The following is a 112,695-nucleotide window of genomic DNA, read 5'->3' as shown; positions in this document are numbered from 1 at the left end:
CGGTCGGCAGCACGGCGCCCTGGTCGCCGTGGCGGTGCGCGGCCTCGAAGTCGCCGCGCAGCGCGGTCGTGACGGTCACGTCGCGGATCTCGTGCCGCGCGGTGGTGCGGTGGATCCGGACGACCCGGTTCTCGGCCTTCCCGTACTGGTTGGCCCCGAGGACGATGCCCACGGTGTTCTCCTCTGCTGGTCGCTAGCGGTCGCGCCCGAAGGCACGGGCCCGGGCGGTGTGGATGGGGTTGGCGTCGGCGACGAGGTCCGAGAACCGGTGGTTGGCGATCTTGGCGATCTCGATCAGCGCCGCGGCGTGCTCCTGGGTGGCGGAGTTCTCCAGCCGCCGGTGGCCGTCGCGGAGCACGGTGTCGCGTCCGGCGGCGTCGCGGACGCAGAGGATGAGCGGGATGCCGAAGCGCTCGCGGTAGGCGCCGACGAGCTCGGCCAGCTCGGCGCGCCGGTCGTCGTCGAGGCGGGTGAGGCCGGCGGAGGCCTGGTCACGCTCGGAGTCCTCGGTGTCGGGGTCGTCGCAGACGACGCCGCCGAGGTCGGGGTAGGCCGCCATCACCGCGCGCTGCTCCTCCGGCGGCGCGGCGAACAGGGCCTCCTGGAACGCGGCCCGCAGGTTGGCGGTGTCGGCGAAGGGGCGACGCTCCCACGCCCGCCCGACGACCGCGTCGGCGCCCTGGAACAGGCGGCCGAAGGTCGCCACGAACTCGGCGCGGCTCATCGCGTTGACCTGCTCGAGCCGCACGCTGCCCGCGCCCGGCGCGCCCGCGACGGCCGGGCCCTCGTGCCGGCCGAGGTGGTGGAACACGAGGTTGAGCACGATCGCGGTGAGGCTGCCGATCGTGATGCCGGACCCGAGGATGATCTGTGCCCACTCCGGCACGGCCTGCGCGACGTCGGGCTCCACCGTGACGAACACGGCCAGACCGAGGCTGGAGGCGACGATGACGACGTTGCGGTGGTCGTTGAAGTCGACGCGCGAGAGCGTCTGGATGCCGACCACGGCCACCGTCGCGAACATCGCGAGGGCGGCGCCGCCGAGGACCGGGTGCGGGATGCCGGCCACGATCGCGCCGGCCTTCGGCAGCAGCCCGAGCACGATCATGAACACGCCCGCGGCGGCGACGACGTAGCGGCTCTTCACCCGGGTCAGCCGCACGAGGCCGACGTTCTCGGCGAAGCAGGTGTACGGGAACGAGTTGAGGACCCCGCCGATCGTCGTGGAGAGCCCGTCGGCGCGCAGGGCCCGCGCGACGTCCTCCCGGCCCACCCGCCTGTCGACGATCTCGCCGGTGGCGAAGACGTCGCCGGTGGTCTCGACGGCGGTGATCAGCATGACGACGACCATGGAGACGATCGCGGCCGCGCTGAACTGCGGCCAGCCGAAATAGAAGGGGGTCGTGACGCCGAACCAGGACGAGTCGCCCACGGCGGAGAAGGTCGCGTCGCCCAGCAGCCAGGCGACGGCGGTGCCGAGCACCAGCCCGACGAGCACCGCCACCGTCGCGAGGAAGCCGCGGAACATCCGCTGCATGAGCACGATGACGGCGAGCGTGCCCAGCGCGTAGGCGAGGTTCCGCGGGTCGGTCGGCGCCGGGTGGTCCGCGCCGCCGACGGCGTCCGCCGCGGCGACCGGCAGCAGCGCGATGCCGATGATGGTGATCACGGACCCGGTGACCACGGGCGGGAAGAACCGGATGAGGCGGCTGAAGTACGGGGCGACGAAGAAGGTGGCGAGCCCGGCGACGATCACCGACCCGTAGATCGTCAGGAGCCCCTGCGTGCCGCCGCCGGCCGCGAGCCCGATGGCGATCATCGGGGACACGGCGGTGAAGGTGACGCCCTGCAGCAGCGGCAGGCGCACCCCGACCTTCCAGAACCCGACGGACTGGATGATCGAGGCGATGCCGCACGTGAAGAGGTCGGCGTTGATCAGGTGGATGAGGTCGCGTTCGGAGAGCCCGATCGCGCCGGCCAGCAGGATCGGGACGATCACCGCGCCGGCGTAGAAGGCGAGGACGTGCTGGAACCCGTACACGGCGAGCCGGCCGGGCGGCAGCACCTCGTCGACGGGATGGGGACGGCGTTTCGTGGCGGACACGGGTCACCTCTTCGTGGCGCAGGTGGGAGCCACGTCACCATCGCGCCGCGCCGGACCGGCCGACCATGTCGCGGGCGCACGAAGCGGCCCCGCGGTTCCTCCCGCGGTCTTGGAGGTTCCGACAGGAGACGTCGGGTCGGGGTCGGCTCAGGGTCGGCCGAAGACGTTCCCGCCGGGGATCTTCGGGCGGCTCAGCTCCAGGCCGTCCCGACGACGGGTGGCGCGGTAGAGCGCGACGGTGTCCGCCGCGATCGTCGGCCAGGCGAAGTCGGAGTCGAGCCGCTCGCGGGCGGTGGCGGCCCGCCGGTGGGAGGCCTCCGGGTCGTCGAGCGCGGCGACCACCGCGGCGGCACAGCCCGCGACGTCGCCCGGGTCGAACGAGAGCCCGGTGACCCCGTCGAGCACCACCTCGCCGAGCCCGCCGGCCCGGCTGGCGACCAGCGGCGCGCCGGCCGCCGCGGCCTCCAGCGCGACGATCCCGAACGGCTCGTAGCGCGACGGGAGCACCACCGCGGACGCCACGCCGAGCAGGCGCGTGAGCTCGGCGTCGTCGACGTGGCCCAGCATGACGACCGCCCGCCGGACCCGGGCCTCGCGGGCGCGGGCGGCCAGCCACGCGGCGTGCGAGCCGGAGCCGGCGATCATCAGCCGGGTGCCGGGGTGGGCACGGCGGATCGCCGGGAGCGCGGCGATCACGTCCTGGATGCCCTTCTCCCACTCCAGGCGGCCGAACGTGACGAGGGTGGGCGGGCCGGATCGACGATGTGGGTTTTCTGGCGTTGAGTGCAAGGAGTGACGCTTTGCTGCCACCGGGGTGGGGGCCCAGCCCCGCGCGTCGATCCCGTTGTGCAGCACGGTGATGCGGTCCGGGTCCACGTCGAACAGGTCGGCGACCTCGGTGCGCATGGCGTGCGAGCACGTCACCACGGCGTCCGCGGCGTTCGCGAGCCACCACTCGACGCTGTGCACCTGCTGGTTGAGCGGCTGGGAGAGCCAGCCGCCGTGCCGCCCGGCCTCGGTGGCGTGGATCGTCGCGACCAGCGGCACGTCGGCCAGCTCGCGCAGGGTGATCGCGGCGTGGGCGACGAGCCAGTCGTGGGCGTGCACCACGTCCGGCCGCCAGTCGCGCAGGAGCCCCGTCGCCGCGCGGAGCAGCGCGTGGTTCATCGCGAGCGTCCAGGCGACGAGGTCGCGGACGAACTCCAGGTGCGGCGGGTCCTCGGCGACCCGCAGGACGCGGACGCCGCCCTGCACGGTGTCGGTCGTCGGGTGCGTCGAGGCGTCGGTGCCGGTCGGCTGGCGGGTCAGGACGACGACGTCGTGGCCCTGCGCGGCGAGGTGCGTCGCGAGCGCACCGACGTGCCGGCCGAGCCCGCCGACGACCACCGGCGGGTACTCCCAGGAGACGAGCAGGATCTTCATGCGTCGACCAGCACCCGGGATCGGGTCGGCACCAGGTGCCGGGCGTCGAGGTGCCCGAACAGATCGTCCTGCGCGGCGAACTCCGCGGCCCGGCGCGCGGCCTCCTCGTGCCGGCCGGCCGGGAGCAGGTCGGTGAGCTCCCGGACCCGGTCGCGGTGCTCCGACGCCCGCCGCCGGGCGTAGTGCGCGGCGGAGTCCTTCGTGACCATGAACGCCCAGTCGCTCGACAGCGCCAGCGCCGCCTGCACGGCGAGCGCATCGAGCGTGGTGTCCCGCCCCGTCGACCGCGGGACGCCGTCGACCGCCGCGAGGAGTCGGGTCGCCACCTCGGTGTTGTCGGCGACCAGGTCGCGCACCGCGGCGCCGTCCCACACCCGCCAGTCCTTGCCCGACCCCCACGACGACGGCGGGAGCACCACCGGCTCCTCGACGTGCCCGGCCTCGACCGCCCCGCGCAGCGTGGTGACCCGCACCCCGGCCTCGGGCAGCAGCGTCAGCACCTGCTCCAGCCACGCCGGGCCCTCGTGCCACCAGTGGCCGAAGAGTTCGGTGTCGTAGGCCGCGACGACGAGGCCGGGCCGCCCCCGGCGGGCCCGCAGCTCGCGCAGCCGCGCCACCACCGTGGCGACGAAGTCCTGCGCGTCCCGCCCGACGGCGGCCGCGGCCCGGTCGGGCTCGTAGGGCGCCTTCTCGGCGACCTTCCTCCCGGTCACCCGGAACGGCTTGAAGCCGGACGCGTGGTCGAAGGCGTGGAAGTCGCGGTAGTCGGGGCCGCCCGGGTAGCCCGCGCGCGGGGACCAGACCCGGTAGGTGACCTCCAGGTCGCGGCCGAACGCGACGACGTCCGACCCGTCGACCGGGTGCGCCGCCGCGGTGTCCCCGTGCAGGGCGGGGCCGTCGACGAGGAACCGCCGCACCCCGGCCGCCGCGTACTCCCGCTCCATGCCGGGCGCGTAGCCGCACTCCGGCGCCCAGATGCCCTCCGGACGGGCGCCGAGGCGCCGGGTCGTGTCGCGCAGCCCGCCGTCGAGCAGGAAGCGGCGGACCCGCCCGGGCAGCAGCGGGCCGAAGGGGTGCGTGACCGGGCCGCCGAGCAGTTCGACGACGCCGGAGTCGGCGAGTCCGCGGAACACCGGCGATCCACCGTGCCGCCAGGTGCCCTCGAAGGTCTCCAGGGCCGTCGCGGCGGCGCGGTGCTCGCGGACGGCGGTGTCGGGGAGTCGGCGGTGCGTCGCGTGGGCCCGGAGCTGCCAGTCGGCGAGCCAGGCGTGCATGGCGCGCAGCGTGTACGGGTGGTCGAGCTGGGCGGCGAGCACGGGCGTGACGCCGAGGGTGAGCACGTCGCGCCGGCCCTGCTCGGCCAGGCGGTGCAGCACGTCGACCACCGGCAGGTAGGAGTGCGCCCACGCCTGGTAGAGCCAGTCCTCACCGACCGGCCACGACCCGTGCCGGGCCAGCCAGGGCAGGTGGGAGTGCAGGACCAGGCAGAACGTGCCCTCCATCGGCCTCCTTCGCACCGGGACCCGCAGGTTACCGGTGGGTAGTGGAAGATCGACCCCGGGTGCCGACGGTACGGTCGCCCGACGGCGGTCACGCCGGGGCCGCCCGTCGAGGAGGCGCGCCATGAAGAAGCTCGCGGAACTGCTGGTGTGCTTCCTGCATCCGATCGCAGTGATCCTGGTGTGGCTGAACCTGATCGTCCGCCCCGAGCTCAGCGGCACCGCGAAGATCGTCTGGGGCGTCCTGGCGCTGGTCCCGGTGGTGCCGTTCGTCTACGTGCTCACCGGTGGCGAGCTGTGGGAGGGGAAACCGAAGCCGCAACTGCGGTGACGTTCCACCGTGCTACCGTCGGCGTTCCACCATGGAGGAGCGGCCGTGACGGCGCTGAACATCAAGAACGACGAGACCTACGCCCTCGCCCGGCAGCTGGCCGACGAGACCGGTGAGAGCCTCACCGAGGCCGTGACCACCGCGGTGAAGGAGCGGCTCGCGCGGTTGTCGCTGCGCACCGAGGACGACGAGTTCGAGGCGCGGTTGGCCGCGATTCGCGAGATCGCCGCCGACGCGGCCGCGCGGTGGGGGCCGTACGACCCGGACGAGGATCCGACGGCATTCCTCTACGACCAGGAGACGGGGCTGCCGCGGTGATCGTCGACTCGTCGGCGCTGGTGGCGATCCTGCGGCGCGAGGAGGACGCCGAGCGGTACGCGCGTGCCCTCGCCGCATCGTCGCGGACCCGCGTGTCAGCGGCCACGTATCTCGAGGTCGCCATCGTGATCGACGGGCACCGGGAACCGGTGCTGAGTCGGACGCTCGACGCCCTGCTGCAGACGGCGGCGATCGAGATCGTCGACCTCACGGCGCGCCAGGCGGAGATCGCCCGGCAGGCGCACCGGGACTTCGGGCGGGGTTCCGGGCACCCGGCGAAGCTGAACTACGGCGACTGCTTCTCCTACGCGCTGGCCATCGAGACCGGGGAGCCCCTGCTCTACAAGGGAGACGACTTCGTCCACACCGGCGTCAGGTCGGCCGTACCGCGCTGACGACGAGGTCCAGCGAGGCGTCCACGTCGTCGGCCCGCAGGTCGAACTCGTCGACCGACACCGCCGTGACGTCGTCGAGCAGCTCCGCCGGCCACGGGTCGTCCGACAGGGCCAGCGCGATCTGGGCGTCGACGATCGACCCGCCGTGGCGCGCATCCCGTTCGCGCAGCACCGCGCCGTGGTGGAGCCCGCGGACCTCGACGCGGGAGAACCCGGCGTCGGGAAGCATCGCCGTGAGGTCCTCCGCCGCGAGCTCGCGGGTGTGGAACGGGTTGAGCGGGCGGTCGTCGAGGGCGTTCCCGGGGGAGAAGGTCAGCCGGTTCGGCGTGGAGCAGTGCAGCCGCCCGCCCGGGCGCAGCACGCGGGCGCACTCCCGCAGGAACCCCGGCTGGTCCCACAGGTGCTCGATGACCTGGAGATTCACGACGACGTCGAGCGACGCGTCCGGCAGCGGGAGGCGCTGCAGGTCGGCGCGCACCACGTCCAGCCCGTAGCGCCGGCGGACGTGCGCGGCCGTCGCCGCCTCCAGCTCCAGGCCGATCACGCGGTCCGCGACACCGGCGAGCAGCGCCGCCCCGTAGCCCTCCCCGACGCCGGCCTCGAGCACCACCGCGTCCCGGCAGTCCTCGACCAGTGCCAGGTACACGGCCTCGTGCCGGCGGAACCAGTAGTTCTCCGCCGGGATGCCCGGCACGGTGCGCTCGCCGGTCAGCGGCAGGGTCTCGGTCACGGTGGGACATCCTCCTGTCCCCGTCCGTGACCCGCGTCGGTTAGGTTGGGCTCACCTCAGTCGAGTCCTCGAGGAGGGGCCACGTGACCGCGCTCGCCGAACCACCGGCGGGGACACGTGTCCCTCGCACCCGGAGGCCGACGCTCGTCGTCGGGATCGCGCTGGTGGCCCTCGTCGTCGCCGCGGTGCTCTCGATCATGGTCGGGGCCGCCCTGCTGAGCCCGGCCCAGGTGTGGGCCGGGCTGACCGGCACCGGGGTCGACCAGTCGGTCGCGATCGTGCAGGACCTGCGGGTGCCGCGGACGCTGCTCGGCATCCTCGTCGGGATCGCGCTCGGCGTGGCCGGAGCGTTGATGCAGGGCCACACCCGCAACCCGCTCGCCGACCCGGGACTGCTCGGGGTGAGCGCCGGCGCGGGCTTCCTGCTCGTGCTCGCCATCCAGGTCCTGGGCGTCACGAGCCTCTACGGCACGGTGTGGTTCGGCTTCGCCGGTGCCGCCCTCGCGAGCGTGCTCGTGTTCGCCCTGGCCTCGCTGGGCGGGAGCCGGGCGGGCGGACCGACCCCGGTGACGCTCGCGCTGGCCGGCGTCGCCGTGAGCGAGCTGCTCATCGCGATCACCTCGGCGCTCGTCCTGCGCGACACCGCGTCGCTCGACGCCTACCGCTTCTGGTCCGCGGGCGCCCTCGACGACAAGGACTCGGCCGCCTCGCTGCAGATCGCCCCGTTCATCCTCGCGGGCCTGGTCCTCGCCGCGGCGAACGCGCCCGGCCTCAACGTGCTCGCCCTCGGCGAGGACACCGCCCGCGGCCTCGGCCACCACGTGGGCCGCGCCCGCGCCCTCGGCATCGCGGCGATCACCCTGCTCGCGGGGTCGGCCGTCGCGGTGGCCGGGCCGATCTCGTTCGTCGGGCTCGTCGCGCCACACATCGCCCGTTTCTTCACCGGGCCCGACCACCGCTGGCTGCTGCCCGTCGCCGGTCTGGGCGGCGCGACGCTGGTGCTGGTCGCGGACGTGGTCGGCCGGCTGGTGGTGCGGCCCGGGGAGCTGCAGGTCGGCATCGTGCTGGCCGTGGTCGGGGCGCCGTTCTTCATCGCGCTGGTGCGCCGCCGGAAGCTGGCGCGGCTGTGACGGTCCGACGTGAGGGGACGATCCGCCCGCCCCAGCCGCGTGAGGGGACCCCTGACGAGGGTGGGGCGGGCGGATCCTCCCGTCGCGGGGTCCTGACGACGGCTCGCCGCGGCTTCCGCGTCGGGCCGGTCACGGGCGTGTGGCGGACCCGTGCGGTGGTGGTGGCGCTCGTCGCGGCCGTCGCGCTGGTGCTGGTCTCCGCGGTCAACCTCGGGCGCGGCGACTTCCCGATCCCGGTCACCGAGGTCATCCGCATCCTGCTCGGCGGCGGCGACTCCGCGGACGCCTACATCGTCACCGAGCTGCGCCTGCCGCGGACGCTCACCGGCGTGTTCGTGGGCGCCGCCCTCGGGCTCGCCGGCGCGTTGACCCAGGCCGTCGTCCGGAACCCGCTGGCCAGCCCGGACACCCTCGGCGTCACCGACGGCGCGAGCCTGTTCGCCGTCGCGTCGGTGGTGCTCGCGGGCGGTGCTGGCGTGTCGGGGCTCGCGGTGTCGCCGGTCGGGACGCCGATCGCGGCGCTGGCGGGCGGCCTGGTCGCGGCCGCGCTGGTCTACGGCCTGGCCTACCGGAAGGGGCTCGACGGCTTCCGCCTGCTCCTCGTCGGGATCGGCATCAGCTCCGCCGCGGTGTCGCTGACGACCTACCTGCTCGTCTCCGCGAACGTCCAGCAGGCCGGCCAGGTGCTCACCTGGCTGCGCGGGTCGCTGGCGAGCCGCTCGTGGGAGAACGTCGTGCCGGCGGGCATCGTCGTCGCGATCGGACTGCCGCTCGCGATCGTGCTCGCCTTCCGGCTGGCCGCGCTGGAGCTCGGCGACGAGTCGGCCCGGGGGCTCGGGGTCCGGGTGGACCGGGCGCGGGCCGGCGTGGTCGGCGTGGCCGTGGTGCTGGCCGCCGTGGCGACCGCGTGTGCGGGACCGATCCGCTTCGTCGCGCTCGTCGTCCCGCAGATCATGCTGCGCCTCTCCGGCGGGTCGCGGCCCCCGCTCGTCGCCTCCGCCCTCGGGGGCGCGCTGCTCGTCGTGGCGGCCGACCTCGTGGCCCGCACCGTGCTCGGCGAGGCGGTGCCCGTCGGGGTCGTCACCGTCGTCGTGGGCGCCCCCTACCTGCTCTACCTGCTCGTGCGCCGCACCCGGAGGAGGACCGTGTGAGTACGGACCTGACCACACCCGCCGTCGAGAAGGCGATCCGGACCCGGCTGCGCACCGAGGGGCTGCAGGTCGGCTACGACGACCGCCTGGTCGTCGGCGCGGACGGGGGCCTCGACCTCGACGTCGTCGAGGGCACCGTCACCGCCGTGATCGGGCCCAACGGCTGCGGCAAGTCGACGCTGCTGCGCGCCATGGCGCGGCTGCTCGCACCGCGGCACGGCCACGTGCTGCTCGACGGCGAGCGGATCGACCGGATGCCGTCGAAGCAGGTGGCGACCGTGCTCGGCGTGCTGCCCCAGGACCCGGTCGCCCCCGAGGGGCTCGTGGTCGCCGACCTCGTCGCGCGCGGGCGCCATCCCCACCAGCGGTGGTTCCGGCAGTGGAGCCCGGACGACGAGGCCGTGGTCGCCGAGGCGCTGGCCTGGACCGGGACGAGCGAGTTCGCCGATCGGCCGCTCGAGACGCTCTCGGGGGGCCAGCGCCAGCGGGTGTGGATCTCGATGGCGCTCGCGCAGGGCACCGACGTGCTGCTGCTCGACGAGCCGACGACGTTCCTCGACCTCGCCCACCAGGTCGACGTGCTGGACCTGGTGGAGCGGCTGCACCGGGAACGGGGCCGGACCGTCGTCATGGTGCTGCACGACCTGAACCTCGCCGCCCGCTACGCCGACCGCCTCGTGGCCATGCACGACGGCCGGATCGCCTGTTCGGGGAGCCCGGCGGAGGTGCTGACGGAGACGACGATGCGCGAGGTGTTCGGGCTGGAGGCGAAGGTCGTGGAGGACCCGGTGTCCGGCACCCCGCTGGTCCTGCCGATCGGTCGCCGCCACCGCGAGCGTGACGATCCGGACAGTTGACCTTCGGGCTGGATTAGGTGAGCCTCACCTCCGAACCGTTGCCGTCCGTCCGGAGCCGCATTCCATGAGTCACCGCCGACGCCCCTTCGTGGCGCTCCTCCTCGGCCTCGTCGCCGCCCTCGTGCTGTCCGCCTGCGGCGGCGGTCCGGAGTCGGGCACCGCCGCGTCCTCGGCGCCCGCCGCCCCCGGCTTCCCGGTGACGATCAACCACAAGTTCGGGTCGACGACGATCCCGAACAAGCCGGTCCGGGTCGTCACCGTCGGCTACAACGACGTCGACTTCGCCCTCGCCCTGGGCGTCGTGCCGGTCGGCGAGCGGCAGTTCCTCGGCTCGTTCGACGCCGCGAACCGCCCGTGGGCGCAGCAGGCGCTCGGCGGCCAGCGGCCCGAGCTCGTCGGCGGCAACCAGATCGACGTGGAGAAGGTCGCCTCGCTGCGGCCCGACCTCATCCTCGGCGTCTACTCCTACATGGAGCGCGCCGACTACGACGCCCTCTCGCGCATCGCGCCGACGATCGCCGACCCGCAGGACGGCGTGGCCGTGCCGTGGCAGGAGCAGACCCGGATCACCGGACAGGCCCTCGGCGAGTCCGCGCGGGCCGACCAGGTGATCGCGAGCGTCGAGCAGCGCTTCACCGACGCCAAGAACGCCAACCCGCAGTTCGCCGGGAAGACCGTCGCGGTCGACCTCACCGCCAACGGCTCGACGAACTCGCTGGGCACCGACGACCTGCGCACCCAGCCCTTCACCGGGCTCGGCCTGCAGGTCGCGCCGACCACCCGGGAGCTGTCGTCCGAGCAGCTCGGCGAGCTGAACAAGGACGCCCTCGCGGTGTTCGGCACCGACGAGGCCGGCGCCCGCACGATTCCGACCTTCAACACCCTGCCGGTGGTGCAGCAGGGCCGGGTCGCGTTCCTCGGCGGCGAGACCTCGATCTTCGCCGGGGCGGTCGGGTTCGGCAGCCCGCTGTCGCTGCCCTACGCGATCGACGCCATGGTGCCGCCGCTGGCCCAGGCCCTGCGGTAGGACTCCGGCCCATGACGAACGAACGGCACTCTCGCGCGCTCCGTGCACCCGAGAGTGCCGTTCGTCCGGTGCTGCGCGACGCCCTGCGCGCCCGCCGCGGCCCGATCGCGGCGGCCACCGTGCTGTTCTGCGGTCACCAGGCGGGGGAGGCCCTCGTCCCGGTGCTGGTCGGTGTGGTCATCGACCGCGCCGTCGCCACCGGCGACCCGGCCGCCCTCCTGTTCTGGCTGGCCCTGCTCGGGCTCGACTTCCTCGTCCTGTCGTTCTGCTACCGCTGGGGCGCCCGCCGCTCCTGGTACGCGGACGTCACCACCGACCAGGCGCTGCGGCTGCGGGTCGCCGACCGGGTCCTCGACCCCCGGGGCGGTGCGGAGACCGGGCGCCTGCCCGGCGAGCTCACGTCGGTGGCGGTGAACGACGCGAAGCGCGTCGGCGTCGTCGCCTTCGCCCTGCCGCTGGCCACCGCCGCGCTGGCCGCGATGGCGGTCGCGGCCACCGTGTTGCTGACCTCCTCGCTCGTGCTGGGCGTGCTCGTCCTCCTCGGCACGCCCGCGCTCCTGGCCGCCGTGCACTACCTCGGCCGTCCGCTCGAGCGCCGGTCCGGCCCCGAGCAGGAGGCGGCCGCCCGCGCCTCGGGCGTCGCCGCCGACCTCGTCGAGGGCTTCCGCGTGCTCGGCGGGCTGCGCGCCCAGCCGGCGGCGGTCACCCGGTACGTCGGCGCCTCCCGGGCGGCGCTCGCCGCGACCCTCGGCGCCACGCGGGCGCAGGCGCTCTACCAGGGCGCGGTGCTCGCGATGAACGGCCTGTTCCTGGCCCTCGTCGCCCTGGTCGGCGGGCGCCTGGCCGCCTCCGGGGTGATCTCGGTCGGGGAGCTGGTGGCCGCCGTCGGGCTCGCGCAGTTCCTCGTCACCCCGCTGCAGATCCTCGGCTGGGTCAACGGTCGCCTCGCGCAGGGCCGGGCGTCGTCGCGGCGCATCGGCGAGGTCCTGGCCTCGCCGTACGCGGTCGGCGTGGGCGCCCCGGACGCGAACGAACGGCACTCTCGCGCACATAGAAGCTGCGAGAGTGCCGTTCGCTCGGAAGGAGAGCCCACCGATCCGGCGAAGGGCGAGCTCCGGCTCCGCGGCGTCCTCGACGGCGTGGACCTCGACCTCGAGCCGGGTGCCCACGTCGGCGTGGTCTGCGCCGACCCGGCCGACGCGGCCGCGCTCGTCCGGGTACTCGCCCGCGAGACCGAGCCCGCTCCCGCCGTCGTGACCCTCGACGGCACGGACGTGACCGCCCTCGCCCCGGAGCACTCCCGACGGCGGGTGCTGGTCGCCGCGCACGACGCCGTCCTGTTCTCCGGCACCGTGGCCGAGGCGGTCGGTGCGGCCGCGGCGGGCGACGTCCGGCCCGCCCTGACCGCCGCGCACGCCGACCAGGTCGCCGAGGTGCTGCCCGACGGGCTGGACAGCGCCGTCTCCGAGCAGGGCCGGTCGCTCTCGGGCGGGCAGCGGCAGCGGCTCGCGCTGGCCCGGGCGCTCGCCGCCGACCCGCCCGTCCTCGTGCTGCACGACCCGACGACCGCCGTCGACGCCGTGACCGAGGCCCGCATCGCCGAGGGCGTCGCCGCGCTGCGCACCGGCCGGACCACGCTCGTCGTCGCCACCCGGCCCGCGCTGCTGGCGGCGACCGATCGGGTGGTGCACGTCGTGGACGGACGCGTGGCGGCGACGGGGACGCACGCCGCCCTGCTCGACGACCCCACCTACCGCGGAGCGCTCGGATGAGCCGGACCCTGCTGCCCGTCGCGTCGGGTCCCCGCATCCGCGCCGTCCTCGGCGGCCTGCTGCGTGAGCGGCGCGGGATCGTGCTCGGCGGGCTCCTCGCCCTGCTCGCCAGCGCGGGCGCCAGCATGGCGGTCGCGCCGCTGCTGGGCCTCGTCGTGGACGTCGTCGTCGACCGCCGGGGACCCGACGCGGTCACCGCCCCCGTGCTCGGCCTCGTCGCGGCGGCCCTGGCGCAGGGCGCGTTGGCGGTGCTCGGCGGCGTCCTCGTCGCCCGGGCCGGGGAGGGCCTGCTCGCCGACCTGCGGGAACGCTTCGTCGCGCGGGCACTGTCGCTGCCGCTCGCGCGGGTCGAGGAGGCGGGTTCGGGCGACCTGACGAGTCGGGTCACCTCGGACCTGTCCCTCGTGGGCGACGCCGTGCGGGAGGCGGTCCCGAACGTCGCGCGGGGCGGGCTCGTCATCGTCGCGACGCTCGTCGGGCTCGCCGCGCTGGACTGGCGCTTCCTGATCGCCGCCCTCGTCGCGCTGCCGGTGCAGGCCCTGACCGCTCGCTGGTACCTGCGCCGGTCGACGCCGCTCTACGCCGAGCAGCGCCGGGTCGGGGGCGCCCAGCAGCAGCAGCTGCTCGACACCGTCGGCGGGATCGGCACCGTGCGCTCGCTGGTGGTGCACGACGAGCACCGGGAGCGGGTCTCCTCGCGCGCCGCGGACGTCGTAGCGCTCGCCCTGCGCGTGGTGCGGCTGCAGACCGGCTTCTTCGGCCGCCTGAACCTCGCCGAGTTCCTCGGGATCGCGGCGGTGCTCGCGACGGGGACGTGGCTGGTGTCGATCGACGCGGCCTCGGTCGGCACGGCGAGCGCGGCGGCGCTGTACTTCATCGCCCTGTTCACCCCGATCAACGAGACGCTCTTCCTGCTCGACACCGTGCAGTCCGCCGGGGCCTCGCTCGCCCGCGTGGTGGGGGTGGCCGACCTGGAACCGGAGCCCGGGCGGGCGCCGGGGGAGGACGGCACGGTCGCCGTCCGCGGGGTCTCGCACAGCTACGTGGCGGACCACGAGGTGCTCTCCGACGTCGACCTCGAGGTGCCCGCCGGCGCCCGGGTGGCCCTCGTCGGCGCGAGCGGCGCGGGGAAGACGACGCTCGCCGGGCTCGTCGCGGGGGTCCACGTCCCAACGACAGGAGCGGTGCACGCGGGTCGGGTCGGGCTCGTGACCCAGGAGGTCCACGTCTTCGCCGGCCCGCTCGCGGACGACCTCCGGCTCGCCGCACCGACGGCGTTCGACGACGACCTGGCCGCCGCCCTCGACGCGGTCGGCGCCACCGGGTGGGTGGCGGCGCTGCCTGACGGGATCGACACGGTCGTCGGCGCCGGCGGGCACACCCTGACCGGTGCGCAGGCCCAGCAGCTCGCCCTCGCCCGGCTGCTGCTGGCCGACCCGCCGGTCGCGGTGCTCGACGAGGCGACGGCGGAGGCGGGCAGCTCCGGCGCCCGGGCGCTGGACGCCGCGGCCGACCGGGTGCTGGAGGGCCGCACCGGGATCGTGGTGGCGCACCGGCTGGTCCAGGCCGCGACCGCCGACCGCATCGTGGTCATGGACGCCGGGCGGATCGTGGAGTCGGGCACGCACGACGAGCTGCTCGCGGCCGGGGGTCGGTACGCGCGGCTGTGGTCGACCCAGCAGGTCTGATCCCACCCCCGGGTCCCGGCCCCCTGTGGCAGCGAAGCGTCGTTGCTGTCACCCAGTGACAGCAACGACGCTTTCCTGCCATCGAGGGCCCACTCAGCCGACCAGGTCCGCCACCGCCGCCACCAGCTGCACCGCCATGTCGGTCGGCACCACGTCGACCCGCCGGGTCACCTCCAGCGTCAGCTCGGTGCCCGGCGCCGACTCCGCGAACGACACGACGAGGTCGGCGTCCGACACGCCCGTCGACACGGCCGACAGCTCGCCGAGCACCGAGGTCTCCTGCTCCAACGACGGCTCCTCGTGCTGCACCAGCAGCACCGGGGGCCGCCACAGCCCGGTCGCCTCGGCGGTGACCACGAACGGCGTCCCGGCGTGCGCGAACGCCTCCAGGTCCCGCGCGCGCACCTCGTCCACCGTGGCCGCCGTCGACGTCCGGAGCACCACGACGTCCGCGATCCCGCCGACCAGCCCGTCGAGCGCGGCGTCCGTGCGCCCGGCCGTCAGCGCGGCCAGCGGCAGGTCCGGCCCGTACCCGAGAGCGCCGAGCGCGTGCGCGAGCCCGGTCTGCAGCACCATCAGCAGCGACGCCCCGTGCCGTCGGGCCAGCGCGTCCAGGCCGCGCCGCACGTCCGCGGGCACCGTCACCGTCTCCAGGACCGCGGGACCACCCGACGGCCCGTACACCGTCGTCGGCAGCCCCTCGAGACCGGGCGGGAGCGAGGACGGCGAGGCCGAGGCCCACCGCGCGTAGTCCGAGTACGTCACCGGCAGCGGCGCGAACGACGGGGCCGTTCCCGACGACCGCGCCGCCACCGCCGTCGCCAGGTCCCGCAGCAGCGGCACCACCGACCACTCGTCCACCGCGAGGTAGCCCAGCACCAGCAGCAGCGACCCGTCGTCGAGCAGGTGCGCCCGGAACGCGGGCTCGACGGTGAGGTCGAACGGCTCCCGCGCCAGCTCCGACGCCGGGGACGACGACCGCCGCACCGGCACGTCCACCGGCACGGGCGACCCGTCGGGGTAGCTCCACGTCAACGGCTCGTGCCGCGCCACCACGTCGTCGAGCGCCGCCGCCAGCGCGGAGAACGTGAACGGCCCCGCCAGCCGCAGTACGTGGTCCGGCACCGGCGTGAGCCCCCGCGCCAGCCGCCACCGCTGGGCCGGTGCCACCGCCGGTCCGCCCGACGAGCGCACCAACGCGGGACGTGCCCGCGGCGCCCCGGCCACCCGCACCGCGAGCGCCCGCACGGTCGGCGCCTCGAAGACGTCGCGGACCGCGAGCTCGGCGTCGAGCTCCGTGCGGATCGCCGAGAGCAGCCGCATGGCGGCCATCGAGTGCCCGCCGAGCGCGAAGAAGTCGTCGGTGACCCCGACCGTCTCCAGCCGCAGCGTGTCGGCCACCAGCTCGGCCAGCCGGGCCTCGTCGGGAGTGGCCGGGGCGACCCCGCCGACCAGCGCCGACCAGTCCGGCGCGGGTAGCGTCCGGCGGTCGAGCTTGCCGTTCGGCGTCAGCGGGATCTCCCCGACCACGATCACCAGCGACGGCACCATGTGCTCCGGCAGCCGCGCAGCGGCATGGTCCCTGACCGAGGCCGGATCCGGAGCGCCGTCCGGCGTCACGTACCCGACGAGCCGCGTCAGGTCGCCGTCGGAGTCCGCCACGACGACGGCCTGGCGCACCTCCGGGTGGTCCGCCAGCGCGGCCGCGACCTCCCCGGGCTCGATGCGCACGCCGCGCACCTTGACCTGGTCGTCGTCGCGCCCGAGGAAGTCGACGGCCCCGTCGGCCCGCCACCGCGCGCGGTCGCCGGTCCGGTAGATCCGGGCGCCGTCGGGGGCGGCGACGAACCGGCCGGCGGTCAGGCCCGGCCGCCCGAGGTAGCCGGTCGCGAGCCCGCGGCCGCCGACGTACAGGTCCCCGGCCACGCCCGGCGGCACCGGCCGCAGCCGGCCGTCGAGGATCCGCACGACGGTGTTCGGGTCCGGCTCGCCGATCGGCAGCGGTCCCTCCCAGCCCGGCCGCGCCCGCCACAGCGTCGAGTTGACCGTGGCCTCGGTGAGCCCGTAGGCCACGAACAGGTCGAGCCGCTCCGCCCACCGTGCGACGACGGCCGGGGGCACGGTCTCCGTCCCGACGAGGACCGTGGTCCCGTCCGGGATCGTCGCGTCGTCGGGCAGGGCCGCGACCAGCGACGGCGGCAGGATCGCGTGGGTGATCCGGTGCTCGCGCAGGAACGTCGTCAGCGCGGGCCCGGCGACCCGCGCCTCGTCCGGCAGCACCACGAGCCGCGCGCCGAGCGTCAGGCCCATGACCAGCTCGAACGCCGCCACGTCGAACCCGACCGACGCGAACTGCAGCACCCGCGACTCCGCCGTCACCCCCATCCGGTCCACGGCCGTCGCGGCGAGCGACGCGATGCCCTCGTGCGGCACCGCCACGCCCTTGGGGCGCCCCGTCGAGCCCGACGTGTAGATCACGTACGCGGTGGCCGCGAGCGGCACCGCCACCGGCCCCGGGCCCTCGTCGGGAAGGGCCTCCGGCAGCACCAGCCGCGTCCCGACGACCGGCGTGGTCGGGTCGGTCTCCGGCGTCACCACCACGAGCGCCGCGCCGGAGTCGCGCAGCATGTGCTCGAGCCGGTCGGCGGGGTGGGCGAGGTCGAGCGGCAGCCACGCCGCGCCGCGGCGCAGCACCGCGAGGACGGTCGCCACCATCGTCACCGACCGCGGCACCGCGACCCCGACGACGTCGCCGGGTGCGACCTCGAGCAGCGACGCGATCCCCGCCGCGAGCGCGTCCAGTTCGCGGTAGGAGAGCTCCCGGTGCTCGTCGGCCACCGCGACCGCGTCCGGCGTCGTCGCCACCCACCGCGCGAACGCCGCGGCGACCGTCTCCTCCTCGACCGGCCGCGCCGTGGGGGAACCGCCGAACCGGGCGAGGGCCTCCCGCTCGCGCGTGAGCAGCACGTCGAGGTCGTCGACCGGGGTGTCCGGCGACCCGACCACCGTGCGCGCCACGACCGCGAACCGGGCCGCGAGCTGCCGGGCCGACTCCGGGTCGAACAGGTCGGCCGCGTACTCCAGGTGCAGCGTGAGGTCGCCGTCGGTCTCGGCGAAGCTGAACACCAGGTCGAACATCGCCGTGCGGTGGGCGACGTCGACCTCCGTCGCCTCGACCCCCGGCAGCTCCAGCGGGGCTCCGGACCGCACGTGGTGCCCGACCATCACCTGGAACAGCGGCGTGCGGGCCACGGTGCGCGGCGGGTCGAGGTGCGAGACGACCGCCTCGAACGGCACGTCCGCGTGCGCGAAGGCGGCGAGGTCGGTCGCCCGGACCCGGTCGACGAGCTCCCCGAACCCCGGCGCGCCGGAGAGGTCGGTGCGCAGCACGACCGTGTTGACGAAGAACCCGACGAGGTCGTCGAGCCGGGGGTCGTCGCGGCCGGCGACCGGCGCACCCAGCGGCAGGTCGACGCCCGCGCCGACGCGGGCGAGCAGGGTGGCCACGGCCGCCTGCAGCACCATGAACGTGCTGGCCCCGTGCTCGGCGGCCAGCGCCCGCAGGCCGGCGCTGACCTCGGTGTCCAGCGGGAGCGTGACCGAGCCGCCGGTGAAGGTCGGCCGGGCCGGCCGCGGCCGGTCGTTCGGCAGCACCAGTTCCTCGGGCGCCCCGTCGAGCGTCCGCGCCCAGAACGCGAGCTGCTCGGCGCCGACGGCGTCGAGCAGCTCGGACTGCCAGCGCGTGTAGTCGAGATAGTCGACCGGAAGTGGTTCGAAGTCCGGTGCGTGCCCGTCCCGCCGGGCCGTGTAGGCGGTGGCGAGGTCGGCGGCGAACGGGCGGTCGGACCACTCGTCGGTGGCGATGTGGTGCAGCGTGAGCACCAGGACGTGCTCGTCCCCGTCGGAGATCAGCAGGGCCCGGATCGGCAGCTCCCGGTCGAGCGCGAAGGGCCGGGCGATCTCGGCGTCGACCCGCTCGTCGACGTCCCCGGACGCGGACGCGCGCGCGAGCCGGAGCGTCGGCCGCTCCAGGACCCGCTGCTTCTCCCCGGACCCGTCCCCGTCGCTCCGCCCGCCTCTCCCGACGACGGTCCGCAGCGGGACGTGCCGCGCGACCACGTCGGTCAGCGCCGCCTCCAGCGCGTCCGCGTCGAGGTCGCCGGTCAGCCGGACGACGAGCGGGTAGTGGTAGGCCGCGCCGGCCCCGTCGAGCTGGGCGAGCATCCACAGCCGCTGCTGGGCGGGGGAGAGCGGCACGTCGCCGTCGACGTCGCGGTGGGCCAGCTCGGGCCGGGCCGAGGTCCGCTCCCCGACGTGCGCGGCCAGGCCCGCGGGCGTGGGCGCGTCGAACAGGTCCCGCAGCGTGAGGTCGGCGGACAGGGCCTGCCGCGCCCGCGAGAGCAGCCGCGTCGCCAGCAGCGAGTGCCCGCCGAGGTCGAAGAACGCGTCGTCGGGCCCGACCGGGCACTTCTCCCCGTCGCTCCGCTCGCCCTGCCACAGCCCCAGCACGTCGGCGAACAGCCCGCACAGCGTCTCCTCGACCGGTCCGGCCGGAGCCCGCCCGCTGCCCGGTGCCGCGAGGTCCGGCGCGGGCAGCGCGCCGACGTCGAGCTTGCCGTTGACGGTCAGCGGCAGGTCGTCGACGGCGACCACCGCGGCCGGCACCAGGTGGTCCGGCAGCCGGGTGCGGAGCTCGTCGCGCACCCCGTCGGTCCGCCCGACGACGTACGCGACCAGACGCGCGCCTCCGAGGCCGCGCCGGTCGGCGACCACCGCCGCGCGGTGCACTCCGGCCAGCGCCGACACCGCCGCCGCGACCTCGCCCGGCTCGACCCGGTGCCCCCGGATCTTGACCTGGTCGTCGGTGCGCCCGAGGTAGTCGAGGATGCCGTCGGGGCGGCGCCGCACCAGGTCGCCGGTGCGGTACATCCGGCCCCCGCCGGCGTCGGCGACGAACCGCTCCGCCGTCAGCCCGAACCGGTCGAGGTAGCCCCGCGCGAGCCCGTCGCCGGCGATGTACAGCTCGCCCGGCACCCCGTCCGGCACCGGACGCAGCCACGGGTCGAGCACGTGCGCCCGCGTGTTGACGATCGGCTTCCCGACGGCGGGCGTGGCCGAGTCCGCCGTCCCGGCGCCCAGCGTGTTGATCGTGTACTCGGTCGGGCCGTAGAGGTTGTAGCCGAGGACGCCGTCGGCCTCGCGCAGCGCGGTCCACAGCGTGTCCGACACCGCCTCCCCGCCGAGCAGCACGAGCGGCATCGGGCCGCCCCGCCGGGTCGAGCTCCGCTCCGCTTCGTCTCCCCCCTCGAGCAGCCCCTCCTCCAGCAGCGCCTCCGCGTACGTCGGCGTCACGTTGACGACGTCGACGTGTTCGGCCCGGGCGTGCGCCACCAGCCGGGTCGCGTCGCGGCGCAGCTCCTCGTCCAGGACGTGCACCTCGTGGCCCTCGACGAGCCAGAGCAGCTCCTCCCACGACATGTCGAAGGCGAACGACACGGTGTGCGCGATGCGCAGCCGCCGGCCGCCGGCCGCCGCGATCACCGGCTCGAAGATCTCGGTGCGGTGGTTCAGCTGCATCCCGGTCAGGCCGCGGTACGGCGTGACGACGCCCTTCGGCCGCCCGGTCGACCCCGACGTGTAGATGACGTACGCGGGCCGGTCGAGCCGGGCGGGGTCGTCGCGGGCGAAGCCGTCGACGTCCGGCAGCGGGCCGACGGGCAGCGCGTCCCGTTCCGCCACGACGGCGGGGTCGTCGATCACGAGGGCCGGGACGTCGGCGGCCGCCAGCGAGTCGGCCACCGCCGCGACCGTCAGCAGGACGACCGGCCGGGCGTCGCGCATCGTCTCCACGAGGCGCTCGGCGGGATGGTCGAGCTCCAGCGGCAGGTACGCGGCACCCGCGCGCAGCACCGCGAACAGCGCGATCACGGTCTCGGCGCTGCGCGGCACGGCGAGCGCCACGACCGTCTCCGGCCCGGCACCCCGCGAGCGCAGCAACCGGGCCGTGCGGTCGACCGCGGCGTCGAGCTCGCGGTAGGTGAGCCGGACGGCGCCGTCAGGGGAGGATCCGCCCCCACCACCCTCGTGAGGGGACCCCTCACGCGGTCGGGGCGGGCGGATGTTCCCCTCACTCACGACCGCGAGGTCGTCGGGCACGAGCGCGGCCCGGTCGGCGAGCAGGTCGGCGACGGTGGCGTTCCCGACGTCGACGGTGTGCCCGTCGCGTGAGGCGCGCACCGCCGCGTGCTCGTCGGGCAGCAGCGGATCGAGCGCCGCCGCGGGCGCGTCCGGAGCCGCGAGCACCTGGGCGAGCAGGTGGGAGAACCGCTCGAGCCAGCGGGACCCGTCGTCGCCCAGGGTGTGCCCGAGCGTGAGCCGCATCCGCGCGCCCGGGGTGACGACGAAGGTCAGCGGGTAGTGCGTCGCGTCCGCGTTGCGCAGCGCGGTCACGCCGTGGCGCGCGGAGAACTCGGCGATCCGCTCCTCGCCGCCCTCGGGCCGGTAGACGAAGAGCGTGTCGAACAGCGTCGGGTGCGGCGAGCAGCGCTGGATCGCGCCGAGCCCGACCCACTCGTGCGGGGCCAGCGCCAGGCGCTCGGCCTGCACCCGCTCCACGAGCGCGCCGACCGGCTCGGCCGCGTGCAGCACGATCCGCGCCGGCGCGGTCGTCAGGAAGAGCCCGACGGTGTCCTCGACGTGCGGGACCGCGTCGGGGCGGCCGGCGACGGTGGTGCCGAAGACGACGTCGGTGCGTCCGGTGGGGACGCCGAGCACGAGGCCCCACACCGTGGAGAGCACGGTGTTCGGGGTGACGCCGCGCTCCCGCGCGAGGGCGCGGACCTGCTCGGTGACCTCCGCCGGGAGCTCGAGGGTGTCCTCGCGCAGCGGCTGCGGCGACGGCGGGTCGACCAGCGTGGGCTCCTCGAGCCCGGCCAGGGCGGTCCGCCAGGCCTCGGTGGCCGCGGCGTCGTCCTGCGCGCCGAGCCAGGCGAGGTGGTCGCGGTAGGAGCCGGTCTCCCCGGCGGGCGCCCCGCCGTGCAGGGCGTCGAGGAGCTCGGTGAGCACGATCCACGCCGACCAGCCGTCCCAGAGCAGGAGGTGGCGCGAGAGCAGGATGCGGTCGGCCTCCGGGCCGTGGACGAGCAGGACCCGGAACAGCGGCGGGTCGGCGAGGTCGAAGCGCCGGTCGCGGTCCTCGGCGGTGATCCGGTCGACCTCGGCGGCGTCCGCGGCGTCGATCTCGACGACGGGTGGGTCGAGGTGGGCGGCGACGGTCTGCGCCGGCTGGTCGAGGCCCGCGTCGGTGAAGGCCGCCCGCAGGGCGTCGTGGCGCTCCAGCAGGCCGGCGACGGCCCGACGGAGGTCGGCGACGTCGATGCGGTGGTCGAGGTCGATCGTCTCCTGGATGCCGTAGACGTCGGCGCCCGCGTCCACCGTCGCGTGGAAGTACAGGCCCTCCTGCAGGGGCGAGAGCGGCCAGACCTCGGCGACCTCGTAGGGCGCGCGGACGTCCTCGCGGGCCACCGGGGCGACGAGCTCGTGGGCCTGCACCGGGCGCGCGCTGCCCGCCAGCGCTGCGATCGCGGCCGGGGTGCGGCCCTGCAGGACCTCCGCCGGCCCGACCTCGACGCCAGCGCGGCGGGCCCGGCTCGCGACGCCGATCGAGGAGATGGAGTCGCCGCCGAGGGCGAGGAAGTCGTCGTCGACGCCGACGTCGGTGCCCAGCACCTCCGCGAACACCGCGACCAGCGTCCGTTCCGCGTCGGTCGCGGGCTCGCGCCCGGCGGCCCGCTCGGTCGTGGGGGCCGGCAGGGCCGCCCGGTCGAGCTTGCCGCTCGGCGTCAGCGGGAGGTCGTCGAGCACGACGACCGCGCTGGGCACCATCGCCTCCGGCAGCGTCCGCGCGACGGCGTCCCGGACCGACCCGTCGTCGGGAACGTCTCCGACGACGTAGCCGACGAGGGCGGGGGAGGGCCCGTCGGTGCGGACCACCGCGGCCGCCCGGCGCACCCCGTCGACGGCGGCGAGGGCCGCCTCGACCTCGCCGAGCTCGAGGCGCTGCCCGCGGATCTTGACCTGGCCGTCGGCGCGGCCGAGGTACTCCAGCTCGCCGTCGGGACGGCGCCGGACGACGTCGCCGGTGCGGTACCGGCGCTCGCCGTCGGGACCGGCCACGAACCGCTCGGCGGTGAGGCCGGGTCGACCGACGTAGCCCCGCGCGAGCTGCACGCCCGCGAGGTAGAGCTCGCCGGGCACGCCGTCCGGGACCGGACGCAGCGCGGGGTCGAGCACGTGCACGCGGGTGTTCCACACCGGGGCGCCGATCGGGACCACGGTCTCGCCGGGCGCGACGGTGTGCGCGGTGACGTCGACGGCGGCCTCGGTCGGGCCGTACAGGTTGTGGATCGGCGTGCCCGTGAGCTCGTGCCAGCGGTGCGCGTCGCCGGCGGGCAGGGCCTCGCCGGAGGCGAACACGTGCCGCAGGCCCGCCGCCCAGGACGCGTCGGCGGTGACGGCCTCGTCGGCGAGGAAGCCCGCGAGCATGGACGGGACGAAGTGCATCGTCGTGACCCCGTGGCGGGCGATCAGGTCCGTGAGATGGCCCGGGTCGCGGTGCCCGCCGGGGCGGGCGAGCACGATCGCGGCGCCGACGGAGAGCGGCCAGAAGAACTCCCAGACGCTGACGTCGAAGCCGGTCGAGGTCTTCTGCAGGACGCGGTCCCGCGCGTCCAGGCCGTACGTCGCGTCCATCCACGCGAGGCGGTTGTCGATCGCGCGGTGGCCGACGACGACGCCCTTGGGCCGGCCCGTGGAGCCGGAGGTGAACAGGACGTAGGCGGCCGCGTCGAGGTCGGTGTCGGGCCAGGGGAGCGCGCCGGTCGCGTCGTCGACCTCGACCCGGCGGAGCCCGTCCGGGGTCGGCGTGCCGGCCGTCGTGACCACCGTCGTCACGCCTGCGTCGGCGACCATCCCGGCGAGGCGCTGCTCGGGCAGGTCGGGGTCCAGCGGCACGTAGGCCGCGCCGGCCCGCAGCACGCCGACGAGGGCGACGACGAGGTCCGCGCCGCGGGGGACGGCGACACCGATCGTGTCGCCGCGTCCGTGCAGCCGCTGGGCGAGACCGGCCGCGCGCGCGTCGAGCTCGGCGTAGGTGAGCGTGGTGCCCTCGGCGTCGATCACGGCCGTGTCGTCGGGCGTGGCCGCGACCTGCTCGGCGATCCGGCGCCCGAGGGTGCGGGGGGTGACGAGGTGGTCGGTGTCCTGATCCGGCTCTCTGCCATGGGGCAGAGCCGCGACGGTGGTGTCGAGGTCGGCGGCGAGCGCGGCGAGGGTGCGGGCGAGGAGGTCGAGCACGAGCTGCGCGGCGTCGTCGGAGACCCGCGCGGCGTCGTGCTTGAGGGTCAGCACGGTGTCCTCGCCGGTCGCGGCGATCAGGGCCAGCGGGTAGTGCACGGCGTCGACCACGTCGACGCCCTCGACCGTCACCGCACCGCTGCTCGTCGGCGGCGGGTAGTTCTCGACGACGACGAGCGAGTCGAACAGCTCGCCGTGGCCGAGGGCGCGTTGCAGGGCGCCGAGCGGGACGTCGGAGTGGTCGAGCAGGTCGGTGCGGCGCTGCTGGAGGCGGTGCAGGACGTCGGCCGCGGTGTCGCCGGGGGCCCACGTGACCCGCACGGGCAGGGTGTTGATGAACAGCCCGACGGCCTCGCCGATGCCGTCCAGCCCCGCGTCCCGACCGGACACGGTGCTGCCGACGACGAGGTCCCGGCTGCCGGTGAGCGCGCCGACCGTGAGGCCCCACGCGCCGTGCAGGAGGGTGCCGAGGGTCAGGCCGCGCTGCCGGGCCGTGCGGGTGAGCCGACGGGTGGTGGCCGCGTCGAGCTCGTGTCGGAGCTGTCGGTGTGGCGGGGTGGCACCTCCCGGTGCCAGCAATGCGTCACCGCTTGCACTGGACGCCAGGAAATCCGCATCGTCGGCCCGCCGGTCCGCGTCGGTCGACGGTGCGGCGTTGCTGTCACTGGGTGCAAGCAGTGACGCATTGCTGGCACTCGGGAGTGCCTCCGCGAGCAGCGTCGGGCCGTCCAGGTCCGCGAGCGCCGACCGCCACGCCGACACCGCCGCCTCGTCGTCCCGGGCGGCCTCGAGCGCGGCGTACCGCCGTCGCATCAGGGCGGTGTCGTCGGCCCCCGTCCCGGCCAGGACCTCGCGGACCAGCAGCGCGACCGACCAGCCGTCGAGCACCAGGTGCTCGAACGTCAGCACCAGCCGCGCCTCGTCGTCGGCCGTCCACAGCAGCGCCGCGCGCAGCAGCGGCGGCGCGGCGAGGTCGAACCGGACGGAACGCTCGCGGGCGACCTCGTCGGCGACGGAGCCGGAACCGGACAGGTCCACCTCCCGCCACGGCAGCTCGACGGCGCCGGCGACCACCTGCACCACGCGGCCGTCCTCGCGCTGCACGAAGCCGGCCCGCAGCTGCGGGTGCCGGTCGAGCGCGGCCTGCAGACCCGACCGGACGCGCGCGGCGGAGATCTCCCCACGCAGCCGCACGACCTCCGTGACCACGTAGACGTCGGAGACCGCCGCGTGGAAGAAGAACCCCTCCTGCAGCGGGGACGCCGGCCAGACGTCGACGCCGTGGGACGGCCCCGCCACCAGCGGTCCGTCCGGCACGACGACGTCGTCGGTCGCCACCGCCACCGCGGCCAGCCCGGCCACGGTGCGCTCGGTGAAGATCTGGCGCGGCGTGATCTCCAGCCCGGCCGCGCGGGCGCGCACCACCAGCGAGATCGAGACGATCGAGTCGCCGCCGATCGCGAAGAAGTCGTCCTCGGCGCCCACACCCGGGACGCCCAGCACCTCGGAGACCAGCGCGGCGAGCAGCTCCTCGCGCGGCGAGCGCGGGGCCACGCCACCGACCTCGGCGGCCGGGTCGGGCAGCGGCAGCGCGTCCACGTCGAGCTTCCCCGACGACCGCATCGGCAGCGACGGCACCGCCACGAGCCCCGACGGCACCAGGTGCGCGGGGAGCTCCGCGCGCAGCGCCTCCCGGAGCCGGGTCGTCACCTGCGCGACGTCACGGAACGGCGCCGGTCGGGTCGCGACTCCGTCGCCGGCCGGCAGGTACACCGGGCCGTCGGCGCCGAACAGCGCCACCAGGCACGTCGGGTCGGCCGGGTCCGGGGCCACCCCCGTCGCGCCCCACGCGACCAGGTCCTCCGGGTCCACCCCGCCGTCCACGTCGACGTCCGGCACCAGCCGCGCGTTCGGGATCCCGCCGACCCGCACCGGGCGCTCGTCGGGCACCGAACCCGACCACGGCACTGTCGGGACGTCGCTTCCCGGAGCGGACGCGCGGCCGCGCCGCAGCACCGCGTGGAAGCGGTACCGGGACAGCTCGTCGTGCACCCGCCCGCGCTCCACCGACACGTCGACGGCCAGCCCGAGCGACGCCCCCACCGCGCACACCAGGTCGGGGTCGACGAGCAGCTCCGGCTCCCACGCGACGCCCGCCTCGACCGCCCGCGCGGCGTCCCCGCCGGTCAGGCCCTGGGCCCGCGCCACCCCGGTGCGCAGCGCGCGCAGCAGCCCCGCGTGCCGCAGGTCGCCGAGGAAGAGCACGCCGTCGTCGGAGAGCAGCGCCGCGGCCTGCGCGATCACGTCGCGCAGGTAGGCCTCGTCGGGGAAGTACTGCGCCACGGAGTTCACGACGACGAGGTCGAACGGCCCGGTCAGCTCGCCCACCTCGTGCGCGGGGCGGGCCTCGAGCGTCACCTGCGCGGCCCAGGGCTCCGCCGCGATGCGTCGTCGCAACCCCTCGACCCCGGCGGCGGAGAGGTCGATCCCGACGAACGAGTCCACCTGCGGCGCGATCTCGGTGAGCAGCAGCCCGGAGCCGACGCCCACCTCCAGCACCCGCCGGGCGTCGGGCGCCGCGGCGCGGATCGCGTCGACCGTGGCGTCGCGCCAGGCGCGCATGTGCTCGCGGGGGAGGGGCGAGCCGTCGTAGGTCGAGTTCCAGCCGGCGAACCCGTCGTCGAAGGTCGCCTCGGCGTCGGCCGCGGAGTAGAGCAGCTCGTGCAGCTCCTCCCAGCCGGCCACGTCGGCCGTGCCCTCGAGCGAGGGGACGACGTAGGCGACGAGACGCTCGTCGCGCACCACGACGGCGGCCTGCGCCACCTCGGGCCGCGCGCGCAGCACCGACTCGACCTCCCCGGGCTCCACCCGGAACCCGCGGATCTGCACCTGGTCGTCGGTGCGGCCGAGGAAGTCCAGGACGCCGCCGTCGGTCCGCACGAGGTCGCCGGTGCGGTAGAGCCGCTCGCCGGGCGGACCGAAGGGGCTCGCGACGAACCGCTCGGCCGTCAGGTCCGGCCGCCCCAGGTACCCCCGGGCCAGGCCGGGACCGCCGAGGTAGAGCTCGCCCGATCCGCCGTCGGGCACGGGCGCGAGGTCCGGGCCGAGGACGTACGCGGTGGTCAGCGGGTCGGCGATGCCGATCGGGACGCTCGAGCGCGTCGAGTCGGGCTCGACCTCGCCGAGCGTGGAGTTCACGGTCGCCTCGGTCGGGCCGTAGGCGTTGAACATCCGGCGACCGCGGCCCCAGCGGGCCACCAGCTCCGGCGACACCCGCTCGGTCCCCGCGAGCAGCGTGGCGGGCGGGAGGTCGACGTCCGGCGGCATCGCCGCGAGCAGCACCGGCGGCAGGATCATGAACGTGACGCCGTGCGTCCACGCGTAGTCCGCGAGCTCGCGCGTCGGGGTGCGCAGCTCCGTCGGCACGACGACGAGGCGCCCGCCGGAGAGCAGGGCCAGGCACAGGTCCCAGAAGGCGACGTCGAAGCTCGGCGACGCGAAGGCGAGGACGGCGTCGTCGGGACCGATGCCGAAGCGCTCGGTCTGGGTGGCGATCAGACCGTCGACGCCCGCATGGGTCACGACGACGCCCTTGGGTCGCCCGGTCGAGCCGGACGTGTGGATGACGTAGGCGGCGTGCTCCGCCGTGATGCCCGGGTCGAGCGGCGCGCGCGGGCCTCGGTCGAGGTCGATCTCCTCGAGGTGTACCGGGTTCCCGGCGCCGGGATCCTGCCGACGGGTGGTGACGACGACGGCGGGACGCGCGTCCGCGAGCACGGCCGCGACGCGGGCGGGCGGCTGGTCGACGTCGACCGGGACGTACGCGGCGCCCGCGCACAGCACCGCGACCTGGGCGACGACGAGGTCGATCCCGCGGGGCAGTGCGATCGCGACGAGCCGCTCGGGTCCGGCCCCGCGGTCGAGCAGGACGTGCGCGAGCCGGGCGGCCCGGTCGGCGAGCTCGCGGTAGGTCAGCCGTTCGTCGGCGTGGACCACGGCGAGCGCGTCGCCGCGCCGGTCGACCTGCTCGGCGAAGCGGTCGGGCCAGGTGCGCAGCCCGGTGGTCGTGGGACGGCCGATGAGGGTCATCGGCCGGCGGCGGCGACGGCGGGCCGGGCGAGCGGGGTGCCCCGCTCGTCCCGTGCCGCGACCATGGCGGCCACCATCTCGCCCGCGCGCACCGCGACGTTGGAGAGCAGCGTCGAGGTGAGCCCGTGGGTGTGCTCCGTCGCGCCCGGCGCGAAGAAGCCCGCCGTCACCTCCGGCGGGGTGACCACGCTGTAGTCGCGGTGGAAGTGCGCGCGGCCCTGGTCGTCGCGCGGCCAGTCGGCCGCGGCGTCGCCCAGCATCGCGAGCGGGTCGGCGCAGCGGTAGCCCGTGCAGTAGACGACCAGGTCGGCCTCGACCGTCTCCTGCCGCCCGTCGATCAGCGACTCCACGACGACGTCGGTGTGGCCGTCGTGCGGGCGGAGGTCGGCGACCTCGGAGGCGTTGTGGAACCGCAGGCGCTCGCGGCCCGCGACCCGCTCCTTGTAGTGCTGGCGGTAGAGCGCGGTGATCAGCTCGCCGTCGACCACGGAGTAGTTCGTGTTCCCGTGGTAGCCGAGGATGCGGTCCTTGACCTCGGGCGGCGCCGCGTAGAAGTCGTCGACCGCGTCGGGGTCGAAGATGCGGTTGGCGAACGAGCTGTCGTCGGCCGGGCTGAAGCCGTACCGGGCGAAGATCGCGGAGACCTCGGCGGTGGGGAAGCGGCGGTGCAGGTGGTCGACCACCTCCGCGGCGCTCTGCCCGGCGCCCACCACCGCGATCCGGCTGGGGTCGTGGATCTCGGGCAGGCGGTGCAGGAGGTCCTTCGAATGCCACACGCGGTCGCCGAGGGGTGTCCCCTCCGGGACGTGCGGGACGAGCCCGGTGCCGAGCACGACGTTCCGGGCGGTGAGGGTGCGCTGACCCCCGGGGCCCTCGACGTCGACCTCCACGAGGTCGGCGGGTCCGCCCGGCCCGGGCACGAGCCGCAGGGCGGTGACCTCGGTGCCGTAGTCGACGACGTCCGCCGGGATCCGGTCCGCGGCCCACTCGAGGTAGTCGTGGAACTCCTCGCGGGTGGGGTAGGAGCTGCCGTAGTTGATGAAGTCGACCAGCCGGTTGCGGTCGTACAGGTAGGACACGAAGGAGAAGCCGCTGCGCGGGTTGCGCAGGGTAGCGAGGTCCTTCAGGTAGCTGACCTGCATCGTCGCGTCCTCGAGCAGCATCCCGCGATGCCAGCCGAAGCGCTCCTGACGCTCGAGGAAGTGGCCGGTCAGCGGCGGCCCGGCGTGCGTCTCGCCGTACTCGGCGAGCGCGATCGCGAGGGCGAGGTTGGACGGGCCGAACCCGACCCCGACGACGTCGTAGACGGTCTCGCGACCGGCGGGGGGCTGCGGGACAGCAGGCATCGGCGTCCTTCCAACGAGGTACCAGGCGACGAGTTAGGTGAGGCTAACCTGTCGGTAGGACGTCGGTCCATCGTTGCGGAGGTCACGGCGGGTGCCCGGTTGATGACGTTTCGCAGACCGCGCGGTCGGCGGAGTTTCGGGTCCGCCGCACGGCCGGTGGGGTGGACGGTGATCGCCCGCGGTCGTTCGAGATTCACCCGCACGGGCGGCACGGCCCAGCCGACGGGTCGCGTCGAGTGGCCGCAGAATGGACGCATGACGACCGAGGCGCGCCGAGTGGTCCGTGGGGCGCGTCCAGCGGTCGCCGAGCGGTCGTCGGGTGGGTGGGGCGCGTGGCCGCCCGAGGTGCCCGGTGACCGTCCGTTGTCGATGACGTCGTGCTCCGACCGCACCGAGCACGCGGTGATGGCGACCGAGCTGGAGCAGGCGAACCGCACCGGGGCGCCGCCGATGGCGCTCTGCGGCGTCGTCGTCGACCCGGCCCCGCTCGGGGCCACCGGCACGCACGTCTGCCGGCCCTGCCGCGAGGCGGTCAGCCGCCGTCGTCGGACGTCGCGCCCGGCCCCGCCGACGCCCTGGGCCGTGCTGGTGCAGTGGTACGAGGCGCTGGTCCGCCTCCTGCGCGCCGGGATGTCCACCCCGGACGCGCCGAGGGCGATCGCCGCGGCACCCGAGGTCCTGGCTCTCCCGTCGGCGCCGACCGCCCGCGGACCGGTCCGTGCGCCGCACCCGGTGCGCGAGGCCGGGGGGCGACACCGCCGGCCGGAGTGAGGCCGGCCGGCCGGTTCTCCCGGCACCGGGTGCACGGTGACGCCGTGCCTGCACCCGGTGCCAGATCACCCGATCAGTGCTTCTTGCCCCCGCCGCCGAAGCGCTTGAACAGGTCCTGCGCCTTCTGGCGGTTCTTCGGGTCCGAGGCGTAGCGCTTCGCCTGGTCGGTGTACTTGCGGCCCTGCGGGCTCTTGAGGAACTCCGAGACCTTGCTGAACAGACCGGGCACGGGTGATCTCCTACCGGGAATCCGTTGTGTCCCCCTCAGCATAGGAGGTCCAAGTTACCCGCCAGTAGCTCCCTACTACCTACTCGCGAGTAACATGAGAGGGGTACGCCACGTCGCTCTCGGGGCGCCGACGTGGGACAGTCGGATCAGTGGCGTTGTTACCCGCCGGTAGCCAATGAGGCCCCGGGGCGACCGCCAGCACGTGAGCACAGGAGGTCACGGAACAACCATGAACATCGTGGTTCTGATCAAGCAGGTACCGGACACCTGGTCGGAGCGCACGCTCTCCGACGGCGACAAGACCCTCGACCGCGCGTCGTCCGACGCGGTGCTGGACGAGATCAACGAGCGCGCCGTCGAGGAGGCGCTCAAGATCAAGGAGGCCGGCGACGCCGAGGTCACCATCCTCACCGCCGGTCCCGACCGCGCCACCGACGCCATCCGCAAGGCCCTCTCCATGGGCGCGGACAAGGCCGTGCACGTGAACGACGACGCGATCCACGGCTCCGACGCCGTCGCGACCGCCAAGGTCCTCGCGAAGGCCATCGGCACCGTCGGCGACGTCGACCTGGTGCTGGCCGGCAACGAGGCCACCGACGGCCGCAGCGGCGCGATGGCCGGGATGCTCGGCGAGCTCCTCGGCTGGCCGTCGCTCACGCACGCCAACGCCCTGACCGTCGAGAACGGCACCGCGAAGGCCAAGCGCGAGACCGACGAGGGCACCTGCGACCTCGAGGCCGCGCTGCCCGCCGTCGTCAGCGTCGGCGAGAAGATCAACGAGCCGCGCTACCCCTCGTTCAAGGGGATCATGGCGGCCAAGAAGAAGCCGGTGAACACGATCGGCATCTCCGACCTCGGCCTCGACGCCTCGGAGGTCGGGCTCGCCGGCTCGCTCGTGCAGGTCGACTCCTTCGCCCCGCGGCCCCCGAAGTCGGGCGGCCAGAAGGTCGAGGACGAGGGCGACGGCGGCGCCAAGATCGCCGAGTTCCTCGTCGGCCAGAAGCTCATCTGAGCCACCGTCCACGAGTCACACGAGGAGAACAGACATGGCTGAGGTACTGGTCCTCGTCGACCACGTCGACGGTGAGATCAAGAAGAACACCTACGAGATGCTGACCGCGGCGCGTCGCATCGGCGAGCCCTCCGCGGTCGTCGTCGGGACGCCGGGCACGGCGACCAAGCTCGCCGAGGGCCTCGCCGCCCACGGTGCCGAGAAGATCTACGTCGCCGAGTCCGACGACACGGTCAACTACCTGTCGACCCCGCAGGTCGACGTGCTCGCCGCGCTGGTCGAGCGGGTCTCCCCGCCGGCCGTGCTGATCCCGGCGGGCGCCGACGGTCGCGAGGTCGCGGGCCGCCTGGCCGTACGCACCAACTCCGGCTGGCTGAACGACCTGGTCGACATCGACGGCGAGCGCGCGGGCACCCACTCGATCTTCGGTGGCGCCTTCACCGTGCAGTCGCACGTCACCACCGACACCGCGGTCGTCTCGTGGCGCTCGGGCTCGCTCGAGGTCGAGGAGAACGCGGCGGCCGGCACGCAGGAGACCGTCGAGGTCCCGGCCACCGACGCCGCGAAGTCGGCGAAGGTGTCCAACCGGGCCCCGATCGTCGGTGGCGACCGCCCCGAGCTCACCGAGGCGTCGGTCGTCGTCGCCGGTGGCCGTGGCGTGGGCTCGGCCGACAACTTCAACGTCGTCGAGGGCCTGGCCGACTCGCTGCACGCGGCCGTCGGTGCCTCCCGCGCGGCGGTGGACTCCGGCTACTACCCGAACCAGTTCCAGGTCGGGCAGACCGGCAAGACCGTGTCGCCGCAGCTGTACATTGCGCTCGGCATCTCCGGCGCGATCCAGCACCGCGCCGGCATGCAGACCTCGAAGACGATCGTCGCGGTCAACAAGGACCCCGAGGCCCCGATCTTCGAGATCGCCGACTTCGGCATCGTGGGTGACCTGTTCTCGGTCGCCCCGCAGCTGACCGAGGAGGTCGGCAAGCGGGCCTGACCCGCTGCTCCACCCACGTGAGGGGAATCCTCGGCCGCTCCGGCGGCCCGAGGATTCCCCTCACGCATGTCCGGGGGCGTCCGGAGACGAGGGGCGGCGTGGCTCGTCGGACATCCGAGGGTGCGCGGGCCACGAGGGGGATTACGCTCGACGGACGATGACGTACCTCGACCACGCGGCCACCACGCCGATGCTGCCCGTGGCCGTCGCCGCCTACACCGAGGCGCTCGGCCGCGTCGGCAACCCCTCGTCGCTGCACACGGCGGGCCGGCGCGCCCGCCGCGACGTCGAGGAGGCCCGCGAGACGATCGCCGCCGCCGTCGGGGCCCTGCCCACCGAGGTGGTGCTCTCCACCGGTGGCACCGAGGGCGACAACCTCGCCGTGAAGGGCCTCTACTGGGCCCGCCGAGCCCAGGACGCCCGCCGCACCCGCGTCGTGGTCTCGGCCGTGGAGCACCACGCCGTGCTCGACGCCGCGGAGTGGCTCGCCGACCACGAGGGCGCGACGCTCGTCGTGCTGCCGGTCGACGCCGTCGGGCGGGTGACCCCGCAGGTCCTGCGCGCGGAGCTGGCGGCGCACGCGGACGCGACGGCGCTGGTCAGCGTGATGTGGGCGAACAACGAGGTCGGGACCGTCAACGACGTCCGCGGGCTCGCCGAGGTGGCCCACGAGTTCGGGGTGCCGCTGCACACCGACGCCGTGCAGGCCGTCGGCTCGCTCCCGGTCGACTTCGCCGCCTCGGGCGCCGACGCCCTGTCGCTGACCGGGCACAAGCTCGGCGGCCCGGTCGGCGTCGGAGCCCTCCTCCTGCGCCGCGACGCCACGTGCGTGCCGCTCCTGCACGGCGGCGGCCAGGAGCGCGACGTCCGCTCGGGCACGCTCGACGTCGCCGGCACCGTGGCGCTCGCCGCCGCCGTGCACGCTGCCGTCGAGGCCGTGCCGCGCCGGACCGTCGAGCTCGCCGCCCTGCGCGACGACCTCGTGGCCCGCCTGATCGAGGCCGTCCCCGACGCCACGCTGAACGGGGTCCCGCTCGACGCGCCTGCGGTCAACGGCGGGCCCGCCCGGCTCGCGGGCAACGCGCACCTCTCGTTCCCCGGCTGCGAGGGCGACAGCCTGCTCATGCTGCTCGACGCCCACGAGATCGAGTGCTCGACCGGGTCGGCGTGCACCGCGGGGGTGGCGCGGCCGTCGCACGTGCTGCTCGCGATGGGGGTCGACGAGGCCGCCGCGCGCGGCTCGCTGCGCTTCTCCCTGGGGCACTCCTCGACGGCCGCCGACGTCGACGCCGCCGTCGCGGCGATCGGCCCGGTCGTCGAGCGGGCCCGCGGCGCGATGGCCCGGGCCGGCGGGGTCGAGCAGCGGGACCCGGTCGGGACGTAGTCGTGGGTGACTCGAGCTCCCGGTCCGGCTCCGCCCCGCTGCGCGTCCTGGCCGCGATGAGCGGCGGCGTCGACTCCGCCGTCGCCGCCGCCCGCGCGCGGGACGCGGGCCACGACGTCGTCGGCGTGCACCTCGCACTGTCGGCGAAGCCCGCGACCATGCGCGAGGGTGCCCGCGGCTGCTGCTCGGTCGAGGACTCCCGCGACGCCCGCCGCTGCGCCGACGTCCTCGACATCCCGTTCTACGTCTGGGACATGGCCGACCGGTTCCGCGAGGACGTGATCGAGCCGTTCGTCGCCGAGTACGCGGCCGGACGCACCCCGAACCCCTGCCTGCGCTGCAACGAGAAGATCAAGTTCTCGGCGGTGCTCGACCGGGCGCGGGCGCTCGGCTTCGACGCGGTGGCGACGGGGCACTACGCGCGGCTCGACGACGGGGTGCTGCGCCGGGCGGTGGACCCGGACAAGGACCAGTCGTACGTGCTGGGTGTGCTCACCGCCGACCAGCTGGCCCACGCGATGTTCCCTCTCGGCGACTCGCTGAAGTCCGAGGTGCGTGCGGAGGCGGCCCGGCGGGGGCTGGTCGTCGCGGAGAAGCCCGACAGCCACGACATCTGCTTCATCCCGTCCGGCGACACACGGGGCTTCCTGTCCGACCGGGTGCCCGACGCACCGGGGGAGCTGGTCGACGCGGTCTCCGGCGCCGTCCTCGGGGCGCACGGCGGCGTGCAGAACTTCACCGTCGGCCAGCGGCACGGGCTCGGCCTGTCCCGACCCGCCCCGGACGGCCGGCCCCGCTACGTGCTCGGGATCGAGCCGGTGTCGCGGCAGGTCCGGGTGGGTCCCGCGGAGGCACTGGAGGTCTCGGCGCTGACCACGGAGACCCCGGTCTGGCACGGTCCCCGCGGCCCGGTCGACGACGTCACGGTGCAGGTGCGTGCGCACGGGGGACTGGCGCCCGCCTCGGTCGAGGTCCACGACGACCGGCTCGCCGTCACCCTGGGCGCCCCGCTGCGCGGGGTGGCGCCGGGGCAGGCCGTCGTGGTCTACGACGGTGACCGGGTGCTCGGCTCGGCCACGATCGCCGCCACGTCCTGACCCCCGGCGCGCGCCGACCCGGCGCCGGGAAGATGGCGCCCTATGATCGGCGCCCATGGGCTTCGAGGCCGAGAACATCCGCGACTGGCTGGGCAAGAAGGTCGTCGACCCGAGCGGGTCGAAGATCGGTGAGATGGAGGCGGTGTACTACGACACCGCCACGGACGAGCCCGCGTTCGTCACCGTGACCACCGGGATGTTCTCCGGCAAGCGGCTGGTGTTCGTCCCGCTGCACGGCGCGACGGTGCACCCCGACCACCTCAAGGTCACGGTGGACAAGGACCTCGCCAAGGACGCCCCGTCGATCGACACCGACGGCGAGCTCCCCGCCACGGACGAGCCGGCGATCTTCGAGCACTACGGCATCCCGGCCGCCCCGGGCACGGGTCGGCGGCTGGCGCGGCGCTGAGCGACGACGTCGCCGGTGAGCCTCGCGCGGTGCTGCGCGAGGCGCTGGCGAGCGTCCGGACCCGTCGTCGCGACGACGGCGACCTCGAGCTGACCGGGGACATCGCCCCGGAGCTCGCCGAGGTGCTGCTCCGGGCCCTGGAGCGCGTGGGCGACGAGCTCCGCGACGACGACGTGCGCCGGGGCGAGGAGCCGCGCAGCGGAGGACGACTGCAGGCCGACGCCTTCGTCGCCCTCCTGCTGCGGGTCACCGATCAGCCCTGACGGGCCTTCCACTTCGGGTTCAGCTTGTTGATCACCAGGACCTTGCCGTGGCGGCGGACCACCGACGAGCCCGGCTTCTGCTTGAGTGCCTTCAGGGACGCGCGAACCTTCATGATCCTCACCAACTCGACTTCGTGACGCCGGGCAGGTAGCCGGCGTGGGCGTACTCGCGCAGTCGGACGCGCGAGAGTCCGAACGCGCGCAGGTGGCCGCGCGGGCGGCCGTCGACGGCGTCGCGGTTGCGGACCCGGGTGGCGCTCGCGTCGCGCGGCTGGCGGGCCAGCTCGGCGACGGCCGCCGCGCGGGCGGAGTCCGACGACGACGGGTGCCGGACGATCTCCTTGAGCTCCGCCCGACGAGCCGCGGACCGGGCGACGGTGGCCTTGCGACGCTCGTTCGCCGCGATCTTGCTGCGCTTCGCCATCAGCTCTCCCCGTCGCTTCGCTCGCCCCGCACTAGACCTTCTCCCCGCTCGCTCGCAGCCGCGCCACGACGGCCTCGATGCCGTCCCGGTCGACGGTCCTGATCCCCTTCGTCGAGAGCCGCAGCCGCACCCACCGGTGCTCCGAGGGCAGCCAGTAGCGCTTGGACTGCACGTTGACCTCGAACCAGCGGTTCGTGCGCACGTGCGAGTGCGAGACGTTCTTCCCCGCCGACGGCGCCCGCCCCGTCACCTGGCAGCGGCGGCTCATCGTGCCGTGGACGTGTAGGGGAGCAGGGCCATCTCCCGCGCCGTCTTGATGGCGGTGGCGACCTGGCGCTGCTGCTGTCCGGTCAACCCGGTGACGCGGCGGGACCGGATCTTGCCGCGGTCGGACACGAAGGTCCGCAGGAGCGCGGTGTCCTTCCAGTCGATCTCGGTGATCGCGCGCGCGACCAGCGGGTTGACCTTCTTCTTCGGCGGTCGGCCGACGCGGGCGGCGCGGCCCGCCATCAGCGCTCCTCGCGGAAGTCGACGTGCTGCCGGACCCGCGGGTCGTACTTGCGCAGCACCAGGCGGTCGGGGTCGTTCCGGCGGTTCTTGCGGGTGACGTAGGTCGTCCCGGTGCCGGCCGTGGACCGCATCTTGACGATCGGTCGGACCTCGTTGCGAGCCATCACTCCTCCTCGGTGTTGGTATCGATTATCATTAACGTTAGCCGACCGAGGAGGATTCCCGATGCCGGACCCGCTGGTGATCGTCTGCGGGGTCGACCGCGACGCCGTGCTCGCCACCGGAGAGGCGGTGGCGATCGCAGACCCGCGCTCCGTGCTCGTGGCCCACGACCTGCGCAGACTCGGGGAGGGAGTGGTGACCCGCGCCGTCCGTCGCGACGGCCGCTGGCGTGTCTCCGCGCTCGAGCTGGCCCACGGCTGTGTCTCCTGCACGCTCCGCGAGGACCTGCTCCCGCTGCTGCTGGCGCTGGCCGCCGATCCCGACGTCGGGCGGGTCGTCCTGCTCCTCGACCCCGGCATGGAGCCGGAGCCCGTCTGCGAGGCCCTCGCCCACGTCGTGCCCGACGAGGCCCCGGGGCCGGTCACCGAGGTCCTCGAGCTCGTCGGGGTCGTCGCCGTGCTCGACGGTCCGACCTGGCTCGACGACGCCGGGTCCGACGAGGCCCTCGCCGACCGCGGCCGCGCGCTGACCGAGGACGACGACCGCACGGTCGCCCAGATCGTGGTGGGGCACGCGGAGTTCGCCGACGTCCTCGTCGTGGTCGGCAGCCCTGAGCCGTGGGAACGGGTGCGCCGCGACGCCGTCCTGGCGCGGTTGGCGCCGCAGGCCCGGCGACTCGACGTCGGATCGGCGGCGGCGGGCGTCCCGGACGTCACCCCCGTGCTCCGCGAGCTGCACCCGGACGCCCGCCGTGGCGTCCCCGACGACCCGCACGGCCCGCTGCTGCGCGGGCAGCCGCCGCTGACGCGCGACGTCGGGGTGTCGCTGCTGCACGTCGGGCTGCGCCGACCGTTCCACCCGGAGCGCCTCCACGAGGCGTTCGACGTCCTGCTCACCGGCACGGTGCGGGTGCGCGGGCGGGTGTGGGTGGCGTCGCGGCCGGAGCACGCGCTGTGGATCGAGTCGGCCGGCGGCGGGCTGCAGATCGGGATGGCGGGCCGGTGGCTCGCCGACTCCCTGGCGTGGGACGACGTCGACGCGCTGCGCCGTGCCTCGGCCTCGCTGCGGTGGGACGACCGCTGGGGCGACCGCGAGCAGCAGCTCGTCGTACTCGTGCACGACGCCGAGCCCGCCGAGGTGATCGCCGCCCTGGACCTCGCGCTGCTCACCGACGACGAGCTCGCCGCCGGCGAGGTCGCCTGGCGCGCCTACGCCGATCCGTTCGGCATCAGCCACACCGATCCGTGCGACGAGTTGGAGGGCCCCGTGGTCCCCGTCGAGAACCGAGGAGAGCAGACGTGAAGGACATCCACCCGACCTACGGCCCCGTCGTCGTCCGCGACCAGACCAGCGGCGACACCTTCCTGACGCGGTCCACCGTCGTCGGGACGCGCACGTTGCCGACGATCACCTGGACCGACGGCGAGACCTACCCCGTGCTCGACGTCGAGATCTCCTCGTCGTCGCACCCGATCTGGACCGGCACCGCGCGGCCGATCGAGCGGGGCGGGCAGATCGAGAAGTTCAACCGCCGGTACGGGCGCAGCCGATGAACGGCGTCACCGTCGTCGCGTGCGGCGTGGAGGCCTGCCCGCACGCGGCGGCGTCCCCGCACGACTGCGACGACGAGCTCCGCGCGGCGATCCGGGCGACCCCGCACGGTGTGCTCGTCCGATCCGGCTGCCTGCAGGGCTGCTCCACGGCGACGACCTCCGCGGGCGCGACCGTGCTCGTGCAGCCCTGCGACGTCCACCGCCGGCCGACCGGACCGGCGCTGGTGATGGGTCCGCTGCACGAGCCGGCCGACGTGGCAGAGTGCTGCGCCTGGCTGCGGGCCGGCGCGCCCGCGCCGGCCCCGTCGCACCTGGTGTGCGGGGTGCTCGCCGGCTAGGCGTGCGGCGCCCCGGTCTGCCTCGTCGAGTCCTCGCCGAACCGCCACGGCTGCCCGGTCGACTCCAGCACGGCCATCCACAGGTCGCCGTGCGGGTCGACCTGGTTGCGGCGGCTGACGGCGAGGCTCATCGGGATGTGCACGAACCGGCGCCGGACGCGCCCGACCACCATCGCGGTGCGCCCGGACATCGCCGCGTGCACCGCGGCGTGCGAGAGCCGCACGGTGTAGACGCTGTCGTAGGGGTTCGCCGGCACGCTGCGGATGAGGTAGCTCGGGTCCACGTAGCGGACCGAGGTCTCCGTCCCCGCCGTCGCGAAGTGGTCGGTGATGGCCTCCTTGAGGAACGGGCCGATGTCGGCGAGCTTCGCGTTGCCCGAGGCGTCGGTCCGCCCGATCGACGGCAGCAGGTCCTGGCCCGCGCCCTCCGCCACGACCACCACGGCGTGACCGCGGGTCTGGACCCTCCGGCGCAGGTGCTCGAGGAGGCCGGTCTCGCCCTCGAGCTCGAACGGCACCTCGGGGATGAGCACGGCGTCGGCGTCGGACCGCACGAGCGAGGCGTAGCAGGCGATGAAGCCGGAGTGCCGGCCCATCAACTTGACCAGGCCGATCCCACCCGGCGTCGACTTCGCCTCGACCGTGACCGAGCGGATCGCCTCGCTCGCCTCCGAGAACGCCGTCTGGAACCCGAAGCTCTGGTCGATGAACGGGATGTCGTTGTCGATCGTCTTGGGGATGCCGACCACGGCGATCCGCAGGCCCCGCTCCCGGATCACCTGCGCGATCGCCATCGCCCCGCGCATCGTGCCGTCGCCACCGATCACGAACAGCACGTTGAGGTGCATCTGTTCGAGGCAGTCGACGATCTCCTCGGGGTCCTGCGGGCCGCGCGAGGTGCCGAGGAACGTGCCGCCGTCCACCGGCGCATCCCGGACCGACTCCGGCGTCAGCTCGACGACGTCGTGGCCGTAGGCGGAGACGAAGCCGCGGTAGCCGTTGCGGAAGCCCACCACGCGACGGACGCCGTAGTGGTAGGTCAGGGTGCGGACGAGCCCCGCGACCACGTCGTTCAGCCCGGGGCAGAGACCCCCGCAGGTCACGATGCCCGCACGGGTCTTCGAGGGGTCGAAGTAGATCTGCCGGCGGGGGCCGCACGGCTCGAGCCCGGGCAGGTCCTCCAGCGTCGCGCCCCGCGCCCGGATGCCGGCGGCGGTGTCGTCGAGGAGCACGCGGTCGCCGGAGTCGACGTAGTGCTCGGTGGTGCCGCGGCTGGCGTCGAGCAGGGGCGAGAGCGGCGAGGTGATCCGGCCGGGGCCGAGCGTCTCGATGAGGAGGTCGTCGGCCTTGATGTCGTCGGCCAGCCCCGCGTCGTCCCCCGCTGTCGCCGTCACTGGTCCTCCGGTGGTGTCGGCCCGTCCTCCGTCACGACGAGGTCGGCGCGCGGACGGGTGGCCTCGATCAGACGGGCGTTGGGCTCGTCGACGGCCTCGACCCACGCGACGGCACCGTCGCGGGTCTTGCCGAACCGTACGTGGCGCTCGACCAGGCGCTCGTGCCGCAGGACCTCGTCGGTCTCGTGGAACCACACCTCGTCGAAGCAGGCACGAACGGCCCGCCAGGCCGGGTCGTCGACGAGGAGGTAGTTCCCCTCGCTGACCACCAGGCGGCAGGAGGAGGGTACCGGAATCGATCCAGCGATGGGTTGCTCGATCTCGCGGTCGAACGCGGGGGCGTAGACCGTTCCCGACGAGGTGTCGCGCAGCCGCGCGAGCAGGGCGGCGTACCCGGCCGCGTCGAACGTGTCCGGCGCGCCCTTGCGGTCGCGACGCCCGAGCCGCTCGAGCTCGACGTCGGCGAGGTGGAAGCCGTCCATCGGGACGTGCACGGCGTCCGGTCCGAGCGCCTCGACCAGGGCCAGCGCGAGCGTCGTCTTACCGGCGCCGGGCGCGCCGGCGATGCCGAGCAGGGCGCGGCGGTCCGCCTGGATCAGTCGTCGCGCCCGGGCGACGAGGTCGGCGAGGGTCACGACGACGGGTCGAACGCGGTGATGCCGGTGTGCTCGAAGTCCCGGACGTTCCTGGTGGCGAGCGTGGCGCCGCGCGCCCGGCAGATGGCGGCGATCTGGGCGTCGGGCACCGAGATGGGCCGGCCCGCAGCTCGTCGGGCGGCGACCACGGCCCCGTACTGCTCGGCGGCCGCGCGGTCGAAGTCGACGACGTTCCCCTCCAGGACGTCGTCGACGACGAAGCGCACATCACCGTCGACACCGTCCCGGCGTGCTCCGGCGGGCATGATCGCGATGCCCGCCTCCAGCTCGGCGATCGAGACCGCGGGGACGGCGAGGTCGTCGACCTCGGTCGCGATCCAGTCGTCGAGGGCCATCGGCCGTCGATGCCTCGCGAGGTCGGACACGACGTTCGTGTCCAGGACGATCACGGGTCGAAGTCGATCGCGCGAGGGGCGGGATAGCTGTTCCGGGGCGGGACGTGCGCCATGAGCTCGTCGATGGCGTCGTCACGGTCCGGCGCCGACCGGAACCGGGAGAGCGCCGCCCGGCGCCGTTCCAGGCGGGACGGGCGCACCGCCGCCTCCAGGATCGCCCGGACCTCGGCCTCCATCGACCGCCCGTTCTCGGCCGCGCGCACGCGCAGGCGGGAACGCACCTCGTCGTCGAGATCCCGCACGGTGATGGTGGCCATGACAGCAATGCTAGCAACCGTGCAGGGCGTCCAGGAGCCGTGCGCGCAGCCCCGCCCCCCGGTCGGCGAACCCCTGCTGGGCCTGCGCGTACGCCGCCTTCCCGGCCGCGGTCTCGATGCGGACGGGCGCGTAGCCGTGGTCGGCGAGGTCGTAGGGGGAGGCGCGCATGTCGAGGGTCCGCACGTCGCGCGCGAGCTCGAAGCAGTCCAGCAGCAGCTCGCCCGGCACGAGCGGGCCGAGCTTCGTCGCCCACTTGTAGAGGTCCATCGTCGCGTGCAGGCAGCCCGGCTGCTCCAGCTCGACCTGACGGTCCCGGGTCGGCGTCTCGACGTTGCGGGGCGCGGCCTCGGCGGTGAAGAAGCGGTAGGCGTCGAAGTGCGTGCACCGGATGCGGTGCTGCTCCACGACCGCGTCCGTCCCGGCCCCGCCGAGCCGCAGCGGGACCGGGTGCCGGGTGTCGTCGGCCCGGTAGACCATGGCCCACTCGTGCAGGCCGAAGCAGCCGAGGTGCGGGGCGCGGGCGGCCGTGGCCCGGAGTAGACCGCGGACGAACGCGACGGTGGCGGGCCGGATCGTCGTGGGGTCGACGTGGCCGCCGTCGGGGGAGTAGTGCCTCCAGCCGGACCGGTCGCTGCCGCCGAGCGTCACGCCGGCGCCGGGGTGCCAGACGCGCAGCCGGCTCGGCCGGGTCGGGTAGTAGGTGTAGAGGAAGTCCTCGACGGGGTGCGCCTCGTGCCGTTCCCGACGGGCCCGGTGCGCGGCGGTCAGGGCGTCGGCGCGCGCGGCGTGCGCCTCGGCGCGCGCCCGCCAGGTGGGTTCGTCGAGGTGGGGCATGGCGGGCTCCAGGGTGCCAGCCCGGCCCCGCCCGTCGTCAGGAACGGGCCCGGAGCAGCAGGACGGACTCCCGCACCGCCATCACCGCCGCGAAGATGCCGAACACGACGCCGAGCACCACGTTCCCCAGCGCCAGCGCGAGCAGCGCCCCGGCGACCGCCCCCGGCGCCGCCGCGAGCCCGACGAGGTTCGCGATGCGCAGGTCCGCCGTCCCCTGGCGCCAGTGCGAGAGGCCGCCGACCAGCGAGTTCGGCAGGAACACGAGCAGCGACGTGCCGGCGGCGGTGTGCAGGTCCACCCCGAAGAGCAGCACCAGGGCCGGGACGGCGAGCAGCCCGCCGCCGAGCCCCATCGCACCCGCCCAGGCCCCCACGACGAGGCCGACCACCACCGACAGCGGCACCACGAACCACCACGCCGCCAGCAGGTCGGGCGGGACGACCGCCCCGCCGGACACCGGGTCGAACCCCGCGGCGTCGAGGGAGAGCTTCGTCGCCGTCAGTACGAGGACGGCGATCAGCAGCACCCGCAGCAGCGTCTCCGACGCCCGGGCGACGAGCTTCGCGCCGTAGAAACCGCCGACCATCCCGCCGACGATCATGCCGGCGCCCACGCGCAGGTCGACGGTGCCGCCGACCAGCCAGTACACGAACGCGCCCGCCGCGCACACCCACGTCGCGGCGAGGGTGGAGGTGCCGTGGACGGCCGGTCGCGGCAGCGAGGTGTACTGGGCGAGCGCGGGCACCGTGAGCACCCCGTTGCCGCCCCCGAGGAGCCCCCCGACGACACCGCTCGCCGCCCCGATGCCCAGCAGCCGTCCGTTGCGGTTCGGCACGGTCCTCCCTGGTACAGATGGTCCGGTGAGCGATCTTCCCGGTCTTCCCGACGACGGGTCGGTGCCGGACCCGGCCGAGCCCCTGCGCCCCGAGGAGCGTGCCACCGGGATCGGGTCGCTGCCGGGCGTCGATCACCACGAGGCCGCGCGGACGGTGGTCGGGGAGCTGCCCGGCTTCCCGCACGTCGCCGAGCTGCCCGACCGCGGGGTCGGGGCGGACATGCTGGGGCGGGCCGCGGCGCTGCTGGTCGACCTGGCCGTCGAGGTGTGGCCCTCGGGCTACCGGGTGAGTGCCCGCCCGGGCGCCCAGCACCGGCGCGGGGTCGACCTGCTCGCCCGCGACGTGGACGCCCTGGACTCGACGCTGGGGGAGACCGGCGCCGCGCCCCGTCGGGTGAAGGTCCAGGTCGCCGGACCGTGGACGCTGTGCGCCGGCGTGGAACTGCGCAGCGGCAACCGGGTGCTGACCGACCGCGGCGCGGTCGCCGAGTTCACCGAGAGCCTCGCCGAGGGGCTGCGCGGGCACGTCGCGGAGCTGGCCCGCCGGACCGGAGCGGGCGTCGTCGTGCAGATCGACGAGCCGACCCTGCCGGCGGTGCTGGCGGGCACCCTGCCGACGCCGAGCGGCTACGGCACGGTCCGGTCGGTCCCCGGCGCGGACGCTCGCGCGGGGCTCGCGGTGCTGGTCGACGCGGCGCGCGACGCGGGGGCGGTGGGCGTCGTGGCGCACTGCTGCCACCCGACGCCGCCGCTCGCGCTGCTCGGGGCGAGCGGGGTGGACGGGCTCGCGGTGGACCTGTCGGCCCTCGACCGGGGCGCCGCGGTGCTCGACGCGGTGGGCGAGCAGTGGGACGCCGGACGGGAACTCTGGCTCGGGCTGGTGCCGTCGGTCGGCGAGGGCCCGGCGCCCGACCTGGCCGCGCTGGCCCGGCCGGCGCTCGACCTGGCCGACCGGCTCGGCTTCGACCGCGCCCGGCTGGCCGACCGGGCGATCGTCACCCCCACCTGCGGGTTGGCCGGCGCCACACCGGCGTGGGCCCGGACCGCGATGGCGCGGACGGCGGAGCTGGCCGAGGCGTTCGCGGACCCGCCCTCGTCCTGGTGAGCACCCGTCCGGTTCCGGCGTGACTGTCGGACCCCGCGGCTACCCTCGGCCCCGTGACCAGCGAGAGCCCCGTCGTGACCTCCCCGGACGTGCCGGCCGACGTGCAGGCGCGGCACAAGGAGCTGTCCGAACTGGTGGCCGACCACCAGTTCCGCTACTACGTGCTCGACGCCCCGATCGTCACCGACGGGGAGTTCGACGAGCTGTTCGGCGAGCTGCAGCGCCTCGAGGAGGAGCACCCGTCGCTCGTCACGCCCGCGAGCCCCACGCAGCGGGTCGGCGGCGGGTTCTCCACCGACTTCGTGGCGGTGGACCACCTGGAGCGGATGCTGTCGCTGGACAACGCGTTCGAGCCCGAGGAGCTGCGCGAGTGGGTGCTGCGCGTCCAGCGTGAGCTCGACTTCCCGCGCGACGAGCTGCAGTACCTCTGCGAGCTCAAGATCGACGGGCTCGCGGTCAACCTGCTCTACGAGAACGGCCACCTCACGCGCGCCCTGACCCGGGGTGACGGGCGCACCGGCGAGGACATCACGCTGAACATGCGCACGCTGGCCGACGTGCCCACCGAGCTGACCGGCACCGACGAGTTCCCGGTGCCCGAGCTCATGGAGGTCCGCGGCGAGGTGTTCTTCCGGGTGGAGGACTTCGAGGAGCTCAACGCCGGGCTCGTCGCGGCCGGCAAGCAGCCGTTCGCCAACCCGCGCAACTCCGCCGCCGGCAGCCTGCGGCAGAAGGACCCGCGCGTCACCGCCACGCGCCCGCTGCGCCTCATCTGCCACGGCCTGGGCAAGCGGCGCGGCTTCACCCCCGAGCGCCAGTCGCAGGCCTACGACGCGCTCGCCGCGTGGGGCCTCCCGGTCTCGACGCACACGCGGGTGCTGCACGGCGTCGACGCGGTCATCGAGCACACGCGGTGGTGGGGCGAGCACCGGCACGACGCCGAGCACGAGATCGACGGCGTGGTGGTGAAGGTCGACGACGTCACGCTGCAGCGGCGCCTCGGCTCGACGGCGCGCGCGCCGCGCTGGGCGATCGCCTACAAGTACCCGCCCGAGCAGGCCACGACGACGCTGCGGAACATCAGCGTCAACGTCGGCCGCACCGGCCGGGTCACGCCGTTCGCGGAGATGGACCCGGTGCTGGTGGCCGGCTCGACGGTGTCGATGGCGACGCTGCACAACGCCGGGGAGGTGGAGCGCAAGGGCGTCCTGATCGGCGACCGGGTGATCATCCGCAAGGCGGGCGACGTCATCCCCGAGGTGCTGGGCCCGGTCGTCGAGGCGCGCGACGGGAGCGAGCACGCCTTCGTCATGCCCACCCACTGCCCGGAGTGCGGCACCGAGCTGCGGCAGATGCGGGAGGGCGACAAGGACCTGCGCTGCCCCAACTCCCGGTCCTGCCCCGCCCAGCTGCGGGAGCGGTTGTTCCACGTGGCCGGCCGCGGCGCGTTCGACATCGAGGTGCTGGGCTACGAGGCGGCGACCGCCCTGCTGCAGTCCGGCGTCCTGCACGACGAGGGCGACGTCTTCGCGCTGACCGCCGACCAGCTCGAGCAGGTCCCGCTCTTCCGGACGAAGGCCGGCAACGTCTCGGCGAACGGGCGCAAGCTGCTCGCGAACCTGGAGAGCGCGAAGCACCGACCGCTGTGGAAGGTCCTCGTCGGGCTCTCGATCCGGCACGTCGGGCCCACCGCGGCGCAGGCGCTCGCGCGGCACTTCCGGTCGGTCGAGGCGATCGACGCGGCCACCGAGGAGGAGCTCGCCGACGTCGACGGGGTCGGGCCCACGATCGCGGCGGCCGTCCGCGAGTGGTTCGCGGTGGACTGGCACCGCGAGGTCGTCGAGAAGTGGCGCGCGGCGGGGGTCGACCTGGCCGAGGAGGTCGACGAGTCGACGCCGCGCACCCTCGAGGGCCTCTCGGTGGTGGTGACGGGCTCGCTCCCGGAGTTCTCCCGCGACGAGGCCAAGGAGGCCATCCTCGCCCGCGGCGGACGCGCGGCCGGCTCGGTGTCGAAGAAGACCGCGTTCGTGGTGGTGGGCGACGAGCCGGGCTCGAAGTACGACAAGGCGGTGGCGGCGAAGGTGCCGATCCTCGACGAGGCCGGCTTCCGGGTGCTGCTCGAGCAGGGCCCGGACGCGGCCCGCGAGGTGGCGCAGATCGGCGAGGAGGGCGCCGCGGAGTCGACGGAGGGGCAGGACGCCGCAGAGTGACCGCCCTGTGGCGGACGGGTGGCGTTGCGGAAAAAGCGTGCAGACGCACGTGCAGACGTTGCCGTCGACACCCAGGAGGTTGAAGACTGTACGCATCCGGGCCACGCTGTCGTCCCCGGGACGGTGCACGAGGGAGGTGACGTCAGGTGTTGCAGTGCTGCCCCAACGGCGCCCGCCCCGCCGACGTCTACCCCGCCGTCCCGATGACGCCCCGGCACCTGGCCCGGGACGCCCGCGCGGTCGCCGCCCTCGGCGTCACGAGCTTCCACGTGCACCCGCGGGACGTCGACGGCCAGGAGAGCCTCGACCCCGGGCCGATCGGGGCCGTGGTCGCCGCGATCCGGCAGGCCGCCCCGTCGATGGAGATCGGCGTCACCACGGCCCGCTGGGTCGAGCCGAACCCCTTCAAACGCACCGAGCTCGTCCAGCAGTGGGCCCGGCTGCCGCAGCACGCCCGCCCCGACGTCGCCTCGGTGAACGTGCACGAGCGCGGGTGGGAGATCGTCTGCGAGGCGCTCGAGTCGGTGGGCATCGGCATCGAGCTCGGCGTGTGGACCACCGGCGACGCGGTGCAGCTCAAGCAGGCCGGGGTCCCGGCGGGCACGGTGCGGGTCCTCGCCGAGGTCACGGTCACCGACCCGGAGACCGCCGTGGCCGAGGCGGTGCGGATCCTCAAGGCGCTCGGCCCGATGCAGGTGCCGATCCTGCTGCACGGCGAGGAGGACGGCGCCTGGCCGGTGCTCGACTACGCGCGCCGCAACAACCTCGACACCCGGATCGGCTTCGAGGACACCCTCAAGGGACCGGACGGCACCTGGCTCGCCACCGGCAACGAGGAGCTCGTCCGCTACGCCCTGGGGCAGGCCGTGACACCGCGCCTCGCCGAGCGCCGACGCCCCGGGTGGGGCTCGACCTTCGGCGGCTTCGGGTTGCGCGGGCGCCCCGACCACCGACGCTGAGGGTCCGGCTCGGGCCGCGAGCGTGACGACAGGAAGGTCCGCGGCGCCCGGACCGTGCCTGGTGTGCCCCTCGCGAGGGCGGGTGCGGCCGACTCAGCCCGTCATCGTGGCGACGATGCCGGCGAGGTGGGAGAGCCGGGCCAGCTCCGAGGGCCGGAAGCCCGGGCCGCCGGGGCGTCCGACCACCAACGCCCGGTCCGAGCGCCCCACCGGCGCGGCGGCGAGTTCGGTGTCGAGGTCGGTCCAGGCCGAGGGCACCGACTGCCCGGCGCCCGGGTCGAGCACGGTCGCCTTCACCAGGGGCAGCCACGGCAGGGTCTCGGCCTCGGTCTCCGGGGCGGCCGAGCTGGCCGCGACCCGCCGGACGCGGGTGCCGCCGTCGCTCCACACGTCGCCGGTCGAGGCCTCGACCACGAGGGCCCACGCCGACCGGAAGATGCGCGGCACGGCGTCGACCAGCAGGACGATGCCCTCCTCGGGGGCCGCGGCCACGCTCTCCACGAGTTCGAGCTCGCGCGCGGTGTCGAGCGGGCCGAAGAACGGACGGACCGACTCGACCACCACGTCGCGCACCGACTCCGCGGCGGTGATCAGGACGTCGGGTGGGCGGGCCGAGGGCAGGTCGACCACGAGGTCGTCCACGGCCTGGCCCTGGTGACGTTCCACCACGTCGACGCTGAGGATGTCCGCGCCCTCGACCCCGAGGGCCGAGGCCACCGCGCCGAGGGTGCCCGGTCGATCCGGGAGCACCACGCGCAGCAGGTAGGTCACGTCGCCTCCGTCCGTCTCGTCCCGTCCTGGCGGTGCGTCCCGCCCGGCACCGACCGCGCGCCCGGGACCTCCGGACGGGGCAGCGGCCACCCGTCGTCGGGCGCGGCGAGTGTGCCAGTCGAGCGGCCCGCGGGCGAGGAGGGCGGGGTGGAGCCGCCGTCGCCGACCGCCCGGCGGGAGGTGGCCCGGAGGCGGTCCCGGCAAACCTCGTCCCCGTCGGGGCCGCCTAGACTGGATCGGTACCTCCCGCGCCACCGCGCGAGGGGCCCCGACATCGAGGGGTCGAGCTCCGCTGCGCTCCGTCTCCCCACACGGAGGATCATGTCCGACATCACGCGCTCCGACGTCGCGCACCTGGCCCGACTGGCCCGCCTGGCCGTCACCGACGACGAGCTCGACGTGTTCTCCGGGCAGCTCGACGCGATCCTCGACACCGTGGGTCGCGTCTCGGAGATCCCCGACGACGTGCCGCCCACCAGCCACGTCGCCCCGTTGACCAACGTCCTGCGGCCCGACGAGCCCGCGCCCAGCCTGTCCCGGGAGGCCGCCCTCGCCGGCGCGCCCGAGGCCGAGGAGGGCCGCTTCCGCGTGCCGCGCATCCTGGGGGAGTCGCAGTGAGCGAGCTGACCCGTCTGTCCGCCGAGGAGATCGCCCGCCGCGTCCAGGCGCGCGAGGTCTCCTCCGTCGAGGTGACCCGCGCGCACCTGGACCGCATCGAGGCCGTCGACGGCGCGCTCAACGCGTTCCTGCACGTCGACCGCGACACCGCGCTCGCCGCGGCCGAGGCGGTGGACGCCGAGATCGCGTCCGGCACGGTCCGCGGCCCGCTGGCCGGCGTCCCGGTCGCCGTCAAGGACAACATCGCGACGAGCGACCTGCCCACGACCTGCGCCTCGCGCATCCTCGAGGGCTGGCGGCCGCCCTACGACGCGACCGTCGTGCGCCGCCTGCGCGACGGCGGGCTCGTGCCGCTGGGCAAGACCAACCTCGACGAGTTCGCCATGGGCGGCTCGAACGAGAACTCCGCGTTCGGGCCCGTCCGCAACCCGTGGGACCCGTCGCGCGTCTCCGGCGGGTCGAGCGGCGGGTCCGCCGCCGCCACCGCGGCGGGCGAGGCGCCGCTGGCCCTCGGGTCGGACACCGGCGGCTCGATCCGCCAGCCCGGCGCGTTCACCGGCATCGTCGGCGTCAAGCCGACCTACGGCACGGTCTCCCGCTTCGGGCTGGTCGCCTTCTCCTCGTCGCTGGACCAGATCGGCACCTTCGGGCGCAGCGTGCTCGACGCGGCCCTGCTCCACGAGGTCGTCGGCGGCCACGACCCGGCCGACCAGACCTCCATCGACGCGCCGCTGCCGCCCGTCGTCGAGGCGGCCCTGGCCGGGGCCCGTGGCGACCTCGCCGGGGTCCGGGTCGGCGTCGTCCGGGAGCTCGCCGGCGAGGGCAACCAGCCCGGGGTGCTCACGGCGTTCACCGACGCGGTGCGGGTGCTGACCGACCTGGGCGCGGACGTCGTCGAGGTCGACTGCCCCTCGTTCACCTACGCCGTCCCGGCCTACTACCTGATCGCGCCGAGCGAGGCGTCGTCGAACCTGGCCCGGTTCGACGCCATGCGCTACGGCCTGCGGGTCGGCGACGACGGGTCGCACTCGACCGACGAGGTCATGTCGCTGACGCGCGAGGCGGGCTTCGGCCCGGAGGTCAAGCGCCGCATCATGATCGGCACGCACGCCCTCTCGGCGGGGGCCTACGACGCGCTCTACGGGCGCGCCCAGAAGGCCCGGACGCTGATCGTGCGCGACTTCGCCGCCGCGTTCGAGCACTGCGACGTGCTGGTCTCGCCGACCGTGCCCACCACCGCCTTCCCGCTCGGCGAGCGGGTGGACGACCCGGTCGCGATGTACCTCGCCGACCTCTGCACGATCCCGACCAACCTGGCCGGCAACGCCGCCCTCTCGGTGCCGTGCGGGGTCTCCGCCGACGACGGACTCCCGGTCGGCCTGCAGGTCATGGCCCCGGCCCTCGCCGACGACCGCGCCTACCGGGTGGCGGCCGCCTACGAACTGGCCCGGGACACGTCGTCGGGAACGCCGTTCGCCGCCACCATCCCGGAGCCCGCCGTCCTGGAGACCACCTCATGACCAGCACCGTCGACGCGGCGCCCTACACCGTCGAGGAGGTCTGCGAGCGCTTCGACCCCGTGATGGGGCTCGAGGTGCACGTGGAGCTCAACACCGCCACCAAGATGTTCTGCGGCTGCCGCAACGAGTTCGGCGCGGAGCCGAACACGAACGTCTGCCCGGTGTGCCTGGGGCTGCCCGGATCGCTGCCGCGGGTCAACGCCCGCGCCGTCGAGGGCGCCGTCAAGATCGGCCTGGCCCTGAACTGCCAGGTGCGCGAGCGCAGCGGCTTCGCCCGGAAGAACTACTTCTACCCGGACATGCCGAAGAACTTCCAGATCTCCCAGTACGACGACCCGATCGTCTTCGACGGGTACCTCGACGTCCCGCTCGACGACGGGACGACGTGGCGGGTGGAGATCGAGCGCGCCCACATGGAGGAGGACACCGGCAAGTCGCTGCACATGGGCGGCGCGACGGGTCGCATCCACGGTGCCTCGTACTCCCTGCTCGACTACAACCGGGCCGGCGTCCCGCTCATCGAGATCGTCACCAAGCCGATCCTCGGGGCCGGGGTGCGGGCGCCGGAGATCGCCCGGGCCTACGTCTCGGCGCTGCGCGACGTCATCCAGGGCCTGGGGGTCTCCGACGTCCGCATGGACCAGGGCTCGATGCGCTGCGACGCGAACGTCTCCCTCATGCCGAAGGGCACGACGGAGTTCGGCACCCGCACCGAGACCAAGAACGTCAACTCGCTGCGGTCGGTCGAACGGGCCGTGCGCTACGAGATGGGCCGCCACGCCGGTGTCCTGCTCTCCGGCGGCACGATCACCCAGGAGACCCGCCACTTCGACGAGCAGTCCGGCACCACGTCCGCCGGGCGGCCGAAGGAGACCTTCGCCGACTACCGCTTCTTCCCCGAGCCCGACCTGGTGCCGATCGAGCCGTCGGCCGCCTGGGTGGAGGAGCTGCGGGCGGGTCTGCCGGAGCGGCCCTGGGAGCGGCGCGCCCGGATCCAGACCGAGTGGGGCCTGTCCGACGAGGAGCTGCGCGACCTGGTGAACGCCGGGGCGCTCGACCTCGTCGCCGACACCGTCGAGGCGGGTGCGCCGGCCGAGTCGGCCCGCTCGTGGTGGGTCTCGTACCTGACCCAGCAGGCCAACGCGGCGGGCGTGGAGCTCGCGGAGCTGGCGATCACGCCGGCCGACGTGGCCCGGGTGATCGCCCTGGTCGCCGAGGGGACGCTCACCAACAAGCTCGCCCGCCAGGTGGTCGACGGCGTGCTGGCCGGGGAGGGCACGCCCGACGACGTGGTCGCCGGCCGCGGACTGGCGGTGGTCAGCGACGACTCGGCGCTCACGGCGGCCGTCGACGAGGCGCTCGCGGCCCAGCCGGCCATCGCCGAGAAGATCCGGGCGGGCAAGACGAAGGCGGCCGGCGCCATCGTCGGCGCGGTCATGAAGGCGACGCGGGGCCAGGCGGACGCGGCCCGCGTGCAGTCGCTGGTGCTGGAGCGGGTCGCCGCCGGCTCCTGACACACCCCCCTCCCGCCCTCCCGAACGAACGGCACTCTCGCGCAGATAGAAGCTGCGAGGGTGCCGTTCGTGCGTGACGGGCTGATCACCGACGGTGTGCGACGGGCACGGTGCGTGACGGCAAGCACCTTTTTCGACGCCCGTTGTGACCGATCCGTAACCCGATCGCAGGTCGTCCGTTGGAGTGGGCGGAGAACGGCTCGTAGCTGGACTCCGGGTGGATCATCCCTTGATCCGCCGTCCGGTCGTATCCGCACACCCCGATAGGAGGAGGCCTTCGCATGGGCGCTCATCACGCTCCCCACGCTCCCCACGTGGCGTCCCAGGCTGCCCGCCTCGCCGGCCGCGGCGCCTTCACGGCCGCGGCCGTCGCCGTCGTCGCCGGCGGCACCGCCTCGATGGCGTTCGCGCACGAGGCGCCCACCGCCCACGAGCTGCAGTCCGCGGGCCACTCCGCGGCCCAGCAGATCCAGGGCAAGATCACCGACGGTGCCCACCAGGTCAGCGAGGCCTCGACGAAGGTCCGCTCCGGCTCCGGCGCCGACCTGGCGCACCGGGCGTCGGACGTCGCGTCCTCGCTCAAGGAGCAGGCCTCGTCCTCGGTCCTCGCCGACATGGCCACCGACGGCGGCCACGCGCTGAGCAACACCACGAACGACCTCGAGCACGCGCGGTACAACTGGACGACCGCCGCGCAGGACGGGCTCACCGCCGACGAGGCGTCCGAGCAGTTCGGTCTCATGGGCGACGACGTGCAGCACGCCCTGGACAACGGCCGCAACGACATCCAGCACTGGGGCGGGAAGCTGTCGTCCTCCGCTCCGGCGCAGCTGTCGCTCCTCTCGTTCGGCTAGTCCAGCTCGACCAGCCCCGCGTCGTCCGGCCCTCCCCGATCGGCCCCGGACGCGGGGTCGGGTGCCGGGTCTCCCCACCCGGCACGTGCGGCGACACGGCCGACGGGCCACCCCGACCGACTCCGACCCGGTCGGCAGCCCGCTCGTCCGCGTCGTCCGCTCCCCGAACCCACGGCCCCGTCCTCACCCCGCTGCCCCGGGGTGGAGGCGGGGCCGTGGTGCGTCCCGGGCCGGGCGCGAACGTCGCCACGAACGTCCGGATGCGGAGCATCGCGGCCGCCCGGGAGAGGCGGCGCGGTCCGGTGTGGTCCCGGTCTCACATGCCAGGTCCGGACGGATGCCGGGAGCAGGACCGGACGGCGCACTAGCCGTGCTGCTGATCCGCGCTGGAACGGCGGCCGAAGGGTTCAGCAACGCTCCTCTCCCTCTCACTCATCGAGAGGATGACCGACCGCGTCCGGACGATCTTCGTCCGTGTTCGGACGAGCGCCGGTACTGCTGACCGGTCCATTCGTGGAATACGAATGCCCATTGTCGTCGGACCGATCGACCCTATTTGCGGAAGCATCCGCGGAGTCGGTTCTCGCATTCATCCGCCCCCTGCAGAACCGTGCTCGCAGCCGTTCGGCCGAACCTTTCCGGATCTCCTCCCTCGCCGTCGCGGCTGCCGATCACGACTTGTAGGGTCCGCGGCCACCGGTGCTCGGCGGAAATGTCGACACGGTTGGCCGACGAGGTTTGGAGACGCCGAGTGTTCGGGAAAGACGGCGACCACGCGCGAGGGATCGAACCAGCGCGCCCGATCGAATTGCGGGGTAACTGCTGATGGGTGGCGCGAAACTGCTTCTCGCCGTGGTGGGGGGATACCTCCTCGGGCGGACGAAGAAGATGAAACTGGCGATCATGCTCGGCGGGGCCCTCGTCGGGAAGAAGATCCCGACCGATCCGACCCAGCTGCTCGCGGCCGCGTCGAAGCTCGTGGACGCCTCCCCGGAACTCCAGCGGCTCGACACCGCGGTCCGGGGCCGCCTGCTCGAGGTCGGCAAGGAGGCCGCGCTGGCCGCGGCGAGCGCCCGCATGGAGGCCCTGACCGACAGCCTCGTCGACCGCGTGGAGAACCTCGGCAAGCCGGCCTCGGGGGCCGCGCAGGCCGCCGGCCAGGCGGCGACCCAGGCGGGCGGCGCGGTCGGCGACACCGCGACGCAGGCCGGCGGTGCGGTCGGGGAGACGGTGGGCCGGACCGGCAAGGCGGTCGGCGGCGCGGCCGGGTCCGCGGGCGGGGCGGTCCGCAAGGGCCTCGGGCGGCGCCGCAAGCGCGGCGAGCAGAACGAGGAGCCGGTCGAGGACACCTCGGCCGTGCCCGTCGACGAGGACGAGGACGTCCTCGAGGACGACCCCCGTGACGAGGTCGACGAGGTCGACGAGGCGGGCGAGGACCGCGACGAGGACGTCGCCGAGCAGGGCGCGGCGGACGACGACACCACCGACGACGACACGGTCGACGACGAGCCGGTCGACGACGACGCGGCGGGGGCCGAGGCGACGGACGAGGCGCCGCAGGACGACGACGCCGGCGCGGACGACCGGGCCGACGCGCCCGTCACCGACCAGGAACGGCCTCGTCGCGCCCGCCGGACGGCCGCGTCGGGCGGTTCCGGCTCCGGCTCCGGTGCGGCGACGAAGTCCGGTCGCACCCGGACCGCGGCCGCGAGCAAGAGCTCGTCGAACAACGGGCGCTCGGCCTCGACGGGCCGGTCGTCCCGCTCGTCGTCGGGGGGTGGCCGCTCGCGATCGGGCGCCGCCGCCTCGTCGGGCCGCAGGACGAGGGGAAGCGATGACTGAGACCGCGACGAACACCGCGGGCAGCGCCGGCTCGGTCGCCGGCGCACTGCCCACCGACGCGCTGAAGGAGGCTGCCCAGCGCCTGGTCCAGGCGCTGGTCAGCAAGCTCGGGGACGCCGCTCTCCAGCAGGTGGAGGGCCTGACCGACCGGCTCACCGACGTCGCGGAGAACGGCGGTGTCGGTCTGACGAGCGCGTTCGGCGGCGGCGGGTCCGACGGCGAGGGAGGCGGTCCGATCATGGGTGCCCTGAAGGGTGGCGCCGGCTCGCTTAAGGACAAGGTCACCGGAGCGCTCGGCAACGTCGTGCCCGGCCTCGGCGGCGGGGACGACGACGAGGACGACGCCGACGGCGAGGGCGGTGGCGGCGGCAACGCCGGTGCCCGCGGCAAGTTCAAGTTCATGAACATCTTCGAGGTCCAGGACGTCGGGGTCCCGCTGCGGCTGGCCTACGACCAGTGGACGCAGTTCGCCGACTTCCCGAGCTTCATGAAGAAGGTCGAGAACGTCGACCAGTCCTCCGACGAGAAGGTCACCTGGCACGCGAAGGTCTTCTGGTCGAAACGCTCGTGGGACACCACGATCGTCGAACAGATTCCCGACTCGCACATCCTCTGGGTCTCCTCGGGCCAGAAGGGGCGCGCCGACGGAATCGTGACCTTCAGCGAGCTGGCGCCGAACCTGACGCGCATCGTGCTGATCATGGAGTACTACCCCCAGGGATTCTTCGAGAAGACCGGGAACCTGTGGCGGGCGGTCGGACGGCGGGCGCGTCTCGAGTTCAAGCACTTCTGTCGGCACGTGATGATGGATTCGTTGGTCAACCGAGACCAGATCGAGGGCTGGCGCGGCGAGATTCGCGACAGCGAGGTCGTCAAGACCCACGAGGAGGCCCTCGAGGAGGAGCGCGCCGCGGAGGAGTCGGACGACGAGCTCGCGGACGAGCCCTCGGACGAGGAGCTCGACGAGGACGAACTCGCCGACGACGAGCTGGACGACGAGGACCTCGCCGACGAGGAGCTGGACGAGGCCGATCTCGCCGACGACGAGTTCGACGACGAGGACCTCGCGGACGACGGGGACGACGTCGACGACACGGACGACCTCGAGGACACCGAGGACGCCGAGGACGCCGAGCAGGGCGACCGGGGTTCCCGCTCGTCCCGACGCCGCGGGCGACGGCAGCCGGCGCCCGCCTGACCCACGACACCCCTCCGGGTCCAGCAGCGCGCCCGGTCACGTGAACATCGGTGCGAGGAGGAGACGTGACCGTCAGCCAACGTCAGGGCGGTGGGGTGCAGAAGGCCCCGCAGGGCGGCCTGGCCGAGGTCCTGGATCTGATCCTGGACAAGGGTCTGGTGATCGACGCCTTCGTCAAGGTCTCACTGGTCGGTATCGAGATCCTGACGATCGACGCGCGCATCGTCGTCGCGAGCGTCGACACCTACCTGCGGTTCGCCGAGGCGACGAACCGGCTCGACCTGCACGCCAAGGGGGGCAAGGACCTCGGCGAGTTCATGGGTGGCATGACCGAGAACGTCACCCAGGGCGGGGCCAAGGGGAAGACGAAGGGCGTCCTGGACGCCGGCAAGGAGAAGTGGGACGAGCTCCGCGAGGAGCGCCGTTCGAGCCGGAAGCAGGAGTCGTGAGCGAGGCGCCGGAGCAGGACTCCGGCGGGGAGCGGGTCGGGTCCTACGTGTACGGCATCCTGCGCTCCGGGCAGCGCATCCCCGACGGGTTGGAGGGGATCGACACCGGGAGCGAGGCGGGCGAGTCCGGTCTCGGGCTGGTCAGCGCCGGGCCGCTCGCCGCGGTCGTCAGCGACGTCGCGGTGGACCGTCCGCTGGGGACGCGTCAGCACCTGCTCGCGCACGAGCGGGTGCTGAACGCGATCGCCGTCGAGACGGCCGTCCTGCCGATGCGGTTCGGCGGCGTGCTCACCGACGACGACGCGGTCCGCGCGGAACTGCTCGAGCCGCACCGGGACTACTTCACCCGGGCGCTCGAGGACATGGCGGACCTCGTCCAGTTCTCGCTGCGCGGGGACTACGACCAGGACGTGATCCTCACCCGGATCGTCGAGGAGAACCCGTCCGTCCGGGACCTGCGGGAACGCATCTCGGGCATGGACGAGGACAGCTCCTACTACGACCGGGTCAAGCTCGGCGAGGCCGTCTCGCAGGCGATGGACGCCATTCGCGCCGCGGATGCCGACGCGACGCTGGACGCGCTCGGGCGCTACGCGGTGGCGACGGTGGTCAAGGAGGCCAGCGGGGAGACCGGCGCGGTGCACGTCGCGTTCCTCGTCCGCCGGGACCACCGCACCGACTTCGAGCGGGCCGTGGACGACCTGGGCGACGAGTGGTCGGGCCGGGTCGAGCTCCGGCTGTTCGGGCCGACGGCGTGCTTCGACTTCCTCCCGGAGTACGACGTGCCGGATCAGGACGGTGAGTGAGCCGTGGGGCTGTTCACCGAACTGCTCCTGCTGCCGCTCGCGCCCGTCCGCGGCGTGGTGTGGGTGGCCGAACGGATCGAGGAGCAGGTCGACCACCGGCTGAACGACCCGGCGGTGATCCGCGCCCAGATCGACGATCTCGACGCCGCGCACGAGCGCGGCGAGATCAGCGAGGCCGAGCGGGACGCCCAGCAGGACGTGCTGCTCGCGCGGCTGACCGGCCGGGAGCCGTCGGGCGGCGGGTCGTGAGCGGGGCGGACCGCCGCGCCCGTCGCAACCCGCTCGAGGAGGCCGACCGCCGCCGCTCCGGTGGCCGGTCGGCCTCCTCGACGGCGGGTGCCCGCCGTCGGCGGCGCGACCCGGACGACGAGCCGGACCGGACCCGTCGTCGGGACGAGGAGGCGGCGGCCCCGACCGACCAGGAGCGCCCCCGCCGCCGTCGGGGCGACCAGAGCAGGCAGAGCGACCGGAGCAACGGCCACGCCCCGACGGACCAGGAGCGCCCCCGCCGTCGTCGGGAGGACCCGGGGGAGCCGGAGCCCGACGACCGCGGTGCGCCGGACGAGCCCGAGGACCTCGAGCCCGACGACGTCGAGGACGAGCCGGACGACGTCGACGAGGACGAGGACCAGGACGACGAGCCGGAGCCGGAACCCGAGCCGCAGCGGCCCCGCAAGGTCCCCGCGCGCGTGGTGGCGCGCTGGGCGGCGGAGCAGGTCATGGAGATGACGGGCAAGGAGTCCGAGAGCGTCACCTCCGTGCGGCGGGACGAGGACGGGTGGACGGTCTCGCTCGAGGTCGTCGAGAGCCGTCGCATCCCCGACTCGACCGACCTGCTCGCCATCTACGAGGTCGAGATGGACGCCGACGGCGAGCTCGTCGGCTACAAGCGGGTCTCCCGCTACACCCGCGGCCGGGGCGACGACGACTAGGAGGACCGATGAACGAGCCGGTCCGGTGGACGGGCTCGATGCCTCCGGCGCAGGGCCGACAGGGCGGCCAGGCCGCCCGCGCGCCGAGTGGCACCGATCTCGCGGACATCCTGGAACGGGTGCTCGACAAGGGCATCGTGATCGCCGGGGACATCCAGATCAACCTGCTCGACATCGAGCTGCTGACGATCAAGCTCCGCCTCGTCGTCGCGTCCGTCGACAAGGCCAAGGAGATGGGCATCGACTGGTGGGAGCGCGACCCGACCCTCTCGGCGGGCCGCACCGAGCTGGAGGAGGAGAACGAACGGCTGCGCGAGCGGATCACGGCCCTGGAGCAGGCGCAGGCCCGGCCGGCCCGGCGCCGGAAGAAGGTCGAGCGGGCGCCGGAGCCGGAGGGGGAGTCGTGATCACCTACCTGTACGCGGTCGGTCGGGATCTCGAGCGGGTTCCCGACGTCGGGTCGGGCGGGGTCGCCGGGGGAGCGCTGCGGTTGGTCGACGAGGCGGGTCTGCAGGCGGTGGTCTCCGACGTGGACCGGGAGGCGTTCGAGGACCTGGAGGCGCACCGCGAGGACCTCGCCTGGCTCGCCGAGGTCGCGCGGGCGCACCACGGCGTGGTCGAGGCGGTGGGTCGGGAGCACGCGGTGGCGCCCCTGGCCCTGGCGACGGTCTACCTCGACGACGACCGGGTGCGGGCCGTCCTGCGGGAGAGCCGGGAGGAGTTCGCGGCGGTGCTCGACCGGGTCGACGGGCGGGACGAGTGGGGTGTGAAGGCCTACGTCCGCCCGGCGGCGGCACGCTCGGCGGCGGGTGGGCGGCCGAGCTCGGGCGCCGCGTACCTCCGGGCCCGCCGGGAGGCCCTGCGCGAGGGGGACGCCGCGGTGGCGGCCGCCGAACGGGAGGCCGACGCGGTGGACGCCGCGGTCGCGGGGCTGGCCGTGCAGGCGCGGCGGCACCCGCCGCAGGACCGCTCGCTGACCGGGCGTCCGGAGCAGATGGTGCTCAACGGTGCCTACCTCGTGGACCGTTCGGCGGCCGAGGAGCTGCGGGCGCTGGTGGAGCGGCTCGCCCGCGAGGGGTCGATCGACCTCGAGCTGACCGGTCCGTGGGTCCCGTACTCGTTCGCGGGGCGGGCGTCATGACCGTCGAGCACCGCGAGACGTCGCTGTTCGGGGACCGCGAGGTGGCGCTCGTCGACCTGCTCGACCGTCTCCTCGCGGGCGGGGTGGTGCTCACCGGGGACCTGACGATCTCGCTCGCCGGGGTCGACCTGGTGCGCATCTCGCTGCGCGCGTTGATCACCTCGATCGCCCCGGCGGAGCCCGGTCCCACGGTGGCGGTGCGGTCCGAGCGGGTCGCCTCCGAGCGGGTCGACGGGGGACGGCCCGATGGCTGACCCGCCGTCGGAGAACCGGATCGAGATCGACAAGGACGCGGTGCGCCGCGATCTCATGAAACTCGTCCTGACGATCGTCGAACTCCTGCGTCAGTTGATGGAGCGACAGGCGATCCGGCGGGCGGAGAACTCCGAACTCACCGAGCAGCAGGAGGAGGACCTGGGAACGGCACTCATGTTGCTCTCGGACGCCATGGACGAATTGACCGAGCAGTTCGGGCTCACGCCCGCGGATCTCAACCTCGATCTCGGCCCGCTCGGTCCGCTGCTGCCTCGTGACCGGTGACGCCTCAGCGGTCGGAGATGGTCTCGATCGAGGCCTTGAGCCCGCGGTTGATCTCGTCCAACTCCAGCGTGCGCGGCCCTTCGTTGAGGGTGAGCGACTCGATGACACCCCAGTTGATCAGCACCATCGCCCCGCTGTCGGTGCGGTAGCGGAGCACCTTCGCGTTCTCGACGAGCTCGTGCAGATGGGAGGCGACCTCGTCCATCGGCTCCTCGAACTTGAGGGTCAGCGGAATCTGAGGAAGGGAGACGTAGACGGTCACGCGCCGATTCTACGATTTCCCGCAGTGAGGAGGAAGAATTCATGGAGATCGACGGGATCGAGGTCCTGGAATCGTCCGAGGACCACGGGTACTCCTGGCGGTGGGACGATCCGCGCGGTTTCGAGTCGGAGATCCTGTGGGACCGGCAGATCGGTTACCTGACCCTCGGGACCAGGGTGCCGCCGGGCGGCTGGACCCATTCGACGCTCGACGCGCAGCGGTGGGGCCACGCGCGCACGGTGTACGAGGCCCGCGACGCCGTCGAGCGTTACGTCACGCAGGCGACCGCCAAACCGGACTGAGGCGCGCTACTCGGGGCCGGAGCCGACGCCGCTGGGCGGCTTGATGCGGACCACGCGGTCGTCGGTGGGGCCGGGGGCGCCGTCCTTGTTGACGGTGCCGAACCAGACGAAGCCGTCGGAGGCGAGGTCGACGCCGGAGATCCGGCCGTACGCGTTGGGCAGGAGCGTCTCGGGGACGCCGATGAAACGGCCCTCGGCGGTCGGCCTGAGCGCGAACAGGCCCCGGGCGTCGCTGAGGCCGACGAGCAGCGTGCCGCCGCCCGCGGCACAGCCGCCGACGCCGGGGCGGTCGGGCCAGGTCCACGCCGGGGCCGCCGCGGCGGCCGTGCCGACGGGCGCGCCGGGCCGGATCGCGAGGAGCACGTCGCGCGCGCCGGTGCGGTCGGTGACCCAGGTGGTGTTCGACGCCGGGTCGGTGCAGGCGTCGCCGGGGGAGTGCACGCCGGAGCCGACGATCGGGGACGCCGGGTCGGGGTTGCCGGGGGCGGGGCGCCCGAAGGGGTCGATCCGCAGGACCTTGCCGGCGAGCGAGGTCGGGCCGGGGTCGGGCGTGCCGGCGTCGCCGGTGGCCACGAGCAGCGTCCCGTTCGGCTCGACCCCCACGGTGCCGCGGTTGTCGGTCGCGCCGCGCGGGATGCCGGAGAGGACGGGCTTCGGAGTGTCGCCGGGGGCGACGCGCAGGACGGCGTTGCCCGACGACGTCGTCGCGTAGACGTAGAGGAGCTGGTCCTCCTCGTAGCTGGGGGAGAGCACGAGGCCGGTCAGCCCGCCGTCGCCGGCCGCGTCCACCGGCACCGTGGCGACGACCTCGGGTGCGGTCTGCGGCGCGACCCGCAGGATGCGGCCCGTGGTGCGCTCGGCGACCAGCGCGGCCTGCCCGCCCGGGAGCGTCACCACCGCCGAGACGGGGGCGAGGCACGTGGCGACCACCTGCGGGTCCGGGTCCACGCACGGTCCCGACGGCGGGGCGCCGCCACCGGGCGCGGAGGGGGCCTGCGGTTCGGACGGCGGAGGCGACTGGGGCTGGGGTGCGCGTTCGGCGCCGATCTCGGGTTTGTCGCGCCACGGCTCGCTCGACGCGTCGGGGAAGCTGGCGCAGCCCGCCGCCAGCGCGACGAGCAGGGCGGCGAGCCCGACGGCGCGTGCAACGGGACCCGGGGACATCGGGGGTCACCCTAGGCGCCCGCGACTGAACCCGTCGTGAGCCCCGGGGTGGTCTAGCCTCCGGTCCCGATGAGCGACGACACGCTGACCGTGCTGGTCCCCGACGAGGTCGGCGAGCGGGAGCTCGCCCGCGTCGACGGCGTCCGGGTGGTGCGCTACGACGAGGACGCGGGCGTCGACGGCCTGCCCGCCGAGGCGGCGCAGGCCCAGGTGTTCGTCCCCGGTTTCCTCGGTGCCGACGCGGCCCGCGACCTGCTCGACGCCTGCCCGCAGGTCCGCCTCGTACAGCTCCTGACGGCGGGGGCGGAGAAGTTCGTCGGGGCCCTGCCCGACGGGGTCGCGCTCTCCGACTGCAAGGGCGCCCACGGCGGCGTGACCGCGGAGTGGGTGCTCGCGGCGATCCTCGCGGTGCTGCGCGAGATCCCGGAGTTCGTGCGCCACCAGGTGGCCGCGCACTGGGACCAGCACCTGACCGACACCCTCACCGGCAAGAGCGTCCTGCTCGTCGGCGCGGGCGACCTCGCCGAGCAGACCGGACGTCGGCTCGAGCCCTTCGACGTCGGCCCGGTCACGCTGGTCGGGAGCCGGGCGCGCGAGGGCGTGCACGGTGTCGACGAGCTGCCCGACCTGCTGCCGGACCACGACATCACCGTCCTGCTCGTGCCGCTGACGGACACGACGCGCGGGATGGTCGACGCCGCCTTCCTGGCCGCGATGCCCGACGGGGCCCTGCTGGTGAACGCCGCGCGCGGACCCGTGGTCGACACGGACGCCCTGCTCGCCGAGCTCACCTCCGGGCGCCTCCGCGCGGCCGTCGACGTCACCGACCCGGAGCCGCTCCCGGCCGACCACCCGCTCTGGCGCGCGCCGAACCTGCTCATCACCCCGCACGTGGGTGGCAGCGTGCCCGGCCACCTCGAGCGCGCCTACCGGATCGTCGTGCCGCAGATCGAGGCGGTCGTCGCGGGGGAGGACCCGCCGAACCTGGTCGTCGGGCAGTACTGAGCTGTCGAAGAACGACGTCCTGGTTCGACGTCGGGGTGAGCCCCCACCCGAGAGGAACCACCGTGGACTGGACCCTGGAAGTCGTCGTGCTGCCCGTCTCCGACATCGACCGGGCGGTGGCGTTCTACCGCGACCGGGTCGGCTTCGCCCTCGACCACCACACCGTCAACGAGCACATGGAGGTCGCCCAGCTCACCCCGCGCGGCTCCGGGTGCTCGATCGTCATCGGGAGCCTCCCGTCGCAGAACGAGATGGCTCCGGGGTCGGTGAAGGGCCTGCAGCTGTGCGTCGCCGACGCCCGCGCCGCGCACGCGGAGCTGGCCGGTCGCGGGGTCGAGGTCAGCGACGTGACCGTGATCGTGCCCGACGACGGAGGGACGTTCTTCGGGTTCTCCGACCCCGACGGGAACACCTGGGCGGTCCAGGAGCTGCGGGTGCGGGGCGAGCGGCCGCTCATCCCCGTCGAGGCCCGTGGGCGATTCGGCGCAACGAGCTGATCCGCTCCGCCCGCGCGTCGTCGCCCTCACCCGATCGGGGCGACCTACGCTCCTCGATCGTGAGCCTGTGGCGTCGGGAACGGGTGGAGGGCGGCGACGTCGCGTTCCTCGGGTTCGAGGGCGCGCCGAGCGACACCGCCGTCTTCCCGTGGCGGGAGGAACGCGGCGCCTCGACGATCGACGAGCCGGTGCCCACCACGACGGTCCTGGCCGTGCGACCGTGGAGCATCGAGGTCGGGCTGCTCGTGGCGCGGGTGGTCCTCGGCGTCACGGCCGTCCTCGGCGGCGCACGCACCCTGTTCGACCTGCCGCGCGGCCACGGTGACGGCACCGCGCACACCCAGGTCCTCCTGTCGGGCTACGGGTTCGCCCCGGCCGCCGGGCTCGGCACCGCGCTGGGCTGGGTGCAGCTGGTCGCGGGCGTGCTCGTCACGGTCGGCGTGTTCGCCTCGTTCGCGGGGTCGGCCCTGCTCGCGATCGCGCTCGTCGCCCTCGTTGTGACCCTGCCCGCCGCGTGGGCCTCCGGCACCGTCGGCCCCGCCGAGACCTCGCTGTTCGCCGTCGCGCTGGCCGTGGTCGTCGTCCTCGCGGGGCCCGGCCGGATCAGCGGCGACGCCGACCGGCCGTGGCACCGCGGGCAGACCGCGGTCGGGATCACCTGCGCCGTCCTCGCCGTGGGCACCGCGCTCACGGTGCTCCTGGCGATGCGGGCCTGACGACGGGGCCGGCGCCCGGCCCCGTCGTCGGGGTCAGAGGTCCCGCACCGCGCCGGTGGCGCCCGAGGTCACCAGCTTCGCGTAGGCCCGCAGCGCCGCGGTGAGGTTCCGGCCGCGGTCGGTGCGCGGCTGCCAGGGGCGCTCCGAGGTCTCCATCTTGGCGCGGCGCTCGGCGAGCACGTCGTCGTCGACGAGCAGCTCGATCCGGCGGTCGTCGACGTCGATGAGGATCTGGTCGCCCTGCTCGACGAGCGCGATGACGCCGCCGTGCGCCGCCTCCGGGGAGACGTGCCCGACGCTGATGCCCGAGGACCCGCCGGAGAAGCGGCCGTCGGTGACGAGCGCGCACACTGCGCCGAGGCCCGCGCCCTTGAGGAACGCGGTGGGGTGCAGCATCTCCTGCATCCCCGGCCCGCCGGCGGGGCCCTCGTAGCGCACGACGACGACGTCGCCCGGCTGCACCTCGCGGTTGAGGATGATCGAGACGGCCTCCTCCTGGGAGTCGACCACGCGGGCCGGACCCTGGAAGCGGCGGCCGTTCTCGGGCAGTCCGGCGCTCTTGATCACGGCGCCCTCGGTGGAGAGGTTGCCGGTGAGCACCGCGAGGCCGCCGTCGGCGGAGAAGGCGTGCTCGACGTCGTGGATGCAGCCGTCGGCGGCGTCGGTGTCGAGCGAGGACCAGCGGTTCGTCGTCGAGAACGGCTCGACGGTGCGGACCCCGCCGGGCGCCGCGTGGAACAGCTCGACGGCCTCCGGTGCGGGCTGTGCGCCGCGGATGTCCCAGCGGGCGAGCCACGCCTCGAGCGAGTCCGCGTGCACGGCGTGCACGTCCCGGTGCAGCAGCCCGGCGCGGTCGAGCTCGCCGAGGATGGCGGGGATGCCGCCGGCGCGGTGCACGTCCTCCATGTGGAAGTTCGAGTTCGGCGCCACCTTCGACACGCACGGCACCCGACGGCTGACGGCGTCGATGTCGGCCAGCGTGAAGTCCAGGCCGGCCTCGTGGGCGGCGGCCAGGATGTGCAGCACCGTGTTCGTCGAGCCGCCCATCGCGACGTCGAGCGCCATCGCGTTCTCGAACGCGTGCTTGTTCGCGACGTTGCGCGGCAGGACCGACTCGTCGTCACCCTCGTAGTACCGGCGGGCGAGCTCGACGACCGTGCGACCCGCCGTCAGGAAGAGGTCGCGGCGCGCGGCGTGGGTGGCGAGCGTGGAGCCGTTGCCCGGCAGGCTCAGCCCCAGCGCCTCGGTCAGGCAGTTCATCGAGTTCGCGGTGAACATGCCCGAGCAGGAGCCGCAGGTGGGGCAGGCCGAGCGCTCGACCTCGGTGAGGCCGTCGTCGGAGACCTCGCTGGACGCGCTCGCGGAGATCGCCGTGATGAGGTCGGTCGGCGCCTGCGCGACACCCCCGACGACGACCGCCTTGCCGGCCTCCATCGGCCCGCCGGAGACGAAGACGGTGGGGATGTTCAGCCGCATCGCGGCGTTGAGCATGCCTGGGGTGATCTTGTCGCAGTTCGAGATGCACACGAGGGCGTCGACCGCGTGCCCCTGCACCATGTGCTCGACCGCGTCCGAGATGACCTCGCGGCTCGGCAGCGAGTGCAGCATGCCGCCGTGGCCCATCGCGATGCCGTCGTCGACGGCGATCGTGTGGAACTCCCGTGCGATCCCGCCCGCCTCGCGGACCGCCCCGGCGACGAGCTCACCCATCTCCTTGAGGTGCACGTGCCCCGGCACGAACTGCGTGTACGAGTTCGCGATCGCGATCAGCGGCTTGCCGAAGTCGTCGTCGGTCATGCCGGTGGCCCGCCACAGGGCGCGGGCGCCGGCGGCGTTGCGGCCCTGGGTGGTGACGCGGGAACGGAGCGGCGGCACGGGGTCCTCCAGTGACGGGTGTGGTTCCGTCCGGAGGTTACGCCCGGCGTTCTCGACGGCGGGTCGGTGCGGGTCAGGCCTCCCGGCGCTGCGCCCCGTCGGCGTCGTCGGTGTCGTCGGTCGTACCGGCGGACCCGTCCTCGGCAGCAGCGGCGTCGTCGCCGGTGGACTCCGCGGTGTCCACGGCCTGCGCCTCGGCCCGGCGCTCCCGCAGCTTCGCGACCCGCATGCGTGCCGCCTCCAGCTCGCGGGCGTGCTCGGCCGCGGCCTCCGCCTCGGCCGGGGTGGGCGCGCTGATCCGGTTCCCGGACGCCTCGGCGACCCGTCCGAGGTCGCGGATGCGGACCCCGCGCAGCTCGACCTCCGGACCCTCGGTGGGCACGGCGTGCACCCAGCCCTTCTCCGGCAGCCGCAGCCCGCTCAGGTCCGACCACGCCACCGACCGCGAGCCGAACAGGCGCTGCACGTGCAGCCCCTCCTCGTCGGCCCGGGTGCGCCCGCGGACCACCCAGACCGCGAGCGCGAGGGGGACGAGGAACACCAGGAACCACGGGCCGCCCTGGAAGGCGATCGGGGACATGCACAGCGCGAAGAAGGCCACGGCGACCAGGGCCACGGTCGGCACGGCGCGGAAGGTCGCGGGCGTCGGCGCCGTGGTCCGCACCGTCCCGCCGGGTGTCTGCTGCTCGTCGGCCACGCCCGCGATGGTGCCAGCCGGGGCACGAACCGGCGTCGTGAAGGCGTCCCGGGGACCACCGGGGTGTGACGCGGGTGATGGTCCCGGGCCGTGTGGATCGCGTGCTACCGTCTCCGGCATGCAGCGAATTCTCGTACTCGCCGGGCGCGTCAGCGTCTGACGAGCATCGTGCTCGCCGCCTGAAGAACCTGACGCGCCTGCCCTCTCCGCCACCGGCGGCGAGGGCTTTTTCGTGTCCGGACCCCGCATTGACCACCCGTAGAGGCTGATCACCGATGACCACAGCCAGACCGCGCCCGGTGCCGCGCACCGGCGCGCCGAGCGAGCAGCAGGACTCGGCGGCGCAGGCGTCGCCGTCCCGCGCCGCGGCTCGCCCCGCTCGCGTCGACCCCACGCCCGCCACCGGGGCGCAGTCCCTCGTGCGGTCGCTCGAGGCCGTGGGCTGCGACATCGTCTTCGGCATCCCGGGCGGCGCCATCCTCCCGGCGTACGACCCGCTGTACGACTCGACGCTCGTGCGGCACATCCTCGTGCGCCACGAGCAGGGTGCGGGCCACGCGGCCACCGGCTACGCCCAGGCCACCGGACGCGTCGGGGTCTGCATCGCGACGTCGGGTCCGGGCGCCACCAACCTGGTCACCCCGCTCGCGGACGCGATGCTCGACTCGGTGCCGATCGTCGCGATCACCGGCCAGGTCGGCCGCAAGGCGATCGGGACGGACGCGTTCCAGGAAGCCGACATCTGCGGCATCACGCTGCCGATCACCAAGCACAACATGCTGGTCACCGACCCGGCCGACATCCCGCGCGCGATCGCCGAGGCCTTCCACATCGCGTCGACCGGACGCCCCGGCCCGGTGCTCGTCGACCTCCCGAAGGACGTGCTGCAGGCGCAGACCACGTTCTCCTGGCCGGTCGAGATGGCGCTGCCCGGCTACCGGCCGACGACGAAGCCGCACGGCAAGCAGATCCGCGAGGCCGCCCGGCTGATCGGCGAGGCGCAGCGTCCGGTCCTCTACGTCGGCGGCGGCGTCATCAAGGCCGGCGCCTCGGCCGAGCTGATGGAGCTCGCCCGCGAGACCGGCGCCCCCGTCGTCACCACCCTCATGGCGCGCGGCGCGTTCCCCGACTCGCACCCGCAGAACCTCGGGATGCCGGGCATGCACGGGACGGTCGCCGCGGTCGCGGCGATGCAGCGCTCGGACCTGCTCATCGCGCTGGGCGCGCGGTTCGACGACCGGGTCACCGGCGACCTGTCGACGTTCGCGCCCGACGCGCGCGTCGTGCACGCCGACATCGACCCGGCCGAGATCGGCAAGAACCGGGTCGCCGACGTGCCGATCGTGGGCGACGCCCGCGAGGTCATCGGCGAGCTCACCGCGGCGCTGCGGTCGCGGGAGGGCGAGCGCACCGACCTGACCGCCTGGTGGAACCAGCTCAACGCGTGGCGCGAGACGTTCCCGCTCGGGTACGACGAGCCGGCCGACGGCACGCTCTCGCCGGAGTACGTCATCGAGCGCATCGGGCAGATCGCGGGCCCGGAGGCGATCTACGCGGCGGGCGTCGGCCAGCACCAGATGTGGGCGGCGCAGTTCATCGGCTACGAGCACCCGCGCACGTGGCTCAACTCCGGCGGCGCCGGGACGATGGGCTACGGGGTGCCCGCGGCCATGGGCGCCAAGGTCGGCCTGCCCGACGCCACCGTGTGGTGCATCGACGGCGACGGCTGCTTCCAGATGACCAACCAGGAGCTCGCGACCTGCGCGATCGAGGGCATCCCGATCAAGGTCGCCGTCATCAACAACGGCAACCTGGGCATGGTCCGGCAGTGGCAGACCCTCTTCTACGGGGAGCGCTACTCGAACACCGAGCTCGGCACGCACAAGCACCGCGTGCCCGACTTCGTGATGCTCGCCGAGGCGCTGGGCTGCGAGGGCCTGCGCTGCGAGTCGAAGGACGACGTCGACCGCGTGATCAACCAGGCGATGGCGATCAACGACCGCCCGGTCGTCATCGACTTCACCGTCGGCGCGGACGCGCAGGTCTGGCCGATGGTCGCCGCCGGCACGGGCAACGACCAGATCATGGCCGCGCGCGACATCCGGCCGCTGTTCGACGACCCCGAGGTCGGCGGCGCGGACGAGGTCGTCACGGACATCGAGCGGGAGCAGTGATGAGCACGCACACGCTGTCGGTCCTCGTCGAGGACAAGCCCGGTGTCCTGGCCCGCATCTCGGGCCTGTTCTCCCGGCGCGGCTACAACATCCAGTCCCTCGCGGTCGGCCCGACCGAGGAGCAGGGGATCTCGCGGATGACCATCTGCGTCAGCGTCGAGGAGTTCCCGCTCGAGCAGGTGACGAAGCAGCTCAACAAGCTGGTCAACGTCATCAAGATCGTGGAGCTGGAGCCGGCGACCTCGGTCCAGCGCGAACTGGTCATGCTCAAGGTGCGGGCCGACGCCACCGTGCGCTCGCAGGTGCTCGAGGTGACGCAGATGTTCCGGGCCAAGGTGGTCGACGTCGCCCCCGACGCCGTCACCGTCGAGGCGACCGGCACGGCTGACAAGCTGTCGGCGTTGCGTCGGATGCTCGAGCCCTACGGCATCCGCGAGATCGTCCAGTCGGGGATGGTCGCGCTGGCCCGCGGGCCGCGCGCGATCGCCGCGAATCGTTGAGCAGGACTTCAGGAAGGAAACCGCAGTTCCCATGAGTGTCGAGATCTTCTACGACGCCGATGCCGATCTCTCGATCATCCAGGGCCGCAAGGTCGCCGTGATCGGATACGGCTCCCAGGGCCACGCCCACTCGCTGTCGCTGCGCGACTCGGGCGTCGACGTGCGCATCGGGCTCCCCGAGTCCTCGAAGTCGCGCGCCAAGGCCGAGGAGGAGGGGCTGCGGGTGGTCACGCCGGCCGAGGCCGCCGCCGAGGCCGACCTCATCATGATCCTGGCGCCGGACACCAAGCAGCGGACGATCTACGCCGAGGACATCGCGCCGAACCTCAAGAGCGGCGACGCGATCTTCTTCGGGCACGGCTTCAACATCCGCTACGACCTGATCAAGCCGCCGTCGGACGTCGACGTCGCCATGGTCGCGCCGAAGGGCCCGGGCCACCTGGTCCGCCGCCAGTTCGTCGACGGCAAGGGCGTGCCCTGCCTGATCGCGGTGGAGCAGGACGCCTCCGGCCAGGCCCAGGCGCTCGCGCTCTCCTACGCCTCGGCCATCGGTGGCGGCCGCGCCGGCGTCATCAAGACGACGTTCACCGAGGAGACCGAGACCGACCTCTTCGGCGAGCAGGCCGTGCTCTGCGGCGGCACCTCGGCGCTGGTCCAGGCCGGGTTCGAGACCCTCGTCGAGGCCGGTTACGCCCCGGAGATCGCCTACTTCGAGTGCCTCCACGAGCTCAAGCTGATCGTGGACCTCATGTGGGAGAAGGGCATCTACGGCCAGCGGTACTCCTGCTCGGACACCGCCGAGTACGGCGACCTCACCCGCGGCCCGCGCATCATCAACTCAGCCGTGAAGGACGAGATGCGCCGCGTGCTCACCGAGATCCAGGACGGGTCCTTCGCCCGCGAGTGGATCGCCGAGGACGACAACGGCCGCCCGAACTTCACGAAGCTCGAGGACGAGGGCAAGGCGCACCAGATCGAGCAGGTCGGCGCCAAGCTGCGCGACCTGATGCCGTTCATCCCGAAGCAGGCCCTCTAGTCCCTGCCTCTGGCGGCGGGCGCACCTCACGGGGTGCGCCCGCCGTCGTCGTTCGTGGGCTGGTGCCCCACTGACGATGGCGCGCTGGTCCCACTGGACGCGACCAGACCGCCATCGTCGACCGCGGCCGAACTCGGTTGTCCACAGATCGGTCCGAATGGCCCCTGCGGCCCGTCCCGCGGCTGCACCCTCGTGCTCGTGAGACGAGGACAGTGGGCTGCCCACGTGGCGCGCCTCCGCGAGGCGGCGGAGGACGACGTGATCCACGTCCGGGTGCTCGCGGAGCTGGATGTCCCGGAGAGCACCGTCTACCGGCGGTGCGGGGACGACGGGCCCTGGACACTGATGGCGCCGTCGACGATCAGACTCGGTACCGGGACAGCGACCCGTCGCCAGCTCGCCCGCGCCGGACTCGTCTACGCCGGAGCTGGGGCGGTGCTGTCGGGTCTCGACGGCGCCCGCGCCCATCGGCTCCGACGGGGCGAGCTACCGGACGACGTGCACGTGCTCGTCGCCGCGACCCGACGGGTGCGGTCGGTGCAGGGCATCCGGGTGGAGCGCACCCACCGGCCTCCGTCGCCCTGGACCAGGGACGGGTTGACCGTGGCCCCGATGGAGCGGTGTGTGATCGACGCCGTCCGCGGGATGACCGACCGCGCGGACGTCGCGGCCGTGCTGACCGAGCCGGTGCAGCGTCGGATGCTGCTGGTCGACTCGCTCCGCGCCGAACTCGAGGCGGGTCCCCGGGCCGGCAGTGCACTGCCACGAACGGTGCTGCAGGCCGTGGAGGCGGGAGCGCGGTCGGCGGCGGAGGTCGACTTCCACGACTGGTGGCTCGAGCGGCCCGCCCTCGCCCGGCACCGGATTCTCTTCAACGTGCGGCTGTACTGCGCGGGCGTGTTCCTCGGTATCGCCGACGGTTATCTCCCGGAGGTCGGGGCCGTTCTGCCCATCGACTCCGTGGAGCAGCACTTCATGACTCCCCAGCAGGTGGCGGAGACCGAGCGGCAGCACCGTGCCTACCGGTCGGCCGGGCTCCACGTGTACGGGATCCGACCGGGCCGTCTGCGGGGAGACGCGATGGGCCTGGAGCGGGACGTCCTCGACGCCGTCGGGATCGCCGAGCACCTGCCGACGGCCGCCGTGCTGTGGACGCCCGACCTGCCGTCCGGCCGGACCGCCGGTGACGATGGCGGTCTGCACGCATCCAGTGGGAGCAGCGGTACATCGTCGGGGGTCGGCTGAGGCCGGGGTGAGGTCCGGGTCACACCCAGCGGTCCCCGGCGATGTGGTCTACGGCACCATGAGCGCCGCGCACCGCCGCCGACCCCGGGGAGAAGCATGCCCAAGCCCGTCGTCCTGATGGCCGAGAAGCTCGCCGCGTCGACGCTGGAGGTGTTCGGCGACGAGGTGGAGGTCCGCCAGGTCGACGGCACCGACCGGGCGGCGCTGCTCGAGGCCGTGGCCGACGCGGACGCACTGCTGGTCCGCAGCGCCACCCAGGTCGACGCCGAGGTGTTCGCCGCACAGCGCCACCTCACGGTCGTCGGGCGGGCCGGCGTGGGGTTGGACAACGTCGACGTGCCCGCGGCGACGGCCGCCGGCGTGATGGTGGTGAACGCGCCCACCAGCAACATCGTGTCGGCCGCGGAGCACGCCCTCGCCCTGCTGCTCGCCACCGCCCGGCACATCCCCGCCGCCGACGCCGCCCTGCGCCGCGGGGAGTGGGCGCGCAGCCGGTACGGCGGCGTCGAGATCCAGGGCAAGACGGTCGGCGTCATCGGGCTGGGCAAGATCGGCCAGCTGTTCGCGAGCCGCATCAAGGCGTTCGACACCCACGTCATCGCGTACGACCCGTACCTGCCCGCGAGCCGCGCGGCCCAGCTGGGCATCGAGCTCGTCGAGCTGGACGACCTGCTGGCCCGCGCCGACATGATGACGATCCACCTGCCGAAGACCCCGGAGACGCAGGGCCTGATCGGCAAGGAGGCGCTGGCGCGCACGAAGCCCGGCGTGATCGTGATCAACGCGGCGCGCGGCGGGTTGGTCGACGAGGAGGCGCTGGCCGAGGCGATCCGCTCCGGCCACGTCGCGGGCGCGGGCGTGGACGTCTACGTCACCGAGCCGACCACGCAGAGCCCGCTCTTCGAGCTCGAGCAGGTCACCGCCACGCCACACCTCGGGGCCTCCACCGCCGAGGCGCAGGACCGGGCCGGCACCGACGTCGCGCACTCCGTGCTGAAGGCCCTGCGCGGCGACTTCGTGCCGGACGCGGTCAACGTGCAGGGCGGCGCGGTCGGCGAGGAGGTCCGGCCGTGGCTCGGCGTCACGCAGAAGCTCGGCACGCTGCTCTCCACCCTCGTCGGCCAGCCCGACGCCATCACGGTCGAGGTGCGCGGCGAGCTCGCGCACGAGGACGTCGGGGTGCTGGAGCTCGCGGCGCTGCGCGGGGTGTTCGGCGAGGTCGTCGACGAGCCGGTCACGTTCGTCAACGCTCCGGCCCTGGCCGCGGAGCGCGGCGTCAGCGTCACCGTGGAGACGGCGACCGAGAGCCCGAACCACCGCAGCGTGGTCACGCTGCGCGCCGGCCACACGACGGTCTCCGGCACGCTCACCGGCACCGACCAGGTGGAGAAGCTGGTCGAGATCAACGGCCGCTCGTTCGACCTGCGCGCCGAGGGCCACGTCCTGCTCGTCGAGTACACCGACCGGCCCGGCGCGATGGGGCTCGTCGGCACCCGGCTGGGGGAGTCCGACATCAACATCGAGGCCGCCCAGCTCTCCCAGACCCGCGACCGGGGCTCCTCGGTCATGCTCCTGCGCGTCGACCGGGCGGTCCCGGACGAGGTGCTGGCCCCGATCGGGAGTGCGCTCGACGCGCGAACCACCCGTTTGATCCCGTTCGGCTGAGGTGTCGATCGGGCACCTCGGTGCCCGACACATCCCATGGAGTGATCCGGTGAGGAGTCCCACCGACACGCGCGGTAGCCTCCACCGCAGGTGAGCCCGGTCGCACCATCGAGGTCGGCCCGTCGGGGGAGGAAGACTGGACATGCGACTCGCGGTGGTGCCCGGAGACGGGATCGGACCCGAGGTCACCAACGAGGCCCTCAAGGTCCTCTCCGAGCTGGCCCCGCAGATCGAGTCGACGCACTACGACCTCGGCGCCGCCCGCTGGCACTCCACCGGCGAGCTGCTGCCCGAGTCGGTGCTCACCGAGCTGCGCGAGCACGACGCCATCCTCCTCGGCGCCGTGGGCGACCCGTCGGTGCCCAGCGGCATCCTCGAGCGGGGCCTCCTGCTGCGCCTGCGCTTCGAGCTCGACCACCACGTCAACCTGCGCCCGGCCCGGCTCTACCCCGGTGTCCGCGGGCCGCTGTCCGCCCAGCCGGAGATCGACCTCGTCGTCGTCCGCGAGGGCACCGAGGGCCCGTACGCCGGCACCGGCGGCCTGCTCCGCAAGGACACCCCGCAGGAGATCGCGACCGAGGTCAGCATCAACACGGCCTTCGGCGTGGAGCGTGTCGTCCGCGACGCCTTCACCCGCGCCGCGAACCGCCCGCGCCGAAAGCTGACGCTGGTGCACAAGACCAACGTCCTCACCCACGCCGGCTCGCTGTGGTCGCGGGTGGTGGAGGAGGTCTCGCTCGAGCACCCGGACGTCTCGGTCGACTACCAGCACGTCGACTCCACGACGATCCACCTGGTCACCGACCCGTCGCGCTACGACGTGATCGTCACCGACAACCTCTTCGGCGACATCCTCACCGACCTCGCGGCCGCGGTCACCGGCGGCATCGGCCTCGCGGCGTCGGGCAACCTCGACGTCTCCCGCGCCAACCCGAGCATGTTCGAGCCGGTGCACGGCAGCGCGCCCGACATCGCCGGCAAGGGCATCGCCGACCCGACGGCGGCCGTCCTCTCCGTCGCGCTGCTGCTCGACCACCTCGGCGAGCCCGAGCTGGCCCGGCGCGTCGAGGCCGCGGTCGCGTTCGACCTCGCGACCCGCGACCACCAGAACCCGGGCGGCACCAGCGCGGTCGGCGACCGGCTCGCCGCCCTGGTCTCCAGCGCCGCCGGGACCCGCTCGCTCGCCTGAGCCGATGGGCCGCTGGTCCCTCGACGACGCCCTCGCCCTGCTCTGGGGCGCGGGCGGCCTCGTCGTCGCGGGCTACTTCCTGTACCTCGCGTTCGGCCCCGGCAGCGTCGGCACCCCGTGGCCGCTCGTCGGTCTCGCCGTCGTCGTCCTGATCGGGTTCTCGATCGTCGCGGTCCGCCACCGCCGGGCTGCGAACGAGGCCCGTGCGCAGCAGGAGTCCGGTCCCGTCTCCGGCTGGCGGATCCCCGCTCCGCTCCCCGATCTCGGGCCGCTCCCGGTCCGGGCGGAGACCCCGGAGGTCCAGGAGACCCTAGAGCGCCCGCCGCCGCCCGAGCTCTCGCCCGAGGGCCGTGCGGAGCTCGCCCGCGTCGTCGGGATCCTCGACCGCGCGGGTCTCTTCCGCCCCCGCACCCCGCGGCCGGTCGACCTGATGGAGTCCGTGGCCGACGCGGGCGAGCCGGTCACCGCCTACAGCGTGCTGTCCGCGCTGTGGGAGGGCGGCTACTACCACCCGGGGTTCGAGACCGACGACCACCTCGCCGCCCTCGCCTTCCACGACAGCCACGTCGAGCAGTTCGCCGACGACCTCCGTGAGCAGGTCGCCGACCTCGCCCGGCTCACCGGCGCGGAGATCACGGTCGAGCACCTCGACGTCGGCGACCGGCGCACCGAGCTGACCGTGACCGTGGTCGGGAACACCATCGAGCTCGCCTGGGCCAGCCACCCGAAGTACCTCTCGACGGTGCTGCACGCGGCCGTGGCGCGGGCGCTGCCCGAGGTGCAGCTGGCGTGGACGTGGTCGGACCAGGGTGCGTGGTTGGCCGTGCCGCGCACCGATCTCGCCGCGCTGAACGCCGAGCTGGGACGGGCCGGGGACTGGACGCTCGTGGCGGACGAGGAGCCGGTGGCGGCCGGAGAGGTCGTCGTCCCGCGCGACTAGGGTGGTCGCCGTGCGTCTCGCCCGGATCGCCCACGCCGACGGTGTCTCCTTCGCCGCCCTCCAGTCGCCCACCACCGCCGGTGGCAGCCCGGAGGGAGGCGACGTCTGCGCGGAGATCGCGGAGCACCCCTTCGGCGACCCGACCTTCACCGGCCGCACCTGGCCGCTCGCGGACGTCCGGCTGCTCGCGCCGATCCTGCCGTCGAAGGTGGTGTGCATCGGCAAGAACTACGCCGAGCACGTCGCGGAGATGGGCGGCGGCGACGCCCCCGCCAACCCGCTGATCTTCATGAAGCCCTCGACCAGCGTGATCGGTCCCGGCCTGCCGATCCTGCGTCCCGCGGACTCCGAGCGCGTGGACTACGAGGGCGAGCTCGCCGTCGTGATCGGGCAGCCCTGCCGCGACGTGCCCGAGGCGCGGGCGAAGGACGTGGTGCTCGGCTACACCGTCGCGAACGACGTCACGGCGCGCGACCTGCAGTCCGCCGACGGGCAGTGGACCCGCGCCAAGGGCTACGACACCTTCTGCCCGCTCGGCCCGTGGATCGAGACGCAGCTCGACCCGTCCGACCTCGCAATCGAGACGACGCTCGACGGTGCCTCGGTGCAGAAGTCGCGCACGAGCATGCTCATCCACGGCATCGAGAAGCAGATCGCCTACATCTCGCGGGTGATGACGCTGCTGCCCGGCGACACCATCCTCACCGGCACCCCCGCCGGCGTCGGCCCGATGGTCGACGGGCAGACGGTCTCGGTGACCGTCGAGGGCATCGGCACGCTCACGAACCCGGTCCGGGATCGCTGATGGGCGAGCGCAGCGACGGGGGACAGCACTGATGGCTCGCAAGCGCGGCGGGGACGCGGCCGAGTCGACCTCGCAGGACTGGGTGGCGACGCTCGCCGACGACGTCGTCGCGAAGGCCGAGCCGGGGCGCACCATCATCTGCGCCTCCGGGCTGAGCCCGTCCGGCCCGATCCACCTGGGGAACCTGCGCGAGGTCCTCACGCCGCACCTGGTCGCCGACGAGATCCGCCGCCGCGGCATCCCGTGCGAGCACGTCATCTCCTGGGACGACTTCGACCGCTACCGCCGCGTGCCGAAGGGCGTCGAGGGCATCGACGACTCGTGGGCCGAGCACATCGGCAAGCCGCTGACGGCGGTCCCCGCGCCGCGCGGCAGCGAGCACCCGAACTGGGCCGAGCACTTCAAGGCCCCGATGATCGCGGCGCTCGACGAGCTCGGGGTGCCGTTCCGCGGCATCTCGCAGACGCAGATGTACACCTCCGGCGCCTACGTGACGCAGACGCTGCTCGCGATGCGCGAGCGCTCGCGGATCGACGCGGTGCTGGGTCGGTTCCGGACGAAGAAGACCGCCACCGCCGAGGACGAGGGTCCCGACGACGAGGCCGTCGGCTCGGCCACGGGCGAGTACTTCCCGTACAAGCCGTTCTGCTCGGCGTGCGGCAAGGACGACACCACGATCGTCGCCTACGACGACGACTCGACCGAGATGAGCTTCACCTGCGCCTGCGGGTCGTCGGAGACGGTGCTGCTCTCCGAGTTCACCCGCGGCAAGCTGGTGTGGAAGGTCGACTGGCCCATGCGCTGGGCCTACGAGGGCGTCGACTTCGAGCCGAGCGGGGTCGACCACTCGTCCCCGGGCTCGTCGTACGAGGTCGGTGGCCTGCTCGTCTCCGAGATCTTCGGCGGACGGCAGCCGATCGGCCCGATGTACGCGTTCGTCGGCATCTCGGGGCAGGCGAAGATGTCGTCGTCGAAGGGCGGCGTGCCGACCCCGTCGTCGGCGCTCGAGGTGTTCGAGGCGCCGTTGCTGCGCTGGCTCTACGCCCGCCGCCGTCCGAACCAGGCGATCAAGGTCGCGTTCGACGCCGAGCTCTCCCGGCTCTACGACGAGTGGGACGCGCTCGCGCGCAAGGTCGCGGGTGGCACGGCGCCGCCGATCGAGGCCCTCGGGCACGCACGCTCGGTCGCGACGGCGGAACGGTCGTTGCCGACGACGCCGCAACCGGTCTCCTTCCGGACCCTCACCTCCGTCGTCGACGTGACCACCGGCGACCCGCAGCAGCTCGGCCGCATCCTCACCGGCCTGGTGTCGAGCGACCCGGAGGAGCCGGTCACCCTCGACGACCTGCGCCCGCGACTGGACCGCGCGGAGGCGTGGGTCGAGCACTACATGCCGGAGGAGTCGCACACCCGGCTGCTCGCGGCCCCGGACGCCGAGCTGCTCGCCTCGCTGGACGACACCGACCGGGAGTCGCTGCGGCTGCTGCTCGACGGGCTGGAGCAGGACTGGTCGCTCGAGGGCCTCACCACCCTCGTCTACGGGGTGCCGAAGCAGCAGGCCGGCCTGCCGCTCGACACGAAGCCGACCGACGAGCTGAAGGCCGCCCAGCGTCGGTTCTTCGTGCTGCTCTACCGGCTGCTCGTCGGCTCGGAGACCGGCCCGCGGCTCCCTACGCTGCTGCTCGCGGCGGGTCCGGAGGCGGTGCGGCGCCAGGTGGCTTCGCCTCGTGAGTAGTTGTGACGGCCATACCCGTCACAAGTACTCACAGGTGCTCACACCCTGAGCTCGTGATCGCCGTAGGAGTGCGACTCCTCGCGCGGGTGCCCGATCAGCACCGTCCGGTGCGGCCGGTCGGACAGCGCCTCGGCGAGCACGCGGGCGGACGTCCCCTCGAGGTAGGGCTCGACCATCGTCACCGTGGGGGTCGGCCCGGCCGCGGCGCGTAGTCCGGCGGCGTCGAAGGGCCGGACCGTGGACGTGTAGAGCACGGTCGCGCCGCGGAACCGGTCGGCGGCCAGGACGCGGTCGAGGGTCGGGCCGACGGCGACGACGACGTCGTCGGGGGAGCCCTCCCGGATCGTCTGCAGCCCGGTGCCGTGGTGCGGCGCCGCGTTGGTCTCGTCCGACAGTCGGACATAGACCCGATCGGTGCCGCAGATCGAGCCGTGGACGAGGCGGTACGCCTCCTCCGGGTGTCCGGGCACGTGGATCGTCCAACCCGGGAGGGTGTCGACGACCGCGACGTCCTCGGGCGCCTCGTGGGTCCGGCCGATCCCTGACTGGTCGTAGGAGCCGCCGATCGAGACCAGCACCGCGCCGACGTCCTGGTGACCGAGGTCGAGCTTGAGCGACTCGTAGGGCCGCTCGACCAGGAACGGCGCGTAGGAGTGCACCACCGGACGCAGCCCGGTGAGCGCGAGACCGCCGGCGACGCCCACCATCAGCTGCTCGCGGATACCGACGTTGACCACGTGGCCGGGGTGGCGCCGGGCGACCTCCCGGACCGGCTCGGCGCCGGCGGAGATGTCGGCGAGGACGAGGACGGTGCGCTCGTCGGTGTCGATGGCGTCGGCGGTGGCCTGGAGGAAGGCCTCGCGCATCGTGGCCGCGGACAGTCTCGTCGTCATGATGGTCATCCCTTCGGCTCGACGACGGCGACGACCGCGAGGGGCCGGTCGTCGTGCGCGGCGGTGAGGGCGGTCTCCAGGACGTCGTGGTCGCGGCCGTCGACGGTGATCGCGCGCCAGCCCTCGACGAGGAACAGCTCGGCGAGATCGCCGCGGTGGGTGGCCGACGCGTTGTCGACGACGACCGCCGTCAGGTTCGCCATCCCGGAGCGCCCCGCGTAGGCGATCGCCTCGTGGTTGGAGCCCTCGTCGAGCTCGGCGTCACCGACGAGGACGAACACCCGCGGCGTCGTCAGGTTCCGCAGCCGCAGGCCGAGCGCGGTCCCGACGGCGAGCGGGAGCCCGTGCCCGAGCGACCCCGACCCGATCTCGACGCCCGGCACGAGCACGCGGTCGGGGTGCAGGCCGAGCCGGGAGCCGGGTCGTGCCCAGGTCGCGAGCTCGGCCTCGTCGAGGAACCCGTGGGCGGCGAGCACGGCGTAGTACGCCATCGGCCCGTGGCCCTTGGAGAGCAGGAACCGGTCGCGCACCGGGTCCTCGGGGTGGGCGGGGTCGACGCGCAGCACGCGGTCGTAGAGCACGTGCAGCACGTCCAGGGTGGAGGTGGCCGCGGCCGAGTGCTTCTCGTCGCCGGTCATCAGCGACATCAGCCGGTACAGCTCGGCCGGGTCGGTGGGAGGTCGCACGGTGGTCATGACGACGACCGTGCAACCTCCACGTCAGTTGAGGTCAAGGTGGCTTCGCCTCGTGAGTACTGGTGACGGCGATACCCGTCACACGTACTCACGGGTGCTCACCGGAACAGACCCCCGAGCGCGCCGCCGACACCGGCCTCCTGGCCGCTGCCCTGACCGGCCATCATGTCGAGCGGGACCTCCTCGCACGGCTGGACGATGACGAAGCCGCGGCCGCCGAAGGCCATCGTGTACGCCTCGCCGGTGGTGCGGCCCATCAGCGTCTTCAGCCCGAACTGCTCGGCGCGGTGCACCCCGACCTGCAGGCCGGCCGACCACGCGATCGCCGCCTGCGGGTCCGCGTAGGTCGGGGCGTCGACGGTGAGCACCACGGGCGTGCCCTTGCAGGTGATCGCGAGCCGGCCCTGGCCGCGGAAGACGCAGTTGAACAGGCCCGCCCCGCCCATCGACCCGGCGCCGGACACCATCTGGATGTCATAGGACAGGGAGGAGTCGAACGCGAGCACGTTCTTGCCGTTGATGGTGAGCGCGTCGTTCGGGCCCTCGAGGTCGATGAGGTGCACGTCGGACGCGGCGTTGGCGAGGAACACGTCGCCGCGGCCGGTCACCTTCATCAGCGGGACGCCCTCGCCGGTGAGCTTCTGCTTGAGGAAGTTGCCGATCCCGCCGGAGCCCTTGGCCTCGAACCGCACGTCGCCCTGGTAGGCGACCATCGACCCCTGCCGGGCCATGGCCTCGCCGTTGAGCTCGATCTTGAGCATCTTCGAGTTCTGCAGCCGCAGTCCCGGCTGGGCCGACTCCTGCTCCTGGTTCTCGGGGGCGAAGAGGTTGCTGCGCACGGCCGTCTCCTGGTCACTCGGGGTGAGATGCTGCCCGGTGTCCGGGCGAGATCATCCTCGCGGCGGACACGAACGGACAACGAGGGGGACAACCCCCAGAGTTCCCCGGGAAACCCCTCGCGCGCGTCTCGGGGTCGCCCGGAGACTTACCGCGTGGACGACGTGACCCGCACGCTCTCGACGTTCCTGCCGGGCGGCCGGCTGGACCGGCTGCCGGCGCGCTGGGAACGGAAGCGGATCGTGCTCCGCCACGTCGCCGAGACCCGCTTCGACCCGGATTCGGTCTACACCGAGCGCGAGGTCGACGACGTCCTCGCCGCACTCTGCGACGGCGGCAGCGCCGACCGCGTCACCGTGCGGCGGCTGTTGGTCGACCTGCACCTCCTGCGGCGCGAACACGGCCGCTACTGGGTCGACGCGGAGACCTTCGACCTCGTCGGGCCGTGATCATCGAGCACCCTCGGACGGCCGGATCGTCGTCCGGCCGCCGAGGGTGCTCGCCCGGTCAGCGGGGCGAGGCGAAGACGATGACGTTGTCCTCGTAGGAGCGCACGGTGCGGTCGAACGGCCCGCCGCAGGTGACCAGCCGCAGCGACGGACCCGCCGTCGGGCCGTAGACCGCCTGCGTGGGGAAGGCGTCCTTGTCGACGGTCTCCACCCGGTCCACCGCGAACCGCGCGACGGTGCCGTCGCTGCGCGGCACGTCGATCGGGTCGCCCGGCTTCAGGTCCTTGAGGTTCCAGAACACGCCCGGCCCGCGCCACGAGTCGACGTGGCCGACCAGCACCGCCGGCCCGGTGTCCCCGGGCGTCGAGCCGAACCAGCCGACGTCGTGCGGGGTGGCCGGCGCCTGCAGCTCGCCGTCCCGGTCGAGTCCGAGGGTTCCGATCTCGGGGGCGTCGATCCCCGCCGCCGGCACCACGAGGCCCGACGGCCGCACCGGGCTGGTCGGGGCGCCCCACCCGGGGAGGTCCGGCGCGGCCGGAGCCGCCGGAGCGCCGAGGGCGGCGCCGTCGGCGAAGGAGGTCGCCATCCCGCCGAAGCCGGCCGGCACGCCACCCTTCGGGGTCGGCCGTGCAGTCGTTCCCGACGACGGCGCGGTGCCGGTGGGCGGGGTGGTGGTCGTCGACGGGGCCGGGGTGGTCGTGGGCGGGGCCGAGGTGGTGGTGGGCGGGACCGTGGTCGTGGGCGCCGGGGTGGTCGGGGCCGGCGTGCTCGGCTGCGCCGGGGCAGCCGGCGGTGCCGCCTGGGCGGGAGCGGGCGCCGGGGCCTGGGGTGCGGGCGCCTGCGGAGCCGGGGCCTGGGGCGCCGCGGGAGCCGGCGAGGCCGGGGCGGGCGCGGGCGACTGGGCCTGCGGGGCGGCAGGTGACTGCGGAGCCGCGGGCGACTGCGGGGCGGCGGGTGACTGCGGGGCGGCGGGGGACTGCGGGGCGGCGGGCGACTGCGGAGCGGCCGGGGCCTGGGGTGCGGCGGGGGACTGCGGGGCCACCGGCGACTGCGGAGCCGCGGGTGCCTGCGGGGCGGCCGGCGACTGCGGGGCGGCGGCCGGCGAGAACAGGTCGGCGGCGTCGGGGACGGCGGTGACGGTGAGGGCGCCCTGTGCGTCGCGGGACACGACGACCGTGTTCACCGAGGTGCTCGAGACCGGGAGGGTCGCGGTGGCGGTGCGGCCCGACGTCGTCGTGACGTCCATCGTCCAGCTCCGGGAGTCGACCTCCGCGTACGGGGAACCGGCCCCGTAGAAGACGTTGGTCGCGATCGGCCCGCCGCCCTGGGCGGTGACGCTGATCGGGCCGACCCCGTCGGCGGCGGAGATGACGCGGACGTAGGCCTTGCCGGGGGTGGCGAGCTGGGTGCCGTCGGAGAGGACCTCGGCCTGCGGGGTGCCGTCCGGGCCGACGTCGACGAACGCCGCCGTCTGGGCGGTCCGTGCCCCGACCTCGACGTTGGCGGTCAGGGCCGGCGCGGACGTCGGGGCCGCCCCGGCGGGGCGGGCGGACAGCGTGTACGTGCCGGGAGCGGCGGTGAGGTAGTTCGAGAGCGTGCGGTAGGTGACGTCCGAGGCCACCTTCGTCTCCGGCAGCCCCGGACCGCTGACGTACATGTCGACCGCGCCGGTCGAGGGGGAGAGGTGCGCGACGCGCAGCACACCCTGGTTCCCGGTCGGCGGCGCGGTGAGCTGCGCCGGCAGCAGCGGGGTCATGAACGCCGCGGGCACCACCGTGAGCGGGACCAGGGACGGGGACGGCGGCGGGTTGAGCGCCGCGACGAGCGGGGAGACGGTCCGGATCGGCAGCGTCGGCGCGGCGAGCGCGACCGGCGGGACGGCCGTCGTGGCGCCGACCGAGACCGAGGGCAGCTGCACCCCGGAGGACGACACCGAGGTCGATCCGACGCCGACCGACGGCAGCGAGACGGGACCGGCCTGCGTGGATCCCACCGACACCGAGGGCAGCTGGGCGCCGGAGGACGACGCCGTCGTGGACCCGACGCCGACCGACGGCAACGAGACGGGACCGGCCTGGGTCGAGCCGGCCGACACCGACGGCAGCTGCGCTCCGGAGGGCGACACCTCGGTGCTACCGAGGCCGAGCGACGGCGTCGAGACGGGGCCGACCGTCGCAGAGGGGACCGTCACCGCGGGGAGCTGCAGGGTCGGGCTCTGCGACGCCGGGGGCGTGACCGTGAGCTCGCGCAGCACCCGGCCGGTCGAGGACGAGCCCGACGAGGACGACGAGGAGGAGTCCTTCGACGACGTGGAGGAGGTGCTCCCCTCCGACGAGGACGACGACCTCTCGGAGGACTCCTTCGACGAGGAGGACTCCTTCGACGAGGAGGACTCCTTCGACGAGGAGGACGACGAGCCACCGGTCAGCTCCCGCACGAGCCCGGACAGCCCGCCGGACCCGCCCGACCCGCCGTCGGACCCCGAGGAGTCCTCGTCGGCGACGGTGAGCACCGGGCCCGAGGCGAGCACCGTGGGGGGTGGGGCCTGCGAACACACCGCCACGCCGATGCCGAGGGTGGACACCACCGCCAGTGCGGTCGCCGTGCTCGCGGCCTTCATCCGTCACTCCCGAGGTCACTGGTCCGAACAGGTGTCACTCATTCGTGGAAACGACCTCGGACGGTTCGCGTGACGCGGAACAGGTGCGTGACGCGGACGACGCCGCGCACCGAGCGGTCGGGGCGGGCACGATCGTCGTCATGGTCGAGACCCGGGCCCTCCCGCTGGACGGCATCCTCGTCGTGTCCTGCGAGCAGGCGGTGGCCGCTCCGCTGGCGACCCGCCACCTCGCCGACCTCGGCGCCCGGGTGATCAAGGTCGAACGGCCCGGTCGGGGCGACTTCGCGCGCGACTACGACACGACGGTGAACGGCCTCTCCAGCCACTTCGTCTGGCTGAACCGGTCGAAGGAGTCGGTGACGGCCGACCTCAAGGACGCCGAGCAGCTCGGCCGCGTGCGGGAGCTGATCGCGCAGGCCGACGTCTTCGTGCAGAACTTCGCCCCGGGCGCGGCCGAACGCCTCGGTCTCGGCGCCGCGGACCTGCGGCGCGAGCACCCGCGGCTGATCCACTGCAGCATCTCGGGCTACGGCTCGTCGGGGCCCTACCGCGACGCCAAGGCCTACGACGCGCTGATCCAGGCCGAGACCGGGCTCGTCTCCGTCACCGGCACCGAGGAGTTCCCGGCGAAGGCGGGCATCCCCGCGGCCGACATCGGCGCCGGCATGTACGCCTTCTCCGGCATCCTCGGCGCGCTCTACGACCGCGAGCGCACGGGGGAGGGCACCACCTTCGAGGTCAGCCTGTTCGACGCGCTGAGCGAGTGGATGGGCTTCCCGCTGCACTACGCCGCGGGCAGCGGGACGGCGCCCGTCCGGGCGGGGACCAGCCACGCCGCGATCGCGCCCTACGGCTCCTTCGCCGCCGGGGACGGGCAGGAGGTCGTGCTGTCCGTCCAGAACGACCGCGAGTGGCGACGCTTCTGCCAGGTCGTGCTCGGTGACGCGACGGTCGCGGACGACCCGCGCTTCGTCACGAACTCCGACCGCATCGAGCACCGCCCGGCCCTGCACGAGGCGATCGACGCGGTCCTGCGCGATCTCACCGGTGACCAGTTCGTCGAGCGCCTCGAGGCGGCGGGGATCGCGAACGCCCGCCGCCGCACGCTCGACCAGGTGCTGACGCACCCGCAGCACGAGGAGCGCGGCCGGTTCGTCGAGGTCGGCACGCCCCGCGGCCCGATCCGCACGCTGCTGCCGCCCATCACGTTCCTCGACGGGCGGCAGCCGCGCATGGACCCGGTTCCCGACGTCGGGCCGCAGGTCTAGGTCGCCGCCACGAGCGAGCGGCACTCTCGCAGCATCTATCCGCGCGAAAGTGCCGCTCGCTCGGAACGGGACTCAGTCGACGGACTCCTCGACGTCGATGCCCAGCGGACGAGTGAGGCCCCAGACCAGGAAGATCGCGGCCACGACGAGCAGGCCGATCCCGGTCCACAGGTTGATCGAGAGGCCCGCGGCCCGGGCGAGCTGCTCGGGCCCGTCGAGCAGGCCGCGGATCACCAGGACGACCCCGTAGACGCCCATGAGGGCGCCGATGACGTAGCGCAGGTCGAACAGTCGCTGCATGCGGCTGCCGGTCTCGACCGTGGTCTGCGGCCGACCGGGCTGCACCGGTTCGCTCATGATGACCTCCCGCTCAGGCGAAGACGATGTTGAGGACGACGGTCAGCGCGAGGGCGAGACCGCCCAGCAGCACCGGCTTGCGGTACCAGACGCGCTCCTTGGGCTGGCGCAGCGTCGGGACCACACCGTCGGGGCCGGGCACGCCGTAGACGATGCCCGCGAGGCGCTCCGGCTCGGGCTTCGCGGTGGCCAGCGAGACCACCACGGTGACCACCACGTCGACGACGAACGCGGCGCCGGCCTGGTAGAAGCTCGTCGCGATGCCGGAGCCGAAGTCGACGACGCCCGCCTCCGCGAGGACGAACACGAGCGTGCCGGCGAGGACACCGGTGAGCAGGCCGGTGAAGCCGCCCCAGCCGCTCGTGCGCTTCCAGAACATGCCGAGGATGAAGGTCGCGAAGATCGGGGCGTTGAAGATCCCGAACAGCGACTGCAGGTAGGTCATGATGTTGTTGAAGTCGGCGGCGAGCAGCGCGGTGAAGATCGCGATGACGACGCCGACGGCCGTGACCACCCGGCCCGCGTTGAGGTAGTAGCGGTCGCTGCGGCCCTTCGCGAGATAGGGCTGGAGCAGGTCGTAGGTGACCACCGTGTTCAACGAGGACACGTTCGCCGCCACGCCCGCCATGAACGAGGCGAACAGGCCGGTCAGGGCGATGCCGAGGACGCCCTCGGGGAGCAGCTGGCCGATCAGCGCCGGGATGGCGTCGTTGTACTCGAGGCCGCCGGCGGCGTCGTTGCCGAAGTTCGGGATGGCGACGAGCGCGACGAGGCCGGGGATGATCGTCACGGCGGGGATCAGGATCTTCGGGAAGGCCGCGATGAGCGGGGTGCGCTGGCTGGCCGACCGGTCCTTCGCCGAGAGCGCGCGCTGGATCTCGGCGAAGTTCGTCGTCCAGTAGCCGAAGGAGAGCACGAAGCCGAGGCCGAGGACGATCGAGATCCAGTTCGCGCCGATCGGGTTCGTGACGTCGCCGATCCCGGTGCCCTGCCAGGCGTGCAGGCCGCCCTCGCCGAGCGCGGAGGCCGTCACCTTGTCGGCCAGCGCGGAGAAGCCGCCGACGTGGCGGACGGCGACGATCGCGAGCGGGATGAGTCCGGCGAGGATGACGAAGAACTGCAGCACCTCGCCGTAGATCGCCGACCCGAGCCCGCCGAAGCCGATGTAGACGAGCACCACGGCGGCCGAGACGACGATGCCGAGGAACTCCGGCCACCCCAGCAGGGCGTTCAGCACGATCGCGAGCGCGTACAGGTTCACGCCCGCGATCAGCACCGACGCGACCGCGAAGACGATCGCGTTGAGCACGTGGGTGTAGTTGCCGAACCGCAGCTTGAGGAACTCCGGCACCGACCGGACCTTGGAGCGGTAGTAGAACGGCATCATCACGATGCCGAGGAAGACCATCGCCGGGACGGCGCCGATCCAGTAGTAGTGCACGGTCGCGACGCCGTACTCGGCGCCGTTGGCGGCCATGCCGATGATCTCCGTCGCGCCCAGGTTGGCGGCGACGAAGGCGAGACCGGTGACCCAGGCGGGCAGCGAGCGGCCGGCGAGCAGGAAGTCGGCGCTGGTGCCGACGGCCCGGCGCGCGACCACGCCGATGCCCAGCACGACGACGAAGTAGAGGGCCAGGAGGGTGTAGTCCAGCCATCCTGGGGTCAGGCGCAGCATCGCGACCTCTCGGGCGGTCCGGGGTTCCGTGAAGGTTCCCGTGAACGTTATCGTTAGCTGGCGCACACTGTGCGTCCGGAGTCGCCGGACGTCAAGAGGGCATGAAGGGACGGGCGGATGACGGGCGAGGACGATCAGCGGAGGCCCACGGCCGACAGCGCGGCCGGCGCCGGGGCCGCGTACGGCACGATGCCCGGGCTCGTCGTCGAACCGGAGACCCTGCCCGACGGCCGGTCGATCACCTACTTCACGGCGGGGGACTCGCGCCGGTGAGCGAACGCCGCTACGACCCCACCCACGACGAGTGGGTCACCTTCGCCACCCACCGGCAGGACCGCACCTACAAGCCGGCCACCGCGGACTGCCCGCTCTGCCCCACGCACCCGGGCGGCCCGGAGACCGAGATCCCGCGCGAGCACTTCGAGATCGCGGTGTTCGACAACCGCTTCCCGTCGCTGTCGACGACCCCGCCGGCCCCCGACGTCGCGGGCACCGACCTCGTCCCGGTCGAGCCCGCGTACGGCCACTGCGAGGTGGTCGTGTTCACCGACGACCACGAGGCGACGCTGGCCTCGGTCGGGGAGCGCCGCATCCGGCTGCTCGTCGACGCGTGGGCGCACCGCTTCCGCGCGCTGGCCGCGGACCCGAGGATCGGCTACGTGCTGCCGTTCGAGAACAAGGGCGAGGCCGTGGGTGTGACGCTGCACCACCCGCACGGCCAGATCTACGCCTACCCCGACGTCCCGCCGCGACCCGCCCGCGAGCAGCGCGCGGCCCGCCACCACCGCGACCGCACGGGCCGGTGCGTGTTCTGCGACGTCGTGGCGCAGGAGCGGGGCGGGCCGCGCGTCGTCGTCGAGGGGAGGCACTTCCTCGCCGCGGTGCCGCCGTGGGCGCGCTTCCCCTACGAGGTCGACGTCTGGGCGCACGACCACGTCGGCACGCTGCCCGAGCTCGACGCCGCGGCGCGCGACGACCTCGCGCGCGTCCTCGCCCGGGTGCTCGCGGGCTACGACGAGTACTTCGGCTTCCGGACGTCCTACCTGCTCGGCGTCCACTCGGCGCCGGTGAACGTTCCCGACGACGAGCGCGGGCTCGGCCACCTGCACCTCGAGATCTGCCCGCCCCACCGCGGCGGCGGGAAGCTCAAGTACCTGGCCGGCTCCGAGACGTTCGGGGGTGCGTTCCTCACCGACGTCGCCCCGGAGGTCGCCGGGCCGCGGCTGCGCGACGCCGCCGAGCGGGCGACGGTGCCGGCGTGAGCGGGGTCGACCGGGTCCTGGCGGCCTTCCGCGACGCCCACGGCCGCGACCCCGAGGGCGTGTTCTCCGCGCCCGGCCGGGTCAACCTCATCGGCGAGCACACCGACCACAACGAGGGTCACGTGCTGCCCTTCGCCATCGACCGGCGCACCTTCGTCGCGGCGGCCCGGCGCGACGACGACCGGGTCACGGTCCGCTCGGACGACCCGGGAACCGAGGCGACCGAGCTCGTCGTCGGGAAGCTCGTCGCGGCCACCGGGTGGAGCGCCTACCCGCTCGGGACGCTGTGGGCGCTCGGGGTCGGGACGGGCTGGGACCTCGTCGTGCACGGCGAGGTCCCGCTGGGCGCCGGGCTCTCGAGCTCGGCGGCGCTGGAGAGCGCCGTCGCGCTCGCGGTGAGCGAGCTGGCCGGGCTCGGGCTCGACCGGGTCGCGCTCGCCGCGGCCGGGCGGCGGGCGGAGAACGAGGTGGTGGGCGCGCCGGTCGGGATCATGGACCAGGCGGCGTCGCTGCTCTGCCGCGAGGGATCGGCGCTGCTGCTCGACTGTCGCTCGATGGCGACCGAGGACGTCGCGCTCGGCTTCGAGGCGGCGGACCTGTCGGTGCTGGTCATCGACTCGCGGGTGCGCCACGACCTGGCCGACGGCGGGTACGCCGACCGCCGCGCCGCGTGCGTCGCGGCCGCCGAGGCGCTCGGGGTGCCGGCGCTGCGCGACGCGACCCTCCCCGCCGTCGAGAACCTTCCCGAGGGCGCTCCCCGGCGGCGGGCGCGGCACGTGGTCACCGAGGAGGCGCGGGTGCACGAGACCGTGGCGCTGGTGCGGGCGGGGCGGCCGCGTGAGGTCGGCGCGCTGCTCTCCGCCTCGCACGCCTCGCTGCGCAACGACTACGAGGTGTCGGTCCCCGAGGTCGACGCGATCGTCGGGGCGGCCGTCGGCGCGGGCGCCCTGGGGGCCCGGATCATGGGCGGTGGGTTCGGTGGATCGGTGATCGCGCTGGTGCCGGCCGACCGGGTCGGGGCGGTCGGGGAGGCCTGCCGGGCGCTGGAGCCGGAGCCGACCGTCCGGGAGGTCGCCCCGGCTCCGGGCGCGCGGCGCGATGTCTGACATGCCCCGTCGCTCCGCTCGCCTCGCCTAAGGTCCACGATCATGGACTCCGGCCGGTCGGTGCGGGTGACGATCGACGACGTCGCCCGGGCCGCCGGCGTCTCCCGGCAGACCGTGTCGCGGGCGATGAACGACAAGGGCGACATCAGCGAGGCCACCCGCCGCAAGGTGCTCGCGACGATCGAGGAGCTGGACTACCGGCCGTCGGCGTTCGCGCGCGGGATGCGGACGCAGCGGGCCGGGACGGTCGCGCTCGTGCTGCCTGACATCGCCAACCCGTTCTTCCCCGCCGTCGCCCGCGGCGTGTTCGACGCGGCCGCCGCGCGCGGTCTCGCCGTGGTCGTGCACAACACCGACGCGGACGCCGACGCGGAGGCCGAGGCCGGCCGCGCGATCGTCGACGCCGGCGCGGCCGGGGCGATCGGGTTCTTCGAGGCCCTCGACGACCCCGCGCTCGCGGCGCTGGGGCGACGGGTCCCGCTCGTGGTGGCCGACCGCCCTGCGCCCGACGAGGCCGTGGCCACCGTCCGCACCGACTTCCGCGCCGGGACCCGGCTGGCCTGCGAGCACCTGGCGGCGCGCGGGCACACCCGGCTCGGGATGCTCGACGGGGCCGTGGAGAACAAGCCCGAACGACGCCGGGCGTTCCTCGAGACGAACCCCGACGACCACGTGGTCGCCGCCCCGCCGACCGTCGCCGGCGGAGCCGCGGCCCTGCGCAGCCTGCTGGCCCGGCACCCCGGGATCACCGGCGTCTTCGCGTTCAACGACCTGCTCGCCATCGGGGCGGTCCAGGCACTGCGGGCGGCCGGACGTCGGGCCGGAGAGCAGATCGGGGTGGTCGGGTACGACGACATCACGATGGCCGCCCTGCTCGACCCGGCGCTGACCACGGTGCACACCGACAAGTACGAGCTCGGCCGCACGCTCGTCGAGGTGCTGGCCCACCGGCTCGACGGGCACCCGGCCGAGCACCGGGTGCTGGCGCCACGGCTCGTGGTCCGGGGGAGTGCCTGACGGCCCGTGAGTACTCATCCGTGTCCTGGCACGGACTAGTACTCACCGGGCGGAGCCACCTCTAGTCGAAGACCGGGATGCCGGCGCGGACGGCGTCGGCGCGGCCCTGCGGCTCCTCCCAGTCCTCCTGGCGGCCGAGCGCGGTGAGGTCGAGGTAGGCGAACGAGCCGCCGAACCACTCCGCGGCGCGGGCGTACGACGAGTAGGTGTGGAACACGCGGTCGTCCACGCGCAGGAAGGCCGAGAAGCCCGGCAGCTCCTGGGTCCCCTCCGCGCCCTCCCAGGTCGGGGCGTCGCGGTAGTTGTAGTGCATCGTCTCGCCGGACACGTCGACGGTGACCCCGAAGTCGACGTTGAAGGTGGAGCCGAAGGACGAGTACCAGGGGATGCTCCAGCCGACCTTCTCCTTCCAGGCGGCGAGCTTCGCGTAGGGCGCGCGGGAGACGAAGACCTGCTCGGTGTCGCGGCTGCGCAGGTGCTCGCGGGTCCCGGGCGACCACTCCCGGATGCCGGCCGAGCAGCTCGGGCACATCTCGTCCCACGCCGGGTCGAACATGACGTGGTTGACCACGAGCTGCCGATACCCGCCGAACAGCTGCCCGAGGGAGACCTCGCCTTCGGGCCCAATGAACCGGTAGTCCTGCGTCACCTCCACCATCGGCAGTTCCCGACGACGGGTGTTGAGCGCGTCGCGCGCCCGCGTGTGCGCCTTCTCCGCCTCGAGGAGCTCACGGCGCGCCTTCAGCCAGGTGTCACGGTCGGTGATCTGCGGGAGGCTCATGGCGACCACCGTGACATACCGGACTACGAAGCGGCAATGGGTCAGTTCGGATTCAGGACCACGACCGCGCCGCTGTCGCACGCCACCCACAGCTCGTCGTCGCGGACCAGCAGGCCGTGCGGGTGGTCGTCGGGGGCGAGGCCGTCGAGGGCCCGGACGGTGCCGGTCCCGGTGAGGTGCGCCAGGCCGCTGGAGCCCCACAGCGAGACCACGCAGCCGTCCGCGGCCGCGACGACGTCGTGCGGCTTCGCCTCCCGGTCGGGCAGGTCGTGCTCGGTGAGCCGGCCGTCGAGGTCCAGCCGCCCGACCCGCCCGGCGAGGATCTCGACGAACCACAGCCCACCGGCGTCGGCGGCGATCCCGACCGGGCCACACCCGTCGTCGGGAAGGTGGGTCAGCTCGACCTCCCCGGACGCCGGGTCGAGGCGTGCGAGCGCACCGACCCGGTTGAGCGTGCACCAGACGGCGCCGTCGGGGCCGGCGGTGATCATCGCGGGCATTCCGGCCACCGGGAGGGGGTGCAGGGTGACCTCCTCGGTCGTCGGGTCGATCCGCCCGACCGCCTCGGCCTCGATCGCGGTGAACCAGGCGGCGCCGTCGGGGCCGGCGGTGACGCCGTACGGGCCGGTGCCCGCGCCGGTGTCGACGCCGTGCCAGGTGCCGTCGACGAGCCGGTCGACGCGGTGGTCGCCGGTCCGCGTGCACCAGAGGCTGCCGTCGGGTGTGGTGGTGAAGCGCGAGGGGCGGGAGGTGGGGGCGTCGAGGTCGTGGACGGTGACCTCGTCGCCGCGGAGGCGGGCGAGGCGGCCGGAGTACACGAGCGACGCCCAGACGTCCCCGGCCGCGTCGAGGCCGAGGGCGTAGGGCCCGTCGTCGGGAACGCCCACGGCGATGCGTCGTGCCATCGGGTCAGACTGCCCGATGACAGACCGCTTCCAGGTTGACGCCGTCCGGGGTGCGGACGAATGCGCCGTAGTAGTCCGCGTGGTACTCGGGCTGCATCGCCGGACCACGCAGGGTGGTGGCGCCGGCGGCGAGCGCCGCGGCGTGGAAGGCGTCCACCGTGGCGTGGTCGGGGGCCGTGAACGCGAGGTGGGTGTCGTCGTCGTAGGAGGGCGCGCGGTCGGACGCGACGACCCAGAAGAACGGCTTCGGGTGGACGCCGAACGCCTGCATCGCCTTCTGCCCGGGCGTGGCCGGCACCGTGATCAGCGGCTCGATCCCCAGGGGGGCGAGCGCGGCGGTGTGGAAGGCCGTCGCCCGGGCGAGGTCGGTGACGGGGAGGTTGAGGTGGTCGATCCGCGAACCCTCGAAGCTGCTCATGCTGCGGAGGGTGGCAGCGCGACCGGTCACGGAGTGGCCGCTTCAGGGGCACTCCGTCCGAGCGAACGTTGCTCCTATGTCAAGCGGCGGCTCGTTCGTGATCGTGGACTGTGGGTTGTAGGAGGTTGTAGACGACTCGGGCAAGGCGCCGTTTGAGGGCTCGGATGGCGTCCTTGTCCTGGTCGGAGCCGGCGATGCGTCGTTGGTAGTAGGCATGGCCGAGGCTGTCGGGCATGCGGGCTTGGGTGCGGGCGATGCGGTGGAGTGCGGCGTTGAGTTGCCGGTTCCCGCCGCGGGCCAGGCGGTGACGGTCGCTGCGACCGGACGAGGCCGGGACGGGGGCGACGCCGGCGTGCATGGCGTAGCAGGCCTCGGAGCGGAACCGGGTGATGTTCGCGGTCTCCCCGAGAATCTTCGCGGCGGTCAGCGCGGCGCAGCCGTCGAGGTCGAGCAGCTGCGGCGCCAGCGCCTGCGTGCGCGCGGTGATCTCGCGTTCCAGGGCCCGGATCCGGACGGTGACCCGGCGGATGTCGCCGATCAGTTCGGCGGCGAGCTCGGCGGCCAGCCCGGTGTGGGCCTCGGCGAGGTGAGCGGTGAGCCAGTCCAGCCGGCGCAGGCTGCCCAAGCCGCGGGCGGGCAGGTGCAGTTCGGGGTCGAGTCCGTGCAGGTGCCAGCGCAGCCGGTTGACCTTGGCGGTGCGCTCACCGAGCAGGCTCTCCCGATGGTCGACCAGCAGCTTGAGCTCCCGGGACTCCGGGTCGTGCTCGGCGACGGGCAGGTCGGGCTCGCGGAGCGCCGCGCGGGCCACCGCCAGCGCGTCGATCGGGTCGGACTTGCCGCGGGTGCGCGCCGAGGCCCGGGTGCCGGCCATCAACTTCGGGGGCACCCGCACCACCCGCGCCCCGGTCGCGAGCAGCGCCCGCTCCAGGCGGGTGGAGACATGCCGACAGTCCTCCACCGCCCAACACACCCCGCCGGTCTCGCCGGGCTTGCTGCCGGTGAGCTGGGTGGCCTGGGCGCGAGCCCAGACGGTCAGCTCGAGATGACCGGCGTCGGTGGCCTTGACGGTCTTGCTGGCCTGCCGGGCGCCGACCTGGTCGACCATGACCGCGGTGTGCGACCCCTTGTGGACATCGACTCCGACTGTGAGGACCATCGAACGGTCTCCCTTTCGCCTGGGTGACAAACAGGCTGGGGCCGGTCGGCGGACACACCTCAGTGGGGGCGATGCCACGCTCCTATCAAGTCACGCCGGCCGGTCCTGGCCGCTGGTGCTCGGCACAACGTTCGAGTTGCCACCACGAAGGGGGCAGGCACTCTCCGAGCCAGAACACCAGCGACCAGGATCCCAGCACCGCCATCAGCGGCACCACCGACACTGACACTGAGGCACTCTCGCAGCATCTCTGTGCGCGACAGTGCCGTTCGTTCGGATCGGGCGGGTCAGGAGGAGGCGACCCGCGCCCACACCGTGAGACCGAGGTCCTCCGACGCCTGGGCCGACAGCTCGCCCGGACCCCCGCCCTCGGTCAACGACGACACGAGGCATTCGGTGGCCAGCGTGTCGGCCCCGTTCCGGATCGCCGTCGCCGTGTCGGCGCGCGTGGCCGACCACCACAGCTCGATCCGGTCGGAGACCTCGAAGCCCAGGCGCTTGCGGGCGTCCTGCACGAAGCGCAGCACGTCGCGCAGCAGACCCGCCTCGCGCAGCTCGTCGGTCAGCTCGGTGTCGAGGCCGACCGACAGGCCGCCCTCGGAGCGCACCGCCCAGCCCTCGCGCGGGGTCTCCGAGATCACGATCTCGTCGCCCGACAGCTCCACCGGCGCACCGTCGACCGTCACCGTCAGCACGCCGTCCACCGGCGCGTCGGTCGAGGCCTTCACGGCGTCGGCCACGGTCGGCGTCTGCTTGCCGAACCGCTTGCCCAGCGCGCGGTAGTTCGGCTTCACGTCGAGCTGCACGAGCTCCGACCCGGCCGGCTCGACCACTGCGACGTTGAGCTCCTCGGCGATCTCGGCCAGTAGCTCCGCGCCGAGCGAGGAGAAGCCGGGCGCGGAGACGACGGCGCGCGACAACGGCTGGCGCGTGCGCACCCCCGACGCGGCGCGGGTCGACCGGCCGAGCTCCACCACGCGGCGGACGAGGTCCATCTCCGACCGCAGCGACCCGTCGTCGGGAAGGGCGTCCGTGACCGGCCACGGCGCGAGGTGCACCGAGTCCGGCGTGCCCTCGGGCAGGCCGGAGCCGCCCTCGCCCTGCAGCAGCGTCCACAGGTAGTCGGTGGCGAACGGCGTGAACGGCGCCATGAGCCGGCTGACCGTCTCGACGCACTCGTGCAGCGTCGCGAGGGCGGCCGGGTCGCCGTCCCAGAAGCGGCGGCGCGAACGGCGGACGTACCAGTTCGACAGGTCGTCGATGAAGGCGACGATCGCGCGGCCGGCGCGGGAGGAGTCGAAGTCGTCGAGCGCGGCGGTGACCTCGGTGACGCACCCGCGCAGCTCGCCGAGGGCCCAGCGGTCCATCACGTGGGTGGCTGCGGGGGCGTCCGAGGACGGCGTCCAGCCCGCCGCGTTCGCGTACGTGACCAGGAACGACGCGGTGTTCCAGTAGGTCAGCAGGACCTTCCGGACGATCTCGCGCAGCGTGTCGTGCCCGACCCGCCGGTCCACCCACGGCGAACCCTGGGCGAGCATCAGCCAGCGGACGGCGTCGGCGCCGTGGGTGGAGAACAGCTCGAACGGGTCGAGGATGTTGCCCAGGTGCTTCGACATCTTGCGGCCGTGCTCGTCGAGCAGCAGGCCCAGGCAGACGACGTTCTCGTAGGACGACCGGTCGAACACCAGCGTCCCGACCGCCATCAGCGAGTAGAACCACCCGCGGGTCTGGTCGATCGCCTCGCAAATGTACTGCGCGGGGTAGGCCTGCTCGAAGTCGGCCTCGTGGTGGTGCGGCGCGCCCCACTGGGCGAACGGCATCGCGCCGGAGTCGTACCAGACGTCGATGACGTCGGGGACCCGCCGCATCGTGCCCGTGCCGCTCGGGGCGGGGAAGGTGACGTCGTCGACGTAGGGGCGGTGCGGGTCGAGCGCGCTCAGGTCCTGCCCGGCGTGCTGCCCCAGTTCGGCGAGCGAGCCGACGACGACGACCTCGCTCGGGTCCGCGTCGTTGCGCCAGATCGGCAGCGGGGTGCCCCAGTAGCGCTTGCGCGAGAGCGCCCAGTCGACGTTGTTCTCCAGCCAGGCGCCGTACCGGCCGTGCTTGATGTGCGGCGGGTACCAGTTCGTCGCCTCGTTCTGGGCGAGCAGCTCCTCGCGGATCGCGGTGGTCCGGATGAACCACGACGGGAGCGCGTAGTAGATCAGCGGCGTGTGGCAGCGCCAGCAGTGCGGATAGGAGTGCTCGTAGGACTCGGCGCGGAACATCACGCCGCGGGCCTCGAGGTCGGCGATCAGCGTCGGGTCGGCGGCCTTGAAGAACATCCCGCCGACGAGGGGCACGTCGTCGAGGAAGTGGCCGTTCGAGCCGATCGGGTTGACCATCTCGAGGCCCTCGTTCTTCGCGACGAGGTGGTCCTCGGCGCCGAAGGCGGGGGCCATGTGGACCAGGCCGGTGCCGGCGTCGGTGGTGACGTGGTCGCCGTGGACGATCCGGAAGGCGTCGCCGAAACGGTCGCCCGCGAGGAGCTCGAACGGCCGCGTGTAGTGCGAGCCGATGAGCTCGGCCCCGGTCAGCCTCGCTTCGACCGTCGTCTGCTCGCCGAGCACCGTGCCCACGAGGTCCTCGGCCAGCACGAGGTCGTCGTCGCCGTGGCGCACCCGGACGTAGACCACCGACCGCTCCACCGCGACCGCCGTGTTCGACGGCAGGGTCCACGGCGTCGTCGTCCACACCAGCATGTCCGCGCCGGCCCACGGGCCGTCGGTGAGCGGGAAACGGACGTAGACGCTGGGGTCGACGTCGTCCTCGTAGCCCTGCGCGACCTCGTGGTCCGACAGCGGCGTCTCGTCGCGCGGGCAGTACGGCGTCACGCGGTGGTCCTCGACGAGCAGGCCCTTGTCGAAGATCGTCTTGAGCGACCACCAGACGCTCTCGACGTAGCGCGGGGCCATCGTCATGTACGCCTCGTCGAGGTCGCACCAGTAGCCCATGCGCTCGGTCATCGCGGCGAAGGCGGAGACGTTCTTCAGGGCCGACTCGCGGCAGGCCGCGTTGAACTCCGCGATCCCGTACCGCTCGATGTCGCCCTTGCTCGTGAAGCCGAGCTCCTTCTCGACGGCGAGCTCCACCGGCAGGCCGTGGCAGTCCCAGCCCGCGCGTCGTGGCACGTGGTAGCCGCGCATCGTCTTGAAGCGCGGGAACAGGTCCTTGAAGGCGCGGGCCTCGACGTGGTGGGTGCCGGGCGTGCCGTTCGCGGTCGGTGGGCCCTCGTAGAAGATCCACGGCTCGCCCTGGGCGGTCTGCTCGAGGGACCGGTTGAACACGTCGCGCTTGTCCCAGCGCTCGAGAATCTCCTGCTCGATCGCCGGCAGGTCGACGCTGGCGGGCAGGGGGGCGAAGCTCGGACTCACCGGTCCAGCGTACTCAGCGGCCCCACCGCCCCGGACGGGTGCGTGAGCTGCGGGGACACCGTGACGGGTGGGGGGTGCTCGAACCCGGGTGCGGGTGTTCGGTACAGTTGTCGGCGTCGCCAGCGAGGCCTGATGGTCACGGTGGGTGACAGCCATGGGGTATGGTGTAATTGGCAACACGGCTGATTCTGGTTCAGTTGTTCTAGGTTCGAGTCCTGGTACCCCAGCTGCGAGCAGCGACCGGGCGATCTTGTAGAGTTCCAGCCGCTGTTCCTCCTAGGGCCCCGTCGTCTAGCGGCCTAGGACGCCGCCCTCTCAAGGCGGTAGCGGGGGTTCGAATCCCCTCGGGGCTACATCACGGAGCGCCTCGACCCACCACGGGTCGGGGCGCTTCGTCGTTCCCGGAGCCTTCCCGACGACGGGTCGGGGGGCGGCATCAGGGCTCCACGAACACCGACGGCGTCCCGACCTCGTCGAACCACAGGTACGCGAGCAGGACGGCCCGGTCGTCGGTCCGCATCGCGTGCGGCTGCCACGGGTCGTGGTGGATCAGCTCTCCCGCCGGCTCGTCGACCCACCCCGCGCCGTGGTCCCAGCGGATCGCGCCGAGCGGGAGGTAGTACTCCTCGGCCGGGTGGTGGTGGGCGCGGTAGTGCACGCCGGGGCCGAGGACCACGAGCCCGAGCACCAGGTCGTCGTCGGAGCGCAGCTCGGCGTGCGCGTACCCGGCGAACAGGGCCTCGTCGTCGACGTACGAGGCGGTGCGGGTCCACGCGGCGCGCCGCGCGAGCAGGCCGACCGCCTCGGCCAGCTGGCCGTCGACCTCGTCGGCGACCCGGGCGATCGCGTCCTCGAGGTGGGCGAGCACGGGGACGTCCGGCGGGTCGGCGACCTGCTGCGGCGTCCCGCCGAGACTCGCCACGGCCATGAGCTCCGCCATCGCCCCGTGCCGACCGAGGGCGGCCACGAACCGGGCGGTCAGGGCGTCGGCGGCGGGTCCGGCGGCGGTCACGGCCCGATCCTGGCACCGGGCGGGGCGCGGCGACAGGAGCCGCGACGAGGTGGAGTTCCTGCCACTGGATGCCGGCAACGACGCTTCGCTGCCACGGGGGAGGGCCCCTCCCAACGGCCAGCGCATCCCGCGGGTTTACGACCACCGATCCGGCGGGCTCCCCGGGCGTTCCCCGCGAGAGGAGAACGCCGTGGCCCTCCCGATCCCGGATTTCGACCACCTGCCGCTGGGCTCGGTGGCCGACCGCATCCGCGCCCTCGACCTCGACCAGCTCGACGAGCTGATCGCCCACGAGCAGGCGCACGGCGACCGCCTGCCCGTGCTCGAGGTGATGCGCTCGCGTCGCGAGCAGCTCGAGGCCGGCGCCGAGCCGTCGTCGGGCGGGCAGGACGTGCACCCGGAGACGGGGGAGACGAGCCACGGGTCACCCGTCGACCCCTCGTCTGCGGCCGAGCCCGGCCCGCCGAACCGGCACGGTCTGCGTCAGGTCACCTGGGGCGGCTGAGTCCTCCCGGGAGGCGGACCGGAACCGACCGCCTCCTGCGCCATGCTGGGCGTCGTGACCGTCCTCGACGCCCGGGCCCTGAACCGCGCGACGCTCGCGCGCCAGCACCTGCTGGAGCGGACGCCGCTGAGCCCGCTCGACGCGATCGCCCACCTCGGCGGGCTGCAGGCGCAGGAGCCGCAGGAGCCGTTCGTCGGGCTCTGGTCGCGGCTGGACCCCTTCGACCCGGCCGCCCTCGACGCCCTGCTCACCGACCGACGGGTGGTGCGGCTGCACCTGATGCGCCGCACCGTCCACCTGGTCACGGCGGCCGACGCGCTGGCCTGGCGGCGCCGCCACGACGCGATGCTGCGCCAGCGCCTGCTCGGCGTGTACCGGGCGGAACTCGCGGGCGTCGACCTCGACGAGCTGGCGGTCGAGGCCGCCGCGCTGTTCGCTGCGGGGGAGCCGTCGATGCCCGACGTCGGGCGCGCCCTCGCCGAGCGGCACCCGGATCCGGGGTTCCGTGCGCTGGGCGAGGCGGCGATGACGGTGGTCCCGGTCGTCCAGGTCCCGCCCCGCGGCCTCTGGACGACGACCGCGGGGGCGCGGTACGCCCCGCTGGCGACGTGGCTCGGAACCGGACCACACCGGCCGTCGGGAACGATCGACGCCGAGCTGGTCCGCCGCTACCTGGCTGCCTTCGGGCCGGCGGCGTCGGCCGACCTGCGCGCGTGGTGCGGCCTCGCGGGCCTGCCGGAGGCCGTGGCCGCGGTCCGCGACGAGCTCGTGTCCTTCCGCGACGCCCGCGGCCGCGAGCTGCTCGACCTGCCCGGCGCGCCCCGCCCGGACCCCGACACCCCCGCGCCGGTGCGTTTCCTCCCGGCGTTCGACAACGTGGTCCTCGGCTACGACGACCGCAGCCGGATCATCGACGACGCCCACCGCCTGCTCTCGGTCGCGGGGAAGCGCTTCGTGCTCGTCGACGGGCGGGTGGCGGCGACCTGGGGCGTCGTCGACGGCGTCCTCGTCGTCGAGCCGCTGCGCCGGTTCAGCCGGGCCGACCGGACGGCGGTGGGGGAGGAGGGTCGGGCGCTCGCGCGCTTCCTCCCCGACGTCGAGCGGGGTCGGCTCAGGGTGGCGTCGTCCCGTACATGATCGCCCGGGTGTTCTCCTCGGTGTAGTACGCCTCCATCTGCGCGACCGTCATGTCGTCGGTGGTGCGCGCGGCCATGTCCGCGATCGACGGCAGGTCGTCGGCGGGCCAGGCCTCCGGCTTCCACAGATCCGAGCGCAGGAACGCCTTCGCGCAGTGCGTGAAGACCTCCTCGACGGCGACCTCCAGCACCAGCTGCGGCACGTGGTTGCGGTGCCGCATCCGCTCGGCGTACGGCGGATCGAGCAGCAGGCGGGCGGTGCCGTTCACGCGCAGCGTGTCGTGCCGCCGCGGCACCAGGAAGATCAGCCCGACGTGCGGGTTCTCCAGGATGTTCAGGAAGCCGTCGACGCGTCGGTTGCCGGGCCGGTCGGGCAGCACCACCGTGTGGTCGTCGAGGACCAGCACCGACCCGGCCGGGTCGCCCTTGGGCGAGACGTCCACGCGGCCGTGCGCGTCGGACGTCGCGATCATCTGGAACGGACTGGCGGCGATGAAGGCGCGGTCGACGTCGTCCAGGCGGTCGCGCTGCTTGGTCACCGCGCGACGCACCGGTTCGCCGACGATCTCCCTGAGCTGCTCGGCACTGGTGATCTGCTCGCTCACCGAACCACGGTAAGCAGCACCCGTCGCTCAGGCCAGTGCCTTCTCCAGGGCGCGTGCCGCGGCGAGCAGGTCGTTCGCCCATCGGGAGCCGGGCCTGCGGCCGATGCGCTCCACCGGACCGGAGACGGACACGGCGGCGACGACCGCGCCGTCCGACCCGCGCACCGGCGCCGAGACGCTGGCGACCCCCTGCTCCCGTTCCGCGACGCTCTGCGCCCACCCGCGTCGGCGGATCTCGGCGAGCAGGTCGGGGTCGAACGCGCCGGGCGCCTCGTCGGACCAGGCCATCAGCACCTTGGCGCCCGAGCCCGCCGTCAGCGGCAGGCGCACGCCGACCGGCACCGTGTCGCGCAGCCCGGACGCCGGCTCCGCCACCGCGACGCACACCCGCGAGTCGCCCTCGCGGCGGTAGAGCTGGACGGACTCGCCGGTGAGGTCGCGCAGCGTCGGCAGCACGTCCTCGGCGGCGGTGAGCAACGGGTCGTGGTGGCCGTGCGCCATCTCCGCGAGCGCGGGGCCCGGGCGCCAGCGCCCGTCGGGGTCGCGCTCGAGCAGCCGGTGGACCTCGAGTCCGACGGCGAGCCGGTGCGCGGTGGCCCGGGGCAGGCCGGTGCGCTCGACGAGCTCGGTGAGTCCGCAGGGCGCCCCCGCGGCGGCCCGCAGCACACCCACCGCCTTGTCCAGCACGCCGATTCCGCTACTCTGTCCCACAGAGCGACACAGTAATCCCAGTCTCTGGGATTCACCACCACCGCAGGCAGGGATCGATGGGACGCACACTCGCCGAGAAGGTCTGGGACCAGCACGTCGTGAGGCAGGGGGAGGGTGACGAGCCCGACCTGCTCTACATCGACCTCCACCTCATCCACGAGGTGACGAGCCCGCAGGCGTTCGACGGACTCCGGCTGCACGGCCGCACGCTCCGCCGCCCGGATCTCACGATCGCCACCGAGGACCACAACGTCCCGACGCTCGACATCCTCGCGCCGATCGCGGACGAGGTGTCGGCGACCCAGGTGGCGACGCTGCGGCGCAACGTCGAGGAGTTCGGCGTCCGGCTGTTCCCGATGGGCGACGCCAACCAGGGCATCGTGCACATGATCGGCCCGGAGCTGGGGCTGACCCAGCCCGGCACCACCGTGGTCTGCGGGGACTCCCACACCTCCACCCACGGCGCGTTCGGGGCGCTCGCGTTCGGCATCGGCACGTCCGAGGTCGAGCACGTGATGGCCACCCAGACGCTGCCGCTCAAGCCGTTCCGGACGATGGCGATCCAGATCGACGGCGAGCTGCGCCCCGGAGTGACCAGCAAGGACGTCATCCTCAAGGTCATCTCGCAGATCGGCACCGGCGGTGGCGCGGGCTACGTGCTCGAGTACCGCGGACCCGCCGTCGAGAAGATGTCGATGGAAGCGCGCATGACGATGTGCAACATGTCCATCGAGGCCGGCGGGCGCGCCGGGATGGTCGCCCCCGACGAGACCACCTTCGCCTACCTGAAGGGTCGCCCGCACGCCCCGCAGGGCGCCGAGTGGGACGCGGCGGTCGAGGCGTGGCGCGAGCTGCGCACCGACGACGACGCGGTGTTCGACGCCGTCGTGCACATCGATGCCGACGCGCTGACCCCGTTCGTCACCTGGGGCACCAACCCCGGCCAGGGGCTGCCGCTCGGCGAATCGGTGCCCGACCCCGCGACGATGGACGACGACGACGCGGCGGCCACCCGCAAGGCGCTCCAGTACATGGGCCTCGAGCCCAACACGAAGCTGCGCGACATCGCCGTCGACGTGGTGTTCCTCGGGTCGTGCACCAACGCCCGCATCGAGGACTTCCGCGCCGCCGCCGACGTCCTGCGCGGGCAGCGGATCGCCGACTCCGTGCAGATGCTCGTGGTCCCCGGCTCCATGGCGGTCAAGGCGCAGGCCGAGGAGGAGGGCCTCGACCAGGTGTTCATCGACGCCGGCGCCGAGTGGCGCAACGCCGGCTGCTCGATGTGTCTGGGCATGAACCCCGACCAGCTCGCCCCCGGGCAGCGCTGCGCCTCGACGTCGAACCGCAACTTCGAGGGTCGGCAGGGCAAGGGCGGGCGGACCCACCTCGTGTCGCCGCTGGTCGCCGCGGCGACCGCGGTGCGGGGGACGCTCAGTTCCCCCGAGGACCTGTCACCCAGCGTGCTGACGACGGCCTGAGGGAGCTGACCATGGAGAAGTTCACGACCCACACCGGCATCGGCACCCCGCTGCGGGTGTCGAACGTCGACACCGACCAGATCATCCCGGCGGTGTACCTCAAGCGCGTCACGCGGACCGGGTTCGACGACGGGCTGTTCGCCTCGTGGCGCAACGACCCCGCCTTCGTGCTGAACCAGGAGCCCTACGACCGCGGCTCGGTGCTCGTCGCCGGGTCCGACTTCGGCACCGGCTCCTCCCGCGAGCACGCCGTGTGGGCGCTCCTGGACTACGGGTTCCGCGTGGTGATCTCGTCGCGCTTCGGCGAGATCTTCAAGGGCAACTCGTCGAAGGCCGGGCTGCTCGCGGCCACCGTCGAGCAGTCCGACGTCGAGCTGCTGTGGAAGAAGATCGAGTCGCGGCCCGGCCTGGAGCTGACCGTCGACCTGACGGCGCGGACGGTCACCGCCGAGGACCTCGTCGTGCCGTTCACCGTCGACGACTACACCCGCTGGCGCCTGCTCGAGGGTCTCGACGACATCGGCCTCACCCTGCGCCACGAGGCCGACATCGACGCCTACGAGAAGACGCGGCCCTCGCACAAGCCGCAGGTGCTTCGCCTGTGAGTACTAATCCGTGTCCTGACACGGACTAGTACTCACAGGCCGAAGGCACCTACCACGGGATCTCGCCGGCGTCCTCGAAGTAGCCGCCGGTGGGGCCGTCGTCGGGCAGGGTCGCCAGCCGGATCGCGGTGGCCGCGCCCTGCTCGGGGGTGCGGTGCCCGCGGAAGCCGTTGAGGTCGGTCGCGACGAAGCCCGGGCACGCCAGGTTGATCTTGATGTTCGTCTCGGCCAGCGCCTTGACGTACTGGACGGTCACGGCGTTGAGGAACGTCTTCGACGGAGAGTAGGCCGTCGCGATCGGGCCGGTGTCGCCGCCGGAGGACTGCCGGGTCAGCGACCCGACGCCGGACGACACGTTCACGATCCGCGGGTGCGCCGAGCGGCGCAGCAGCGGCAGCATCGCATCCATCATGCGGATCACGCCGTAGACGTTGACCTCGACGACCGACCGCACGGTGTCGAGATCGACCTCCGTCGGGCGCTGGTCCCAGCCGCCCGTGATCCCGGCGTTGTTCACCAGCACGTCGAGGCGGTCCAGCGAGGCCGCCGCGGCGGCCACGCTCGCGTCGTCGGTGACGTCCAGCGGCACCCCGAACGCGTCGACCCCCGCGGCACGCAGCTTCTCGACGGCCTCCTCGCGCCGGACGTCGTCCCGGGCGCCGACGCCCACGCGCATCCCCTGCGCGCCCAGCCCCTCCGCGATGGCGTAGCCGATGCCCTTGTTCGCCCCGGTGACCAGGGCGACCGTCTTCTCGTCGTTCATGACGACCATGCTCGGCCGGTCTTCGCGCCCCGTCCACGACCGTCTCGGTGCCCATCGATACCGCAGGGGTATCACTGGAGGGGTGGAGACACGGGAGCTGCGGTACTTCGTGGCGGTCGCCGAGGAGCGGCACTTCGGGCGGGCGGCCGAGCGCCTCGGCATCGCCCAGCCGCCGCTGTCGCGGGCGATCCAGCAGCTCGAGCGGCGGGTAGGCGCCCGGTTGCTCGAGCGGACCAGCCGCGAGGTCCGGCTGACCGGTGCGGGCGCGGTCCTGCTCGCCGAGGGGCGCGCGGCGCTCGACGCGGTCGACGCCGCGGAACGCCGGACCCGACGCGCCGCCGGGGGCGGACCGGAGCTCGTGCTCGTCGCGAAGGCCGGGGCCTCGGAGGAACTGCTGGCGAAGATCCTCGCCGCCTACGCCGCCGAGCCCGGGGCGGTCGAGGTCGACGTGCAGCTGTGCGGGCCCGGGCAGCAGGAGCGGCTGCTGCGCGACGGCCGGGCCGACGTCGCCCTGCTCCACCGCCCGTTCGACTCGACCGCCGGCTTCGACACCGAGGACCTCGCCACCGAGGGACAGTCGCTGTTCCTGCCCGCCGGACATCCGCTCTCGACGCGGTCACGGCTGCGACTGGCCGACGTCGCCGACATGCCCCTGCCACGTTGGCCCGGCCCCGACGGCACCTACGCCGACGGCCCGGGCCCGCAGGTCCGGGACACGATGCAACTGCGGCAGCTCGTCTCGCTGGGGCGGGCGACGGCGGTGCTCCCGGACTCCGCCCGGCACGGCCTGGCCGACGACATCGTCGCCGTGCCGGTCGTCGACGCGCCCCGGGTGACCACGGTGGTCGCCTGGCCTCCGCACAGCCGCTCGCGGGCGGTGGCCGACCTCGTCCGGTGCGCTGCGCGCTCGTGAGCACTTTCCGTGGCTCCAGCCACGGAAAGTGCTCACGTGCCCGTCAGGGCACGTCGAGGATCTTCGCCTCGCTCGGCACGCCCTTGTCGTCCACGAGGAAGAGCATGTACGGGCCGGGCGGCACGATCGTCGCCTCCTTCGGCACCGTGATCGACACCCCGTCCGGCGTCTTCTGCATGTCCAGCGCCACGTCACGCATGTCGGTCGTGGTGACGTGGGTGGCGGAGGAGGTGCGGATCAGGCGGGCCTTGGCGATCCGCGAGGCGTCCGGCGTCGGGATCGTCACCGTCTGACCGCGGGTCAGCACCGGCGGCGCCGAGGAGATCGTCGGACGCGGCGCCCCCGACTCCAGGTACGGCGGCGTGAAGATCTCGATCCGCTGCTCGAACGTGCCCGGGATCGTGTTCTTCTCGTCGTCGAACAGCGGGTCGGACCCCGCCACGAGCACCCGGCCGTCGGGCAGCAGCAGCGCCTCGGTGTGGTAGTCGCGCCCGATCCGCGGGTCGGCCATCGGCGTGAGCTGGTTCGTCGTCGGGTCGAGGGTGTAGGCGAGGTGGTTGTTCGTCGCCCCCTTGCCGCGGTAGTCCAGCGAGCCGTTGGTGATCAGCGTGGTGTCGTCGGGCAGGTTGACCAGGTTCGGGTACCGGGTCGGCTGCGCCAGGTCCGGTCCCGGCGTGAAGTGCGGCGCCGGGTCCTTGAGGTCCAGGAAGTCGATCCGCGAGGACGAGATCGGGCTCTCACCGACGCCGCCGCCACCGACCACCGCCAGCCGCTGGTCCTGCACCGGGCCGATCCACGACGACCCCGAGGTCTCCATCAGCTCCGGCTGACGCAGCCCGGGGATCGGGGTGAACGCGCCGGTGTCGAGGTCCCAGAAGCCGGGCACGCGGCCCTCGGTCGCCGGGCCGTAGCCCGCGTTCGAGCCGGTGTAGACGATCTGGCGCGGCTTCTCGGTCTCGAAGAGCGCGGGGTAGGTGGGGAAGTACTGCGTGAGCACGGCCCGCCGGTCGATCCAGGTGTTGGTGCGCGGGTCGAACTCCTCGGACAGCCCGTTGAGCACCTGCCCCACGCCGTCGAGGCCGGCGACGGTGAGCACGTTGCCGTCGGAGAGCGGGGTCAGCGTCGGGTACCAGCGCGGCTGGTTCATGTCCGGCAGCTCGGTCCACGCCTCGGTCTTCGGGTCGAACGTGTAGGCCTTGTTGGTGCCCTGGTAGTCCTGCTTGTCCAGGGTCATCGGCTCGCCGAGGCCGTAGATGTTCTTCGAGTCCGCCGCCGAGAGCCCGGAGACGGTGTACTTGTCGCGGTTGCCGTTGACCGCCTGCGGGCCGGGGACCTCCGACTCGACGAAGACCTTCTCCTCGGAGGCGGTGACCTGGGTGCGCTTCCCGGCGCCGGTCTTGGCCGCGGGCGGGAGCGTCACGTCGAACGCCGACTTGTACTTCTGGCCGGACGGTGCGACGAACTCGGTGCCCGCGGGCAGGAAGCGCGGACCGTTCGGGTTCTCGTTCTTGACGCGCATCGCGCCGGCCGCGTTGGTGACGGCGCCGTCGAGCTTCTCGTAGCGCTGCGTGCCACCGGCGAAGAGCACCCGCCCGTCGGGGAGCACGGTCTGCCCGCCGCAGAACATGTCGTCGGGCACCGGGATCATCCGCGACTGCCCCGTCGTGGGGTCGTAGACGAGGCTCTTCAGCGCCCGCGTCGCGAACATGTCCTCCTTGTTGCCGGAGCCGGCGATGAGGAGGACCTTGCCGTTGTTCAGCAGCACGGCGTGGATCGAGTTCACGCGGTTGTCGGGCGGGACCTCGATCGTGTCCCAGTGCCCGTACTGCGCCTTGTACTCCGGGCTGTTGATCAGCCGCTCGTGCCGCCACTCCTGGACGTAGGAGAAGGCCGGTGGCACGTTGACACCGAGCAGCACGGCGGCCGCGACGGCCACCAGAGCGATCTGCCGGTAGCGGCGTGTCTTCGCGCGCAAGCCCACCCTCCAGGTCATGCCGGGCCGGGCCTGACGACGGGGGAGCGCAGGCCGGGGGCCGACCCGGCGGACGGCCGTGCGTCACGCTAACCGAGTCCGTTTCGTGACATGACCACGGGGCGGCACCGTCGGCGACCGGGTCACCGTGGTCGGCGGACGGCGCCGCGCCCTCCTCAGACCGCCGGGTCGCGGACGTAGTCGGCGCCGACCAGCGTCCGTCCGTCGAACGAGAGGACCCAGGCACTGCCCTTGCGCGACGGCGGATCGGACAACCGCCGGTTGCTGCGCACCTCGGGGCGGGGCCCGAGGTCGGCGTCCGGGCCGGCCGCGAGGTCCCGCACGAGGGTCGGGATGCCGTACCCCTGGGCGCAGACCGCGGCCACGCCCTCCTCGCCCGCCAGCTCGAGCAGCCGCGCCCGCGCCCGCTGCGGGGCGGCGGCCACGGCCTCGTCGGCCAGGGCGTCCTCGATCACGATCCCGACGCCGAGCCGGTGCGAGGCGGGTTCGAGGGTCTGCACGCAGCGGGTGCGCCCGACGGCGTGCAGGCGCTCGACGCCGTGCGCGGCGAGCAGGTCGGCGAGGCGCCGGGCCTGCTCGCGGCCCTCGTCGTCGAGCGGGCGGGCGTCGTCGTCGGCGTGGCTGCCGCGCTTCCCGGCCTTGGCGTGCCGCACGAGCAGCAGGGTCCGCAGCGGGAACGGCGCCGCGGTGAAGTCGTCGAGCACGCCGCGGTCGGAGTCGTAGCTCAGCAGCGGCCGGGCGTCGGCGGGCGCGAGCCAGCGCAGCTCGTCGGTCTCGCCGTTCGGGGTGAAGCTCCCGGACCCGGCGCGGGCGTCCCAGTAGTCGACGACCTTGCGGTCCGCGCCGACCGGGTAGCGCACGGTGGCCACGTGCCGTCCGAGGACGGCCGCGAAGCCGGTCTCCTCGGCGATCTCGCGGACCGCGGTGCGCGCCCGCGACTCGCCCGGGTCGACCTTGCCCTTGGGCAGGCTCCAGTCGCCGTGGTGCGGCCGGTGCACCACCGCGACCTCCACGGACGCGCCGTCGCCCGCCGCGGGCCGCCACAGCACGGCCCCGGCAGCGTGCACCGCGGCCGGCACCACCTCGTCGTCGGGGGAGCCGGCGAGGCTCACGCCTTCCCGTCCCGGCGCAGCAGCAGCTGGGTCTGGTGGTCGCACACCTGCATCCCCTCGGTCCCCTCCCCGGCGGCGACCGGCCACGGGGTCCAGGAGCCGTCCGGGTCGAGGCTCCAGCACCGGGTGGACGGCGCGGTGGCCGAGTCGAGGATGTCGTCGAGCTGGGCGGTCAGGCGCGGGTCGGTGACCGGCGCCAGCACCTCGACCCGGCGGTCGAGGTTGCGGTGCATGATGTCGGCACTGCCGATCCAGTGCTCGCCGGCCCCCACGAAGTGGAAGATCCGCGAGTGCTCGAGGAAGCGGCCGAGGATGGACCGGACCCGGATGTTCTCCGAGAGCCCCGGCACCCCGGCCCGCAGCGCGCAGATGCCGCGGACCACGAGGTCGATCGGCACCCCGGCGAGCGACGCGCGGTAGAGCGCGTCGATCACCTGCTCGTCGACCAGCCCGTTGACCTTGATCCGGATGCCGGCCTTCTTGCCCTTCGCCGCGCGCTTGCGCTCGCCGTCGATCCGCTCGATCAGTCCGCGGCGCACGCCGTAGGGCGCCACCAGCAGCCGGCGGTACTTGCGCCGCCGGGCGTAGCCGGTGAGCACGTTGAACAGGTCGGTGAGGTCGGCGCCGATCGTCTCGTCGGCGGTGAAGACGCCCATGTCCTCGTAGAGCCGGGCGGTCTTCGGGTTGTAGTTGCCCGTGCCGAGGTGGCAGTAGCGCTTGATGGCCGAGCCCTCCTGGCGCACCACCAGCGCGGCCTTGCAGTGGGTCTTGAGCCCGACGAGGCCGTAGACCACGTGCACCCCGGCACGTTCCAGCGCGCGGGCCCAGTTGATGTTGGCCCGCTCGTCGAACCGGGCCTTGATCTCGACGACCGCGACGACCTGCTTGCCGGCCTCCGCCGCGTCGATCAGCGCCTCGACGATCGGGGAGTCGCCGGAGGTGCGGTAGAGCGTCTGCTTGATCGCGAGCACCTTCGGGTCGTTCGCCGCCTGCTCGATGAAGCGGTGCACGCTCGTGGAGAACGAGTCGTAGGGGTGGTGCACCATCACGTCGCCCTCGCGCAGGGTGGCGAAGACGCTCTTGGGCGTCTCGCCCTCGGAGAACGCCGGGTGCGTCGCGGGGACGAACACCGGGTCCTTGAGCTCGGGGCGGTTGAGCGAGAGCAGTTCCATCAGGCACGAGAGGTCGAGCAGGCCGGGCACCTGGACGACGTCGTGCGGGTCCACGTCGAGCTCGCGCAGCAGCAGCTCGAGCATGTGCTCGCTCATCGAGTCGGTGATCTCGAGGCGCACCGGCGGGCCGAAGCGGCGGCGGGCGAGCTCGCGCTCGAGGGCCTGCAGCAGATCCTCGTCGCGGTCCTCCTCGACGTCGAGGTCGGCGTTGCGGGTCACCCGGAACACGTGGTGCTCGGCGACCTCCATGCCCTCGAAGAGGTGGTCGAGGTGCTCGGCGATGAGGTCCTCGATGGGGAGGAACCAGCAGCGGCGGTCGAGGTTGGTCGCGTCGCCCTCGTCGTCACCCTCCCCGGGCTCCGGGCCGACCCGCACCAGGCGCGGCACGTTGTTCGGCACCTTGACCCGGGCGAAGTGCTCGGTGCCGGTCTGCGGGTCCCGGACGGCGACGGCGAGGTTGAGCGACTGGTTGGAGATGTAGGGGAACGGGTGGGCCGGGTCCACCGCGAGCGGCGTGAGCACCGGGAAGACCTGGGCGTCGAACCACGCGGAGAGCCGCTCCCGGGCCTCCTCGGTGACCCGGTCCCAGCCGATGACGTGCACGCCCGCGTCCTCGAGGGCGGGGCCGACGTCGGTGCGCCACACCCGGGCGTGCTTCTCGGCGAGCTCCTGGTTGCGGGCCGCGATGCGGGCGAGCTGCTCACGCGGGGTGAGCCCGTCGGCGCTGCGCACCGAGAGCCCGGTCTCCTCCCGGCGCTTCAGCCCGGCCACGCGGACCATGTAGAACTCGTCGAGGTTCGAGGCGAAGATCGCGAGGAACTTGGCGCGCTCGAGCAGCGGCTGGCTGGTGTCCTCGGCGAGGGCCAGCACGCGGGCGTTGAACTCCAGCCAGGAGAGCTCGCGGTTGTCGTAGCGGTCGTCGGGCAGGTCCGCGGGCACGTCGTCGGCGGCCGGCGTCGCCGCGGCGGGCGCGGTGGGCAGCCGGCCCCGTCCCTCGGCCGTCCGGACCGGCGGTGCCGGGGCGGGCGGGGGCGGGCCGGGCTCCGAGATCGGGCCGGCCTCCTCGATCGTGGTGTCCGTCGAGTCGCTCACCCGGCCCATTCTGGGGGCCCGCGCCCCCGGACGGCGACCACTGCGGGATGTGCCACCCGAGGTGTGGGTCAGCGGCAGCCGGCCGTGAGCACCTCCGGGCGCGGCCAGGCCCGGGTGGCGGGCCCGACGCCGAGCGCGCGCACCTCGTCGAGATCGGCCGGGACGTCGACGTCGTGGCGCAGCCCCGGCCACTCGCCGGTGAGGGCGACCGCCCCGGCCGCCGCGTGGGCGGCCGCGGAGAACGGTCCGAAGCGGGGCGCGAACCCGGGCGTGGCGACCAGCAGCGAGGTCCCCTCGCCGGTGTGGTCGGCCACGAACGCCGCCGGGGCGTGGCGCAGCGCCGACCGGGCGGCGGTGAGGGCCTCGTCGAGCTCCTCGGGGCGCAGCGCCGGCAGGTCGGCGAGCAGCACCCCGACCGGGATCGGCCCGAGGTGCTCGATCCCGGCCCGGATCGCGGCGTCGAGCCCCCGGCCGGGATCCCGCACCAGCTCCACCCGCGGATCCGTCCCGACGACGGGGGGCGGGTGACCGGCGCGCAGCCGCGGCTCCGAGGTCACGACGGCGAGGCGGCGGACCGAGGAGGCGAGGACGGCGGCCAGGGTGTCCGTGGCGAGGGCGAGGGCGAGGTCGGCGTGCGTGATGTGCGGGTCGGTCGGGGACACGGCCGCGCTCGCCGCGGCCAGCCGGGTCTTGGCGCGCGCCAGCTCCTTCACCGGCACGACGAGGTCCGTCGCGACGCCACGGTCGGCCATGCTCCCCATCCTGGACCCGCCGCACGCCCGGAGGCCACCGAGAGCCCGCCGACGGTCGTCTGGACGGCGATCACCGGTCACGGGAGACTCACGCCGCAGCGTGCCGGGGCCGCTCCCGGCGCTCCGACGTGACGGTGCGAGGAGGCGGGCCCGGGTGGCGATCGCAGACGGTTCTCCCACGACCCCGGCGCCGATGCCGCGGGACGTGGCCCGGCGTCGTCGGGAGCCGGGGGGCCCGTGGGTGTTCCTGGCCGCGCTGGTCTTCTACCCGTTGACGTGGTGGCTGGCGCGACGCCGGATGGTCGGGCTCGAGCAGGTGCCGGCCGAGGGGCCCGCGCTGCTGGTCAGCAACCACATCTCCTACCTCGACCCGGTGTACACCGCGGTCTTCGTGCACCGCGCGCGCCGGGTGCCGCGGTTCCTCGCCAAGGACTCGCTCTGGCGGGTGCCGGTCTTCGGTCGGATCATGGCCGGCTCCCGGCAGATCCCGGTCGCGCGCGGCTCCCGCGACGCCGGGGCGAGCCTCGCGGCCGCGGAGGCGGCCCTCGCCGACGACGGCGTCGTCGTGATCTACCCCGAGGGCACCATCACCCGGGACGCGGCGGGCTGGCCGATGGAGGCGCGCTCGGGCGCCGCGCGGCTGGCCCTGCTGCACGACGTCCCGGTGATCCCGGTGGTGCACTGGGGCACGCTCTCGGTCTACGACCACTACCGCAGGCGGTTCCGGCCCTCCCCGTTCGGCACCACGATCACCGTGCGCGCGGGCGAGCCGCTGCCGATGGACGACCTGCGCGCCCGGGTCGGCGACCGCCCGCCCGGCGCGAAACTGATGAAGGAGACGACGGAGCGGATGATGACCGCGGTCGGGGCGCTGCTCGAGGACGTCCGGGGCGAGGTCCGGCCGGCGGGGGACGCGGCATGAGCCGCTACGCGGTCCTCGGGGCGGGGTCGTGGGGGACGACGTTCGCCAAGGTGCTCGCGGACGCGGGCACGGACGTCACGCTCTGGGCGCGGCGCCAGGAGGTGGCGGACGCGATCACCGCCGACCACGTCAACCCGGAGTACCTGCCCGACATCAAGCTGCCCTCGGCGCTGCGCGCCACGCACGACGCCGAGGCCGCCCTCGACGGCGTGACCACCGTGGTGCTGGCGATCCCCGCCCAGCGGCTGCGCGGGCACCTGCAGGACTGGGCCGACCACCTGCCGCGCGGCGCCACCGTGGTCAGCCTCGCCAAGGGCGTCGAGATGGGCACGCTCAAGCGGATGAGCGAGGTCATCGCGGACGCGGGCCGGGTCGCCCCGGACCGGATCGCGGTGCTCTCCGGGCCGAACCTCGCCGGCGAGATCGCCGCCGAGCAGCCCACGGCCACCGTCGTCGCCTGCTCGGACCACGACCGGGCGGTGGCGGTGCAGCACGAGTGCTCCACCGGCTACTTCAAGCCCTACACCAACGTCGACGTCATCGGCTGCGAGCTCGGCGGCGCGTGCAAGAACGTCATCGCGCTCGCCTGCGGCATGGCCTCCGGGCAGGGCTACGGCGACAACACGACCGCCTCGCTGATCACCCGGGGGCTCGCCGAGATCTCGCGCCTCACGGTGGCGCTCGGCGGCGAGGCGCTGACCCTGGCCGGGCTCGCCGGCATGGGCGACCTCGTGGCCACCTGCTCGTCCCCGCTCTCGCGCAACCGCCGGTTCGGCGAGTCGCTGGGCCGCGGCATGTCGGTGGCCGAGGCCGAGGAGGCCAACCACGGCCAGGTCGCCGAGGGCGTCAAGTCCTGCGAGGCGATCGGCGAGCTGGCCCGTACGCACGGGGTCGACACCCCGATCGTGGACGCCGTCCGCCGGGTGTGTGCAGGCACCGTGTCGGCGCGTGACGTGGGCGACGAACTCATCAACCGCTCGCGCAAGCCGGAGTGAGCGGTTCCGCCCGGGCGGGTGCGTTTCGTGTCGGGCCGTCCGAGGAACTCCCGGTCTCGTGGACGTGCTGCAGCGCATGGGGCCGCCGCCCCGCGTGACCGCCGACCGCCCGGTGGTCACCCTCGAGCGGACCGCCCCGGCGGACCGACCGAACGCGTCGGCGATCCGCCGCACCTTCCGCACCTGGGTGCGCACGTGGGCCGACCCGGACACCGCGGACGACCTCGCGCTCGCGGTCTACGAGGCCCTCGCCAACGTGGTCGACCACGCCTACTCGACGGCGCCCGGCCCGGGTGAGATGCGGCTGTGGGCGGCGGTGTCCCCGCCGCTGGCGGGCGGCCGCGACCTCGTCGTCACCATCTCCGACGACGGCGCCTGGCGCCGCTCGACCGGGTGCGGCTGGCGCGGCCGCGGGCTGCCCCTCATGCACACCCTCACCCGCGCGACCGTCCTGTCCGGTCGGCACGGCACCACCGTGCAGCTCCGGGCGCGCGTGCACCCCTAGTCCGCCGTCAGCCCACCCGGCCCGCCACGTGCGCGGGTACGGGGGTGTCCGGCGGCAGCGCCGGGCAGGTCTCGGGCTCGCCGAGCACCGTGTGCACCGGCAGGATGCCCGCCCAGCGGGTGTCGCCCTCGGCCACGAGCCCGGGGTCGCCCGGCGGGCCCTGCCGCACCTTGACGCTCGCCTCCTGCAGGTCCAGCGCCAGCACCGCGGTCGCGGCACTCTCCTTCCGGTCGGGGCGGCGCGCGTGTGACCACTGCCCGGGCGTCAAATGCTCGACGATGGCCTCGAGCGCCAGCAGGTGCTCGTCCGGGTCGGTCACCCGACGGGCCCGTCCCCGGACGACGGCGCTGCGGTAGTTGGCGGAGTGCGCGAACACCGAGCGGGCGAGCACCAGACCGTCGAGCAGGGTCACGGTGAGGCAGACCTCCCGGTCCCGGGCGAGAGTCGCGGCGCCGCTCGAGCCGTGCACGTAGACCAGGTCGCCGACCCGGGCGTGCATGGTCGGCAGCACGAGCGGGGCCCCGTCCGGGTCGACGACGCCCAGGTGGCAGACGAGGGCCTCGTCCAGGATCGCGTGC

General features: G+C 73.9%; 107 protein-coding genes and 2 tRNA genes (2 of these 109 cut by a window edge). 65 read left to right on the top strand and 44 right to left on the bottom strand.

Annotated elements, in window-relative coordinates:
- The 4 genes from pucL to ACQPYX_RS22595 form a co-directional block, all read right to left on the bottom strand.
- Positions 1-172, bottom strand: partial view of a factor-independent urate hydroxylase gene (gene pucL, locus ACQPYX_RS22610; RefSeq protein WP_433799518.1) — the beginning only. Its footprint begins 662 nt before the window's first position; the window shows 172 of its 834 coding nt (coding positions 1-172); it begins with the start codon at positions 170-172; its stop codon lies beyond the left edge, outside the window.
- Positions 173-193: 21 nt separating this feature from the next.
- Positions 194-2,104: a 2-oxo-4-hydroxy-4-carboxy-5-ureidoimidazoline decarboxylase gene (gene uraD / locus ACQPYX_RS22605; protein WP_433799517.1), complete on the bottom strand. Its 1,911-nt coding sequence runs from the start codon at positions 2,102-2,104 to the stop codon at positions 194-196.
- 147 nt (positions 2,105-2,251) lie between these two features.
- Positions 2,252-3,526, bottom strand: a complete 1,275-nt coding sequence (locus tag ACQPYX_RS22600) for a glycosyltransferase family 4 protein (protein WP_433799516.1) — start codon at positions 3,524-3,526, stop codon at positions 2,252-2,254.
- Entirely contained in the window at positions 3,523-5,028 is a 1,506-nt protein-coding gene (locus ACQPYX_RS22595) for a 1,4-alpha-glucan branching protein domain-containing protein (protein WP_433799515.1), read from the bottom strand. The genes ACQPYX_RS22600 and ACQPYX_RS22595 overlap by 4 nt, the downstream gene beginning before the upstream one ends.
- 121 nt (positions 5,029-5,149) lie before the next feature.
- Here ACQPYX_RS22595 and ACQPYX_RS22590 point away from each other — a divergent pair, with 121 nt between their 5' ends.
- From ACQPYX_RS22590 to ACQPYX_RS22580, 3 genes are read left to right on the top strand one after another with little or no spacing between them, the layout of a single operon-like run.
- Positions 5,150-5,356 carry a hypothetical protein gene (locus ACQPYX_RS22590; protein WP_433799514.1) on the top strand — a complete coding sequence of 69 codons (207 nt, stop codon included), beginning with the start codon at positions 5,150-5,152 and terminating at the stop codon, positions 5,354-5,356.
- Between the two features lie 45 nt (positions 5,357-5,401).
- Entirely contained in the window at positions 5,402-5,674 is a 273-nt protein-coding gene (locus ACQPYX_RS22585) for a type II toxin-antitoxin system VapB family antitoxin (RefSeq protein ID WP_433799513.1), read from the top strand.
- Positions 5,671-6,069, top strand: coding sequence for a type II toxin-antitoxin system VapC family toxin (locus tag ACQPYX_RS22580; RefSeq protein ID WP_433799512.1), 399 nt, complete (start codon positions 5,671-5,673; stop codon positions 6,067-6,069). Before ACQPYX_RS22585 ends, ACQPYX_RS22580 begins: the two co-directional genes overlap by 4 nt.
- Here the strand turns inward: ACQPYX_RS22580 and ACQPYX_RS22575 are convergent.
- Positions 6,047-6,799, bottom strand: a complete 753-nt coding sequence (locus tag ACQPYX_RS22575; protein ID WP_433799511.1) for a class I SAM-dependent methyltransferase — start codon at positions 6,797-6,799, stop codon at positions 6,047-6,049. The genes ACQPYX_RS22580 and ACQPYX_RS22575 overlap by 23 nt on opposite strands.
- Positions 6,800-6,882: 83 nt before the next feature.
- Between ACQPYX_RS22575 and ACQPYX_RS22570 the strand changes: the two genes are divergently transcribed.
- From ACQPYX_RS22570 to ACQPYX_RS22545, 6 genes are all read left to right on the top strand, one after another.
- Complete coding sequence (locus ACQPYX_RS22570; RefSeq protein ID WP_433799510.1) at positions 6,883-7,929, top strand: FecCD family ABC transporter permease; 1,047 nt, start codon at positions 6,883-6,885, stop codon at positions 7,927-7,929.
- Between the two features lie 137 nt (positions 7,930-8,066).
- Positions 8,067-9,080 carry a FecCD family ABC transporter permease gene (locus tag ACQPYX_RS22565; RefSeq protein WP_433799509.1) on the top strand — a complete coding sequence of 338 codons (1,014 nt, stop codon included), beginning with the start codon at positions 8,067-8,069 and terminating at the stop codon, positions 9,078-9,080.
- Positions 9,077-9,937: an ABC transporter ATP-binding protein gene (locus tag ACQPYX_RS22560; protein ID WP_433799508.1), complete on the top strand. Its 861-nt coding sequence runs from the start codon at positions 9,077-9,079 to the stop codon at positions 9,935-9,937. The genes ACQPYX_RS22565 and ACQPYX_RS22560 overlap by 4 nt, the downstream gene beginning before the upstream one ends.
- A 64-nt stretch (positions 9,938-10,001) precedes the next feature.
- Positions 10,002-10,964 (top strand): iron-siderophore ABC transporter substrate-binding protein, encoded by a 963-nt coding sequence (locus tag ACQPYX_RS22555; RefSeq protein ID WP_433799507.1) that lies wholly within the window; start codon positions 10,002-10,004, stop codon positions 10,962-10,964.
- 11 nt (positions 10,965-10,975) lie between these two features.
- Positions 10,976-12,736 (top strand): ABC transporter transmembrane domain-containing protein, encoded by a 1,761-nt coding sequence (locus ACQPYX_RS22550; protein WP_433799506.1) that lies wholly within the window; start codon positions 10,976-10,978, stop codon positions 12,734-12,736.
- The gene (locus ACQPYX_RS22545) at positions 12,733-14,424 is read left to right on the top strand and encodes an ABC transporter ATP-binding protein (protein WP_433799505.1); all 1,692 of its coding nucleotides are present in this window, start codon (positions 12,733-12,735) and stop codon (positions 14,422-14,424) included. The genes ACQPYX_RS22550 and ACQPYX_RS22545 overlap by 4 nt, the downstream gene beginning before the upstream one ends.
- 93 nt (positions 14,425-14,517) lie before the next feature.
- Here ACQPYX_RS22545 and ACQPYX_RS22540 read toward each other — a convergent pair whose 3' ends face one another.
- Both ACQPYX_RS22540 and ACQPYX_RS22535 read right to left on the bottom strand, forming a co-directional pair.
- Positions 14,518-27,867, bottom strand: coding sequence for an amino acid adenylation domain-containing protein (locus ACQPYX_RS22540; RefSeq protein WP_433799504.1), 13,350 nt, complete (start codon positions 27,865-27,867; stop codon positions 14,518-14,520).
- On the bottom strand, positions 27,864-29,213 hold the full coding sequence (locus ACQPYX_RS22535) for a lysine N(6)-hydroxylase/L-ornithine N(5)-oxygenase family protein (RefSeq protein WP_433799503.1): 1,350 nt from the start codon (positions 29,211-29,213) through the stop codon (positions 27,864-27,866). The genes ACQPYX_RS22540 and ACQPYX_RS22535 overlap by 4 nt, the downstream gene beginning before the upstream one ends.
- A 255-nt stretch (positions 29,214-29,468) precedes the next feature.
- Between ACQPYX_RS22535 and ACQPYX_RS22530 the strand changes: the two genes are divergently transcribed.
- Positions 29,469-29,984, top strand: coding sequence for a hypothetical protein (locus ACQPYX_RS22530; protein ID WP_433799502.1), 516 nt, complete (start codon positions 29,469-29,471; stop codon positions 29,982-29,984).
- 73 nt (positions 29,985-30,057) lie between these two features.
- Here the strand turns inward: ACQPYX_RS22530 and ACQPYX_RS22525 are convergent, their stop codons facing one another.
- A complete protein-coding gene (locus ACQPYX_RS22525) occupies positions 30,058-30,213 on the bottom strand; it encodes a hypothetical protein (protein WP_179794337.1) in 156 nt (51 codons plus the stop codon).
- A 229-nt stretch (positions 30,214-30,442) separates the two neighbouring features.
- On the opposite strand from ACQPYX_RS22525, the gene ACQPYX_RS22520 reads away from it, so the two are divergent.
- From ACQPYX_RS22520 to ACQPYX_RS22495, 6 genes are all read left to right on the top strand, one after another.
- Positions 30,443-31,225 (top strand): electron transfer flavoprotein subunit beta/FixA family protein, encoded by a 783-nt coding sequence (locus tag ACQPYX_RS22520; RefSeq protein WP_433799501.1) that lies wholly within the window; start codon positions 30,443-30,445, stop codon positions 31,223-31,225.
- A 34-nt stretch (positions 31,226-31,259) separates the two neighbouring features.
- Positions 31,260-32,216 carry an electron transfer flavoprotein subunit alpha/FixB family protein gene (locus ACQPYX_RS22515; RefSeq protein ID WP_433799500.1) on the top strand — a complete coding sequence of 319 codons (957 nt, stop codon included), beginning with the start codon at positions 31,260-31,262 and terminating at the stop codon, positions 32,214-32,216.
- Positions 32,217-32,373: 157 nt separating this feature from the next.
- Positions 32,374-33,600 carry a cysteine desulfurase family protein gene (locus ACQPYX_RS22510; RefSeq protein ID WP_433799499.1) on the top strand — a complete coding sequence of 409 codons (1,227 nt, stop codon included), beginning with the start codon at positions 32,374-32,376 and terminating at the stop codon, positions 33,598-33,600.
- 38 nt (positions 33,601-33,638) lie between these two features.
- A complete protein-coding gene (mnmA, locus tag ACQPYX_RS22505; RefSeq protein ID WP_433803786.1) occupies positions 33,639-34,697 on the top strand; it encodes a tRNA 2-thiouridine(34) synthase MnmA in 1,059 nt (352 codons plus the stop codon).
- A gap of 55 nt (positions 34,698-34,752) precedes the next feature.
- A complete protein-coding gene (locus tag ACQPYX_RS22500) occupies positions 34,753-35,106 on the top strand; it encodes a PRC-barrel domain-containing protein (RefSeq protein ID WP_433799498.1) in 354 nt (117 codons plus the stop codon).
- Between the two features lie 29 nt (positions 35,107-35,135).
- Positions 35,136-35,369 (top strand): hypothetical protein, encoded by a 234-nt coding sequence (locus ACQPYX_RS22495; protein WP_433799497.1) that lies wholly within the window; start codon positions 35,136-35,138, stop codon positions 35,367-35,369.
- Here the strand turns inward: ACQPYX_RS22495 and ykgO are convergent.
- Genes ykgO through rpmG form a run of 5 tightly spaced genes read right to left on the bottom strand, consistent with a single transcriptional unit; the run spans position 35,360 to position 36,467 of the window.
- Positions 35,360-35,482, bottom strand: coding sequence for a type B 50S ribosomal protein L36 (gene ykgO, locus ACQPYX_RS22490; RefSeq protein WP_018334958.1), 123 nt, complete (start codon positions 35,480-35,482; stop codon positions 35,360-35,362). The two genes, ACQPYX_RS22495 and ykgO, sit on opposite strands and share 10 nt — an antisense overlap.
- 5 nt (positions 35,483-35,487) lie before the next feature.
- Positions 35,488-35,793 carry a 30S ribosomal protein S14 gene (gene rpsN, locus ACQPYX_RS22485; protein WP_433799496.1) on the bottom strand — a complete coding sequence of 102 codons (306 nt, stop codon included), beginning with the start codon at positions 35,791-35,793 and terminating at the stop codon, positions 35,488-35,490.
- Between the two features lie 31 nt (positions 35,794-35,824).
- Positions 35,825-36,061, bottom strand: coding sequence for a 50S ribosomal protein L28 (rpmB, locus tag ACQPYX_RS22480; protein ID WP_433799495.1), 237 nt, complete (start codon positions 36,059-36,061; stop codon positions 35,825-35,827).
- Positions 36,058-36,303 (bottom strand): 30S ribosomal protein S18, encoded by a 246-nt coding sequence (gene rpsR / locus ACQPYX_RS22475; protein WP_433799494.1) that lies wholly within the window; start codon positions 36,301-36,303, stop codon positions 36,058-36,060. The genes rpmB and rpsR overlap by 4 nt, the downstream gene beginning before the upstream one ends.
- Complete coding sequence (gene rpmG / locus ACQPYX_RS22470; protein WP_433799493.1) at positions 36,303-36,467, bottom strand: 50S ribosomal protein L33; 165 nt, start codon at positions 36,465-36,467, stop codon at positions 36,303-36,305. Before rpmG ends, rpsR begins: the two co-directional genes overlap by 1 nt.
- A 61-nt stretch (positions 36,468-36,528) precedes the next feature.
- Here rpmG and mrf point away from each other — a divergent pair, with 61 nt between their 5' ends.
- The 3 genes from mrf to ACQPYX_RS22455 are packed head-to-tail and all read left to right on the top strand — an operon-like array spanning position 36,529 to position 38,356.
- Positions 36,529-37,767, top strand: a complete 1,239-nt coding sequence (gene mrf / locus ACQPYX_RS22465; RefSeq protein ID WP_433799492.1) for a ribosome hibernation factor-recruiting GTPase MRF — start codon at positions 36,529-36,531, stop codon at positions 37,765-37,767.
- Complete coding sequence (locus ACQPYX_RS22460) at positions 37,764-38,018, top strand: type B 50S ribosomal protein L31 (RefSeq protein WP_433799491.1); 255 nt, start codon at positions 37,764-37,766, stop codon at positions 38,016-38,018. The genes mrf and ACQPYX_RS22460 overlap by 4 nt, the downstream gene beginning before the upstream one ends.
- Entirely contained in the window at positions 38,015-38,356 is a 342-nt protein-coding gene (locus ACQPYX_RS22455; protein ID WP_433799490.1) for a hypothetical protein, read from the top strand. Before ACQPYX_RS22460 ends, ACQPYX_RS22455 begins: the two co-directional genes overlap by 4 nt.
- On the opposite strand, the gene ACQPYX_RS22450 is transcribed toward ACQPYX_RS22455, so the two are convergent.
- Genes ACQPYX_RS22450 through ACQPYX_RS22425 form a run of 6 tightly spaced genes read right to left on the bottom strand, consistent with a single transcriptional unit; the run spans position 38,353 to position 42,728 of the window.
- On the bottom strand, positions 38,353-39,750 hold the full coding sequence (locus ACQPYX_RS22450) for an ATP-dependent 6-phosphofructokinase (RefSeq protein ID WP_433799489.1): 1,398 nt from the start codon (positions 39,748-39,750) through the stop codon (positions 38,353-38,355). The two genes, ACQPYX_RS22455 and ACQPYX_RS22450, sit on opposite strands and share 4 nt — an antisense overlap.
- Positions 39,747-40,385, bottom strand: a complete 639-nt coding sequence (locus tag ACQPYX_RS22445) for a nucleoside/nucleotide kinase family protein (RefSeq protein WP_433799488.1) — start codon at positions 40,383-40,385, stop codon at positions 39,747-39,749. The genes ACQPYX_RS22450 and ACQPYX_RS22445 overlap by 4 nt, the downstream gene beginning before the upstream one ends.
- Positions 40,382-40,795, bottom strand: a complete 414-nt coding sequence (locus ACQPYX_RS22440; RefSeq protein ID WP_433799487.1) for a PIN domain-containing protein — start codon at positions 40,793-40,795, stop codon at positions 40,382-40,384. Before ACQPYX_RS22440 ends, ACQPYX_RS22445 begins: the two co-directional genes overlap by 4 nt.
- Entirely contained in the window at positions 40,792-41,058 is a 267-nt protein-coding gene (locus ACQPYX_RS22435; RefSeq protein ID WP_433799486.1) for a FitA-like ribbon-helix-helix domain-containing protein, read from the bottom strand. Before ACQPYX_RS22435 ends, ACQPYX_RS22440 begins: the two co-directional genes overlap by 4 nt.
- Positions 41,059-41,068: 10 nt before the next feature.
- Complete coding sequence (locus tag ACQPYX_RS22430; RefSeq protein ID WP_433799485.1) at positions 41,069-41,893, bottom strand: 3-methyladenine DNA glycosylase; 825 nt, start codon at positions 41,891-41,893, stop codon at positions 41,069-41,071.
- A gap of 37 nt (positions 41,894-41,930) precedes the next feature.
- Positions 41,931-42,728, bottom strand: a complete 798-nt coding sequence (locus tag ACQPYX_RS22425; protein ID WP_433799484.1) for a TSUP family transporter — start codon at positions 42,726-42,728, stop codon at positions 41,931-41,933.
- A 25-nt stretch (positions 42,729-42,753) separates the two neighbouring features.
- On the opposite strand from ACQPYX_RS22425, the gene ACQPYX_RS22420 reads away from it, so the two are divergent.
- The 3 genes from ACQPYX_RS22420 (at position 42,754) to ACQPYX_RS22410 (ending at position 47,002) form a co-directional block, all read left to right on the top strand.
- The gene (locus ACQPYX_RS22420; protein WP_433799483.1) at positions 42,754-43,833 is read left to right on the top strand and encodes a methionine synthase; all 1,080 of its coding nucleotides are present in this window, start codon (positions 42,754-42,756) and stop codon (positions 43,831-43,833) included.
- 53 nt (positions 43,834-43,886) lie between these two features.
- On the top strand, positions 43,887-46,043 hold the full coding sequence (gene ligA / locus ACQPYX_RS22415; RefSeq protein WP_433799482.1) for an NAD-dependent DNA ligase LigA: 2,157 nt from the start codon (positions 43,887-43,889) through the stop codon (positions 46,041-46,043).
- Between the two features lie 146 nt (positions 46,044-46,189).
- Positions 46,190-47,002: a 3-keto-5-aminohexanoate cleavage protein gene (locus ACQPYX_RS22410; RefSeq protein WP_433799481.1), complete on the top strand. Its 813-nt coding sequence runs from the start codon at positions 46,190-46,192 to the stop codon at positions 47,000-47,002.
- 93 nt (positions 47,003-47,095) lie between these two features.
- Here ACQPYX_RS22410 and ACQPYX_RS22405 read toward each other — a convergent pair whose 3' ends face one another.
- Positions 47,096-47,773 (bottom strand): ACT domain-containing protein, encoded by a 678-nt coding sequence (locus tag ACQPYX_RS22405; RefSeq protein ID WP_433799480.1) that lies wholly within the window; start codon positions 47,771-47,773, stop codon positions 47,096-47,098.
- Between the two features lie 321 nt (positions 47,774-48,094).
- On the opposite strand from ACQPYX_RS22405, the gene gatC reads away from it, so the two are divergent.
- From gatC to ACQPYX_RS22335, 14 genes are all read left to right on the top strand, one after another.
- Entirely contained in the window at positions 48,095-48,391 is a 297-nt protein-coding gene (gene gatC / locus ACQPYX_RS22400) for an Asp-tRNA(Asn)/Glu-tRNA(Gln) amidotransferase subunit GatC (RefSeq protein ID WP_433799479.1), read from the top strand.
- Positions 48,388-49,911 carry an Asp-tRNA(Asn)/Glu-tRNA(Gln) amidotransferase subunit GatA gene (gene gatA, locus ACQPYX_RS22395; RefSeq protein WP_433799478.1) on the top strand — a complete coding sequence of 508 codons (1,524 nt, stop codon included), beginning with the start codon at positions 48,388-48,390 and terminating at the stop codon, positions 49,909-49,911. Before gatC ends, gatA begins: the two co-directional genes overlap by 4 nt.
- The gene (gene gatB / locus ACQPYX_RS22390; protein WP_433799477.1) at positions 49,908-51,425 is read left to right on the top strand and encodes an Asp-tRNA(Asn)/Glu-tRNA(Gln) amidotransferase subunit GatB; all 1,518 of its coding nucleotides are present in this window, start codon (positions 49,908-49,910) and stop codon (positions 51,423-51,425) included. Before gatA ends, gatB begins: the two co-directional genes overlap by 4 nt.
- Positions 51,426-51,739: 314 nt before the next feature.
- Entirely contained in the window at positions 51,740-52,279 is a 540-nt protein-coding gene (locus ACQPYX_RS22385; RefSeq protein WP_433799476.1) for a hypothetical protein, read from the top strand.
- Between the two features lie 852 nt (positions 52,280-53,131).
- Positions 53,132-54,121 carry a hypothetical protein gene (locus tag ACQPYX_RS22380; protein ID WP_433799475.1) on the top strand — a complete coding sequence of 330 codons (990 nt, stop codon included), beginning with the start codon at positions 53,132-53,134 and terminating at the stop codon, positions 54,119-54,121.
- Positions 54,114-55,319 carry an SRPBCC family protein gene (locus ACQPYX_RS22375; RefSeq protein WP_433799474.1) on the top strand — a complete coding sequence of 402 codons (1,206 nt, stop codon included), beginning with the start codon at positions 54,114-54,116 and terminating at the stop codon, positions 55,317-55,319. Before ACQPYX_RS22380 ends, ACQPYX_RS22375 begins: the two co-directional genes overlap by 8 nt.
- 65 nt (positions 55,320-55,384) lie before the next feature.
- Positions 55,385-55,768, top strand: a complete 384-nt coding sequence (gene gvpJ / locus ACQPYX_RS22370; protein ID WP_433799473.1) for a gas vesicle protein GvpJ — start codon at positions 55,385-55,387, stop codon at positions 55,766-55,768.
- Entirely contained in the window at positions 55,765-56,574 is an 810-nt protein-coding gene (locus tag ACQPYX_RS22365) for a GvpL/GvpF family gas vesicle protein (protein WP_433799472.1), read from the top strand. The genes gvpJ and ACQPYX_RS22365 overlap by 4 nt, the downstream gene beginning before the upstream one ends.
- Positions 56,575-56,577: 3 nt before the next feature.
- Positions 56,578-56,823 (top strand): gas vesicle protein GvpG, encoded by a 246-nt coding sequence (locus ACQPYX_RS22360; RefSeq protein WP_230758427.1) that lies wholly within the window; start codon positions 56,578-56,580, stop codon positions 56,821-56,823.
- On the top strand, positions 56,820-57,506 hold the full coding sequence (gvpO, locus tag ACQPYX_RS22355; RefSeq protein ID WP_433799471.1) for a gas vesicle protein GvpO: 687 nt from the start codon (positions 56,820-56,822) through the stop codon (positions 57,504-57,506). Before ACQPYX_RS22360 ends, gvpO begins: the two co-directional genes overlap by 4 nt.
- Positions 57,507-57,514: 8 nt before the next feature.
- A complete protein-coding gene (locus tag ACQPYX_RS22350; protein ID WP_433799470.1) occupies positions 57,515-57,913 on the top strand; it encodes a gas vesicle protein in 399 nt (132 codons plus the stop codon).
- The gene (locus tag ACQPYX_RS22345; RefSeq protein WP_433799469.1) at positions 57,910-58,647 is read left to right on the top strand and encodes a GvpL/GvpF family gas vesicle protein; all 738 of its coding nucleotides are present in this window, start codon (positions 57,910-57,912) and stop codon (positions 58,645-58,647) included. Before ACQPYX_RS22350 ends, ACQPYX_RS22345 begins: the two co-directional genes overlap by 4 nt.
- Positions 58,644-58,901, top strand: a complete 258-nt coding sequence (locus ACQPYX_RS22340; protein WP_433799468.1) for a gas vesicle protein — start codon at positions 58,644-58,646, stop codon at positions 58,899-58,901. Before ACQPYX_RS22345 ends, ACQPYX_RS22340 begins: the two co-directional genes overlap by 4 nt.
- On the top strand, positions 58,894-59,187 hold the full coding sequence (locus tag ACQPYX_RS22335; RefSeq protein WP_433799467.1) for a gas vesicle protein K: 294 nt from the start codon (positions 58,894-58,896) through the stop codon (positions 59,185-59,187). The genes ACQPYX_RS22340 and ACQPYX_RS22335 overlap by 8 nt, the downstream gene beginning before the upstream one ends.
- A 4-nt stretch (positions 59,188-59,191) precedes the next feature.
- Here the strand turns inward: ACQPYX_RS22335 and ACQPYX_RS22330 are convergent, their stop codons facing one another.
- Positions 59,192-59,449, bottom strand: coding sequence for a hypothetical protein (locus tag ACQPYX_RS22330; protein WP_433799466.1), 258 nt, complete (start codon positions 59,447-59,449; stop codon positions 59,192-59,194).
- A 41-nt stretch (positions 59,450-59,490) separates the two neighbouring features.
- Between ACQPYX_RS22330 and ACQPYX_RS22325 the strand changes: the two genes are divergently transcribed.
- A complete protein-coding gene (locus ACQPYX_RS22325) occupies positions 59,491-59,751 on the top strand; it encodes a hypothetical protein (RefSeq protein ID WP_433799465.1) in 261 nt (86 codons plus the stop codon).
- A gap of 6 nt (positions 59,752-59,757) precedes the next feature.
- Here ACQPYX_RS22325 and ACQPYX_RS22320 read toward each other — a convergent pair whose 3' ends face one another.
- Positions 59,758-60,915, bottom strand: a complete 1,158-nt coding sequence (locus ACQPYX_RS22320; protein ID WP_433799464.1) for a PQQ-dependent sugar dehydrogenase — start codon at positions 60,913-60,915, stop codon at positions 59,758-59,760.
- A gap of 69 nt (positions 60,916-60,984) precedes the next feature.
- Between ACQPYX_RS22320 and ACQPYX_RS22315 the strand changes: the two genes are divergently transcribed.
- From ACQPYX_RS22315 to ACQPYX_RS22305, 3 genes are all read left to right on the top strand, one after another.
- Positions 60,985-61,920 (top strand): 2-hydroxyacid dehydrogenase, encoded by a 936-nt coding sequence (locus tag ACQPYX_RS22315; protein WP_433799463.1) that lies wholly within the window; start codon positions 60,985-60,987, stop codon positions 61,918-61,920.
- Between the two features lie 62 nt (positions 61,921-61,982).
- On the top strand, positions 61,983-62,417 hold the full coding sequence (locus tag ACQPYX_RS22310; protein ID WP_433799462.1) for a VOC family protein: 435 nt from the start codon (positions 61,983-61,985) through the stop codon (positions 62,415-62,417).
- A gap of 59 nt (positions 62,418-62,476) precedes the next feature.
- A complete protein-coding gene (locus ACQPYX_RS22305) occupies positions 62,477-63,133 on the top strand; it encodes a DoxX family membrane protein (RefSeq protein ID WP_433799461.1) in 657 nt (218 codons plus the stop codon).
- Between the two features lie 33 nt (positions 63,134-63,166).
- Here the strand turns inward: ACQPYX_RS22305 and ilvD are convergent, their stop codons facing one another.
- Both ilvD and ACQPYX_RS22295 read right to left on the bottom strand, forming a co-directional pair.
- A complete protein-coding gene (gene ilvD, locus ACQPYX_RS22300; RefSeq protein ID WP_433799460.1) occupies positions 63,167-65,008 on the bottom strand; it encodes a dihydroxy-acid dehydratase in 1,842 nt (613 codons plus the stop codon).
- Positions 65,009-65,081: 73 nt separating this feature from the next.
- Positions 65,082-65,705, bottom strand: a complete 624-nt coding sequence (locus tag ACQPYX_RS22295) for a PH domain-containing protein (protein WP_433799459.1) — start codon at positions 65,703-65,705, stop codon at positions 65,082-65,084.
- Between the two features lie 275 nt (positions 65,706-65,980).
- Here ACQPYX_RS22295 and ACQPYX_RS22290 point away from each other — a divergent pair, with 275 nt between their 5' ends.
- From ACQPYX_RS22290 to lysS, 9 genes are all read left to right on the top strand, one after another.
- Positions 65,981-67,879 carry an acetolactate synthase large subunit gene (locus ACQPYX_RS22290; protein WP_433799458.1) on the top strand — a complete coding sequence of 633 codons (1,899 nt, stop codon included), beginning with the start codon at positions 65,981-65,983 and terminating at the stop codon, positions 67,877-67,879.
- Positions 67,879-68,379 (top strand): acetolactate synthase small subunit, encoded by a 501-nt coding sequence (gene ilvN / locus ACQPYX_RS22285; protein WP_433799457.1) that lies wholly within the window; start codon positions 67,879-67,881, stop codon positions 68,377-68,379. The genes ACQPYX_RS22290 and ilvN overlap by 1 nt, the downstream gene beginning before the upstream one ends.
- Positions 68,380-68,410: 31 nt before the next feature.
- Complete coding sequence (ilvC, locus tag ACQPYX_RS22280) at positions 68,411-69,415, top strand: ketol-acid reductoisomerase (protein WP_433799456.1); 1,005 nt, start codon at positions 68,411-68,413, stop codon at positions 69,413-69,415.
- A 198-nt stretch (positions 69,416-69,613) separates the two neighbouring features.
- The gene (locus tag ACQPYX_RS22275; protein WP_433799455.1) at positions 69,614-70,660 is read left to right on the top strand and encodes a hypothetical protein; all 1,047 of its coding nucleotides are present in this window, start codon (positions 69,614-69,616) and stop codon (positions 70,658-70,660) included.
- A gap of 96 nt (positions 70,661-70,756) precedes the next feature.
- A complete protein-coding gene (gene serA / locus ACQPYX_RS22270; protein WP_433799454.1) occupies positions 70,757-72,325 on the top strand; it encodes a phosphoglycerate dehydrogenase in 1,569 nt (522 codons plus the stop codon).
- A gap of 142 nt (positions 72,326-72,467) precedes the next feature.
- Positions 72,468-73,514, top strand: coding sequence for a 3-isopropylmalate dehydrogenase (locus tag ACQPYX_RS22265; RefSeq protein ID WP_433799453.1), 1,047 nt, complete (start codon positions 72,468-72,470; stop codon positions 73,512-73,514).
- Between the two features lie 4 nt (positions 73,515-73,518).
- Positions 73,519-74,454: a hypothetical protein gene (locus ACQPYX_RS22260; RefSeq protein WP_433799452.1), complete on the top strand. Its 936-nt coding sequence runs from the start codon at positions 73,519-73,521 to the stop codon at positions 74,452-74,454.
- Between the two features lie 10 nt (positions 74,455-74,464).
- Entirely contained in the window at positions 74,465-75,259 is a 795-nt protein-coding gene (locus ACQPYX_RS22255; RefSeq protein ID WP_433799451.1) for a fumarylacetoacetate hydrolase family protein, read from the top strand.
- A 31-nt stretch (positions 75,260-75,290) separates the two neighbouring features.
- Positions 75,291-76,994, top strand: a complete 1,704-nt coding sequence (gene lysS / locus ACQPYX_RS22250) for a lysine--tRNA ligase (protein ID WP_433799450.1) — start codon at positions 75,291-75,293, stop codon at positions 76,992-76,994.
- A gap of 38 nt (positions 76,995-77,032) precedes the next feature.
- On the opposite strand, the gene ACQPYX_RS22245 is transcribed toward lysS, so the two are convergent.
- From ACQPYX_RS22245 to ACQPYX_RS22235, 3 genes are all read right to left on the bottom strand, one after another.
- Positions 77,033-77,887: a transketolase family protein gene (locus tag ACQPYX_RS22245; protein ID WP_433799449.1), complete on the bottom strand. Its 855-nt coding sequence runs from the start codon at positions 77,885-77,887 to the stop codon at positions 77,033-77,035.
- A 5-nt stretch (positions 77,888-77,892) separates the two neighbouring features.
- Positions 77,893-78,582 carry a transketolase gene (locus ACQPYX_RS22240; protein WP_433799448.1) on the bottom strand — a complete coding sequence of 230 codons (690 nt, stop codon included), beginning with the start codon at positions 78,580-78,582 and terminating at the stop codon, positions 77,893-77,895.
- A 98-nt stretch (positions 78,583-78,680) separates the two neighbouring features.
- Positions 78,681-79,421, bottom strand: coding sequence for an AIM24 family protein (locus tag ACQPYX_RS22235; RefSeq protein ID WP_433799447.1), 741 nt, complete (start codon positions 79,419-79,421; stop codon positions 78,681-78,683).
- Positions 79,422-79,574: 153 nt separating this feature from the next.
- Here ACQPYX_RS22235 and ACQPYX_RS22230 point away from each other — a divergent pair, with 153 nt between their 5' ends.
- Positions 79,575-79,868, top strand: coding sequence for a DUF2087 domain-containing protein (locus ACQPYX_RS22230; RefSeq protein WP_433799446.1), 294 nt, complete (start codon positions 79,575-79,577; stop codon positions 79,866-79,868).
- A gap of 58 nt (positions 79,869-79,926) precedes the next feature.
- Here the strand turns inward: ACQPYX_RS22230 and ACQPYX_RS22225 are convergent, their stop codons facing one another.
- The gene (locus ACQPYX_RS22225) at positions 79,927-82,488 is read right to left on the bottom strand and encodes a class F sortase (protein ID WP_433799445.1); all 2,562 of its coding nucleotides are present in this window, start codon (positions 82,486-82,488) and stop codon (positions 79,927-79,929) included.
- Positions 82,489-82,628: 140 nt separating this feature from the next.
- On the opposite strand from ACQPYX_RS22225, the gene ACQPYX_RS22220 reads away from it, so the two are divergent.
- The gene (locus ACQPYX_RS22220; RefSeq protein ID WP_433799444.1) at positions 82,629-83,756 is read left to right on the top strand and encodes a CaiB/BaiF CoA transferase family protein; all 1,128 of its coding nucleotides are present in this window, start codon (positions 82,629-82,631) and stop codon (positions 83,754-83,756) included.
- 72 nt (positions 83,757-83,828) lie between these two features.
- On the opposite strand, the gene ACQPYX_RS22215 is transcribed toward ACQPYX_RS22220, so the two are convergent.
- Positions 83,829-84,113 carry a hypothetical protein gene (locus tag ACQPYX_RS22215; protein ID WP_433799443.1) on the bottom strand — a complete coding sequence of 95 codons (285 nt, stop codon included), beginning with the start codon at positions 84,111-84,113 and terminating at the stop codon, positions 83,829-83,831.
- 13 nt (positions 84,114-84,126) lie between these two features.
- Complete coding sequence (locus ACQPYX_RS22210; protein ID WP_433799442.1) at positions 84,127-85,788, bottom strand: sodium:solute symporter family protein; 1,662 nt, start codon at positions 85,786-85,788, stop codon at positions 84,127-84,129.
- 117 nt (positions 85,789-85,905) lie between these two features.
- On the opposite strand from ACQPYX_RS22210, the gene ACQPYX_RS22205 reads away from it, so the two are divergent.
- From ACQPYX_RS22205 to ACQPYX_RS22190, 4 genes are read left to right on the top strand one after another with little or no spacing between them, the layout of a single operon-like run.
- The gene (locus tag ACQPYX_RS22205) at positions 85,906-86,061 is read left to right on the top strand and encodes a hypothetical protein (RefSeq protein ID WP_433799441.1); all 156 of its coding nucleotides are present in this window, start codon (positions 85,906-85,908) and stop codon (positions 86,059-86,061) included.
- A complete protein-coding gene (galT, locus tag ACQPYX_RS22200; protein WP_433799440.1) occupies positions 86,058-87,050 on the top strand; it encodes a galactose-1-phosphate uridylyltransferase in 993 nt (330 codons plus the stop codon). The genes ACQPYX_RS22205 and galT overlap by 4 nt, the downstream gene beginning before the upstream one ends.
- A complete protein-coding gene (gene galK / locus ACQPYX_RS22195; protein WP_433799439.1) occupies positions 87,047-88,156 on the top strand; it encodes a galactokinase in 1,110 nt (369 codons plus the stop codon). The genes galT and galK overlap by 4 nt, the downstream gene beginning before the upstream one ends.
- 42 nt (positions 88,157-88,198) lie before the next feature.
- Entirely contained in the window at positions 88,199-89,173 is a 975-nt protein-coding gene (locus ACQPYX_RS22190; RefSeq protein WP_433799438.1) for a LacI family DNA-binding transcriptional regulator, read from the top strand.
- 61 nt (positions 89,174-89,234) lie between these two features.
- On the opposite strand, the gene ACQPYX_RS22185 is transcribed toward ACQPYX_RS22190, so the two are convergent.
- From ACQPYX_RS22185 to ileS, 5 genes are all read right to left on the bottom strand, one after another.
- Positions 89,235-89,954: a DUF899 domain-containing protein gene (locus ACQPYX_RS22185; protein ID WP_433799437.1), complete on the bottom strand. Its 720-nt coding sequence runs from the start codon at positions 89,952-89,954 to the stop codon at positions 89,235-89,237.
- A 41-nt stretch (positions 89,955-89,995) separates the two neighbouring features.
- A complete protein-coding gene (locus ACQPYX_RS22180; protein WP_433799436.1) occupies positions 89,996-90,859 on the bottom strand; it encodes a Vgb family protein in 864 nt (287 codons plus the stop codon).
- A gap of 4 nt (positions 90,860-90,863) precedes the next feature.
- Positions 90,864-91,277 carry a VOC family protein gene (locus tag ACQPYX_RS22175; RefSeq protein ID WP_433799435.1) on the bottom strand — a complete coding sequence of 138 codons (414 nt, stop codon included), beginning with the start codon at positions 91,275-91,277 and terminating at the stop codon, positions 90,864-90,866.
- 79 nt (positions 91,278-91,356) lie between these two features.
- Entirely contained in the window at positions 91,357-92,433 is a 1,077-nt protein-coding gene (locus tag ACQPYX_RS22170) for an IS110 family transposase (RefSeq protein WP_433799434.1), read from the bottom strand.
- 287 nt (positions 92,434-92,720) lie between these two features.
- Positions 92,721-95,846, bottom strand: coding sequence for an isoleucine--tRNA ligase (ileS, locus tag ACQPYX_RS22165; protein WP_433799433.1), 3,126 nt, complete (start codon positions 95,844-95,846; stop codon positions 92,721-92,723).
- Positions 95,847-96,001: 155 nt separating this feature from the next.
- Between ileS and ACQPYX_RS22160 the strand changes: the two genes are divergently transcribed.
- Together ACQPYX_RS22160 and ACQPYX_RS22155 are read left to right on the top strand one after the other, a co-directional pair.
- Positions 96,002-96,073 (top strand) — tRNA-Gln (locus tag ACQPYX_RS22160).
- 53 nt (positions 96,074-96,126) lie between these two features.
- A tRNA-Glu gene (locus tag ACQPYX_RS22155) sits at positions 96,127-96,199 on the top strand.
- 83 nt (positions 96,200-96,282) lie between these two features.
- Here ACQPYX_RS22155 and ACQPYX_RS22150 read toward each other — a convergent pair.
- A complete protein-coding gene (locus tag ACQPYX_RS22150; protein WP_433799432.1) occupies positions 96,283-96,858 on the bottom strand; it encodes a dimethylsulfonioproprionate lyase family protein in 576 nt (191 codons plus the stop codon).
- A 190-nt stretch (positions 96,859-97,048) separates the two neighbouring features.
- Here ACQPYX_RS22150 and ACQPYX_RS22145 point away from each other — a divergent pair, with 190 nt between their 5' ends.
- Both ACQPYX_RS22145 and ACQPYX_RS22140 read left to right on the top strand, forming a co-directional pair.
- A complete protein-coding gene (locus ACQPYX_RS22145; RefSeq protein ID WP_433799431.1) occupies positions 97,049-97,363 on the top strand; it encodes a hypothetical protein in 315 nt (104 codons plus the stop codon).
- A 54-nt stretch (positions 97,364-97,417) separates the two neighbouring features.
- A complete protein-coding gene (locus ACQPYX_RS22140) occupies positions 97,418-98,500 on the top strand; it encodes a winged helix DNA-binding domain-containing protein (protein WP_433799430.1) in 1,083 nt (360 codons plus the stop codon).
- On the opposite strand, the gene ACQPYX_RS22135 is transcribed toward ACQPYX_RS22140, so the two are convergent.
- Positions 98,475-99,104: a pyridoxamine 5'-phosphate oxidase family protein gene (locus tag ACQPYX_RS22135; protein WP_433799429.1), complete on the bottom strand. Its 630-nt coding sequence runs from the start codon at positions 99,102-99,104 to the stop codon at positions 98,475-98,477. The two genes, ACQPYX_RS22140 and ACQPYX_RS22135, sit on opposite strands and share 26 nt — an antisense overlap.
- 27 nt (positions 99,105-99,131) lie before the next feature.
- A complete protein-coding gene (locus ACQPYX_RS22130) occupies positions 99,132-99,815 on the bottom strand; it encodes an IclR family transcriptional regulator (RefSeq protein WP_433799428.1) in 684 nt (227 codons plus the stop codon).
- Positions 99,816-99,871: 56 nt separating this feature from the next.
- On the opposite strand from ACQPYX_RS22130, the gene leuC reads away from it, so the two are divergent.
- The gene (leuC, locus tag ACQPYX_RS22125; protein ID WP_433799427.1) at positions 99,872-101,293 is read left to right on the top strand and encodes a 3-isopropylmalate dehydratase large subunit; all 1,422 of its coding nucleotides are present in this window, start codon (positions 99,872-99,874) and stop codon (positions 101,291-101,293) included.
- An 11-nt stretch (positions 101,294-101,304) separates the two neighbouring features.
- The gene (gene leuD / locus ACQPYX_RS22120) at positions 101,305-101,898 is read left to right on the top strand and encodes a 3-isopropylmalate dehydratase small subunit (protein WP_433799426.1); all 594 of its coding nucleotides are present in this window, start codon (positions 101,305-101,307) and stop codon (positions 101,896-101,898) included.
- Positions 101,899-101,947: 49 nt separating this feature from the next.
- Here leuD and ACQPYX_RS22115 read toward each other — a convergent pair whose 3' ends face one another.
- Positions 101,948-102,661 carry an SDR family oxidoreductase gene (locus ACQPYX_RS22115; RefSeq protein ID WP_433799425.1) on the bottom strand — a complete coding sequence of 238 codons (714 nt, stop codon included), beginning with the start codon at positions 102,659-102,661 and terminating at the stop codon, positions 101,948-101,950.
- 82 nt (positions 102,662-102,743) lie between these two features.
- Here ACQPYX_RS22115 and ACQPYX_RS22110 point away from each other — a divergent pair, with 82 nt between their 5' ends.
- On the top strand, positions 102,744-103,574 hold the full coding sequence (locus ACQPYX_RS22110; RefSeq protein WP_433799424.1) for a LysR family transcriptional regulator: 831 nt from the start codon (positions 102,744-102,746) through the stop codon (positions 103,572-103,574).
- Positions 103,575-103,617: 43 nt separating this feature from the next.
- Here ACQPYX_RS22110 and ACQPYX_RS22105 read toward each other — a convergent pair whose 3' ends face one another.
- The 4 genes from ACQPYX_RS22105 to cofC all read right to left on the bottom strand — a co-directional run bounded on the left by ACQPYX_RS22105 (position 103,618) and on the right by cofC (position 109,695).
- Complete coding sequence (locus ACQPYX_RS22105) at positions 103,618-105,549, bottom strand: galactose oxidase-like domain-containing protein (RefSeq protein ID WP_433799423.1); 1,932 nt, start codon at positions 105,547-105,549, stop codon at positions 103,618-103,620.
- Positions 105,550-105,722: 173 nt separating this feature from the next.
- On the bottom strand, positions 105,723-106,679 hold the full coding sequence (locus ACQPYX_RS22100) for an NUDIX hydrolase (protein WP_433799422.1): 957 nt from the start codon (positions 106,677-106,679) through the stop codon (positions 105,723-105,725).
- On the bottom strand, positions 106,676-108,952 hold the full coding sequence (locus ACQPYX_RS22095) for an RNA degradosome polyphosphate kinase (protein WP_433799421.1): 2,277 nt from the start codon (positions 108,950-108,952) through the stop codon (positions 106,676-106,678). Before ACQPYX_RS22095 ends, ACQPYX_RS22100 begins: the two co-directional genes overlap by 4 nt.
- 59 nt (positions 108,953-109,011) lie before the next feature.
- Entirely contained in the window at positions 109,012-109,695 is a 684-nt protein-coding gene (gene cofC / locus ACQPYX_RS22090) for a 2-phospho-L-lactate guanylyltransferase (protein WP_433799420.1), read from the bottom strand.
- Between the two features lie 154 nt (positions 109,696-109,849).
- Here cofC and ACQPYX_RS22085 point away from each other — a divergent pair, with 154 nt between their 5' ends.
- The 3 genes from ACQPYX_RS22085 to ACQPYX_RS22075 are packed head-to-tail and all read left to right on the top strand — an operon-like array spanning position 109,850 to position 112,117.
- Entirely contained in the window at positions 109,850-110,617 is a 768-nt protein-coding gene (locus ACQPYX_RS22085; RefSeq protein ID WP_433799419.1) for a lysophospholipid acyltransferase family protein, read from the top strand.
- Positions 110,614-111,612, top strand: a complete 999-nt coding sequence (locus ACQPYX_RS22080; RefSeq protein ID WP_433799418.1) for an NAD(P)H-dependent glycerol-3-phosphate dehydrogenase — start codon at positions 110,614-110,616, stop codon at positions 111,610-111,612. The genes ACQPYX_RS22085 and ACQPYX_RS22080 overlap by 4 nt, the downstream gene beginning before the upstream one ends.
- A gap of 58 nt (positions 111,613-111,670) precedes the next feature.
- Complete coding sequence (locus ACQPYX_RS22075) at positions 111,671-112,117, top strand: ATP-binding protein (protein ID WP_433799417.1); 447 nt, start codon at positions 111,671-111,673, stop codon at positions 112,115-112,117.
- Positions 112,118-112,124: 7 nt separating this feature from the next.
- Here ACQPYX_RS22075 and ACQPYX_RS22070 read toward each other — a convergent pair whose 3' ends face one another.
- On the bottom strand, positions 112,125-112,695 hold the 3' portion of the coding sequence (locus tag ACQPYX_RS22070; protein WP_433799416.1) for a pyridoxamine 5'-phosphate oxidase family protein. 71 nt of this gene lie beyond the right edge of the window; 571 of the gene's 642 nt are visible here — the last part of the coding sequence; its start codon lies beyond the right edge, outside the window; its stop codon occupies positions 112,125-112,127.

Origin of the sequence: Actinomycetospora sp. CA-084318 (genome assembly GCF_050955885.1) — a bacterium.
GTDB lineage: Bacteria > Actinomycetota > Actinomycetes > Mycobacteriales > Pseudonocardiaceae > Actinomycetospora.
This window is presented reverse-complemented; position numbering and strand designations above follow the sequence as displayed.

What these genes read in the sequence shown, in the direction of transcription:
- lysS (WP_433799450.1), top strand. Translation starts at nt 75,291, where the DNA reads ATGGCTCGCAAGCGCGGCGGGGACGCGGCCGAGTCGACCTCGCAGGAC.
- rpsR (WP_433799494.1), bottom strand. Translation starts at nt 36,303, where the DNA reads ATGGCGGGCCGCGCCGCCCGCGTCGGCCGACCGCCGAAGAAGAAGGTC.
- ilvC (WP_433799456.1), top strand. Translation starts at nt 68,411, where the DNA reads ATGAGTGTCGAGATCTTCTACGACGCCGATGCCGATCTCTCGATCATC.
- rpmB (WP_433799495.1), bottom strand. Translation starts at nt 36,061, where the DNA reads ATGAGCCGCCGCTGCCAGGTGACGGGGCGGGCGCCGTCGGCGGGGAAG.
- ACQPYX_RS22350 (WP_433799470.1), top strand. Translation starts at nt 57,515, where the DNA reads ATGAACGAGCCGGTCCGGTGGACGGGCTCGATGCCTCCGGCGCAGGGC.
- ACQPYX_RS22510 (WP_433799499.1), top strand. Translation starts at nt 32,374, where the DNA reads ATGACGTACCTCGACCACGCGGCCACCACGCCGATGCTGCCCGTGGCC.
- ACQPYX_RS22185 (WP_433799437.1), bottom strand. Translation starts at nt 89,954, where the DNA reads ATGAGCCTCCCGCAGATCACCGACCGTGACACCTGGCTGAAGGCGCGC.
- ACQPYX_RS22095 (WP_433799421.1), bottom strand. Translation starts at nt 108,952, where the DNA reads ATGGGCCGGGTGAGCGACTCGACGGACACCACGATCGAGGAGGCCGGC.
- ACQPYX_RS22115 (WP_433799425.1), bottom strand. Translation starts at nt 102,661, where the DNA reads ATGAACGACGAGAAGACGGTCGCCCTGGTCACCGGGGCGAACAAGGGC.
- ACQPYX_RS22515 (WP_433799500.1), top strand. Translation starts at nt 31,260, where the DNA reads ATGGCTGAGGTACTGGTCCTCGTCGACCACGTCGACGGTGAGATCAAG.
- ACQPYX_RS22340 (WP_433799468.1), top strand. Translation starts at nt 58,644, where the DNA reads ATGACCGTCGAGCACCGCGAGACGTCGCTGTTCGGGGACCGCGAGGTG.
- ACQPYX_RS22595 (WP_433799515.1), bottom strand. Translation starts at nt 5,028, where the DNA reads ATGGAGGGCACGTTCTGCCTGGTCCTGCACTCCCACCTGCCCTGGCTG.
- ACQPYX_RS22190 (WP_433799438.1), top strand. Translation starts at nt 88,199, where the DNA reads ATGGACTCCGGCCGGTCGGTGCGGGTGACGATCGACGACGTCGCCCGG.
- ACQPYX_RS22290 (WP_433799458.1), top strand. Translation starts at nt 65,981, where the DNA reads ATGACCACAGCCAGACCGCGCCCGGTGCCGCGCACCGGCGCGCCGAGC.
- ACQPYX_RS22590 (WP_433799514.1), top strand. Translation starts at nt 5,150, where the DNA reads ATGAAGAAGCTCGCGGAACTGCTGGTGTGCTTCCTGCATCCGATCGCA.
- ACQPYX_RS22180 (WP_433799436.1), bottom strand. Translation starts at nt 90,859, where the DNA reads ATGGCACGACGCATCGCCGTGGGCGTTCCCGACGACGGGCCCTACGCC.
- ACQPYX_RS22335 (WP_433799467.1), top strand. Translation starts at nt 58,894, where the DNA reads ATGGCTGACCCGCCGTCGGAGAACCGGATCGAGATCGACAAGGACGCG.
- ACQPYX_RS22535 (WP_433799503.1), bottom strand. Translation starts at nt 29,213, where the DNA reads ATGCCTGCTGTCCCGCAGCCCCCCGCCGGTCGCGAGACCGTCTACGAC.
- gatC (WP_433799479.1), top strand. Translation starts at nt 48,095, where the DNA reads ATGTCCGACATCACGCGCTCCGACGTCGCGCACCTGGCCCGACTGGCC.
- ACQPYX_RS22435 (WP_433799486.1), bottom strand. Translation starts at nt 41,058, where the DNA reads ATGGCCACCATCACCGTGCGGGATCTCGACGACGAGGTGCGTTCCCGC.
- ACQPYX_RS22500 (WP_433799498.1), top strand. Translation starts at nt 34,753, where the DNA reads ATGGGCTTCGAGGCCGAGAACATCCGCGACTGGCTGGGCAAGAAGGTC.
- ACQPYX_RS22530 (WP_433799502.1), top strand. Translation starts at nt 29,469, where the DNA reads ATGACGACCGAGGCGCGCCGAGTGGTCCGTGGGGCGCGTCCAGCGGTC.
- ACQPYX_RS22375 (WP_433799474.1), top strand. Translation starts at nt 54,114, where the DNA reads ATGACTGAGACCGCGACGAACACCGCGGGCAGCGCCGGCTCGGTCGCC.
- ACQPYX_RS22260 (WP_433799452.1), top strand. Translation starts at nt 73,519, where the DNA reads ATGGGCCGCTGGTCCCTCGACGACGCCCTCGCCCTGCTCTGGGGCGCG.
- cofC (WP_433799420.1), bottom strand. Translation starts at nt 109,695, where the DNA reads ATGGCCGACCGTGGCGTCGCGACGGACCTCGTCGTGCCGGTGAAGGAG.
- ACQPYX_RS22245 (WP_433799449.1), bottom strand. Translation starts at nt 77,887, where the DNA reads ATGACGACGAGACTGTCCGCGGCCACGATGCGCGAGGCCTTCCTCCAG.
- ACQPYX_RS22080 (WP_433799418.1), top strand. Translation starts at nt 110,614, where the DNA reads ATGAGCCGCTACGCGGTCCTCGGGGCGGGGTCGTGGGGGACGACGTTC.
- ACQPYX_RS22240 (WP_433799448.1), bottom strand. Translation starts at nt 78,582, where the DNA reads ATGACCACCGTGCGACCTCCCACCGACCCGGCCGAGCTGTACCGGCTG.
- ilvN (WP_433799457.1), top strand. Translation starts at nt 67,879, where the DNA reads ATGAGCACGCACACGCTGTCGGTCCTCGTCGAGGACAAGCCCGGTGTC.
- rpmG (WP_433799493.1), bottom strand. Translation starts at nt 36,467, where the DNA reads ATGGCTCGCAACGAGGTCCGACCGATCGTCAAGATGCGGTCCACGGCC.
- ACQPYX_RS22545 (WP_433799505.1), top strand. Translation starts at nt 12,733, where the DNA reads ATGAGCCGGACCCTGCTGCCCGTCGCGTCGGGTCCCCGCATCCGCGCC.
- ACQPYX_RS22205 (WP_433799441.1), top strand. Translation starts at nt 85,906, where the DNA reads ATGACGGGCGAGGACGATCAGCGGAGGCCCACGGCCGACAGCGCGGCC.
- ACQPYX_RS22265 (WP_433799453.1), top strand. Translation starts at nt 72,468, where the DNA reads ATGCGACTCGCGGTGGTGCCCGGAGACGGGATCGGACCCGAGGTCACC.
- ACQPYX_RS22540 (WP_433799504.1), bottom strand. Translation starts at nt 27,867, where the DNA reads ATGACCCTCATCGGCCGTCCCACGACCACCGGGCTGCGCACCTGGCCC.
- ACQPYX_RS22555 (WP_433799507.1), top strand. Translation starts at nt 10,002, where the DNA reads ATGAGTCACCGCCGACGCCCCTTCGTGGCGCTCCTCCTCGGCCTCGTC.
- gatB (WP_433799477.1), top strand. Translation starts at nt 49,908, where the DNA reads ATGACCAGCACCGTCGACGCGGCGCCCTACACCGTCGAGGAGGTCTGC.
- ACQPYX_RS22325 (WP_433799465.1), top strand. Translation starts at nt 59,491, where the DNA reads ATGGAGATCGACGGGATCGAGGTCCTGGAATCGTCCGAGGACCACGGG.
- leuC (WP_433799427.1), top strand. Translation starts at nt 99,872, where the DNA reads ATGGGACGCACACTCGCCGAGAAGGTCTGGGACCAGCACGTCGTGAGG.
- ACQPYX_RS22170 (WP_433799434.1), bottom strand. Translation starts at nt 92,433, where the DNA reads ATGGTCCTCACAGTCGGAGTCGATGTCCACAAGGGGTCGCACACCGCG.
- ACQPYX_RS22225 (WP_433799445.1), bottom strand. Translation starts at nt 82,488, where the DNA reads ATGAAGGCCGCGAGCACGGCGACCGCACTGGCGGTGGTGTCCACCCTC.
- ACQPYX_RS22215 (WP_433799443.1), bottom strand. Translation starts at nt 84,113, where the DNA reads ATGAGCGAACCGGTGCAGCCCGGTCGGCCGCAGACCACGGTCGAGACC.
- ykgO (WP_018334958.1), bottom strand. Translation starts at nt 35,482, where the DNA reads ATGAAGGTTCGCGCGTCCCTGAAGGCACTCAAGCAGAAGCCGGGCTCG.
- ACQPYX_RS22320 (WP_433799464.1), bottom strand. Translation starts at nt 60,915, where the DNA reads ATGTCCCCGGGTCCCGTTGCACGCGCCGTCGGGCTCGCCGCCCTGCTC.
- ACQPYX_RS22430 (WP_433799485.1), bottom strand. Translation starts at nt 41,893, where the DNA reads ATGCCCCACCTCGACGAACCCACCTGGCGGGCGCGCGCCGAGGCGCAC.
- serA (WP_433799454.1), top strand. Translation starts at nt 70,757, where the DNA reads ATGCCCAAGCCCGTCGTCCTGATGGCCGAGAAGCTCGCCGCGTCGACG.
- ACQPYX_RS22210 (WP_433799442.1), bottom strand. Translation starts at nt 85,788, where the DNA reads ATGCTGCGCCTGACCCCAGGATGGCTGGACTACACCCTCCTGGCCCTC.
- mrf (WP_433799492.1), top strand. Translation starts at nt 36,529, where the DNA reads ATGCCGGACCCGCTGGTGATCGTCTGCGGGGTCGACCGCGACGCCGTG.
- ACQPYX_RS22520 (WP_433799501.1), top strand. Translation starts at nt 30,443, where the DNA reads ATGAACATCGTGGTTCTGATCAAGCAGGTACCGGACACCTGGTCGGAG.
- ACQPYX_RS22455 (WP_433799490.1), top strand. Translation starts at nt 38,015, where the DNA reads ATGAACGGCGTCACCGTCGTCGCGTGCGGCGTGGAGGCCTGCCCGCAC.
- ACQPYX_RS22220 (WP_433799444.1), top strand. Translation starts at nt 82,629, where the DNA reads ATGGTCGAGACCCGGGCCCTCCCGCTGGACGGCATCCTCGTCGTGTCC.
- ACQPYX_RS22175 (WP_433799435.1), bottom strand. Translation starts at nt 91,277, where the DNA reads ATGAGCAGCTTCGAGGGTTCGCGGATCGACCACCTCAACCTCCCCGTC.
- ACQPYX_RS22600 (WP_433799516.1), bottom strand. Translation starts at nt 3,526, where the DNA reads ATGAAGATCCTGCTCGTCTCCTGGGAGTACCCGCCGGTGGTCGTCGGC.
- leuD (WP_433799426.1), top strand. Translation starts at nt 101,305, where the DNA reads ATGGAGAAGTTCACGACCCACACCGGCATCGGCACCCCGCTGCGGGTG.
- rpsN (WP_433799496.1), bottom strand. Translation starts at nt 35,793, where the DNA reads ATGGCGAAGCGCAGCAAGATCGCGGCGAACGAGCGTCGCAAGGCCACC.
- ACQPYX_RS22550 (WP_433799506.1), top strand. Translation starts at nt 10,976, where the DNA reads ATGACGAACGAACGGCACTCTCGCGCGCTCCGTGCACCCGAGAGTGCC.
- ACQPYX_RS22315 (WP_433799463.1), top strand. Translation starts at nt 60,985, where the DNA reads ATGAGCGACGACACGCTGACCGTGCTGGTCCCCGACGAGGTCGGCGAG.